This is a genomic window from Vibrio frigidus, from assembly GCF_042465995.1.
Classification (GTDB): Bacteria; Pseudomonadota; Gammaproteobacteria; order Enterobacterales; family Vibrionaceae; genus Vibrio.
On sequence record NZ_JBCDMC010000003.1, the window covers coordinates 288,356 to 403,698 of the forward strand.

101 protein-coding genes and 1 pseudogene (2 of these 102 running past the window's edge) are annotated in these 115,343 nt (G+C 41.3%); 44 read left to right on the top strand and 58 right to left on the bottom strand.

Annotated features, from left to right (window positions below; all coding sequences use genetic code 11):
- Positions 1 to 1,242: the 5' portion of a HEAT repeat domain-containing protein gene (locus AACW90_RS06985; RefSeq protein WP_390232644.1), read on the bottom strand. The gene continues 1,107 nt to the left of window position 1, outside the view; the window shows 1,242 of its 2,349 coding nt (coding positions 1–1,242); the start codon lies at positions 1,240 to 1,242; its stop codon lies off the left edge, out of view.
- 349 nt (positions 1,243 to 1,591) lie between these two features.
- Between AACW90_RS06985 and AACW90_RS06990 the strand changes: the two genes are divergently transcribed.
- The 7 genes from AACW90_RS06990 (at position 1,592) to AACW90_RS07020 (ending at position 10,200) form a co-directional block, all read left to right on the top strand.
- Positions 1,592 to 2,683 carry a cytochrome-c peroxidase gene (locus tag AACW90_RS06990; protein ID WP_390232645.1) on the top strand — a complete coding sequence of 364 codons (1,092 nt, stop codon included), beginning with the start codon at positions 1,592 to 1,594 and terminating at the stop codon, positions 2,681 to 2,683.
- Between the two features lie 9 nt (positions 2,684 to 2,692).
- A complete protein-coding gene (locus AACW90_RS06995; RefSeq protein WP_390232647.1) occupies positions 2,693 to 3,943 on the top strand; it encodes a cytochrome-c peroxidase in 1,251 nt (416 codons plus the stop codon).
- Positions 3,940 to 4,548, top strand: a complete 609-nt coding sequence (locus tag AACW90_RS07000; protein WP_390232649.1) for an arsenate reductase (azurin) small subunit — start codon at positions 3,940 to 3,942, stop codon at positions 4,546 to 4,548. The genes AACW90_RS06995 and AACW90_RS07000 overlap by 4 nt, the downstream gene beginning before the upstream one ends.
- Before the next feature lie 2 nt (positions 4,549 to 4,550).
- Positions 4,551 to 7,247: a molybdopterin-dependent oxidoreductase gene (locus tag AACW90_RS07005; protein WP_390232651.1), complete on the top strand. Its 2,697-nt coding sequence runs from the start codon at positions 4,551 to 4,553 to the stop codon at positions 7,245 to 7,247.
- 147 nt (positions 7,248 to 7,394) lie between these two features.
- Positions 7,395 to 7,703, top strand: a complete 309-nt coding sequence (locus tag AACW90_RS07010) for a c-type cytochrome (RefSeq protein ID WP_390232653.1) — start codon at positions 7,395 to 7,397, stop codon at positions 7,701 to 7,703.
- 146 nt (positions 7,704 to 7,849) lie between these two features.
- Positions 7,850 to 8,218 carry a PilZ domain-containing protein gene (locus AACW90_RS07015; RefSeq protein ID WP_390232655.1) on the top strand — a complete coding sequence of 123 codons (369 nt, stop codon included), beginning with the start codon at positions 7,850 to 7,852 and terminating at the stop codon, positions 8,216 to 8,218.
- Between the two features lie 200 nt (positions 8,219 to 8,418).
- Positions 8,419 to 10,200: a bifunctional lysophospholipid acyltransferase family protein/GNAT family N-acetyltransferase gene (locus AACW90_RS07020; protein WP_390232657.1), complete on the top strand. Its 1,782-nt coding sequence runs from the start codon at positions 8,419 to 8,421 to the stop codon at positions 10,198 to 10,200.
- A gap of 247 nt (positions 10,201 to 10,447) precedes the next feature.
- Here the strand turns inward: AACW90_RS07020 and AACW90_RS07025 are convergent, their stop codons facing one another.
- The gene (locus tag AACW90_RS07025; protein WP_390232658.1) at positions 10,448 to 10,966 is read right to left on the bottom strand and encodes a LuxR C-terminal-related transcriptional regulator; all 519 of its coding nucleotides are present in this window, start codon (positions 10,964 to 10,966) and stop codon (positions 10,448 to 10,450) included.
- A 319-nt stretch (positions 10,967 to 11,285) separates the two neighbouring features.
- Positions 11,286 to 12,230 carry a LysR family transcriptional regulator gene (locus AACW90_RS07030; RefSeq protein WP_390232660.1) on the bottom strand — a complete coding sequence of 315 codons (945 nt, stop codon included), beginning with the start codon at positions 12,228 to 12,230 and terminating at the stop codon, positions 11,286 to 11,288.
- A gap of 245 nt (positions 12,231 to 12,475) precedes the next feature.
- Here AACW90_RS07030 and AACW90_RS07035 point away from each other — a divergent pair, with 245 nt between their 5' ends.
- A complete protein-coding gene (locus tag AACW90_RS07035; protein WP_390232661.1) occupies positions 12,476 to 14,002 on the top strand; it encodes a YjjI family glycine radical enzyme in 1,527 nt (508 codons plus the stop codon).
- Between the two features lie 14 nt (positions 14,003 to 14,016).
- A complete protein-coding gene (locus tag AACW90_RS07040; protein ID WP_390232894.1) occupies positions 14,017 to 14,904 on the top strand; it encodes a YjjW family glycine radical enzyme activase in 888 nt (295 codons plus the stop codon).
- Between the two features lie 172 nt (positions 14,905 to 15,076).
- Here the strand turns inward: AACW90_RS07040 and AACW90_RS07045 are convergent, their stop codons facing one another.
- The 9 genes from AACW90_RS07045 to AACW90_RS07085 form a co-directional block, all read right to left on the bottom strand.
- Positions 15,077 to 15,844: an FCD domain-containing protein gene (locus tag AACW90_RS07045; RefSeq protein ID WP_390232662.1), complete on the bottom strand. Its 768-nt coding sequence runs from the start codon at positions 15,842 to 15,844 to the stop codon at positions 15,077 to 15,079.
- Positions 15,845 to 16,011: 167 nt separating this feature from the next.
- Positions 16,012 to 17,319 (bottom strand): TRAP transporter large permease, encoded by a 1,308-nt coding sequence (locus tag AACW90_RS07050; RefSeq protein ID WP_390232664.1) that lies wholly within the window; start codon positions 17,317 to 17,319, stop codon positions 16,012 to 16,014.
- Positions 17,319 to 17,864 (bottom strand): TRAP transporter small permease, encoded by a 546-nt coding sequence (locus tag AACW90_RS07055; RefSeq protein ID WP_390232666.1) that lies wholly within the window; start codon positions 17,862 to 17,864, stop codon positions 17,319 to 17,321. Before AACW90_RS07055 ends, AACW90_RS07050 begins: the two co-directional genes overlap by 1 nt.
- Before the next feature lie 62 nt (positions 17,865 to 17,926).
- Positions 17,927 to 18,907 (bottom strand): TRAP transporter substrate-binding protein, encoded by a 981-nt coding sequence (locus AACW90_RS07060; protein WP_390232668.1) that lies wholly within the window; start codon positions 18,905 to 18,907, stop codon positions 17,927 to 17,929.
- Positions 18,908 to 18,964: 57 nt separating this feature from the next.
- Positions 18,965 to 19,804 carry a 5-dehydro-4-deoxy-D-glucuronate isomerase gene (gene kduI, locus AACW90_RS07065; RefSeq protein ID WP_195704384.1) on the bottom strand — a complete coding sequence of 280 codons (840 nt, stop codon included), beginning with the start codon at positions 19,802 to 19,804 and terminating at the stop codon, positions 18,965 to 18,967.
- Positions 19,805 to 19,933: 129 nt separating this feature from the next.
- The gene (locus AACW90_RS07070; RefSeq protein WP_390232670.1) at positions 19,934 to 20,398 is read right to left on the bottom strand and encodes a NanQ anomerase/TabA/YiaL family protein; all 465 of its coding nucleotides are present in this window, start codon (positions 20,396 to 20,398) and stop codon (positions 19,934 to 19,936) included.
- Between the two features lie 32 nt (positions 20,399 to 20,430).
- Positions 20,431 to 21,438 carry an Ldh family oxidoreductase gene (locus AACW90_RS07075; RefSeq protein ID WP_390232672.1) on the bottom strand — a complete coding sequence of 336 codons (1,008 nt, stop codon included), beginning with the start codon at positions 21,436 to 21,438 and terminating at the stop codon, positions 20,431 to 20,433.
- Between the two features lie 10 nt (positions 21,439 to 21,448).
- Positions 21,449 to 22,465, bottom strand: a complete 1,017-nt coding sequence (locus AACW90_RS07080; RefSeq protein ID WP_390232674.1) for a zinc-binding alcohol dehydrogenase family protein — start codon at positions 22,463 to 22,465, stop codon at positions 21,449 to 21,451.
- A gap of 8 nt (positions 22,466 to 22,473) precedes the next feature.
- Positions 22,474 to 23,940, bottom strand: a complete 1,467-nt coding sequence (locus AACW90_RS07085) for a mannitol dehydrogenase family protein (protein WP_390232675.1) — start codon at positions 23,938 to 23,940, stop codon at positions 22,474 to 22,476.
- A 338-nt stretch (positions 23,941 to 24,278) separates the two neighbouring features.
- Here AACW90_RS07085 and AACW90_RS07090 point away from each other — a divergent pair, with 338 nt between their 5' ends.
- Together AACW90_RS07090 and AACW90_RS07095 are read left to right on the top strand one after the other, a co-directional pair.
- Positions 24,279 to 25,250 (top strand): sugar kinase, encoded by a 972-nt coding sequence (locus AACW90_RS07090; RefSeq protein WP_390232676.1) that lies wholly within the window; start codon positions 24,279 to 24,281, stop codon positions 25,248 to 25,250.
- Positions 25,247 to 25,873 (top strand): bifunctional 4-hydroxy-2-oxoglutarate aldolase/2-dehydro-3-deoxy-phosphogluconate aldolase, encoded by a 627-nt coding sequence (locus AACW90_RS07095; protein ID WP_390232678.1) that lies wholly within the window; start codon positions 25,247 to 25,249, stop codon positions 25,871 to 25,873. The genes AACW90_RS07090 and AACW90_RS07095 overlap by 4 nt, the downstream gene beginning before the upstream one ends.
- A 154-nt stretch (positions 25,874 to 26,027) precedes the next feature.
- On the opposite strand, the pseudogene AACW90_RS07100 reads toward AACW90_RS07095, so the two are convergent.
- A pseudogene (locus AACW90_RS07100) lies at positions 26,028 to 26,516 on the bottom strand (LysR substrate-binding domain-containing protein); the annotation flags it as partial.
- An 81-nt stretch (positions 26,517 to 26,597) separates the two neighbouring features.
- On the opposite strand from AACW90_RS07100, the gene AACW90_RS07105 reads away from it, so the two are divergent.
- On the top strand, positions 26,598 to 26,858 hold the full coding sequence (locus tag AACW90_RS07105) for a hypothetical protein (RefSeq protein WP_390232681.1): 261 nt from the start codon (positions 26,598 to 26,600) through the stop codon (positions 26,856 to 26,858).
- A 13-nt stretch (positions 26,859 to 26,871) separates the two neighbouring features.
- On the opposite strand, the gene AACW90_RS07110 is transcribed toward AACW90_RS07105, so the two are convergent.
- The 5 genes from AACW90_RS07110 to AACW90_RS07130 all read right to left on the bottom strand — a co-directional run bounded on the left by AACW90_RS07110 (position 26,872) and on the right by AACW90_RS07130 (position 33,181).
- A complete protein-coding gene (locus tag AACW90_RS07110) occupies positions 26,872 to 27,696 on the bottom strand; it encodes a hypothetical protein (RefSeq protein ID WP_390232683.1) in 825 nt (274 codons plus the stop codon).
- 42 nt (positions 27,697 to 27,738) lie between these two features.
- Complete coding sequence (locus AACW90_RS07115; RefSeq protein ID WP_390232685.1) at positions 27,739 to 28,887, bottom strand: zinc-binding dehydrogenase; 1,149 nt, start codon at positions 28,885 to 28,887, stop codon at positions 27,739 to 27,741.
- A gap of 62 nt (positions 28,888 to 28,949) precedes the next feature.
- Positions 28,950 to 30,242 (bottom strand): MFS transporter, encoded by a 1,293-nt coding sequence (locus AACW90_RS07120; protein ID WP_390232686.1) that lies wholly within the window; start codon positions 30,240 to 30,242, stop codon positions 28,950 to 28,952.
- 199 nt (positions 30,243 to 30,441) lie between these two features.
- Positions 30,442 to 32,064 (bottom strand): dihydroxyacetone kinase subunit DhaK, encoded by a 1,623-nt coding sequence (locus tag AACW90_RS07125; protein ID WP_390232688.1) that lies wholly within the window; start codon positions 32,062 to 32,064, stop codon positions 30,442 to 30,444.
- A gap of 34 nt (positions 32,065 to 32,098) precedes the next feature.
- The gene (locus tag AACW90_RS07130; RefSeq protein WP_390232690.1) at positions 32,099 to 33,181 is read right to left on the bottom strand and encodes a glycerol dehydrogenase; all 1,083 of its coding nucleotides are present in this window, start codon (positions 33,179 to 33,181) and stop codon (positions 32,099 to 32,101) included.
- A gap of 697 nt (positions 33,182 to 33,878) precedes the next feature.
- On the opposite strand from AACW90_RS07130, the gene dhaR reads away from it, so the two are divergent.
- Positions 33,879 to 35,822 carry a dihydroxyacetone kinase operon transcriptional regulator DhaR gene (gene dhaR, locus AACW90_RS07135; protein ID WP_390232692.1) on the top strand — a complete coding sequence of 648 codons (1,944 nt, stop codon included), beginning with the start codon at positions 33,879 to 33,881 and terminating at the stop codon, positions 35,820 to 35,822.
- On the opposite strand, the gene dhaL is transcribed toward dhaR, so the two are convergent.
- From dhaL to AACW90_RS07155, 4 genes are all read right to left on the bottom strand, one after another.
- Complete coding sequence (dhaL, locus tag AACW90_RS07140; protein ID WP_390232694.1) at positions 35,819 to 36,454, bottom strand: dihydroxyacetone kinase subunit DhaL; 636 nt, start codon at positions 36,452 to 36,454, stop codon at positions 35,819 to 35,821. The genes dhaR and dhaL overlap by 4 nt on opposite strands.
- A 30-nt stretch (positions 36,455 to 36,484) precedes the next feature.
- Positions 36,485 to 37,543: a dihydroxyacetone kinase subunit DhaK gene (gene dhaK, locus AACW90_RS07145; RefSeq protein WP_390232696.1), complete on the bottom strand. Its 1,059-nt coding sequence runs from the start codon at positions 37,541 to 37,543 to the stop codon at positions 36,485 to 36,487.
- A gap of 374 nt (positions 37,544 to 37,917) precedes the next feature.
- The gene (glmS, locus tag AACW90_RS07150) at positions 37,918 to 39,750 is read right to left on the bottom strand and encodes a glutamine--fructose-6-phosphate transaminase (isomerizing) (RefSeq protein ID WP_390232698.1); all 1,833 of its coding nucleotides are present in this window, start codon (positions 39,748 to 39,750) and stop codon (positions 37,918 to 37,920) included.
- Positions 39,751 to 39,812: 62 nt separating this feature from the next.
- Positions 39,813 to 40,577, bottom strand: a complete 765-nt coding sequence (locus AACW90_RS07155) for a DeoR/GlpR family DNA-binding transcription regulator (RefSeq protein ID WP_275134882.1) — start codon at positions 40,575 to 40,577, stop codon at positions 39,813 to 39,815.
- 422 nt (positions 40,578 to 40,999) lie between these two features.
- Between AACW90_RS07155 and pykF the strand changes: the two genes are divergently transcribed.
- Positions 41,000 to 42,412 (top strand): pyruvate kinase PykF, encoded by a 1,413-nt coding sequence (gene pykF / locus AACW90_RS07160; protein WP_390232700.1) that lies wholly within the window; start codon positions 41,000 to 41,002, stop codon positions 42,410 to 42,412.
- 631 nt (positions 42,413 to 43,043) lie between these two features.
- Here the strand turns inward: pykF and ilvN are convergent.
- The 9 genes from ilvN to AACW90_RS07205 form a co-directional block, all read right to left on the bottom strand.
- Positions 43,044 to 43,538, bottom strand: a complete 495-nt coding sequence (ilvN, locus tag AACW90_RS07165) for an acetolactate synthase small subunit (protein ID WP_195704408.1) — start codon at positions 43,536 to 43,538, stop codon at positions 43,044 to 43,046.
- Positions 43,538 to 45,256: an acetolactate synthase 3 large subunit gene (locus tag AACW90_RS07170; protein WP_390232702.1), complete on the bottom strand. Its 1,719-nt coding sequence runs from the start codon at positions 45,254 to 45,256 to the stop codon at positions 43,538 to 43,540. Before AACW90_RS07170 ends, ilvN begins: the two co-directional genes overlap by 1 nt.
- Positions 45,257 to 45,693: 437 nt before the next feature.
- Entirely contained in the window at positions 45,694 to 47,511 is a 1,818-nt protein-coding gene (locus AACW90_RS07175; protein WP_390232704.1) for an AMP-dependent synthetase/ligase, read from the bottom strand.
- A gap of 235 nt (positions 47,512 to 47,746) precedes the next feature.
- Positions 47,747 to 48,709, bottom strand: a complete 963-nt coding sequence (gene leuO, locus AACW90_RS07180; RefSeq protein ID WP_390232706.1) for a transcriptional regulator LeuO — start codon at positions 48,707 to 48,709, stop codon at positions 47,747 to 47,749.
- A gap of 482 nt (positions 48,710 to 49,191) precedes the next feature.
- Positions 49,192 to 50,238, bottom strand: coding sequence for an MJ1255/VC2487 family glycosyltransferase (locus AACW90_RS07185; RefSeq protein WP_390232708.1), 1,047 nt, complete (start codon positions 50,236 to 50,238; stop codon positions 49,192 to 49,194).
- Positions 50,235 to 50,768: a phosphatase PAP2 family protein gene (locus AACW90_RS07190; protein ID WP_390232709.1), complete on the bottom strand. Its 534-nt coding sequence runs from the start codon at positions 50,766 to 50,768 to the stop codon at positions 50,235 to 50,237. Before AACW90_RS07190 ends, AACW90_RS07185 begins: the two co-directional genes overlap by 4 nt.
- 124 nt (positions 50,769 to 50,892) lie before the next feature.
- Positions 50,893 to 51,834 carry a LysR family transcriptional regulator gene (locus AACW90_RS07195; RefSeq protein WP_390232711.1) on the bottom strand — a complete coding sequence of 314 codons (942 nt, stop codon included), beginning with the start codon at positions 51,832 to 51,834 and terminating at the stop codon, positions 50,893 to 50,895.
- Between the two features lie 24 nt (positions 51,835 to 51,858).
- Positions 51,859 to 52,488, bottom strand: a complete 630-nt coding sequence (locus AACW90_RS07200) for a response regulator (RefSeq protein WP_390232713.1) — start codon at positions 52,486 to 52,488, stop codon at positions 51,859 to 51,861.
- Complete coding sequence (locus tag AACW90_RS07205; protein WP_390232715.1) at positions 52,485 to 53,864, bottom strand: cache domain-containing protein; 1,380 nt, start codon at positions 53,862 to 53,864, stop codon at positions 52,485 to 52,487. The genes AACW90_RS07200 and AACW90_RS07205 overlap by 4 nt, the downstream gene beginning before the upstream one ends.
- Positions 53,865 to 54,085: 221 nt before the next feature.
- On the opposite strand from AACW90_RS07205, the gene AACW90_RS07210 reads away from it, so the two are divergent.
- From AACW90_RS07210 to AACW90_RS07220, 3 genes are read left to right on the top strand one after another with little or no spacing between them, the layout of a single operon-like run.
- Positions 54,086 to 55,153, top strand: coding sequence for a TRAP transporter substrate-binding protein (locus AACW90_RS07210; RefSeq protein WP_195704417.1), 1,068 nt, complete (start codon positions 54,086 to 54,088; stop codon positions 55,151 to 55,153).
- A gap of 55 nt (positions 55,154 to 55,208) precedes the next feature.
- Positions 55,209 to 55,751, top strand: a complete 543-nt coding sequence (locus AACW90_RS07215; protein ID WP_347999708.1) for a TRAP transporter small permease subunit — start codon at positions 55,209 to 55,211, stop codon at positions 55,749 to 55,751.
- The gene (locus AACW90_RS07220; RefSeq protein ID WP_390232718.1) at positions 55,738 to 57,123 is read left to right on the top strand and encodes a TRAP transporter large permease; all 1,386 of its coding nucleotides are present in this window, start codon (positions 55,738 to 55,740) and stop codon (positions 57,121 to 57,123) included. Before AACW90_RS07215 ends, AACW90_RS07220 begins: the two co-directional genes overlap by 14 nt.
- A gap of 99 nt (positions 57,124 to 57,222) precedes the next feature.
- On the opposite strand, the gene lptG is transcribed toward AACW90_RS07220, so the two are convergent.
- Positions 57,223 to 58,293 (bottom strand): LPS export ABC transporter permease LptG, encoded by a 1,071-nt coding sequence (lptG, locus tag AACW90_RS07225; protein ID WP_390232719.1) that lies wholly within the window; start codon positions 58,291 to 58,293, stop codon positions 57,223 to 57,225.
- The gene (lptF, locus tag AACW90_RS07230) at positions 58,286 to 59,395 is read right to left on the bottom strand and encodes an LPS export ABC transporter permease LptF (protein ID WP_275134897.1); all 1,110 of its coding nucleotides are present in this window, start codon (positions 59,393 to 59,395) and stop codon (positions 58,286 to 58,288) included. The genes lptG and lptF overlap by 8 nt, the downstream gene beginning before the upstream one ends.
- Positions 59,396 to 59,586: 191 nt before the next feature.
- On the opposite strand from lptF, the gene pepA reads away from it, so the two are divergent.
- From pepA to AACW90_RS07255, 5 genes are all read left to right on the top strand, one after another.
- Complete coding sequence (gene pepA / locus AACW90_RS07235; protein ID WP_390232721.1) at positions 59,587 to 61,095, top strand: leucyl aminopeptidase; 1,509 nt, start codon at positions 59,587 to 59,589, stop codon at positions 61,093 to 61,095.
- An 80-nt stretch (positions 61,096 to 61,175) separates the two neighbouring features.
- Positions 61,176 to 61,628, top strand: coding sequence for a DNA polymerase III subunit chi (locus AACW90_RS07240; protein ID WP_390232722.1), 453 nt, complete (start codon positions 61,176 to 61,178; stop codon positions 61,626 to 61,628).
- Positions 61,629 to 61,740: 112 nt separating this feature from the next.
- On the top strand, positions 61,741 to 64,611 hold the full coding sequence (locus AACW90_RS07245) for a valine--tRNA ligase (RefSeq protein WP_390232724.1): 2,871 nt from the start codon (positions 61,741 to 61,743) through the stop codon (positions 64,609 to 64,611).
- 203 nt (positions 64,612 to 64,814) lie between these two features.
- Complete coding sequence (locus tag AACW90_RS07250; RefSeq protein WP_390232725.1) at positions 64,815 to 65,207, top strand: DUF2061 domain-containing protein; 393 nt, start codon at positions 64,815 to 64,817, stop codon at positions 65,205 to 65,207.
- A gap of 117 nt (positions 65,208 to 65,324) precedes the next feature.
- The gene (locus AACW90_RS07255) at positions 65,325 to 66,230 is read left to right on the top strand and encodes a bifunctional helix-turn-helix transcriptional regulator/GNAT family N-acetyltransferase (protein WP_390232726.1); all 906 of its coding nucleotides are present in this window, start codon (positions 65,325 to 65,327) and stop codon (positions 66,228 to 66,230) included.
- Between the two features lie 17 nt (positions 66,231 to 66,247).
- Here AACW90_RS07255 and AACW90_RS07260 read toward each other — a convergent pair whose 3' ends face one another.
- The 3 genes from AACW90_RS07260 to rraB all read right to left on the bottom strand — a co-directional run bounded on the left by AACW90_RS07260 (position 66,248) and on the right by rraB (position 69,786).
- A complete protein-coding gene (locus AACW90_RS07260; protein WP_390232728.1) occupies positions 66,248 to 67,027 on the bottom strand; it encodes a glycosyl hydrolase 2 galactose-binding domain-containing protein in 780 nt (259 codons plus the stop codon).
- Positions 67,028 to 67,141: 114 nt separating this feature from the next.
- On the bottom strand, positions 67,142 to 69,142 hold the full coding sequence (locus tag AACW90_RS07265) for a methyl-accepting chemotaxis protein (protein ID WP_390232730.1): 2,001 nt from the start codon (positions 69,140 to 69,142) through the stop codon (positions 67,142 to 67,144).
- Between the two features lie 230 nt (positions 69,143 to 69,372).
- A complete protein-coding gene (gene rraB / locus AACW90_RS07270) occupies positions 69,373 to 69,786 on the bottom strand; it encodes a ribonuclease E inhibitor RraB (protein WP_390232732.1) in 414 nt (137 codons plus the stop codon).
- A gap of 508 nt (positions 69,787 to 70,294) precedes the next feature.
- Here rraB and arcA (AACW90_RS07275) point away from each other — a divergent pair.
- The 9 genes from arcA (AACW90_RS07275) (at position 70,295) to AACW90_RS07315 (ending at position 80,693) form a co-directional block, all read left to right on the top strand.
- Complete coding sequence (gene arcA, locus AACW90_RS07275) at positions 70,295 to 71,515, top strand: arginine deiminase (protein ID WP_390232734.1); 1,221 nt, start codon at positions 70,295 to 70,297, stop codon at positions 71,513 to 71,515.
- A gap of 596 nt (positions 71,516 to 72,111) precedes the next feature.
- On the top strand, positions 72,112 to 73,557 hold the full coding sequence (locus AACW90_RS07280; RefSeq protein WP_390232735.1) for a YfcC family protein: 1,446 nt from the start codon (positions 72,112 to 72,114) through the stop codon (positions 73,555 to 73,557).
- Positions 73,558 to 74,149: 592 nt separating this feature from the next.
- Positions 74,150 to 75,370 (top strand): arginine deiminase, encoded by a 1,221-nt coding sequence (gene arcA, locus AACW90_RS07285; protein WP_390232737.1) that lies wholly within the window; start codon positions 74,150 to 74,152, stop codon positions 75,368 to 75,370.
- A gap of 49 nt (positions 75,371 to 75,419) precedes the next feature.
- Positions 75,420 to 76,334 (top strand): carbamate kinase, encoded by a 915-nt coding sequence (arcC, locus tag AACW90_RS07290; protein ID WP_390232739.1) that lies wholly within the window; start codon positions 75,420 to 75,422, stop codon positions 76,332 to 76,334.
- Between the two features lie 129 nt (positions 76,335 to 76,463).
- Positions 76,464 to 77,468 carry an ornithine carbamoyltransferase gene (gene argF / locus AACW90_RS07295; protein WP_390232741.1) on the top strand — a complete coding sequence of 335 codons (1,005 nt, stop codon included), beginning with the start codon at positions 76,464 to 76,466 and terminating at the stop codon, positions 77,466 to 77,468.
- 414 nt (positions 77,469 to 77,882) lie between these two features.
- Positions 77,883 to 78,812, top strand: a complete 930-nt coding sequence (gene pyrB, locus AACW90_RS07300; RefSeq protein WP_390232743.1) for an aspartate carbamoyltransferase — start codon at positions 77,883 to 77,885, stop codon at positions 78,810 to 78,812.
- A gap of 14 nt (positions 78,813 to 78,826) precedes the next feature.
- Positions 78,827 to 79,291 (top strand): aspartate carbamoyltransferase regulatory subunit, encoded by a 465-nt coding sequence (pyrI, locus tag AACW90_RS07305; RefSeq protein ID WP_390232745.1) that lies wholly within the window; start codon positions 78,827 to 78,829, stop codon positions 79,289 to 79,291.
- A gap of 395 nt (positions 79,292 to 79,686) precedes the next feature.
- Positions 79,687 to 80,178, top strand: coding sequence for an arginine repressor (locus AACW90_RS07310; RefSeq protein WP_275134913.1), 492 nt, complete (start codon positions 79,687 to 79,689; stop codon positions 80,176 to 80,178).
- A 125-nt stretch (positions 80,179 to 80,303) separates the two neighbouring features.
- Positions 80,304 to 80,693, top strand: coding sequence for a RidA family protein (locus AACW90_RS07315; RefSeq protein ID WP_390232747.1), 390 nt, complete (start codon positions 80,304 to 80,306; stop codon positions 80,691 to 80,693).
- A gap of 73 nt (positions 80,694 to 80,766) precedes the next feature.
- On the opposite strand, the gene AACW90_RS07320 is transcribed toward AACW90_RS07315, so the two are convergent.
- The 8 genes from AACW90_RS07320 to mlaF all read right to left on the bottom strand — a co-directional run bounded on the left by AACW90_RS07320 (position 80,767) and on the right by mlaF (position 86,160).
- Positions 80,767 to 81,498, bottom strand: a complete 732-nt coding sequence (locus AACW90_RS07320; RefSeq protein WP_390232750.1) for a 1-acylglycerol-3-phosphate O-acyltransferase — start codon at positions 81,496 to 81,498, stop codon at positions 80,767 to 80,769.
- Between the two features lie 91 nt (positions 81,499 to 81,589).
- On the bottom strand, positions 81,590 to 82,855 hold the full coding sequence (gene murA, locus AACW90_RS07325) for a UDP-N-acetylglucosamine 1-carboxyvinyltransferase (RefSeq protein ID WP_195704439.1): 1,266 nt from the start codon (positions 82,853 to 82,855) through the stop codon (positions 81,590 to 81,592).
- A gap of 7 nt (positions 82,856 to 82,862) precedes the next feature.
- Complete coding sequence (gene ibaG, locus AACW90_RS07330) at positions 82,863 to 83,117, bottom strand: BolA family iron metabolism protein IbaG (protein ID WP_390232752.1); 255 nt, start codon at positions 83,115 to 83,117, stop codon at positions 82,863 to 82,865.
- 12 nt (positions 83,118 to 83,129) lie between these two features.
- Positions 83,130 to 83,435, bottom strand: a complete 306-nt coding sequence (locus tag AACW90_RS07335; RefSeq protein ID WP_390232754.1) for an STAS domain-containing protein — start codon at positions 83,433 to 83,435, stop codon at positions 83,130 to 83,132.
- The gene (locus tag AACW90_RS07340; protein ID WP_390232896.1) at positions 83,432 to 84,058 is read right to left on the bottom strand and encodes an ABC transporter substrate-binding protein; all 627 of its coding nucleotides are present in this window, start codon (positions 84,056 to 84,058) and stop codon (positions 83,432 to 83,434) included. The genes AACW90_RS07335 and AACW90_RS07340 overlap by 4 nt, the downstream gene beginning before the upstream one ends.
- A 32-nt stretch (positions 84,059 to 84,090) precedes the next feature.
- Positions 84,091 to 84,570: an outer membrane lipid asymmetry maintenance protein MlaD gene (mlaD, locus tag AACW90_RS07345; protein WP_390232756.1), complete on the bottom strand. Its 480-nt coding sequence runs from the start codon at positions 84,568 to 84,570 to the stop codon at positions 84,091 to 84,093.
- A 2-nt stretch (positions 84,571 to 84,572) separates the two neighbouring features.
- The gene (gene mlaE, locus AACW90_RS07350; RefSeq protein WP_390232758.1) at positions 84,573 to 85,364 is read right to left on the bottom strand and encodes a lipid asymmetry maintenance ABC transporter permease subunit MlaE; all 792 of its coding nucleotides are present in this window, start codon (positions 85,362 to 85,364) and stop codon (positions 84,573 to 84,575) included.
- Position 85,365: 1 nt separating this feature from the next.
- Positions 85,366 to 86,160, bottom strand: a complete 795-nt coding sequence (gene mlaF / locus AACW90_RS07355; RefSeq protein ID WP_390232760.1) for a phospholipid ABC transporter ATP-binding protein MlaF — start codon at positions 86,158 to 86,160, stop codon at positions 85,366 to 85,368.
- Positions 86,161 to 86,459: 299 nt separating this feature from the next.
- On the opposite strand from mlaF, the gene AACW90_RS07360 reads away from it, so the two are divergent.
- The 12 genes from AACW90_RS07360 to mgtE all read left to right on the top strand — a co-directional run bounded on the left by AACW90_RS07360 (position 86,460) and on the right by mgtE (position 95,758).
- Positions 86,460 to 87,425 (top strand): calcium/sodium antiporter, encoded by a 966-nt coding sequence (locus AACW90_RS07360; protein WP_390232762.1) that lies wholly within the window; start codon positions 86,460 to 86,462, stop codon positions 87,423 to 87,425.
- 40 nt (positions 87,426 to 87,465) lie between these two features.
- Complete coding sequence (kdsD, locus tag AACW90_RS07365; protein WP_390232764.1) at positions 87,466 to 88,434, top strand: arabinose-5-phosphate isomerase KdsD; 969 nt, start codon at positions 87,466 to 87,468, stop codon at positions 88,432 to 88,434.
- Between the two features lie 8 nt (positions 88,435 to 88,442).
- Positions 88,443 to 89,006, top strand: a complete 564-nt coding sequence (kdsC, locus tag AACW90_RS07370) for a 3-deoxy-manno-octulosonate-8-phosphatase KdsC (protein WP_390232898.1) — start codon at positions 88,443 to 88,445, stop codon at positions 89,004 to 89,006.
- Positions 89,003 to 89,566, top strand: a complete 564-nt coding sequence (lptC, locus tag AACW90_RS07375; RefSeq protein WP_390232766.1) for an LPS export ABC transporter periplasmic protein LptC — start codon at positions 89,003 to 89,005, stop codon at positions 89,564 to 89,566. The genes kdsC and lptC overlap by 4 nt, the downstream gene beginning before the upstream one ends.
- Complete coding sequence (gene lptA / locus AACW90_RS07380) at positions 89,547 to 90,044, top strand: lipopolysaccharide transport periplasmic protein LptA (protein WP_390232768.1); 498 nt, start codon at positions 89,547 to 89,549, stop codon at positions 90,042 to 90,044. Before lptC ends, lptA begins: the two co-directional genes overlap by 20 nt.
- A 1-nt stretch (position 90,045) precedes the next feature.
- Positions 90,046 to 90,771, top strand: coding sequence for an LPS export ABC transporter ATP-binding protein (gene lptB / locus AACW90_RS07385; protein ID WP_195704450.1), 726 nt, complete (start codon positions 90,046 to 90,048; stop codon positions 90,769 to 90,771).
- 78 nt (positions 90,772 to 90,849) lie between these two features.
- The gene (locus AACW90_RS07390; RefSeq protein WP_390232770.1) at positions 90,850 to 92,322 is read left to right on the top strand and encodes an RNA polymerase factor sigma-54; all 1,473 of its coding nucleotides are present in this window, start codon (positions 90,850 to 90,852) and stop codon (positions 92,320 to 92,322) included.
- A 22-nt stretch (positions 92,323 to 92,344) separates the two neighbouring features.
- Positions 92,345 to 92,632, top strand: a complete 288-nt coding sequence (hpf, locus tag AACW90_RS07395; protein ID WP_195704452.1) for a ribosome hibernation promoting factor — start codon at positions 92,345 to 92,347, stop codon at positions 92,630 to 92,632.
- A 2-nt stretch (positions 92,633 to 92,634) separates the two neighbouring features.
- Complete coding sequence (ptsN, locus tag AACW90_RS07400) at positions 92,635 to 93,084, top strand: PTS IIA-like nitrogen regulatory protein PtsN (protein ID WP_195704453.1); 450 nt, start codon at positions 92,635 to 92,637, stop codon at positions 93,082 to 93,084.
- Positions 93,081 to 93,971 carry an RNase adapter RapZ gene (gene rapZ / locus AACW90_RS07405; protein ID WP_275134929.1) on the top strand — a complete coding sequence of 297 codons (891 nt, stop codon included), beginning with the start codon at positions 93,081 to 93,083 and terminating at the stop codon, positions 93,969 to 93,971. Before ptsN ends, rapZ begins: the two co-directional genes overlap by 4 nt.
- Positions 93,972 to 93,975: 4 nt before the next feature.
- Positions 93,976 to 94,257 carry an HPr family phosphocarrier protein gene (locus AACW90_RS07410; RefSeq protein WP_390232773.1) on the top strand — a complete coding sequence of 94 codons (282 nt, stop codon included), beginning with the start codon at positions 93,976 to 93,978 and terminating at the stop codon, positions 94,255 to 94,257.
- 133 nt (positions 94,258 to 94,390) lie between these two features.
- Positions 94,391 to 95,758: a magnesium transporter gene (gene mgtE / locus AACW90_RS07415; RefSeq protein WP_275134931.1), complete on the top strand. Its 1,368-nt coding sequence runs from the start codon at positions 94,391 to 94,393 to the stop codon at positions 95,756 to 95,758.
- A gap of 96 nt (positions 95,759 to 95,854) precedes the next feature.
- Here mgtE and pmbA read toward each other — a convergent pair whose 3' ends face one another.
- A complete protein-coding gene (pmbA, locus tag AACW90_RS07420) occupies positions 95,855 to 97,198 on the bottom strand; it encodes a metalloprotease PmbA (protein WP_390232775.1) in 1,344 nt (447 codons plus the stop codon).
- A 116-nt stretch (positions 97,199 to 97,314) separates the two neighbouring features.
- On the opposite strand from pmbA, the gene yjgA reads away from it, so the two are divergent.
- Positions 97,315 to 97,851, top strand: a complete 537-nt coding sequence (gene yjgA, locus AACW90_RS07425; RefSeq protein ID WP_390232776.1) for a ribosome biogenesis factor YjgA — start codon at positions 97,315 to 97,317, stop codon at positions 97,849 to 97,851.
- Positions 97,852 to 97,924: 73 nt separating this feature from the next.
- Here yjgA and tldD read toward each other — a convergent pair whose 3' ends face one another.
- The 13 genes from tldD to AACW90_RS07490 all read right to left on the bottom strand — a co-directional run.
- Positions 97,925 to 99,370: a metalloprotease TldD gene (gene tldD / locus AACW90_RS07430; RefSeq protein ID WP_390232779.1), complete on the bottom strand. Its 1,446-nt coding sequence runs from the start codon at positions 99,368 to 99,370 to the stop codon at positions 97,925 to 97,927.
- A gap of 9 nt (positions 99,371 to 99,379) precedes the next feature.
- Entirely contained in the window at positions 99,380 to 100,201 is an 822-nt protein-coding gene (locus tag AACW90_RS07435; RefSeq protein WP_390232781.1) for a carbon-nitrogen hydrolase family protein, read from the bottom strand.
- On the bottom strand, positions 100,202 to 104,080 hold the full coding sequence (locus tag AACW90_RS07440) for a YhdP family protein (RefSeq protein WP_390232783.1): 3,879 nt from the start codon (positions 104,078 to 104,080) through the stop codon (positions 100,202 to 100,204).
- Between the two features lie 10 nt (positions 104,081 to 104,090).
- Entirely contained in the window at positions 104,091 to 105,560 is a 1,470-nt protein-coding gene (gene rng / locus AACW90_RS07445) for a ribonuclease G (RefSeq protein WP_390232785.1), read from the bottom strand.
- An 18-nt stretch (positions 105,561 to 105,578) separates the two neighbouring features.
- Positions 105,579 to 106,148 (bottom strand): Maf family protein, encoded by a 570-nt coding sequence (locus tag AACW90_RS07450; RefSeq protein WP_390232900.1) that lies wholly within the window; start codon positions 106,146 to 106,148, stop codon positions 105,579 to 105,581.
- 31 nt (positions 106,149 to 106,179) lie between these two features.
- Entirely contained in the window at positions 106,180 to 106,668 is a 489-nt protein-coding gene (mreD, locus tag AACW90_RS07455) for a rod shape-determining protein MreD (protein ID WP_390232787.1), read from the bottom strand.
- Positions 106,658 to 107,563 carry a rod shape-determining protein MreC gene (gene mreC / locus AACW90_RS07460; RefSeq protein ID WP_390232789.1) on the bottom strand — a complete coding sequence of 302 codons (906 nt, stop codon included), beginning with the start codon at positions 107,561 to 107,563 and terminating at the stop codon, positions 106,658 to 106,660. The genes mreD and mreC overlap by 11 nt, the downstream gene beginning before the upstream one ends.
- A gap of 33 nt (positions 107,564 to 107,596) precedes the next feature.
- The gene (locus AACW90_RS07465; RefSeq protein WP_195704466.1) at positions 107,597 to 108,640 is read right to left on the bottom strand and encodes a rod shape-determining protein; all 1,044 of its coding nucleotides are present in this window, start codon (positions 108,638 to 108,640) and stop codon (positions 107,597 to 107,599) included.
- A gap of 149 nt (positions 108,641 to 108,789) precedes the next feature.
- A complete protein-coding gene (locus AACW90_RS07470) occupies positions 108,790 to 113,268 on the bottom strand; it encodes a DUF6701 domain-containing protein (protein ID WP_390232792.1) in 4,479 nt (1,492 codons plus the stop codon).
- 2 nt (positions 113,269 to 113,270) lie between these two features.
- A complete protein-coding gene (locus AACW90_RS07475; protein WP_390232794.1) occupies positions 113,271 to 113,681 on the bottom strand; it encodes a hypothetical protein in 411 nt (136 codons plus the stop codon).
- Between the two features lie 49 nt (positions 113,682 to 113,730).
- Entirely contained in the window at positions 113,731 to 114,495 is a 765-nt protein-coding gene (locus AACW90_RS07480; RefSeq protein WP_390232796.1) for a PilW family protein, read from the bottom strand.
- Positions 114,495 to 115,097, bottom strand: a complete 603-nt coding sequence (locus AACW90_RS07485) for a type IV pilus modification PilV family protein (protein ID WP_390232798.1) — start codon at positions 115,095 to 115,097, stop codon at positions 114,495 to 114,497. Before AACW90_RS07485 ends, AACW90_RS07480 begins: the two co-directional genes overlap by 1 nt.
- Positions 115,087 to 115,343, bottom strand: partial view of a prepilin-type N-terminal cleavage/methylation domain-containing protein gene (locus tag AACW90_RS07490; RefSeq protein WP_390232800.1) — the 3' portion only. 202 nt of this gene lie beyond the right edge of the window; only the last 257 of its 459 coding nucleotides appear in the window; its start codon lies beyond the right edge, outside the window; the stop codon is at positions 115,087 to 115,089. Before AACW90_RS07490 ends, AACW90_RS07485 begins: the two co-directional genes overlap by 11 nt.

A 115,343-nucleotide genomic window follows, 5' to 3' on the forward strand; every position in this document is an offset into this window, starting at 1 on the left:
CACGTTGTATTGGCATTCTAGCGTTTGTTCATCTATCCGAGTGATATAGTTTTGTAACGCGGTCAATAACGACTTTTCGTAACCGTTTATTTTTGAGGCTTGACGAATCAATGCGGTTAAAGATGCTGTATCTGATTCGCTTGATCTCATTGCATTTTTGTACAGTTCGAGTAGCGTTTCTATTTGTGCATCGGTAAGCGTTGATACCAATAAAAGGTTGGTAATATTAAGCAGTGAATGCGAGGTCGAAACCACTAATAATTCTAACACTCTATAGGTATTTTCTTCTGTTAACGCACCAGAGTTACTTAGTAACTCAAACAAAAGCGGTCTAGTATTTATTTCAGCACGTTCGATATAGTTTATCAGTCTGTCTTGGTCTATATCTGACGCTAAGCTAAATTGAGTCAGGGCAATGGTTGCGGCTTTCTGAACGCTAAAATCACTATCTTGTAAACAGTTAACAATGTCCCAGAAATACTCGCTTGCTGCTTTTTGAGCAATGCCTTCTATCGAAAGCTTTCTTATCGCCGCGTCTTCCGAGCGTAGTTGCTTGAACAAAAAAACGGTGGCAATAGACTCTTCACTAAATGTCAGTGACTTGACTAATTTTCGTTTAGAAGCAGAAGAGGATGTTGAAAGTTGGTCAATAACCCAACTAACATCATGACGTACGATGCCTTGATACAGTTTTGACTCAAGCTCAGGCTCTGGATCTAAATCGAGTATTTGTTTAAATGTTGCTACAAACTCTGGTTTACTATATTTGGTTAAACTGGCTACCGCTTTTAGCTGAATGTCCCACCAGTCGTCCCAATCACTATTGCTTCCCCAGCTATCTTCCGCCGCGCGACCTTTAGCCAATTCGATAAACAATGCTTCTACTTTCGGGTTCTCAATCAAATTTTCTAAAGCATCTAATGCTGCGAGCCTTGCATCTGCTTCTGGGTGTAACGTGGCGACTTCGATTAATCGTATTTCGTCGCCAATCGATAATCTTGCAAGGGCTGTTGCACTGTCAACCACCACATCTGGATCTTCGTGATAAAGGTTATCGTTTAATACCGCTTCCACAAGCGGCAACGTGTCTGGCGTCAATGAGTTAGGGCTTAAGGCTCTTGCGCTATAACATCGTTGCGCTTCATCACCACTATTTAGCAACTCAACAAGCGTGCTAATTGGTGTACTATTTTTATTTTTTGGCATGTCGACGGTAGGACAATGTGTTTCAGTTACTTGCATCAGTGAATCCTTGCTGAACAGAGTAACCAACACAGTAAGCATTAAGCATGCCGGAACATTTTCCTCTTTTATTACAGCGAGTTAATACAAAGTAACCTCGATCAATTATTCGCGAGACGAAAAAATTTAACGTTTCGTTAAGAACCATCGATAAAAATTCAACGAAACGTTAAATTTCTGCCAATGAGATCTACATCTCAAACACAAGTATCCTATTGTAAACATTACGTTTTATTCTCATAAAAAAGTTGGCTCAAATTATGCTCATACAGCTGCGAAGATAATTAAAAATATTCGTAGTGATAATTTAATCATATACGGAACTAGCTGGAAGCTAAGGAGCATAACAATGAGAAAAATGCTAATCCTTGCTGCAACTATCAGTATCTCCTGTTCTGTATGGAGTCAAACCGATGAAACACAGTTTGGCCCTCTACCTGAACTCAAAATAGATACTGCAAAAGCAGAACTTGGAAAACGCCTATTCTTTGATAATCGATTGTCTGGTAATACCGCCCTCTCTTGCGCGTCTTGTCATGTGCCGGAAAATGGCTATGCACATCCAGATGCTCTCGGGCCTGCTTACACAGGCAGCAAAGGATTTAGAAACATCCCTACACTTATCAACACCGTCTACAAAAAATCTTGGTTTCATGATGGTCGAATTGGCACCAACCTAAATGATGTCACCCGTGAAAACATCACCGAAGATTGGTTGATGAATATGGATATGCGATTGATGCAAGAGCGTCTTAAGCAGGATCCCATCTATGTGGCAATGTTTAAAGAGGCTGGTTATGGTGAACCGTCAAATGGTTCGGTCCGTAAAGCCATTCCAGAGTATTTAAAAACTCTGACATCAAACCGTACCCCTTTTGATCAATCGAAACTTAGCACTTCAGCAAAATCAGGTTTTGAACTGTTTGCAGGAAGAGCAGGCTGCTCATCTTGTCACAATGGTCCATTATTTAGTGATGGTAAGCCTTACAACACTGGTGTACCTGAAAACCTCGATATCTTCCGAGACCCAATGCGTCACCAAACTTTTATTGCCTTCAATATGTTTATGGGTACCGAGAATTACATGAATCTGAAGCGTGATGTCGGCGCTTATGTGCAAACGCACAAAGTGGATGGCAGCGATATGGGGAAATTTATGACCCCTACATTACGCGAGCTGAAACAAACCGCACCATATATGCACAACGGTATGATAGCGACCCTCCAAGAGGTCGTCGCATTTTACAATCAGGGTGGTGGTGAGGATTCAAATAAGGACTCCCGCATCAAGCCTCTTAATCTGACTGATCAGGAACAGAAAGACCTAGTCGCGTTTTTGGAATCCCTTTCAAGCGAACCTTTAACAACCGGTGCGCACGTATGGAAAGCCAATGACTACGACTACAAGTTGATTTCTGACTGGCGCAATGTGAAAAATTAGGAGGACGAGATGAAAACACAATCAATCACCTTGTCTGCTCTAGCTTTAGTCGTGCTCATTATGACCGCACTTCCCGCTAGCGCAAATCAAGCAGCAGCGAAAGCTGATAAACAAGAAGCCACTAAGGCGGATGAAATAGCCGCTTCTCTTCCTCCTGTTACATTAGATGGGAAGCAGTATCCGGCATTGGCTCCGCTAGGAGCAGTACCAACACCAAAGGACAACCCGACAACCCCAGAGAAAGTAGCTTTAGGATATCAGCTTTTTTTTGATGGCCGTTTAGGGGGAGATACCTCAACACCCTGCTCAGCATGCCACAACCCCGCTCTTGGTTGGGATTTCCCTACTGACTTGTCATTAGGTTATCCGGGTACTGTTCACTGGAGAAACAGCCAAACCATCATCAACTCGGCCTATTACCAAAAGCTCTTCTGGGCAGGTTCCTCTAAGTCACTTGAAGGGCAAGCAAAAAGTGCCGCGAAAGGTGGAGTAGCAGGCAACGGAGAAGACGATTTAATGGAGGCCAGATTAGCGTTAGTACCTGAGTATGTAAAACAGTTTAATACCGTATTCGGTGATAACTATCCAAAGGTAAGTAACGCATGGAAAGCTGTGGCTGCATTCGAACGTACCTTGGTACAAACGGATACACCGTTAGACAATTATCTTCTAGGCGACAAAAATTCACTCTCTAAAATGCAGCTGAATGGTAAAGCACTATTTGAAGGTAAGGCGCAATGTATTGCTTGCCATAACGGTGCTCTCGCAACTGATCAGAAAAACTATAACGTTGGGGTCCCCACTAATCTTCGTTGGGAAAGTGATCCGTTGGCTCAAATCACATTCCGTTATGAACTCTATGCTAAAGGTTCTAACGAAAAAATGTACCGTGAGACGAAAGCCGATCCTGGTGTTTACTTTCGAGGTAAACGCAAAGAGATGAAAGGTAAGTTCCGTACACCAAGCATACGTTATACCAAATATAGCGCACCTTATATGCACAACGGTACGATTGCGACTTTGGCCGATGTAGTGGATTTTTATGACCGTGGGGGTGTAGCAAAAGATGGCCGAACGACTGACTTCCTTCAGACCAAGAGCCCACTCATTAAACCATTGGGTTTAACCAAGGAAGAAAAAGCCGAGCTCCTTGCATTTCTCGATGCATTCTCTGGTGACCGAATCACAATGGATTATCCGAAGATCCCTGAATATCAACCTCTATTCACAGAGAAAGAGTTGATGGAGGTGAAAAAATGAGTGTAATTAACAAAACTGACGCTCTGGGAAAGAATAACGAAAGCGCCAACGAGCATAACAAATGCATGATGTCTCGTCGTGAATTCTTAATCTATAGCGGTGCAACAGCAGGTACGGCAAGTGTTATGTCATTAACGCTGTTTCCCGGTACTGCTCAGGCTAAAAAAACACAAGCACGGGTTGTTGGTTACCCAAGGCAATTATTAGGCAAGCTTAGTGACCTTAAAAACAACAAACCAATCTATTTTAATTACCCGGACAATGGACCAAATTCTCAAGGTATTTTGGTCAAAATGGGGGTTCCTGCAGGTGGTGGTCTTGGGCCGAAACAGGACATCGTTGGTTTTTCTCTCATGTGTACCCATCAAGGTGGCCCACTAAATGGTCAATATAAAGTGGTAGGTGAACATAGAGTACTCGGCCAATGCCCTTTCCATCTATCAACTTTCGATATGCGTCGCCATGGCATTATTGTCTCAGGTCAAGCATACGAAAGCCTTCCACAGGTTCTACTTGAATTGGAAGGCGATGAAATCTACGCGGTAGGCATTATGGGTCTGTTATTTGGACGAACAGAAAATCTTATTGCGATGCAGGAGGCGTAATCATGACGACTAATTTTTATATCCCGGAAGATCACGCACCATTACCACCGAAAGACGCTGAAGTCATCACCACAGCTTGCGACTATTGTATTGTGGCATGTGGTTACAAGGTCTATCGCTGGCCATTGGAACAAATGAATGGCGGCATGAAAGCGGACGAAAATGCTTTCGGCATTAATTTTCCAAGTGCCCCTTTACAAGCTTGGGTCGCCCCGGCTCAACATAATGTTGTGATGCATGAAGGTAAGCCACATAACATTATTGTTGTTCCCGATAAAGACACCAAAGCCGTGAACAAAAATGGTGACTCTTCAATGCGCGGGGGTCTATTGGCTCAAAAGCTATATAACCCATCGACAGGAACACGTGACCGATTGACTCAGCCTCTCGTTCGTATCGGGGGGACCTTACAGCCTGTACCGTGGGACTTCGCACTCGATATTGCTGCGGAAGTAGGAAAACATGTCATTGATACTCATGGCTCAAATGCCTACGGTGTCAAAACATATTCTTATCAGTATATTGAGAATACCTATGCCATCACTAAGTATGCGCTAAGACATGTCAATACTGCTAATTTCACCTTCCATGACACACCATCGGATGTCACCTCTACCCCGGGTTTTCGTGATGCGGGTTTCGATAATTTTGGACCAAGTTACGATGATTGGGGTGCAGCCGATACGCTGATGATCTGTGGCACCGACCCTTACGAAACAAAAACCATTATTTTCACTCAGTACATTATGCCAGCCGTACAACGTGGCATGAAAACCGTGATACTAAATCCTCGTGAAACAGCAGGAATTGCTTGGCTGAAAAAACAGGGTGGCTTACACATTGACGTCAATCCTGGTTCGGACAACCTTGTTATTGGCGCTATTCTCCGAGTAATTTTGGAGAACGGTTGGGAAGATAGCGAGTGGATTCAGAACTGGGTAAACAACAAATGGGAATCGAGCTCTGGCTTTGGTCAAGGTACACGTAATACACCGTGGCAGTGGAGAACAACGTGGGGCAAATTTCAAACCGATGGCTTTGAAGGTTACAAAAAATGGAACCTTGAGCAGAAAGAATATGACCCAATATACGCAGCTGGCATGGCCGGTGTTGATGTAGATAAGATCTACAAAGCCGCAGAAATGCTCGCCAAACCAGTTAATGGAGTACGACCAAAGGCCTCTATCGGTATAGAAAAAGGCTTCTACTGGTCAAACAATACCGGTAATACCAACGCTATTTCTTCTCTGGCTACCGTTATTGGTACCGGTGGACGTGAAGGCAGAGTCATCGGTCGATTTGGTGGCCACCAACGTGGTGGACAATCCGGAGGTAAACTACCGCGAAATAAATCGCCTGAGAAAGTACCTGGCAGACGCCGTCGTGCTATCGATACCGACCGCTATACCTATTCTGGTCATACGCGCTTTGCACATGTTATTGGTACAACATGGATTCAAGCGATGTGTGGTAGCCAAGGACTTCAGAAGAAGTTTTGGGAGCTAACGGTCGCTAACCCGCATCAGGTTTACTCTCATGACAAACAAGAGATCATCGATACTCTGAAAAAAAGAGCCGATTCTGGTGGCATGGTGGTGATCAACCAAGATATCTATCTGCGTGACCCCATTGGTGCTAAATTTGCCGATATTGTATTTCCAGCCGCAACCTGGGGCGAAGTTGACTTTATGCGCGCCAATGGCGAACGCCGTCTTCGTCTTTATCAAAGGTTTGCAGATGCGCCTGGACATGCGAAACCAGATTGGTGGATCATATCTCAACTCGCCACACGAATGGGATATGACGGCTTTGATTGGAACAACTCAAACGACGTAGCAGAAGAAGCCTCTCGCTTTAGCCGAGGTAGTCGTAAAGATTTCCATATGATCAAAGTTGCCGCTCATGCAGAAGGGAAAACCTTACATGAGAAACTACGTGAATACGGAACAGACGGAATCCAAGGACCCGTTTTCTACAATTATGATACGAAAGAGCTTGTTGGTACAAAGCGACTGCATGATACCGAAATGTCGATGGAATCATTAGCAGAAAAGGGCTTAACCAATGGTCCACAAGGTGCGAATGTACTGAAAAAGCAATTAACTGCTTTCAACAGTCAAACCGGTAAAGTGAACCTACAGAAACACCCTTGGGATCTGTTTAGCGATTTCTATGCTTGGTTACAGCCAAAAGAAGAAGAGCTCTGGTTCTCTAACGGACGGATCAATGAGATCTGGCAGTCCGGCTTTGATGATGTAGAAAGACGTGCATATGTGATGCAACGTTGGCCTGAAAATTGGGTTGAAATTCATCCTGATGATGCAGCAAAGCGGGGTATTGAATCTGGTGATCAGGTGATGATGTATTCAAACCGAGTCGCTAACTTTAAAGACACGATTCTTGGTGTACATGGCGATGATTTCCAGTTTAGTAAATTGATGGAAAATGGTCATATTAAGCTGGATAAAGCCGCCGTAACCGCCGTCGCGATAGTAACCCCCGCCGTGAAGAAAGGGGTGTTATACGCCAATATGATTGACATGCGTCAGCCGTCAAATGCCTTGACGACACGAGTTGTCGACCAGATTAGTGGCAACTACAACTATAAGATGGGCGTCGCTAACATTAAGAAACTAGGCGAATCCAAATACAAGAGCGAGTTCCGTGCATTCTCATTCGCACCACGTAATATTGTGTAAGGCGATCGACACCAACAAGTCCGTGTCACTGTCTCCCTCTAAGAAAACGGGGGCGACAGTGAACGACTGGATACGATGAGTCGCAAATAATTAATTTCAACCTCCTTGCCTCTCTTCGTTCAAGGAATTCAATAAAAGGACGTATTTATGTTTAAAAGCAGTGCGCTATTGTGTGCAGGTTTACTATTTGGTTTTGCCTCTACGGCTGTTGTTGCCGGTGATATTGAAGCTGGAAAAGCAAAATCGGCAACCTGTTTAGCCTGTCATGGTGCGAACGGTATATCGGTCGTTGATCTTTATCCAAACCTTGCTGGACAAAAGAAAGCCTACTTGATGAAGCAGATTAAAGCGTTTAAGAGCGGGGATCGTAAAGACCCGACAATGACTGCGATGGTTGCTGCACTCAATGATGCGGATATAGAGAATCTAGCGGAATACTATTCCAGTATGAAATAACATCAAATGGCAGGAAGTGTTCGGTATGAGCACTTCCTGTTTTTTATTCAGAGCATTTTAATCTCACAGTTGGAGGGATTTCATTTAGATATAACCCATTTAAATATGGTAGCATTCCATCAGATAAGTCATATATTAAAAGAATTATGGATCAGCAATCAGAAGCACAAAGAAGACAATACTTTCGTCTTAGATACCCAAAGAGCGAACGACCAAGAGCAAAAATTCTTGATCGAGACTTTTTCATCTGTGAAATATCTGAGCAAGGAACACGTATTCTGTTTACTAATTCACATCCTGTCTCACGTGGTGTCATCATTAAGGGAACCATACGCTTTCATGATGGCGTCGAGATTCCTATTGAAGGACGTGTTTTAAGACTTGATGATAACGAATTAATTGCTAATCTTACAAAAGGTCCCGATCTAAAACGTATGACAGCAGAACAAATTTACCTTCGTAAAAAGTATCCTGGACTATTTTCTAAAACAAAAGATTTTTCTTTTGTAAGATAATCTTAGTTTCCTCGGTCTGCTGTAATAATTAAACTATTTAGATTACTTCCTGAGACCGCGAAATTGATCTTATATAGATGAATGACATGGCTGCAAAATTAATGTCATGCACTGTTCATCTATATCTAACCTTCAAGTCGCATAAATGAAACCTAGTATTCATAAAATCTCAGAAAGTTAACCCGTATTCTGAGGTGATTATGCAAGCAGTCCAGCAACTAACAAGCCCGTTTCGTCTCCCACGTAAAACCCCTTTTGGTCTGGGTGAGTCTCTTGCTGAGTGGGCCACAGGACTAAGTACATTAAACAAAATTTATGCTCAACGTCCTGTCGGTTGTAATACTCAAGAATTTTTACGTTTCGCGCTCGACGAGCTCGGTATTGATTACAAAGTGATGCGAGGTTCACTCAGTAATGTACCGTCATCTGGTGCTACCGTAGTCGTTGCAAACCATCCTTTAGGTTGCGTAGAAGGGGTTATATTAGCCGAGTTGCTACTCTCAATACGTACTGATGTTCAAGTTCTAGCTAATCAATACCTTAAAACCGTTCCCGAACTAGACGAACTATTTATAGGCGTCGATGTTTTTGAAACACAAGACGCAAAACGTTCCAATATGCGAGCACTTCGCTCGGCCAATAAGCATCTCGCCAATGGCGGATTATTGTTGATGTTTCCGGCTGGTGAAGTTTCCCAATTGGTTGATAGTAAAAAAGGTAAGCTTGAAGACAAAGAGTGGAGTCGTTCGGTTAGTTCACTTATACGGAAAAACAGAGCCGTTACTGTGCCCATGTTTATTAATGGCCAAAACTCCAAGCGTTTTTATATGGCTGGTAAAATCCATCCTTTGCTAAGAACATTGATGTTAGGTAGAGAACTTCTAAATAAAAAAGAAGAGGTCATCTCCATCGCAATAGGCGATGTTATCAAGTATAAAGAAGTGAATAACCTTGATGACAAAAAGTTAGTTAATTATCTCAGGCTAAACACTTACTTATTAAATAGAAACATCCAGTCTAAGATTGAAGCGGCACCTGACTTAAATGGCAGCATGCCTGTCGCCGATGCTTTACCTTACGAAGCGATTCAATTGGATTTAAATAATCTACCAGAAGAAGCACACCTGCTCACCAATAAGGAATTTGACGTTTATTGTACCAGAGCTCAAAACATTCCTAGCTTAATGCATGAAATAGGGCGACTACGTGAACTGAATTTTCGTCAAGTAGGAGAAGGTACTGGTTTAGATCTTGATCTGGATAAGTTTGATGAAAAATACCTCCAACTCTTTGTTTGGGACAGAGAACAGCGCCGGCTTGTTGGGGCATATCGCTTGGGCTTAGTTGATGAAGTCACTATCGATAAGGGCGTTGATGGGCTTTATTCCACAACGCTATTCCATTATGACCAACGATTTTTGGACAGAATGAATAACGGAAAGGCGATAGAAATGGGTCGATCTGTTATTGCTCAAGAATATCAAAGAAGCATGAGTGCACTTCTTCTTCTTTGGAAAGGTATTGCTACGTACGTTCAACGCAACCCTCAGTATACTCATTTGTTTGGACCCGTTAGCATAAGTAATGACTACAGCCATGAGACACGTCAGTTATTAGCAGAAACCATGACGCTGCATCATTATGATATCGAAAGCGCGAAATGCGTAAAGGCGTCTAACCCTCTGAAGAGTCAAGGCGCCTCTTGGAACACTAGTCTACTTACCGCGCTTGGCGATCTACAACTGCTGTCTAGAGTGATTGCCCGAATGGATACAGGCAAAGGCGTCCCCGTTTTACTGAGGCAGTACTTGGGTTTAAATGGTAAGTTGGTATGTTTTAATGTTGATCCCGCCTTCAACGATGCACTTGATGGGCTTATTGTGGTCGATCTGCGTAAAGTACCGAAGAAAACCTTAGGCCGTTATATGGGCTTTAAAGAAAGTGAACACTACTTATCTTCACATGGCGTAAACGTAGAGTAATCTAACCCCATTATTATTCTCACAAACCGGTAATGCTGTTCGCTTAAGGTTACCGACCCCTGTTACCTCCACTAAATCTACATCATCTCCACTAAATCTACGTCATCTCCACGAAAGTGGAGATCTAAACCCACCCAGGTTCCCGTTTTCACGGGAAAGACGAGGGATTTGAGTGCTAACCGAACAGCATTACACAAACGTGGGAATAGACTTATTCAACTATTATTATTTTCATTACCTATTTCTACTAATGCATGATTGAACTTGGTGTCATATTTTGTATGTTCATAATCTGAATCACTGAATCAGCATTATATTTAGTCAGAATTCGCGTTTTATAGGTACTGATCGTCTTCGCACTTAATGAGAGTAACTCTGAGATTTTCTGATTCGAATAGCCCTTCAACAAATAGTTATAGACAACCGATTCTCGCTTTGAGAGCGTCACCGTCTCTTTAGCCTGATTTAGGTCCTCTTTAAAGACCGAATAGCCTCTAGAAACGGCCAATATAGCGTCTTTGATTACATCTGTATTTTCCGATTTCGAAATGAAACCATTCGCACCAACCATTTTCGCGGTTTGGCTAACCATTGAATGATCATTATTGGAGATAAAGAGCACTTTGCCCAAGAATTCCCCTGCTTTAGCTCGTCGTACAAAGTCGAAGCTGCTCGATGTTTTTAATTCTGTATCGAGAATAATGAGGTCAATATCGTTTTCTCTGACGATCTGTATTCCACGTTGTGCATTATCCGAAATACACACGTTTGTCTACTGAAATGTTTTTTCAACCAAAGCAGTTAACGCTTCACAAACTAACGGGGAAGTACCCATAATCAAAATATTCTTCGAGTTCATATTATCATCTCTCTATTTTTAATCGTTTTGAGAAATCCATGCTCACTCATTTCCTATGGGAACAATGTACGGTATTTTTTTTGGAATGTCTGGAAGGTCATTCTTTCCAAAAAGGAAAGTCCGACAAAAGAAGAGGATAGAGAAAGACAAAAACTCGGTGTACAAATCGACGACTTTGTTTGTGAGCGTTCGGATCAAATAGAGATAATGGTTGAGGGTTTCGTTGCTAATTTTCCGGATTTAACGTATTTAAAAGTATCGTTTTCACCTGTTCGAAAAAATGATTGCCTCGATTTCCCACATACTCATATAGTGATAATTCAAGTATGACCGACTCTTTATACTCCCCAAAGGTATTTGGATTAACGATATGAACCTTGCTATTAATATTCTGCCTAAATTTATCAATCTGATAAGAAAATAAACCGATAGCACAAGGGGTTGATTCTGAATGACTCAACATAATATTATTTGCATAACCGATGTCTTCTATCTCTGTTAAATCTTTGCTGTTGAAAGGGATATTATGGCGAACAAGCTGTTCTTTGATTGGCATCTGATTTGAATTCCATCCAGGGACATGTTGTTTCAACACACGGTATTGAATACAATCTTCCCAACTCGTGACCTTATGGTCATTTGGTATGGCTAGATTATAACAGGATTCCAATATAATGGTTTGGTAACACAATTTTGAGCTATTTTCGAGCGATGGACCAACGGCGAAATCAACTTCCTTTAAAGCAATTTTATCCGGAGTATTACTGTTCCAACTGACAATATTGAACCTAATGTCAGGAAAATATCGGCTCAACTGAGAATAAAGCGCATTGCCAAACAGACTGAGATCAATCGGAAGTAAACTGATAACCACATGCCGATCAGTCTCAAACGCGTTTTCAATCGCTTCTTCGATGACGGCGTCAAGCCCAGCAAGTTTTATTTCAATCTTAGGCGCAAGCCATTCTGTAAATGCGGTTGGTTCAAGACCACTGGCATGACGAACAAATAGCGGGTCATTAAAACCGTCTCTCAGCTTGCTCAACATCTTGCTTACTGCACTATCGGTACGACCCAATTGCTTGGCAACTAAAGATAAGCTTCTATGTTTGTAAATTAATAGATAAACATGTAGTAGATTATAATCAATCTTCTTAACTGCATCTGACATTTCAACATTCTCTTTACCATTAACATTTATATAACGATGACTACAATTTATATAAACGCAGACATTATGCAATATCTAAAATATAGACTGTTCGTCAACTTGATGTAAAAAATGTTTCATTAATGACTTCGATCCGCCACTTTTTTCAAAATGTGATGAATGTGCCTTTGCCTTTCCATATTACATTAGTTGAATTACCCGCTTGTGAGATATAGTTAGAATAGTTTATATATCAGGGCATTTTCATGAATCAAGAACGCATTTTAAGCATCGTAACCGATGCCAATCTTTCTCCTAAACAAAAGACAAATCTATTAGCATTGGAAGCGGAAGGTAGCCTTGCCTATGTTCCTTTGTCGGCACAAGCACAGTTAGCACTTGATGAAGGTGTTCTCTGTGACATGTTTGAAGGCAATGCGCCATTTAAACCAAGATATGTCTTACCTGACTATGGCATGTTCCTTAAACAAGGTTCTCGTTATCTAGAACTCGAACCTGCATCGACTCTAGATGAAGCGCTTAATCTGCTAACGATCATCTATCATCATGTGCCATCTGTTACCTCGATTCCTGTCTATTTAGGTCAGCTCGATGATATATTACTGCCATATGTAAATGACTTATCAGAACAGCAAATTTATCAAAAGATTAAACTCTTTTGGATCATGCTAGATAGAACGTTACCTGATGCGTTTATGCACGCGAATATCGGTCCAACAGACAACATCATATGTAGAACCATTTTAAAGGTCGATGCCGAACTCAAGCAGATAGCGCCAAACCTCACCTTTATGCACGACCCTGCGATTACACCAGATAGCTTACTTCGCCAAGCTACCGCGAATATTTGTGAATGCAGCAAACCACATGTAGCTAACTATCCTATGCACGCTGATTTCTTCGGTGAAAAGCGGTTTGGCATCGTGAGTTGCTATAATTCGCTCCCCTTAGCTGGCGGTGCAAATACACTCGTACGAATGAATTTAAAAGAAGTCGCGGCTCGTTCTAAAGATAGAGAAGAATTTCTCTCTATTGTATTACCTGAATATTGTCAGGTTATGTTTGAGATCATTGAAGCTCGTAGTGCCTTTTTACACGAAAAGTCCAACTTCTTTGGCAGTTTTTTGGTCGAAGAGAAACTCATTGATGAAGATAGATTTGCACCAATGTTCGGTATCTTTGCGATGGCAGAAACGGTAAAAATCTTGCTGGACAAAGAAGGCATTAACGCAGAATACGGCCATGATGACATAGCGAATCAACTTAGCTATACGATCTCTGAGACCTTGGCTAAAATCGTTGAATCGACACCCGTAAAACATGGTTATCACGGACGAGCGCTTCTTCACGCTCAGGCAGGCATTAGCTTAGATACCGGAGCAACGCCTGCGACTCGAATTTCTTATGGCTTTGAACCCGACCCGATTACGCATATCAAAGCGACCGTCGGTCACCATAAGTTTTACCCTTCTGGTATTAGCGATATTCTCACTATAGATGAAACCGTAAAATCAAACCCTGAAGCTATGTACAATTTGTGTAAAGGTGCTCTAGAGCTAGGGATGCGAGAGTTTACTGCGAATGTATTTTCCAATGACCTGGTTCGAATTACCGGCTATATGGTTAAGATGTCAGATATCGCAAAATACAAACAACAAGGCTCTCGAACCAATACCACCTTCTTAGGTTCTGAAGCCGCCGACAACACTGAAATGCTGAATCGAAAACCGAGAGTGCTCAGTGCTGAAATGAACCCGATTTATCAAAAATAGTCTAAAACGTGAATATTGATATACAGCCTGCGAGCCAACTTCGCACCGCTAAGGTAAGTAAAATACTTACTTTTTCGTGTGTTGATGGCCCAGGTAATCGATTGGTGATATTTTTCCAAGGCTGCAACTTTAATTGCGCGTCATGCCATAATCCTCATTCTATTGCTCACTGTAATCATTGCGGTGAGTGTGTGGCTGAATGCCCGGATAACGCATTGACATTGAATGCACAGATCCAAGTAGTTTGGCATGCCGACAAATGCACTGGTTGCGATAAATGCATCGATATCTGCTCTTTTCAATCGTCTCCCAAAATTCGCGACTACAGTCTTAACGAATTATTGACGATCATTAAAGACAACCACCTATTTTTGAATGGCATTACTGTTTCTGGTGGAGAGGCAAGCTTACAACTTCCTTTCATCATTTCACTATTCAAAGCGATTAAAGCCGACCCTATACTTCAAAATCTCACCTGTTTTATGGATAGCAACGGCACTTTATCAGAACAAGGTTGGAATAAGATTTCACCTTACCTAGATGGTGCGATGATCGATCTAAAAGCGTGGGATAGCTCAGTGCACGAAGCGCTGGTCGGTAGAAATAATGCGGCTGTATTTCGGTCTATAGATCTGTTGTCCTCCGCAAATAAACTACATGAAGTACGCCTTTTAACTATCCCTAATCAGACGGATTATGTCTCAAACATTGACGTCTTAACCACCTATCTCAATCGGTTGCCAAACGACGTCATTATCCGCCTAAATGCATTTCAACATCATGGCGTGACTGGTGAAGCTTTGCATTGGAGTACCTGTGGTAAAGAAGAGATCGTTGCCTTCAAGCAACTTTTACAAAAATCCATCCCTCACCACATTATGATGCCACCTGCTTTTAATTAACTATTCTAGCCTCTGCATTAGTTTTGAGCATGAGATAGTTACCAATAAAAAGTAGGCGTAGAAAAAATATTTTAGAAGAATGTTTATTTAGGATTCAGGTTTACGAAATTGCCATTGTTACATTTAAGTATATTATTACTAATATCAAAAAAGACTTCCTAAGAAGCCCTTTTTATTTGTCCTCAATAAATAACATATCATCATGCTCTAAAAGCTCAATGTCACCATAGTCGACTAAATTTGTTAGCTCTCGTTTACTGTGCTCAATATGTTCTATCATGGCTTGTTTCGCTAAAACTGGATCTCGTTTCTGTAGCGCTGCAAAGATTTTCCTGTGCTCAGCAAGCCAATTTTCTTTCAATGGCGTGTCGTGTAAATACTTTTTATTGAGTTGTTGCCAAAGTGGGTTCTCGGTCCGAACAATATTCCATAACCGATTAGCGGTATCAATTAGCATACGGTTTTGTGTCGCTTCAGCTATACACAGATGGAATTCACGATCTAATGTTTCGAATTGTTTGCTGTCAGCAAATGAGTTTTCTTGACGTTGGATGATACTTCTAAGCTGACGCAACTCACTAAGTTTAATGTTTTTAGCGGCGAATTCGACAATACTAACCTCTAAAACAAAGCGAGATTGAAGAAGCTCAAATGGCCCTACATCATTGATGTTTGCCGTATCTTCTACTTTTATACGTTTCTCATTATCCGTATTTTCTTTGAAGAAAATACCCGCACCTTTTCTTACTTCAACCAAGTCTTTAAGTTCAAGCATTATGATAGCTTCGCGTATAGTAGCCCGACTTGTTTCGTATTGCTGACTCAAATCTCGTTCTGATGGTAGACGGTCACCTGCTTTAAAAAAACCAGAAAACAATTGCTTCTCTATTTGTAACCCAATTTCGTAGTATCGTCGTCTAATCAATTTTTCTTCTGTCATGCTAGGCTCATAAATTAAATTGTTGTACAAATATTAAAGTGATGATAATTGATCTAATTATCATCACTTTAATATTATCATACAATAGAAAATAAATCCTTCAATCATCAAGGCCTGATCTAACTGAACCCCCATTGATACGGGGGTCCGAGAAGAATTCATACCGTTTACATAATTAAACCAGCAAGCTCAGGTAACGTCATTGAAATCGCAGGAATGTAGGTCACTAACATTAAGACTAAGAATATGACTAAGAAAAATGGCAATAACGTTTTAATTACTGAATCTATACTGATACCGCTTATCTTACAGCCAGTGAAGAGAATTGGCCCAACAGGTGGCGTTATCGTTCCCAACGACAAATTAAACACCATCAAGATACCAAATTGAACTGGATGCATACCTAATCCCATACAGATAGGTAGGAAAATCGGCGTAAAAATCAGTACCGCTGGGGTTGGATCCATGAATGTTCCAATGAACAATAATACAACATTAATGATCAACAGAATTAATATTGGGTCACTCGTAAATGATAATAATGCATCCGCAATCATCCCAGGAATCTGAGTAAATGCCATAACCCAAGACATAATTGATGACGCCCCAATCATAAAGATCACGATCGATGCCATTTTTGCGGTATCTAAGAAGATAGTTGGCAGATCTTTAACTTTCAATTGTCGATAACTGAAGCCTAAAATCATCGAATAAACAACAGCAATAGCTGATGCTTCTGTAGCCGTAAATACGCCACCTAAAATTCCACCAATAACCACTACGATCAAAGACATACTTGGAATTGCGTCGATAGTTACCTTGACGCATTCATTCAAGGTCATCGAGTTCTTGCTTATATAACCTCTACGTTTGCCCATAATACCGGCGACTATCATTACTCCAAGTCCCCACAACAAGCCTGGAATATAGCCACCCATGAACAATGCTGAAACGGAAACACTACCAGCAACCGTTGCGTATACTATTAGTGCGTTACTTGGTGGTATCAACATACCGGTTGGCGCTGAAGCAATATTTACTGCCGTGCTAAATTTTGGGTCATAACCTTCTTGCTTCTGAATTGGGTTCATTATGCCACCGACAGCAGCACAAGACGCGACACCGGAACCACTAATAGAACCAAATAGCATATTGGATACGACGTTGGTTTGTGCCAATGGAGCAGAAAAGCAGCCGCTAACAATCTTGGAGAAGTTTATTAACCGTATGGCAATGCCACCGTTATTCATGATATTGCCGGCTAATATAAAGAATGGTATAGCAAGCAGAGCAAATGAATCTAACCCAACAAACATACGTTGTGCGGATGTTGTTAATGCACCATTGTAAGGCAGAATAACCGTCATTGCCGCGAACGACGAGATTCCAACACTAATGGCTATCGGAGCCCCTAGAACCAATAAAACCACAACCCCTATAAACATTACTAATGAGGCGGTAAATGCCATGTCCATTAGATATTACCTCGCTCTTCTGACGGCTCATTTTTCAAATCAATAAGTTCGTTAATAAAGGTTACTTCATGATAAAGGAAATAAAACAACATGATTGCACCTGATATAGGAATAGCAGCGTAAATGACACCCATTGGTATTTGTAACGCGGAATCCATCTGCCACATCTGACGTACTGAACTGCTATACCCGCCACTAACCATTACTGTATAAGCAAAAACAACGACGATTAATTCAATAATCATTTCAACAATAATGCGTAATTTTTTATTAAATTTATCTTTAATAAATGTGATGGCCATATGTTCTCTTAATCCAAACACATAAGCACCACCAAATAAAACCAACCAAATAAACAAATAACGAGATGCGACTTCACTAAACGCACTCGGATTGTCAAAAATATAACGAACAACTACTTGGTATGTAACTAATAGTGTCATTATCCCCATAATGGAAATTAGAAAGACTGAAAGGGCTTTGTCTATTCCGAACTTAACTTGTCTTAAGCCTAGAAAAAGGCCATTAAATTTATCATTTCGCATATAATTCTTATCCTGAAATGAAGTTATAAGGCCAGCGATTCTCTGACCTTATCTTCTATTAATTATTGCAACGCAACAATTTTTTTATACAACGCTTTTTGTTCTGCTGTTTTAATTAATTCTTGTTGGAGAGGGATACATGCTTCACGGAATGGCGTGATATCAACTTCATTGAACGTTGCACCTTTATCTTGTGCTGCTTTCTTTGAAACGCTGATTTGTTTTTGCCACAAGTCAAACTCTACTAGAGTGCTCTCTTTTGCTAGACTTTCAAACGCTGCACGATCTTTGTCTGACATTGAATCAAGAAAATCACTGCTTGCCACGACGAGGTCTGGAACCATCAAGTGACGGGTTGCAGAATAGTAAGGTGCAACTTCATATTGTTTTAGATCGAAGTAGGTAATTTCGCTGTTTTCCGCACCATCAAGCACACCTTGTTGAATGGCTGAATAAACTTCACCTTGGCCCATAGGTACACCTTTACCACCCATGCATGAAAGGGTTTTTATCATCGTATCAGATTGCATTACACGAATTTTTTTACCTTTCATGTCGGCAACGGTATTGATTGGTCCTTCTTTATTATACATGCTGCGCGCACCGCCAGTGTATGCCGCTATAACTTCAAAGCCCATAGGTGATGTTTCTTTGAATAACTCATCTAGAACACTAGAAGTGAATACTTTTTGCTGATGGTCATAGCCACTGTAAACATACGGTAGGCTGAGAATACCAAATTTGCTGTTGTAATTTTCTACAAGTGGATTAGCAACAACAGCCATTTGGATCGCACTATTTTGAACAAGCTCTAATGATGCACGCTGATCGCCAAGAAGTTCATTGGGAAAGATATTCAATGTATAGCGGCCATCTGTTGCTTTAGTGAATTTTTCACCAAAATCTGCAAGCGCTAAAAACTGTGGGTGTTTATCCGATTGGTTAAACGCGACTTTAATTTCTGATGCGGCATTGGCCACAGACGAAAGACCAAGTGCGCTGACTAAAGCGGTGGCGATGGTTAGTACTTTAAATTTGGACATTATTTACTCCGTTACTATTAGTAGGATAAAGTTTCATTTTTGATATGTTTACTATATTTATCGAATTTCGTTCATATCAACAAAATCCATGTCATCGAATGTGAGGTTCTCGCCTAGCATTCCCCACACAAAACTGTAATTTTGTGTTCCACAGCCTGAATGAATAGACCAACTAGGTGACAACACCATCTGGTGATTACGAACAACAATATGTCGTGTTTCTTTTGGCTCTCCCATGAGATGGAAAACGACTTGTTGGGGTTTTATATCGAAATAGAAATACGCTTCCATACGACGTTCATGGGTATGTGGTGGCATTGTATTCCATACACTTCCTGCCTTTAGTGCAGTAACACCCATAGATAATTGAGACGTAGGCAAAACATCAGGGTGAATGTATTGATTAATACATCGCTCGTTTGCATTCTCTTTATCGCCTAAATGAATCACTTTCGCTTCATTTTGGTGAATAATTCTGGAAGGATGAATATGATGAGATGGTGCACTGATGGCATACAATAAAGCAGGGGAGTCATTGTCAACAGAACCAAACACGACATTCTCATTGCCTTGTCCGAGATATAATGCATCCATATTCTCTAAAATGTATGTTTCATTCTTCGTCGTAATTTTAGCTTTACCACCAAGATTAATCATTCCGAACTCACGACGTTGTAGGAAGAAGTCAGTACCGAAATCTTTATTATTAATAAAGTCATCCAGAGCCAATTCATTACTCTTAGGTGATACTCCCATAACAACAATGCGGTCAATGTGGCTGTATACCGTCACAATGTCATTATCTTTAAACATTTTCTCAGTTAGCAATTCATCACGAAGACGAGTAGTGTCGTATAATTTGGCGTCTACAGGGTTGCTATTATAATTAATATGCATCTAATACTCTTTATTTACGTTAGTTACGTATCCATTAAAAATCTGTCGCATTAACTTAGTTCGCTAGTGAAGCATTTAAATCAAATTATCAAACCAACAATACTTAAAAATAATAACGACTCATTTAGTTCAAAGGACCGAAGATGGTATTTTTAAAATGGCTTTTTTTATTGCCATCGGCTTATCATTACTTGCACAAAGTGGACGATGTGCTTGGTTTGGATAAAAAATCACGAAATCGCCATCTTGAAGCTTAATAAATTGTTCGTTCTCGACATTATCAAAGAACATTACGTCATTCTCCAACTCAACCAATTTAAGTGCTTCTTCTGAAATGATGTTTGAATAGCCATATACTTCTTCGCCACTCAATAGAATTTGAATATCAATATATTGCTTGTGAATTTCAGATTTTCTTAGTGCTCGTGGCTCCGTTTCACCGTCTACAAGCATAACAAATACACCATCATCACCAATCATGTACTTACCAAGATCATTGTTTTCAGATAAAGCGATAGCTTCATTGATCCAATTAACAAATTTTTCAGACATGTATGGTACGAGATCTAATTTTTTTACATTTCCAAATAACATATATCCTCTCCCTTAAAGCGCCTATTACTCACCTATCCTTTTAGATAGTTGTAAACTGATTTAGCAACAGTGATACCGTTGGCTTCGCTCTGTAGTTTGTAAGCATTTTGTGGATCATTGGGGGCTTGTACGGATCCTGAACCAGCCATAGGTTTAACTGCACGAAGTTCCGTTACCATTTGCTGCATCATTACTGCAAACAATGGATTCCCTAGCTTTTCTGGATTAATGACAATGACAAGGCTGGCAAGTTTGCGCATCTTGTCAAAATCTCCGTACATACGAACAACATGGTTGCTAAAGTTAGCATTCATCAAAATACCGGTTAGCGCATCAATCGCTAGCGCAATGCCAGAACCTTTATGACCGCCAAATGTAAGTAGATTTTCCACTTGGTGTGGATCTGTTGTCATATTGCCGTCTTTATCGATGGCAAGGTTTTCACCAATTTGCTGGCCAGTCTCTTTTGCATGAAGCAACTTACCAAAGGCCGTCGCACTTGTAGCCATATCAACAATCATTGGGTGTGAATTTTCTACAGGGAAACCAAATGCAATTGGATTGGTCCCTAAGAAGCGTTCAGCTCCACCATAAGGGGCAACGCAGGTATCAGTTTGCGTCATCGAAATACCAATCAAACCCTTCGCTGTCGCCTGTTCCATGAAGTATGATAGTGCACCACAATGTGAACCATTCTTGACGCTGACAAAACCAAGACCGGTTTCTTCCGCTAGCTCAATAGCATGATTTGTTGCCGCAATAAGTGCCGAGTGTCCCATGCCATCATCAGAGTCAAACACGGCAACTGAAGGTGAAATTTGCTCAATGCTAAATGTAGGTTCTTTATTCAGGCCGCCTTCATTCAAGCGGTGACAATAATGTTCAATGCGCATGACACCATGTGAATGAACACCCGTTTTGTCAGCGTGTATTAACACATCAATGACTTCTTTTGTCGTTTCTTCGCTAAGGCCGGCTTCAACTAATTTTTTGAGAGATAGTTCGCGCAACTCTGTTTCATTTACTTGAATAGTAGACATCATATTTACCTTAAAAATTTATTACGCCTTTGACCAAAGATTTGTTTTCAACAACATCTTCTTTGTATGTATTCCCAAAGGTATGGAAATCGTAATCTCGATTTTTCATCATTGATTCAGAAATTTTTCCTTCTTCCATCAGTTCGATTACACGTTCAAAATCTTGACGTATTGCATTACGTGAGCTCATAAGTGTGGTTTCTTTCATATGAAAAGTAGGGTTATGAAATGCTAATTCACCCTTTGTGAAACCAATAAATACGAGCTTCCCACCGTTACGAATCAGGTTTACTGCATTTGTCATTGATTTGTCGTACCCAGTCGCATCGAATACGACATCAGCCAACTGACCATTAAATTGACTACGAATATCATCAACGTACGTTTCACTTAGCGCATTTAATGTAGCTGTTTGTAGTTTGTCTGCTGCCCAAGTTAGACGTTGTTCAGCGACATCAACAATAACGACGTTATGCCCTTCTGCTTTAGCGACTGCGGCTGCTGCAAGACCAATTGGGCCAGCACCGACAACAAGAACATTATTCCCCCCAGTCAACTGCGCACGACGAACTGCATGTGCACTGATAGCAAAACATTCAACCAGAGCTCCTTTACTGTTAGACACATTGTCAGGAAGAAGAACTAAGTTATCTTCAAGAACCGCTAGATATTCTGTAAAACCGCCATCCTGGTGGACACCGTATAGAGATACGTTTTCACAGCAATTGGTTTTACCTTCTTTGCAAGCTGGGCATACACCACATGGGATACAAGGAATAACAGAATAGCGCTTAGCCACTTCTGCTTTCGTCACTTTCTCACCGATTTTTTCAACAGTGCCACAAATTTCATGGCCTAATACACGCGGATATGAAAAGAAAGGCTGACGACCTGCGTAAGCATGGATATCGGTGCCGCAGATACCTACTGAATTGATTTTCAGAAGAACCTCATTGCTTTCGATCTCTGGTATTGGGCACTCAATATACTCAATTGAATTGGGTTCATTACAAATTAAAGTTTTCATCTTATTTCCTAATCCTTCACTAGTTTTTCAATCGTGATATTGATGCCCACGGTCTCAATATCATCAAACGCTTTTAGAACCTGCTCAATAAACTGTTTATTTTCAACACCGTGCTTACCAAAGACTTTTTCAATTGCCAATAATGATTTAGCTTGCTCACTTTTCTCAGGTACGTGAGACATAATTGATTTATATGTTTCTACCAATGGATCAGATAGTTCATTACCTTTATTAACCATATCAATCACATAATGCATCCAGCCTGCAATTAGCACGGGTTGGCATTTAGCGGGAATATGACGTTCTTGAAGTGTTAAATATGGGGCAAGCGCACGTTGAGGGAGTTTTTGAGAACCATCCATCGCGATTTGTTCGGTTTTGTGTTTGATGTTTGTGTTGCTGAAACGGGCAATGAGTAAATTGGCATATTCGTTGAGATCAACGTTTAGGTCGGGACTCAGTGATTTAGCTTGTTCATCGAGCATTAACTTCAATGTGACTGTTCGAAAATCAGAATCTTGCATACATTGATAAATAAATTCGTACCCAGCGAGTGACCCATTGTAAGCAAGAAATGAATGGCTACCGTTAAGCATACGAAGCTTCATTTCCTCATACGGTAGAACATCACCAACGAGCATCGCACCTGCTTTTTCCCATTGAGGTCGACCTGCTACAAAGTTATCTTCAACCACCCACTGACGGAAATCTTCACAAACGACGCCACAGGGATCTCGATAACCTGTTTGTTCTTCGATTACGTCAAATTGGTCATCGGTCATCGCCGGAACAATACGGTCAACCATTGTGCTAGGGAAAGTGACGTTTTCTTCAATCCAATCACTCAGTTCAGAATCAAGCTTCTTAGCAAAAGCAATAATGACACTCTTGGTCAAGTGGCCGTTTTCAGGAATATTGTCACATGACAAAACGCTAAAGGGAGCGAGGCTATTATCACGGCGAATTCGAAGAGCCTCGGTGACCAATCCAATAGCCGACATTGGTACGGTCGGATTGGCTAAATCATGAATGATTAATTGATTGGTTTCATCTAGCATTCCCGATTGCGGTGCAGCACAATAACCTTTTTCAGTTATCGTTAATGACACGATTTTAACTTGATCTTCAGTGAGCTTTAGAATTGCTTTTTCAATACCATCTACTGGTGTGTGGATCGATTCAGTAATAGTTCGAACAAGACGACTATGTGTATCTGTTGCAGACTTCTCAACGACGGTTAACAAATGATCTTGTGCTCGCAAACTGTCTGTTAACTCTGAGCCACCAAACATGTTAATTTCACAGATACCCCATTTACCTTCAGATTGGTCATTCGTTAAATCGTTATAAACGGCTTGATGCCCGCGGTGAAATGCACCAAAACCAATATGAACGATATTACTTTTAAGTACTGATCTATCGTAGCTTGTTGTTGATGAAAACTTACCGTTTTCTATTTTATTTTGATCTTCCATACAATCCTATCTTTACAGTCCGAGTGTCGCCTAACTTCAGAATTTGTTAGCGTTTCGTTGTTATTGAGAACACTACACTCAATTGGTTAACCTATCAATATTTTGGATGACCAATAATTCAATTTTATGACGAAGATCTAAAAAAAGAATAAAAATAAATAACAAAAATAAATGTAATTTTATTCTAATTACTTAAAAATCAAGTAATTAGAATGAGTTATTGATTTCGATCACTATTTGGTTTACCAATAAATCCACCTTTATTAAATCGCTTTGTGATTTAATAAAGGTGGATAAGAATCAAACTAACGTATCGAAATAGACACACAGGTATCATTATGATCGAAGAAAAAACACACATAAAAAGACCAGTTTTTGCTGAAATACTGAGCTTTGGTGAACCAATGTTCGAATTGAGCCAAGTTAACCTAAACAATAACGGTGAAGCGGACTTCTTAAGCGGCTTCGGTGGTGATGCATCTAACTTTGCTATCGCTGCTGCGCGACAAGGCGCAAACGTTGGTATGCTCACGCACATGGGAGATGATGAATTTGGAAAGAAATTTCTAAATTTGTGGGATAAAGAAAACGTTAATATTTCGACTGTTGTATCGAATTCCAATAGTCATACTGGCGTTTATTTCATTACGCATGATAAAGACGGGCATCATTTCTCATTCTTACGTAAAGGATCAGCAGCGAGTCTTATCACGCCATCACAATTGCCTGTAGAAGCCATTAAAAATGCAAAGCTTTTGCATATCACCGCGATTACACAGGCAATCAGTGATACCAGTTGTGACTCCACCTTCAAAGCAATAGAAATTGCATCTGAAAACAAAACCTTAATTTCCTACGACACCAACCTACGCTTAAAGCTATGGTCATTAAACCGTGCTCGCGCCATCATCAATGAAACGGCTTCACTGGTTGATATCTGCTTCCCCAGTATTGATGAGGCACAGCTTCTCACTGGTTTAGAGCACGAAGACGATATTATCGATTATTACCTCAAAATCGGGTCTAAAACGGTCGTTCTTAAAAAAGGCGCGCAGGGGGCAACGGTAGCCAATGAATCAATCCGCGTGTCACTACCACCATTCAAAACGAATCCGTTAGACGCAACCGCCGCAGGTGATTCATTTGCTGGCTCGTTCTGTACACATTTCGTTAATGGATATTCATTGGAAGAGTGTTTGAAATTTGCAAACGCCACCGCCTCTATCACCATTATGGGTTATGGTGCCGTCGCACCACTGCCAACACTTGAACAAGTTCTAGATCGCATTGAAAATGGACAATTAAAATGAATACTTTAGATTCACGTCTCTCTAAATTAAAAGTGATTCCAGTCATCGTAGTCGATGAAGCTGAAGACATCTTACCTATTGGTAAGGCTCTATCAGAAAATGGTTTACCAGTAGCTGAAATTACGTTCCGTACTGCGGCAGCGGCGGATGCCATTGTATTGCTGCGTAAAGAATACCCAAACATGTTGATTGGCGCTGGTACGATTTTAAATGAACAACAATTACTCGCAGCAAAAGAAGCGGGGGTGGACTTCGTTGTCTCTGCTGGTCTTAACCCAACAACAGTAAAAGCAGCTCACAAGCATAATGTCGCGATTATTGCGGGCGTTAATACACCATCACTGATAGAGCAAGCAATGGAGCTGGGCCTTACGACTGTTAAGTTTTTTCCCGCAGAAGCATCTGGTGGTATAAAAATGCTCAAAGCCATGCTTGCCCCGTACAACCAAATCAAAGTAATGCCAACTGGCGGTATTAATAAAGATAACATTCAAGCGTATCTTGATGTACCTAGTGTCCTTGCTTGTGGCGGTTCTTGGATGGTTGATCAATCACTAGTTAAGAATAAAGAGTGGGATAAAATGGCTACGTTGATTAGAGAAATTGTGGCACAACTCAAGTAATGTAAAAAGAAGCAAAATGACTCTCTTTTAAACAGAGGATAAAGGTTTGGTTTTCGAGCTTGACCTTTATTTAATAAGACATTTGAAAAATAGTATCCCATAACAACAAGGCATTGATCATAGTCTTTACGGATTAATAACACGCCCCACATCCTCAAAAGTTTAGGTATTTTATGCACAGATCATGAAATGCTTGCGCCTGGGGAGAAATCGTTCGGTCAATGAGTCTAAATAACCCTATTTGTCGTTTTAATGGCGGGTCGATAAGCGGTATCCAAACCAACCGTGTTTCATTTGTTGGAAACGCAAGTTTAGGTAGTGTCGTCACGCCGATTCCAAGCTCTAATACAGAAAAAAGAGACGTTATATTCTCGACGGAGTAGAGCGCGTTTTGACTCAATGTTCGTGCTGGTGTTGGGTCGAGGAGTGTGCAAGTTCCATTACGAATAAAAGGTTGATCTAGCAACATTTTCCATTCAATACCGGCGGTATGCTGAGCAATAGGATTATCACGCAAACAGACCACACCAATAGGATCAGAAATTAAAGGAGTAAAATGTATCTCTTTGTCATCAAGATGAGAGCAATTCCCCAACGCCAAATCCACGTCACCCGATAGCAATCGAGCTTCTATTGACGTTGAAAAAACACCTCTATTGAATGCGTTACTATTAAAAGCTATCTGCCATTTGGACCAAGGACAATTAACGATGTTCAAAAATCGTTGAATATTACGGCGGTTGGTGAGCTTAAACAAGTACAAGATAAAGCGTGGAAAGACGGTATTTATATAGACGATTTAGAGTGGGAGTTACTAAAGAAAAATGCGGCCGTCATTTTGGTTGAAAATAGCCAGCGTTCAATTCAAGGCGCGGGAGAAATCGTTTCGCTATTGAGAGCGCTCGTACGCAATAAGCTTACTGGTTTATTCGGGACTCTAAAACATAATACAAAGCGCCTGATGAGGTATCATCAGACGCTCTAATCTATATTGCCATTTAAATAACGTTAACGTAGTCAAACGTATAGAACGGAAGGGCTATCATTAGCAATGACCAAACCACTAAGATTACGTGAAGTACATCATTCTCAGAAAACCAAATTTTCTTTTGTTTCCAAAGAAGCTCACCAATACCTAGCTTCCAATATTTATCGAAGAAGTAGTAAGACGCATAAATTAGGGCCCAAGAAATCATACATAGCAAGTCATAGGTCGCACCAGTTTTAATATAACTCACGGTATTTATGAAGATAAAGGCAATGAAGCTTGGCAATGAAGCAAACATCATAAATTCAAACGTTATGACTGACTTAGTCGCTGTAAATGCTCCCCACAGAGTAATTACAGTGTAGCCGACGGTCATAATAGCCGCATACCATATAAAGATATCAAACCAAATTGATTCTGGTGGTATTGACGTGTACGCGATTGCTACCGTCATAGCGTTCATACTGACCTGTTGGAAGATAAGATATATGACTTCCCACCACGTCGTCCATGAACACTCTTCTCGGTGTTTCGCTTTCAATTCATAGCCAAAAGCCTGAAAACTTGTGCCAGCAATAATAGCACCAACCCCCCAAAGAATCATTGAAACTCCCCACCAAAAGCGGGACATTTGGGCATCTTGCATGACAAAGAACTGGACACCAACAAGTGTTACAATGACACCAAGTAAATACACCCAGAACGTAGATGAAGGCTGACTGATATCGAGCTCTTTACCAAGAAGATTGACTCGAACAAGCGGTTGTTCTTCACCCCAGTTCTCCTTCGTCAAGCTTGGGTGTTTGAGCTCATGGACTTTCTCAAAAATAGACATATTAGTTTCCTCTTTAAAAGGTTGAATCTCAACCTAATTAAACTATGCTTCGTGGTCAGGTATCAGCACGAGTTTGCCAACATGCTTACGACTCTGAAGTTCTTCTTGAGCTTCAACAATATCGGAAAGCGGGAACGCCTTTGAGAGAGCAGGTTTGATATCACCGTTCTCAATCGCTTTAATCAAACTAGGGAATACGGGTTCGTCCCAACCAGTACATCCAATTAGAGCAAGATCTCTTAGATACATAGTGCGAAAATCCAGCTCCACTAGTGGACCAGCAATAGCACCAGACGATGCATAGCGACCGCCGCGTTTCAGCATTTTCAGATTGTTCACGAAGTTGTCACCAGCAACGTTATCAATGATGATATCCACAGACATTTCACCCAGCACTTCCAATGCATTTTTGCCGAAGTCAATCACTTCATCAGCACCGTAAGAACGTACACGTTCGATCTTATCTTCACCTTCTGCAGCACCGATAACATAAGCACCGCGACGTTTGGCGAGTTGAACAACGGCAGAACCCACACCACCTGATGCCCCGGCCACATAAACGCGATCACCCGCTTTGACGCCTGAACGCTGTACCATATTTTCAGAAGTACCATAGGCGCATGGAATAGTGCCCAATTCAGCGTCGGTCCAGTCACATTCAACAGGAAAAACTTCGCTAGACGTAATCTTCACATATTGAGCAAAAGCACCGTCGAAATCAGAAGCCATCCAAATATTATCCGGGGAATCAAAACCTTCATGACGGATACATGCGCGGATAAGAACTCGTTTACCAACTAGATGTTGGTCAGCCTCATCTTTTGCTTCAACAACTAAGCCGGCGCAATCAGTGCCTTGAATGAACGGGAATGGTGTTTCTGCATTCCAACCACCGTCTTTTTCGTCTGCCGCATCGCCAATTTCATTTTCGTCGTCAGACAAAGTATTCGTACCTTGAGTCACCTTCTGAGAGTACCAACCAATTCGTGTGTTGATTTCCGTATTATTTACTCCAGCGGCAAGAACTTTAATAAGCACTTCACCCTTGCTTATTACTGGCATAGGAACGTCTTTATACTCCAGCATTTCATAGCCACCGTTACCCATAGTGACCACTGCTTTCATAGTTTTACCACCTTCCTTAAGGTCAAAACGGCTTTTGTCTTTATTGATATGAAGATTCACTTTCATTATTTTTCCTCTTTTTCTTATGTATGTTGATAGCCGTAGCCCAACGCTACGGCGTTACGGCGTTAAATACTTATTGTTTTTCTTTGATCTTCGCCATTTTGTAGTGCGTCTTCGACCTTCGCCATTTTGTGGAACTTTAGTGCTAAAATTGCACCAACTAAACCAATGACTGTAGTCGCGATGAAATATGCACGATAGCCGCCTTCGTTACCAAACGAGCTCCATAACATATTATTCATTTGCGGAATAAAGATATCTGGTAGGTAGCCGATCAAGCTAACACAACCGATTGCCGTGCCTGTTAAGGCTGCACTGATTTTTGCCTGACCCAATAATGACCAATAAGTACCACGGATAATGTAAGCAAACAGACCGGTTAGCAGAACTAGCCCGCTGATCACTGTCGTGTTTGCATGGCTAGAAATTAGGCCAAGTGCTAGTAAGCTTGCACTCCCCCCCAATAAGCCAAGACATACCGTAACCGCTTTACCAATTTTGTCCGCTAAGAAGCCGCCTAGAAAACCACCGACAGGACGCATCCATAGAACACCAACCATCACAGAACCGACAGCGACTGCGTCAAAACCAAGGTTTGCTTGAAGATGGCCGCCATAATAATATGTCGCCCAAAAAACTGAATAACCGCAGAAGAGAATCAAACCGTGGATGTATACGAACTTATTCTTAAGGATCTGGCTAACATCAGAAAGCTTAAAGCCTTCTTCTTTATCGCCTTCACTAGCGCGTTCATCGTCAGTTTTAACAAATATGGCGACTAGAATCGCGATGGCGACTAAAGCGAACACGTACATATAGATGATCGCAGTTAGCGCTGTAGCCTTGTCTGCTAGCTCTACGCTATCACCTAAAGTCGCAGAGAAAATAGCGAGTGCAATACTACCAAGAGCGGCTTCCACCAAACCACGGCCACCATCAAGGAAACCAAAGAATCGACCTTCGTCTTCGGGGGTTGATAACATTTTGACGAGCTTCATATGCGCAGACCAGAACGTCAGAACAGAAAAGATACCCCAAACAATAAATACACCAACGACACCACTAAACGATGGAACTTGAGCGAACCAAAAACCACCGGCTGCGGTACCAAGTAAAGAAACGACCAATAGACCTTTTGCAGAGAACTTATCACTCAATACACCGCTTGGAAAATAGCCTGCAATAAACACCATACCTAGTATTGAATAAATATTATTGAGATCGGCTATATTCATCTGAAACACTTCAAGAATGGTTTCTTGATATTGCGCTTTCAAATAAACCAAGGGGAAGACCGCTCCCGCAGCGAGTATTACTAGCGCGAACTGAAAGTACCGCGCCAAATTTGACTTATTCATGTTTCACCTTTATTTGATTAAATTAAATAGTGTCTAACCCCAACCTTCACACATTGTTAACGCGTAAAAAATATAGACTGTTTATTGTTATAATTCGTAATATTAAATAAAACCCACCTCCTACTTTATTAAGCGGAAATGGACGCCAATTAACTTTCACCAATTGACGCACTTATAATTAAAAGGGTGTAATGTTTTATTAGAATTGACTAAATACCGTTTCTACAGCAAATGCTCCTGGATCCTTTGTCCCAGATAAACTGTCACTATTTAGGTAAGAGGAACGCCCTGCTTTAGCACTAGTCATTGCAACTGTGGATTCAGCCCCCACTTTTGCCGCTTCAATTGATGCAGTAAAACCATTCTCTACCCAAGCTTCTAGCGCAGGATGTAACGCATCAATCATGGTACGGTCACCGGGTTTCGCGCCACCATAAGCCATCATTTGATCTAAACCTGCTTGCAGTGCTTTTGGAAGTGAACCATTCAGTTCAAAATCACGACCTGCTGCGGTAAACATGATTGAAAGCAATACACCTGAAGATCCACCCATGACGGACGTTAGACAATCTGCAATCGTCGTTAATAGCTTTGATTTGTCTTGTAGAGGCAGCGCATTCGCTTTAAGTTGAGCAAGGACTTTACGTGCTCCTGCAGAAAAAGTAGAGCCTGTATCACCATCACCTACGATTGAATCTAGATGGTTTAACTCTGCTTCAATGTCGATGATAGATTGACAAACTTTGCGCAATACTAATGCCGTTTCTTCATCATGAGAGGGCTCAAATGCCTTCTTCACAATCAGATTTTCACACTTGGTTACTGGCACTGTACGACGAGCAATAGCACCCGGCCATGCACCCGTTTCAACTTCTGCAGTTAATGCTTTGGTAATCTCATCATTCAATTGAATCGTGGAGATAGAGAAGCCTTTCATGTCGATAGCCGTCATTAGCGAGCCGCTAACGATGAAGCTCGCTTGTTGACCAAGCTCTGACTCCATCACCTCTTTAGCCACGATGTTCATCTCGATTGGAGATAGGCCACCTAAGTTGTTTAGAAGAATTGCGTTGTCGGTCGTTGGTTTCGCTTCAACAAGCTTGCTTACCATAGTTGATACAAGATCTTTCGCTTTTGGTAAGTCGATGGTTGCAATACCTGCTTCGCCGTGAATACCTAAGCCAAGTTCGGCTTTGCCTTGGGCGATTCTGTCATTGCTTTCACCAGGTAATGAACAGCTTGTTAGCGCCACACCGATAGAGGCGGTTTTATTATGTGCATCAACGGCGGCTTGTTTCACTTCTTCGAGAGATCCACCGTTTTCGGCAACATAGCCTGCCACTTTCTGCACGAACAGCGTACCTGCAATACCACGTGGTTGAGGGTTCTCTGGGATGGAGATGTCATCACCAACAACAATCAGATCAACCTTACATCCCATTTCTTTTGCTTTTTCTACTGCAAGGCCGAAGTTAAGGCGGTCACCTGTGTAGTTTTTGATGATCACGAGACAACCAGCATCACCCGTTACATGGAGAATGGCACTAAGCACTGCATCCACACTTGGTGCAGCAAATAGGTCACCACATACTGCGGCAGTCAACATGCCTTTGCCTACAAAGCCTGCATGTGCTGGCTCATGACCTGAGCCTCCACCACAAATAATGGCGACTTTCTCTTTATTCCAATCAATACGCGCAACGACTTTAATATCGTTGTCAAAATCTAATAGCGCTAGATTTTCTTTTTGCGTTGTATATAAAGTGCCATGGATAGAATCCATAACAAACGACTCTTTTGAGTTTAAAATAAGATCTGACATGTATTTTCCTTAGTCCAACATTTTAAATGAAGGGTTATTTACCAAGTTGATGTGCCGTTAGAATCGCTGAGTAAACCGCATCTGCTGTTACAGGGAATGGCATATTATGTATGGTTTCACCCTCAGCTGTTGCCCCTTCTGCTACTTCACGTAGTTTGTCTTGGTTTAGCTCCTTCACCCCCATTTCAAATAGGTTTGTTGGCAAGCCAACTGAACGACAGAAACTAAGGACGGTATTGATCTCTTCCAATGGTGCGTTCTCTAGAACGAGTTGAACTAGCGTGCCAAATGCTACTTTTTCACCATGGTATAGGTGGTGACACTCCTCTAGCTTCGTTAAGCCATTATGGATTGCGTGTGCAGCGGCTAGACCACTACTTTCGAAACCAATGCCACTTAAATATGTGTTTGCTTCAATAATGTTCTCTACCGCTTTAGTGCTCACACCGTTCTCTGCAGCGACTTTTGCTTTTAGACCATCTTCAAGCAGCGTTTCATAACATAGTTTTGCTAGAGCTTGAGCAGAGCGAGTTGGGGCGCCGCCAGCCATTGTTGGTTTACCAGACGTCATGTTTGCGCGCGCTTCGAAGTACGTAGAGAGTGCATCACCCATACCAGAAACAAGTAGGCGAACAGGGGCTTTTGCGATAACGGCTGTATCCATCACTACCATATTTGGGTTTTGTGGGAATAGTAGGTACTCACTAAATTCACCTTCAGGTGTGTAGATCACCGCGAGTGCGCTGGTTGGGGCGTCAGTAGAGGCGATAGTAGGCACCACGACTACTGGTACTTTCGCGTAGTATGCCACTGCCTTAGCGGTGTCTAATGTTTTGCCACCACCGATACCGACGATTACGTCGTTCTTCTGAGCTGAAGCGATATTGATAATACGGTCGATTTCTTGACGTGAGCACTCACCGTTGAACACGTCCATAGCAAGTGACATTTCTTCTTTCTGGAAGCTCGTTTTTACCGTATGGCCAACGAGACCTGTAACAAATTCGTCAGCGATAGCCAATGGGTTTTCACCTAGGGCTTTCACGTAGCCAGCGATTGAGCTCAGTACGTTCTCACCTTGTACGTATTTGCTTGGGCTAATAATAATCTTATCCATGGACCTTAAACCTTCTGTTTTTCAAAGTTAGGTTCATCCTATTATTGAGCACTATATTTCAGAAGAAATTAACGAGTATTAAAGGTCTAATTTTGATGTTCACATCAAATAAAGCGATATACATCTGCCATGACGAATAAAAACATCAACTGGGTCACACTTACGAATCGAGAACCTTAAAATCGTTTCATTATGTAACGATCGCCAACCTTCATATGTTTCATTTTGTAACGTTAAATTTTAATCATTATCAATAAAATCAATAAGTTAAAATTTAAATAGTTATATTTTCCAGACATAAAAACGTCAAACTTAAATATCGCAACAAGCAACCAATTGGAAGCGGTGTACTTGTAGCTTCCGACGAATCAAGCAAGTCGCCATGTCTTTAGGAAGAAAAAAGCGCAGTACAGGACCTAGCCATTGATGCTATTAAGCTAAAACCCTTTGAGAAAATGAATTGATAGTTAAAATTAGGGCACATGATAGTCAATGTAGACACGCGGAAGAATCACTGAGATATAGGGAGGCAGCGCTTACGGCACAGGGAAGCTGGCATTTACCAAAGCATGTACTCAACAATAATGTATTTGAAATATTTCCATAAAAATTTATAAATGTGATTAGCTCACACTATCAATTATGGTTTGTACGGTTACAATAACTTTTTTATCCCTCTTTTATGGCCTTAACTTGAATGCTTTCTATCGAAGATAGTAAAACTCGCTGGGAATTTTTCCAAAAGCATCAGTGGGTATCACTTGAGTTCTCACATTCCCCTATATTTCAATCTTGGCAACGCTGCGTAAAACAGATCAGTCCATATGATTGGTCAAGGCCGCATATTGCCTCTGGTTACACCCTAGCTTCATTGATACGACGTACTGAACGAATCATCAACTGTGCTACCACACTCACTGAAGACACGTACGACTTGCTGCATGATGAGAAACTACTGTTGATTATGACGGATGACAATGGTTGTGTGATGTTCATTATCGGCCACCATGAATTAGAATCTGAGATGGAGGCTTTAGGTATCAAAGCAGGCTGTTTTATGAGTGAGGATAAAATTGGCACCAACGCCGTCAGCCTTTCTATAGATACCAATATGCCCAGCGAGGTGTTTGCTGCCGAACATTTTAAACGTGACCTCCATAATTTCTCCACCGCCGCCGCCCCGATTATTGATACCTATGGCAAGCTACGTGGCACTATCTTGCTCGTTAAGAAAGTCGAGGACTACCATAAATATGATCTTGTTATCGCTTCCTCTTGTGCCAAAGAGATCAGCCTTCAACTTCATGTTCAAAGTGAGCAAGAGAATATGAACCGTCTCCAGTCAGCTTATATTGCCACCTTGGAATACATGGATGATGGCATCATCTCCTGGAATGGGGATAACCAACTATCTCTTATAAGCCATCAAGCGGAAAAGCTGTTAAAGGTAAATAGTAACGACCTGCTAGACAGCGACATATTCAACACTATCCGTTTTGCTCCTAATGTTGAAAACAGCATTAAACAAGGCAAGATGATTCATCGTAAGCAAACTACCTTTGAGGTCGATGGTGAGTTTATTGAAGCAGTGATTACCTACAGCTGCTTAGCTGATGGCACTAACCTGCTCTTTATCCATCCAATCGATACGATCCGCGAACAACCTCAACAACCAATCACTGATAGTGTTAAGTACACCTTCGATAGCTTGCCGTTTATCTCACGTGAGATGAAGCATGTAGTAACAGTTGGTCGCCGCGCAATTGAATCTCAAGCACCTATCTTGATCACTGGCGAAAAAGGGGTTGGCAAAACCAAGTTAGCAATGGCAATTCACAATGAGAGTGAGTATCGAGATGGACCTTTTATTACTCTCAACTGTCGCTCAACCGACCCTGAGCAGTTACTTCGCGAGGTTCTCGGTTTTGATGGGAGACAAGGAGAACAGGGAGAACTGTCCAAGTTTGAACTGGCACATAATGGCACTCTCTACTTAGAGAATATCGAATATCTTGTTACCGACCTGCAAACTACAATCCTTAATCTATTGAAAGCTGGCAGTATCCGTCGGAGTGATAGCCATCGCCTAATCCCAGTCAGTTTTCAACTCATCACCAGCACCACAGTAAACATTAGTGAATCTGTATCTCAAGGTTCTTTTAGCCGTCAACTCTATTATGAAATCTCTACAAACGAATTACATATTCCGCCCATAAGAAAGCGCAAAGAAGACATAGAACATATGATCTTTAAAATAGTTAATCGTTATGAGAAACGCAATAATGTAACTATTACACTAAAAAAAACGGTTATCGATATGCTGCTCAACTTCCATTGGGAGGGAAACAACTCTCAACTAAAAAATGTCATCGGACGTATGTTATTAAACCGCGGCTCAAACTTGGTTAAACTTGAAGATGTTCCAGACGAAATTAGGCGTCACTTTAAACGAAAATCAAACACAGCATCGACCGTAATACCCCTAGAAGAGTTAGAAAAACAGGCGATCATTCAATCATGGACATTACTTAACGGTCACACGCAAGATATGGCTAACGCACTCAATATTAGTCGTACGACACTATGGCGAAAAATTAAAAAGTATGAGTTAACCGATATGATGAACACTAATCTAAATTAACTGCCCATCACCGCTTGGCGCAATGCCTTGATTAAAATGAGAGACGATGTTGCTCCGGGATCTTGGAAACCGATACTGCGTTCACCTAAGTAACTTGCACGGCCTTTCTTAGCTTGCATTTCAATTGTTGCAACAACACTTTTTTCTGCTATTTCAACCATCTCATCGAACAAACGTTCAACCGAAACATCGCTATCTAATTGTGGCACAATCGAGTTAAGGACCGGTAACCAGACATCACACATAGTCTTGTCCCCCTGCTCCGCTTTACCACGAGAGATAACACCATCAACACCACACCTCAGTGAGCGAATAAGCTCTTCAAACGAAAGTTGTTCACGGTTACCGATCGCCGTTGATGTGAGAATAAATAAAGTACCGTAAAGAGGTCCACTTGCGCCGCCAACACTTGAAAGAAGTGTCATACCTGTGTTTTTCAAAATAGTTGAGATATTTTGCTTCTCAACGCTTGGTAATTTTTCAATCACTTTTTTGAAACCACGGTTCATATTCCAACCGTGGTCAGCGTCACCGATGTCTCGGTCAAGGTCAGTTAGGAAATCTTGATTTTCATCGAATGCCGTTGCACATAGTTCAAGCCAATGAATGATTTGTTGTTTTTCAATTTGCATCGTTCTCTACTTCCTTGTTAGGAACCTTGATTACCATTTTATAGCCGCTGTATCGACTGGAGCATCAAATAGCTCTACCATCTCTTTATCAACTTTTAGAAGCGTAATAGACACCCCTTCCATATTTAGGGAAGTACAGTAGTTCCCTACCATGTTGCGCACGATATGGAAATGCTCTTTCTCACAAATTTCCGCGAGACGACGGTATACGCTGTATAACTCAGAAATGGGTGTACCACCAAGACCATTTATAATTGCGATATAGTCTTGATCTTTTTCAAACTTTTCGATTGAAGACTCAACCTCGTCCCATTCACCTTCTTTACGGTTCCAAATGCGCAGAGTACGGCTGTATTCCTCGTTCTCTCTAAGTTCGACGAACATCTTGTCTACCAATTCGTCAGCGTTTGTGTATGTGATACGTTCAATACCTGGTTCACCATGGATACCGATACCGAACTCAACTTCGTTATCCGCAAGTTCAAATGATGGTTTACTCGCGGCTGGTACCACACATGCGTTGAGAGCCACGGCGAGGGAACGGCAGTTGTTGTTGACCCGACAACCTAGCGCTTCACATTGCTCTAGTGAGTAGCCTTTATCTGCTGCTGCACCAACAATTTTTTCGACCAGCACAGTGCCTGCAACACCACGGCGACCTGAAGTATATAAACTACCCATAACAGCGACATCATCATCAATAAGCACTGAACCTACTTTTATACCATCCGCATGAAGTAGCTCAACAGCAATTCCGAAGTTTAGTACATCACCTGTGTAGTTTTTGATTAAAAATAATACGCCTTCGCCTGAATTTACTTGGTTAGCACACTCATACATTTGGTCAATAGTTGGACGGATGAAAATTTCACCAGGACAAGCCCCTGTCAACATACCTTTGCCCACAAAACCCACGTGTAGAGGCTCGTGACCACTCGCACCGCCAGATACTAATGCGACTTGACCAAGCGATTTCTCATGCCATACATAGCGAGGTTCGTAATTCACTTTAAGCTCTGGGCGAGATGCTACAAGGCCAGTGAGCTGATCTTGTACGACATTTTCAACGTTATTTATTAGTTTTTTCATTGTTCTGTCCCGCTAATTTTTTTGGATTCCAAAGCATGCTCCAAATTTGGTCGATTTGGATACGAATCTTGCCTATTAGCATGGTAGTTCTCTTTTAGTAAAACAGCAGCCAAAGACTTTAGCCTATACTGAATGTATTTTACTGTATCACTAACCCTTAAACACTTAGTTTTCTTGGTTATTGTGTTAATGCTCTCTTAACTGCTCTATCAAGAGCTTCAATCACGTCATCCCATATTCACTTGCTGTTTTAACTACGCTCCTACACTGCATCTGATATAAAAAAACCTCCACTAAGTCAAACTCAATGGAGGTTAAAAAAACAATCAATCTGTATTACTAACTGACAAACCGCTGTCTAGCTTGCTACTTAATTATTCAACTGTGACCGCTTTTGCTAGGTTACGAGGTTGGTCAACATCGGTGCCTTTAATAAGCGCGATATGATAAGACAGTAACTGCATAGGTACCGTATAAAATATTGGGGCAACAATTTCATTTACGTGTGGCAGAGTCACGATTTTCATGCCTTCAACGGCTTCAAAACCCGCTTTCTCGTCAGCAAACACATACAACAAACCACCACGAGCACGCACTTCTTCAACGTTCGACTTAAGCTTTTCAAGAAGATCATTATTAGGTGCGACAACAACGACAGGCATGTCCGCGTCAATAAGTGCTAACGGTCCATGTTTAAGTTCACCAGCTGCATATGCCTCTGCATGGATGTAAGAGATCTCTTTTAGTTTAAGCGCCGCCTCCATCGCGATGGGATAAAACTCACCACGCCCTAAGAATAGAGTGTGTTGCTTGTCTGCAAAATCGACGGCCAATGCTTCAATCTCTTTGTCGTACGCAAGCGCTGCTTCGATCTGAACAGGTAATGCATGAATAGCCTGAACGATTTCTTTCTCTTTTTCTGCATCAATTTGCTTGTTCTGCTTACCAATCGCGGTCACAAGCATGAGCATGGCAGCAAGCTGAGTCGTAAATGCCTTCGTCGATGCAACACCGATTTCTGTACCCGCACGAGTCATAAAGGCAAAGTCAGATTCGCGAACCAAAGAAGAACCCGATACGTTACAAATAGTCATTGCCGCCATGTATCCCTTCTCTTTAGCAAGGCGAAGTGCCGCCAAGGTATCGGCTGTTTCACCCGATTGAGAAAGCGTAATCAATAGACTATTAGGACGAACGACAAACTTACGGTAGCGAAATTCAGAGGCAATCTCAACATCACAACTGACACCCGCTAGACCTTCAAACCAATATCTTGCGGCCATACCAGAGTTGTATGATGTTCCACATGCAATAATCTGAACATGCTCAACTTTAGATAGAATCTCTAACGCATTGACACCGATACTTTCAATAATGACCGAATCTTGCGTAATACGTCCTTCCATTGTGCTTTTTAATGCGGTTGGCTGTTCAAAGATCTCTTTCTGCATAAAGTGACGGTATTGACCTTTATCACCAGCGTCATGCTCTGCATTAGACTCTATAACCTCACGTTCGACCGCATCACCATTCGCATCGATAACACGCACATCACGGCGAGTAATTTCGGCGACATCTCCTTCTTCAAGGTACATGAATCGACGAGTAACACTTAAAAGTGCTAATTGGTCAGAGGCAAGGAAGTTTTCTCCAATACCTAAACCAATGACAATTGGGCTGCCTGAACGAGCGACAACCAAACGCTCAGGGTCGTTACGATCAACAATGACCGTACCGTAAGCGCCATCTAACTGAGCAGCCGTTTTATGTAGAGCTTCAACCAAAGTGTCAGAACTACGACGCTCCCATTCAACAAGGTGAGCGATGACTTCTGTATCCGTTTGAGACTCGAAAATGTATCCACGTTGTTTCAGCATGTGACGCAATGGTTCGTGGTTTTCGATAATACCGTTGTGAACAACGGTGATGTCACCGGAAATATGGGGATGTGCGTTGATTTCAGAAGGTTCGCCGTGGGTTGCCCATCTTGTATGGGCAATACCGGTACCACCTAATACATCTTGTTGCGCCACAGCATCAGCAAGCTCTTGCACTTTACCTAAACGACGAACACGTGTGAGTTTCTGATCCGCATCAACCACTGCAACACCCGCAGAATCGTAGCCTCTATATTCTAACCGGCGTAAGCCCTCTACCAAAATTTCAACAACATCGCGTTGTGCTACTGCACCAACTATTCCACACATGTAATTTCTCCAAATTTCAAATAATTTGTACTTTGCGAACCTGTCATTCGTTCACAATAATATTAGGATGCGCGAACGACTCGCACACCTTTAGATTCGATTGTTAGTTTCTGTTGATCGCTTAAATTCTCATCCGTAACCAAAACATCTACGCTTTGCCACGCGAGTTCCAGATTGGGAATTTTCCTACCAATTTTTTCGGATTCAATCATAACAATGACTTCTCTAGACACATCCGCCATAACTTGGCTCAATCCTATCAACTCATTAAATGTAGTGGTTCCACGCAATAAGTCGACACCATCAGCACCAATAAAAAGTTGGTCAAAGTCGTAAGACCGCAATACCGACTCAGCTACTTGTCCCTGAAAGGATTCTGATCTGATATCCCATGTGCCACCAGTCATAAGAAGGGTTGGTTCGTTTTCTAGCGCATTCAAGGCGTTGGCGACATGCAATGAATTCGTCATCACTACTAGGCCTTGTTTGTAATTTAATTCCGGAATAAGGGCACCAGTAGTACTGCCACTATCGATCACAATGCGATTATGGTCCTTAATTAGCTGAGCAGCCAACTTCGCAAGTTTTATCTTTCGATCCGAAACTTTATCGATATTTTCATCATTAACGACCTCTTTAGGAATGGCGATAGCACCACCGTATCTCCTTAGGAGAAGGCCATTGGTTTCCAACGAAGCCAGATCTTTTCGAATGGTGACTTCAGAGGTATCAAATTTCTGTGAAAGCGCTTCTACACTGACCTCACCCAACTCTGAAACGATCTTCGCTATCGTGTGCCGTCTTAATTGTGTATTTCTTTTTGTCATAGACTGAAACTTATATATTACGAAACGAAAGTATTATATTTCAATTGAAACTTATTTGTCTATTTATTTCGAGCTAAAAATTAAACATTTTGAGCGTAAACTTTGTCCTAGAACAACTCTAGACAGTGATCTTGATCAGATTTTTTGTTAGAATTCGCGCCCTAAAGAAATTTAATTACAAAAAAAACCGTTATTTTTTTGCAACTTTTCGTCTTTAACATAGAGAATGCAAAAAAATAGTGATTTGAGCCATAGCAGGCTGCCGCAATACGGCTACACTATATGAAAGATTTTACGCTCGTTTAGATAGCAGAATTGATTGATGTAAATAGCAGCAAAAATGTTGTCATTTTCTTTCTTATGTTCTTCTAAACAACAACCAAACTTTAAAATGTAAACATACTTACCGGAGAGTATCTTCCATGAAAAAGACCAAAATCGTATGTACGATTGGCCCTAAGACTGAATCTGTAGAAAAATTAACTCAACTTGTTGATGCTGGCATGAATGTAATGCGCCTTAATTTCTCTCATGGTGATTTCGAAGAGCATGGCACACGTATCAAAAACTTCCGTTCTGTGATGGAAACTAAAGGTAAGCAACTTGCTATCCTTCTTGATACTAAAGGCCCAGAAATCCGTACTATCAAACTAGAAAACGGCAATGACGTTGATCTAGTCGCTGGTCAAGAATTCACTTTCACAACTGACATTACAGTTGTTGGTAACAAAGACATCGTTGCTGTAACTTACGCGGGTTTCTCTAAAGACCTTACCGTTGGTGACACTATCCTAATCGATGATGGCCTAATCGAAATGGAAGTGATTGCAACGACTGATGCTGATGTTAAATGTAAAGTTCTTAACAACGGTGCTCTAGGCGAAAACAAAGGTGTAAACCTTCCTGGCGTTTCAGTTAAACTTCCTGCTCTTTCCGAAAAAGATAAAGCTGACCTTAAATTTGGTTGTGAGCAAGGCGTAGATTTCGTTGCGGCTTCTTTCATTCGTAAAGAAGAAGACGTTAAAGAAATTCGTGAGCTTCTCGTTGCTAACGGCGGCGAAAGCATTCACATCATCTCAAAAATTGAAAACCAAGAAGGCGTTGATAACTTCGACGCTATCCTTGCTGCTTCTGACGGTATCATGGTTGCTCGTGGTGATCTTGGTGTTGAAATCCCAGCTGAAGAAGTAATCTTCGCTCAGAAAATGATGATCGAAAAATGTAACCGCGCACGTAAAACGGTTATCACAGCAACTCAAATGCTTGACTCTATGATCAATAACCCACGTCCAACTCGTGCTGAAGCGGGCGATGTTGCTAACGCAGTAATGGACGGAACAGATGCAGTAATGCTTTCTGGTGAGACAGCGAAAGGCAAATACCCTGTTGAGGCAGTAACAATTATGGCTCAAATCTGTAACCGTACAGATAGAGTACTAAAAGCTGAACTCGGCGATCGCTTAGATAGCCCACGTTTACGTATCACTGAAGCAGTATGTAAAGGTGCAGTAGACACAGCTGAAAAACTAGCCGCTCCACTTATCGTTGTTGCAACTGACGGTGGTAAATCTGCTCGTTCAGTACGTAAATACTTCCCAACTGCAAATATTCTTGCGCTAACTACTAACAAGAAAACAGCAGCACAGTTAGTTCTTACTAAAGGTGTTCGTCCAGTGGTTGTTGATTCAATCGCTAACACTGACGAATTTTATGTTAACGGTAAAGAGCTTGCGCTAAATACTGGTCTTGGTAAGAAAGGTGATATCGTCGTCATGGTTTCTGGTGCACTCGTTGCTTCAGGTACGACAAACACCGCATCTGTACACGTACTATAAAATTCAAATATTGAATTTAAAAAGAGGGCTATTTAGCCCTCTTTTTTTGTGCCAAAGAAAATAATCAGACTAAAGTCGCAGACAAATACAACGTATTGATAGGGCTTAGATATAAAAAACCGGGGATCCCCCCCGATTTTTACCATCCGAAAAACTCTTTATGATGTGTATTTAAAAGTAGAACCATTGGTAAAAAATAAATTGCACTCATATTAATACCAAGGATAACCAAGCTTCCGACGGTTACTCTTACTAGTGATTTGTTCAACATACTGTGCCTCATATACCCAGACTGTATGACTTTATTACTAGACCGAAGATCTCGCGTTTTACCAAAAACAAACCAATCGTTCAAAAAATAATCAATCTGTTTATTTATAAGTGTAGCTTAAATATTTTTTAAAATTATACTTTAGTCTAGTTGTTGCAAATATGTGACAAAACGCTCGTTATTACGTATTAAACGTGAGATGGCAATATTAAGAAATAGATGTCCATACCTATTGATGTTCACTCCATCGAGCACATTTTTCTGATCAACTATTTAGTAACATTGATAAACGTTTTTCATTCAAAAATAAAGCCTTCTATCCAATAGAAGGCTTTATTTCATTGCGGAAATTTTAACGTATTAAGCTTTCAAAGCTCGCTCACCGCGAACAATACCGACGACACCAGATCGCGCGACCTCAACGACCTCTGTTACATCCGAAATAGTGCTAATAAAGGCATCGAGTTTATCACTATCACCCGCCAATTGGATGGTGTACAAAGCGGGTGTGATATCAACTATCTGACCACGAAAGATATCCGCTGTTCGTTTTACTTCTGTTCTCACGGTTCCGCTTGCCTTAACCTTAACCAACATAAGCTCTCTCTCAATATGGTTATATTCGGTCACTTCTTGTACTTTTAAAACATCGATCAATTTGTTCAACTGTTTTTCTATCTGCTCAAGTACCATGTCATCACTGTCGGTAGTGATGTTTAGTCTCGATAATGTCTCGTCATCCGTTGGAGATACCGTTAATGATTCAATGTTATATCCGCGCTGAGAAAAAAGACCAACAACACGAGAAAGAGATCCGGCTTCATTTTCAAGTAGCAGTGAAATTATATGTCTCATTAGGTTCTCTCCGTTTTACTTAGCCACATTTTGTCCATACCTTCGCCTTTGATATGCATTGGGTATACGTGCTCAGTTTCATCTATTGTAATGTCTACAAAAACCAATCTATCTTTCATATCCAAAGCACGTTTTAGCTCTGATTCCAATTCATCCGGAGAAGAAATACGAATGCCAACATGTCCGTAAGCTTCAGCAATAGCAGCAAAATCTGGGACGGAATCCATATAAGAAGAAGAATGACGGCCTTGATAGATCATATCTTGCCACTGCTTAACCATACCTAAAAATCGGTTATTTAGGTTAATGATCTTAACGGGAATATCATATTGAAGAGCCGTCGACAATTCTTGGATATTCATTTGAATACTGCCATCACCCGTCACAATTACCACCTCTTCATCTGGCATAGCAAATTTAACGCCCATACCAGCGGGTAGTCCAAAGCCCATCGTGCCTAAACCACCAGAGTTTATCCAACGACGCGGCTTATCAAACGGATAGTAAAGAGCAGCAAACATCTGATGCTGGCCCACATCTGACGCGACATAAGCTTCACCATTGGTTAATTTATATAGCGTTTCAATCACTTCTTGAGGCTTTATTTTATCTGGCGACTTTTCATAACTCAGACAGCTACGAGCTTGCCATTGATTGATGTCACTCCACCAGCTATCAATAGCTTCTACGTCATTCGAACCATTCTGCTCATCCAGAAGTTTCAGCATCGCATCTAAAACGACATCGGCAGAACCAACGATTGGAACGTCCGCCCTAATGATCTTAGAGATAGAAGAAGGGTCAATATCAATATGCATTACCTTGGCATTTGGACAATATTTTTCTACATTGTTTGTCGTTCTGTCATCAAAACGAACACCCACACCGAAGATTAAGTCACAATTATGCATCGCCATATTGGCTTCATAAAGCCCGTGCATACCCAACATACCCAACGCATTTTTATGGGTTCCAGGAAAAGCACCTAATCCCATTAATGTGCTTACCACTGGTAAATTCAGTCTTTCCGCTAATTGAATTAATTGTTTGTCACATTCAGATATTACTGCTCCACCACCTACATATAAAACTGGCTTTTTAGCTTCCAACAACGTTTTTAGGCCTTTTTTAATTTGCCCTTTGTGACCAGTCATTGTTGGATTATACGAGCGCATCTTGATTGATTCTGGATATTCATATGGGAACTTAAGCAGCGGATTTAACATATCCTTTGGGAGATCAACAACAACAGGGCCGGGACGACCAGTTGATGCTAAATAGAATGCTTTTTTTATTATCTCAGGGATTTTCTTAGGATCCGTCACTAAGAAGCTGTGTTTTACGACGGGACGTGAAATTCCAATCATATCGCACTCTTGGAATGCATCATTACCAATAAGTGTGCCGGGTACTTGGCCAGAAAGTACGACGAGAGGGGCAGAGTCCATATAAGCGGTGCCGATACCTGTAATCGCGTTGGTTGCTCCAGGACCAGAAGTAACAAGTACTACGCCGGTTTTACCTGTCGCACGCGCGTAACCATCTGCCATATGCACAGCGGCTTGCTCATGACGTACAAGTACGTGTTCAATATCGCTTTTCTCGTGAAGTGCATCGTAGATGTCAAGAACTGAGCCACCAGGGTAGCCAAAGATGTGTTCAACGCCTTCGTCTAATAACGAACGAACAACCATATCCGCGCCGGATAACATTTCCATTGTTTTCTCTCCTTAATACGTCCAATTAGCTGCAGCTGATAAGCCCTAAGCTCGTGGTATCTTGGTGTGTGACCAATGACCTACTAATTGTCGTATTACATAGTTAGGGCTTATTCGTAGCCTAAAATATTGAGCTTTAGATGTTTAGAACCTCTAAGAGTTCGTAAAAGCTCACAATATATCCATGAATCAGTACAAGGCATACCCTCAATACTGAGTCCTTAATTTCAATCTTATCGTCGCTGAAATCAATAGCAAACAGTAAAAAACGACCATCCGCTATTATTCTTCAATTTATTAGTGATTAACTCTAACATTGGAAACATTAGCAGAACAAAAAGTAATCAGCTAGGTTTAACCTCAATAAAAAAGCCCGTTGAATTTTTCGCTTCAACGGGCTTTAATCACAAAGTCATTATACTCATTAGCCTATTGAGCTATTTGTCATTTTTTTTCTTTGTTTTCTCTGTATACATGTCTTCAATTTCTTCTTCGTAACGCTCGTGAATAACCTTTCGGCGCAATTTTTGCGTCGGCGTTAACTCACCTTTGTCCATTGAAAATGCTTTGGGCAACAATGTGAATTTCTTAACCTGTTCGAATTTAGCTAGGTCCTTTTGAAGTTCAGCAACTCTTTTCTCTAACATTTCCACAATATGGCTGTGTTTAAGTAGCTCCATTCTATCGTGGTATTTGATGTTAAGTTCTTTGGCATATTCTTCGAGCGATTCAAAACTAGGTACAATAAGCGCAGATACAAATTTACGTGTATCGGCGATAACCGCGATTTGCTCTATGAAATGATCTTTACCAATAGCACCTTCTACCACTTGTGGCGCTATATATTTCCCGCCGGAGGTCTTCATCAATTCTTTGATGCGGTCAGTAATAAAAAGGCATCCGTTTTCATCAAATTCACCAGCATCGCCTGTTTTTAAGAAGCCATTTTCATCAAATGTTGCTGCTGTCTCTTCTGGCATTTTGTAATAGCCACGCATCACCATTGGACCGCGAACAAGGATTTCACTATTTTCGCCAATCTTCACTTGTGCGCCAGGCATAGTGGTACCGATAGAATCTGGGTTAAATATCCCATCATCCCAACAAGAAACCGTTGCCGTTGTTTCTGTCATGCCATAACCGAGCTTAACGTTTATGCCAATTGCATGGAAGAAACGACCGATTGTTGCGTCTAACTTCGCCCCACCACAAGGCATAAAGTTGATGTTGCCACCAAGCAATGCACGCAATTTAGCGAGGACTAATTTGTCTGCGAGCTTAAAGCTCTTTTTAAGTATGAATGAAGGCTCTCGGCCCTCTTGCTTACAGACCGCGATGCGTGCTCCCATGTTTACAGCCCAAGTGAAAATCATCTTACGATGCACAGGCGCTCGAGATACTTTTTCATGGATAGCGGCAAATATCTTCTCGTAGAAACGAGGAACGGCACACATTACCGTAGGACGAATATCGGCTAGTGCATCACGGACCTGCATTGTATCTTGCAGGTAGCAATTCGTTGCACCTTTATAGAGCACGTAAAAGCTCCAAGCACGCTCATAGACATGTGACAAAGGCAGAAAACACAGCGATACATCGTCTTCCGTCAATGTCATCTTAAGGTCATGCCCTTCACACTGAGAGGCCATATTCGAATAATCTAACATGACACCTTTCGGCTGTCCTGTCGTCCCTGAGGTGTATATTAGAGTAAATAAATCTTCATAATTCGCTTCGTCTAATCGGAGATCTAAAGTTTTCTGGTATTCTTGTGAACCTCTCGCGATAAAGTCATCCCATTTAATCGCATGCGGATTATCTTGTAGATCAACGTCATCACACATAACAACGATAAGCTCTAGCTCATCGCAATCATCAAAAATATTAACAGCTGCGTCATATTGTGGCTGTTCACCAACGAAAAGAATTTTTACGTCAGCATTTTGAAGAATAAATGCGGACTGATTTGCGGTATTCGTTGGATAAATTGGAACCGTTACCGCTCTCACTTGTAACGAGCCGACATCGGCCATGGTCCAGCGAGGCATATTATTTGAAAAAATACCGACTTTGTCTTGAGCTTTAACCCCTTGCGCCAGCAGTGCGAGAGACAACAGATCTAGTTGCTCACCAAAATGCTTCCAGCTGATGCCTTTCCATGCATTTGCAACTTTATGACGAAGCGCTATCTTGTCTCCGCCTTTTGCAACTTGCTCTCTAATACGTTTTACGAGATGAAAATCTAAATTGGCCATTTTATTTACCTTTGGCTTACACATGTAAGCTTAATCTGCCGACAAGTGTACATTTAGCATTAGAAAAGGCAACAAATGAAGGCCTTCTAGATAGCGTAAATTGACAAATTTGTGTATTAGGCACTATCTGAATAAATTAATTGGTTTTGAAGTCAAACTCTTGTTGCTCTAGAACTGAAAAAGCCCCAACAAGACTCTCTCTTGTTGGGGCTTTTTGTTCTTATTTTAGGCAAATCTAATTTGATTTAGCGACCGCTTCACCGCAAATTAGCATTAACTGATCTCGCATCCAGATATGACCTCGGTCTTTCTCACTAGAATCATGCCAGCTTAAGAACCCATCTATTTTGTTGCTCTCAAGTGGGAAATCCATCACCTTTAAATCGAGTCTATCTGACAGATTTTCTACTAACCATCGGGGAGCAACTGTAATCAACTCTGACTGACTCACGACATAAAGGACATTGCTAAGGCTTGTCCCCATATACGCAGCACTGCATTCAAGGCCTTTATATGCTTGTTCTGAGAAACTACGCATGCCATTCAGTTTCGATAACTTAGCATGTTTTTCAGCTAACAATTCTTGCTCAGAGATAGCATCACTGATTCTAGGGTGCGAAGACGCAGCCACGACAACGAGTTCATCACTAAAAATTTCAGTGCTTGAAAAGCCTTGCTCTTCAAAGCGTGCGTAATCGATAACGAAATCAACTTCTTGAAAACGCATTTTTTCATTCAAATTTGCATCAAATTCAGCGTCTAGGTGTAAGCGAATATTTGGTGCTTGCTCCCCGATACCGGTTAAGATTTTCGGTGCAAAACGCACATCACTTGGGCTACATATTGCCAGCTTAAATAGTCGGCTTGAGGTTTGAGCCGCAAAAATAGAACTTGGAAGTTCATTACGAACTAATTGCAATGCTTGACGTACCGGCCCGAACAACTGACGAGCTCTTTGTGTTGGTTGAATGCCTCTACCATGTCGCATAAATAGTTCGTCGTTAAACATAACCTTAAGTCGCGCAACCGCATTACTTACTGCCGGTTGAGACATGTTTAAATTATGCGCAGCTCGAGTAATATTTTGCTCTTGCATAACTGCATCAAAAACAGTTAACAAATTTAAGTCCACTCCTCGTAGCGTAGATTCCATTCTGTGGCTAGGTGCAACATTATTTGATTCGGATTTATTGTGCATTTATGTGCCTCATAAGTTTTTCTACGTTGCTTTAGTGAATATCGCTATTACACGGTTGTCACTGAGTTAGGAACCTAGAATGTAGTTAGTATACTTGTCGTAACAACAGCCTGTTGTCCGTGTGATACAACTATCCGTCAATAGGTTAGGTTAATTCAATAAGCTTTATAAATAATTACTTTATTTTATCTCATTAGAAAAAATATCTTTATATTTTAAATGCTTACAAGAAAACCTAAAATTATATAAATAACCTAAAGCAATGAAGTTGTGGGAAATCATTCGGCAAACGCATGACAAAAGCAATAATGGTGGATGGAAAATTGGTCTTATGAACTAAATTAGAGGAATTCTGACTAACTGTGCATTAGAAATTAATAGCATTTTGACTTTTTTTTGACATGATAATTGCTAATAAAAATATTCACCTATGTGCATACTAACTCATTGTTAGTCGTTTACGGCTGATAGTAAGTTTACTTTCAAATAGCGGTGTAGCTAGGAAAATCGACCTGCTCCCACAACGACTTTCTCAAATTGTCACTCGATTGCCAGTTACCGGCAACTATCCAATCAACAATATACCTTGCTACGTCTGGGTATTTCACACATTCCGCTTGGCCTACATCCAGCCAATTTCTAACCGCCGTTGGATCTAGGTAATCCATAGAGTGAGCCAAACCAAGGTTTTCTAGCGTCGCCACATTGCTTTCTTGTTCAAATTGTCCAGAAAGCGGCTTTAAAAGCAGTTTTTTTCCTAATGATAATGCCTCTGAAGGAAGTTCAAAACCGCCGTTGGCTATCACGCCCTGACAACGGTGCAACTCTTTTTGAAAACCAGTATACGATGGTATCCTGTACTCTATGTTTTCGATCATCTGGTCATTTTTGATATCTGGATGGTAGCAAACAAAACTTTCACCCGTAAAGCGCAACAAGAGATCGGTAATGTCATGAATACTTTCAAATGGAAGGTAGACAAGCACATGACTGCCCGCTTCAACTTTATGGGTTTTGTCGGTATGAACAATCGGCGGTAGTATCGGTTGGTCAAAATGGTACCAATGCAACCCTATATGGATATCTGAAGGAGCAAAATGTTGGATAAGTCTGTTGTCTAACCAATTATTGCCTTTTTTGGGCACTTCATATCTGAATGCATTTTGATGGCTCATTCCAATACAAGGCACGTTTTGTTTCTTCGCAGCCCAAGCACTAATAGGTTCAAAATCATTCAACACTAAATCGTAACGAGAAAGATCCAGTGCTTTGATCTCTTTTAAGAACTGCCAAGGAGAACAATTTAAGGCCGTTTTAACATAATTAACTCGCCCTTGCTCAGTAAGAAAACTAATCCCTTTCTTAGCGCGGTAATCACCAAACGCCTCCATAGAGAAATACTCTAATTTGTTTCTCCCAGAGAAGAAGAAGTCTACCGATACCTCTTTTTCTTTTAGTGCACATGCCATTGCCCGAGATCGAGTAATATGGCCATTGCCGGTACCTTGTACACCATACAAAATTTTCAAAACTGAACGCCTAACAAGTAAAACGCAAACGTTGTACAGCCAACCCCTAACGCAGCGCCAACAACGACATCTGTTAAAAAATGGACACCGAGTACAACACGAGAGGCGCCGACGAGTGTCGACCAAATTAGTGCCATAAAATAAGAGTCAGGATAGAATTGTCCTAATAGCGTCGCCATGACAAAAGCCGCAGAAGTATGCCCTGAAGGCAAGCTGTATTTATCTGAAGGGGTAATATATGAATTTAATTGATTCGACAGCGCGTCTGGCCGTTTGCGACGGATACTATTTTTAGCTAACCAGTAAATAGGCAGTTCTATAGCGAAAGCCAATAGACCTACACCAAGAAACAAATGGCCAGCCTCTTTATCTATGAGTAATGCTGACAGTCCAATCAATACGTATAGGTGACCATCACCTGTATGTGAAATGGCTTTACCCACTCGCGCAACATCGTGACTGAAACGATGCTGTAGAAAGAACAGAGAGATCGCTAGATCGAATCTAGCAATTGGCTCCATCGTTCGCATATTGTCGTCCTCACTGGTTACATTACATCAAATAATTTATTCGATCTAAATGACAACGAAGTGACGATTTATTATACAAATGATGACAATCTGATATTAATTGTGTTGCGGAGTTCTACGTTGATCAGGTTTGTCGACCAGATTGATAAGAGGTTTGTTCGATCAGAAATGATTTGAACTGGCTGCAACGCTCTGGCATTGGTTTTCTTGGTCGATAGTACATGTTGATATCAAAAGTCGCGCAAAGGTAGTTATCCAGCACACTGATAAGATTCTGATTCTGGATATGTTCTTTTACAATCGACTCTGGTAAGTAAGCAATGCCAGCGCCACGAAGGGAGAAATCCAGCAAAATCTCACTATTGTCGCACTCTAAGGCATCTTTGATCGTTACGATAGTTGGCCGACCCTCAAGCTCAAAACACCATCGATTACCTCCAAGTAATGTCCGAGCATACAAGCAACGATGGCTTTTTAGTTGCTCTGGGTTATCCGGTGAGCCAAAACTTTGCAAATAGCTTGGTGATGCACATAAATAGAGTGGTTCGCTAAGCAAATGCCTTTTGACCAAAAGCGAGTCTACTTGTTGTTCTCCCACATAACTCGCATTTGCTCGAAACGCAAAATCGATGTTTAGGGCATCAAAATCCCCTGCTTCAATAAACAATTTAAAATCTACTTTTGGGTGCAACTGCATATATCGAGATATAATATCAGTGAGGTATTGTTTAGCGAATAATGGGGTTGAGGAAATTCTGATTTCGCCTTGTAAGGTTTCTGCTAAATTTTGCACCTCTTCTATCGCTGTGTTTATGTCAGGTAAAAGACCATTAAATCTCTGGTAAAGTTTTTGCCCAGCTTGCGTCGCAACCAATTGACGAGTACTTCGTTTTATTAATTCAACACCTATAATCTCTTCTAACTCTTTCACCCACCGACTGCCGGCTGCGGGCGATAATCCCTGTTCATTCGAGGCCGCTTTAAATGACCCTGTCCTGAGAACCGCACAAAAAAATACGATTTTATCTAAAATAGGTTGGCGACTATTCAGATGATGTTTAGACATTATGTATCCAAAGGGAATCCCACATTACTTTATTAATCCTTTTTCCAATGCGATCATTACGAGTCCAGCGGTGGAGGTAGCCCCAAGTTTTTTCTTGATTCTAAGTCGATGGGTTTCTACCGTTCTAACACTGATATGTAACGTGTCAGCAATATCCTTATTACCCGCCCCACTGACAATAGCCTGAAGAACATCGGCCTCCCTTTTTGACAGCGTTTCGTCTTTTTCTTTCGGTTCTTCATTAAATTGTTCTAATAGTTTATCGGATGCTTGCGAGCTTAAATATGAATGACCATTTGCCACCTGATTGATTGCCATCACTAACTCATCAGAGCCTACATCCTTTAATACGTACCCTTTAGCACCCGCCTTTACTGAACGAATTACATAGTCTTTAGAATCATGCATAGACAACATAATCACTGCCGTTTGAGATCCTGCTTTTTTAAGCCTTTCTAAGACCTCTATACCATTTAACTTGGGCATATTTATATCAAGCAGCAAAACGTCGGGTTTAAGCTCTTGTGTTACTTTTAGTGCATCTTCACCCGTTCCAACACAGGCTAAAATAACAAGGTTGTCTTCTCTATCTAATCGAGATTTCAGTCCATCTTGCATCAAACGGTGATCGTCGGCTAGTACGAGGCTAATCATATAAACTCCATCTTAAGCATCACACGAATTTCCGTTCCTTCCTCGAGATTACTGGTGACTCTAAACTCTCCACCAATCGCTTGAATTCGTTCTTTCATATTCTGTAATCCCATACTGTCTTGGCGTAAAAACTGTTGCCTTTTATCCGTTGAAACACTAAAGCCTTTTCCATCATCACTCACTGTCAGAAGTAGTTTTTTGCCTTCTCTTTGCAATATAACATCGACACCTTTTGCCTGCGCATGCTTCTCAACATTGTGCAACGCTTCTTGAACAACGCGATAAAGAGTCGTTTCTACTTCAGGTACCATCTTTATTCCATCAATATCATGTTCGAAAATGAGCTCTAATTCTGTGCGACTACGCAAATCATTGATATAAGAATCTATTCCCGCCACCAACCCTAAATCATCCAGTTGAGGCGGTCGGAGATCTCTTGAGATTCTACGCAGCTCTATTATTGCCTGTTCCATAGCTTGCTTACTGGCTTGCAACTCCCTCTCTTTAAGGGCTTCATCTGGCTCTTTTTGCAGGTTTTCTAATCGATATTTAGCTGCCACGAGCAATTGATTTACACCATCATGTAACTCTCTGGAAACTCTTTTTCTCTCATTTTCTTGCGATTCAATAATCTGTTGATTGAGTAAGCTCATTTGCTCATTTGCTAATTTACGCACATTTAAGTTTAACGACGCTCCCAAACCAGCAACTAACGATACAGCAATAAATACAACAACAAACAATGCTGCCGAACTTTTGCTTACATTCATATCAAAGCCATTCTGCATGTGTGATATTTGATTTTCCACATCATCTAAATAAACACCGGTTCCAACCATCCATCGCCATTTATCAAGAGAAACGGCGTAACTCAGCTTAGGTAAAGGTTCTTGTTTCGAAGGTTTATGCCAAAAGTAATCGACAAAACCGCCTCCATGTCTAGCAACATAGATAAGCTCTTGAAGTAGTTTTTTACCCTTAAAATCTTCGACATCCCACCAGTTTTTTCCGACTCGATCTTTCTGGTGCGGTAGAACCAATGCTATGCCATCCCAGTCATAAACAAAGAAGTACCCATCCCTCCCATATGTGAGCTGACTCAATTTTTCAGAAACTATTTGCTTTGCCGTTTGCTCATCAAGCGTTGAATCTAAGTAATAAGGTTCAATGCTTTTTATCGCAATTTCAACGTACTGTTTAAGTTCCTGTTTTTTTGAAGTCACAATATTACTTCGTGTAAGTTTTACCTCATCTTCAACAAGATTTTTTGCCTGACTAAACAATAAGCTAGCAACAATCGCCACCACCATGATTAGAGGCAAAACTGAAAGCAAAATTATATTTATCGACAGTTTTCTACTGTTAACAAACTCCATTACATCACCTTAATATGGATTAACAATATGTACGTAGTTTTACTGTATGTTTTTTTATGGCTACGTAATTTCACTGATAAGAATTGCGCAATTCCCCCAATATCCGACAAGTTCAATCCAACCTAAACTAATCACAAATGTAACATCAATTTAACAATTTTAACGATTAGATGTTCACATTTTGACTTAACAAGGAATTTGTCCCCTACAAGGAGAACAGAATGAACATGAATAAAATTGCTCTTGCGACCACTATTGCTATTGCAACAACTGGTTTTACCATGAGCGCTAACGCGGCAAGCAAAATATTGCTGAAAACCCCTGTCGCTTTCGGTACTCATCTACCTGCTCTAGGCACACCCATAAAATGGTACGCCGACCGCATTACTGCGATGTCTGGTGGTACGATAAAAATGAAAATTTATGAACCAGGCAAGTTGGTTAATCCAGCAGAAATATTAGATGCTGTTTCTACTGGTAAAGTAAATTCAGGTTATGCGACAGCGGGTTATTGGCAAGGCAAGCTCCCAGCTTCTGCACTCTTTTCTGCGGTACCTTTTGGCCCAGAAGCTGGCGAATATATGGCTTGGTTATATTTTGGTAACGGACTAAAACTGTATCAAGAAATGTATGATCAGGGTGGCTACAATGTGAAAGTGCTCCCATGTGCCATCATTTCTCCTGAAACATCAGGCTGGTTTAAGAAGCCAATTGAAAAACCAGAAGATCTGAAAGGTTTGAACATGCGTTTCTTCGGCCTAGGTGCTTCCGTAATGGAAAAACTGGGGGTAGGTACGGTTCAGCTACCTGGTGGGGAGATATTTGGTGCACTTGAAAAAGGCGCCATTGATGCCTCTGAGTTTTCTCAACCCGCAATTGATCAACGCTTAGGTTTCCACAAAATAGTTAAATATAACTACTTCCCTGGATGGCATCAACAGTCCACTGTTTTTGAACTACTGATTAACAAAGATACTTGGGCAAAAATGGACGAGTCTCAGCAAACTGCTGTTGAAACTACCTGCATGGCAACCATGACGTACTCCATAGCGGAAGGTGAAGCCATACAGTTCGATGCGATGAAGAAAGCCAAAGAAAATGGTGTTGAAATTCGTTACTGGAATGACGAAATGCTTAGCCTATTCGAATCCACTTGGCTAGAAGTTGTCGACGAAAAGACCAGTGCTGACCCATTCTTTAACAAGGTATGGCAAGACCTGAGTGAGTTCAGAGAAGGCTATGCACTTTGGGAAGCAAATGCGTTCCTGCCTCGTGCAACACGTAAGTAATATTTCAAACCCCTAAATGCCAGCCTAAGGCTGGCGCTTTTCTAAGGAGGAGCCCATGAGTAAGGTTGTATCGTCGCCGCCCTCTGTTCCCATTTATCTGCACATAGAAAATGGTATCAATGCGATAAGCAAATTTGTCGCTTGGACCAACCTAATCCTTGTGCTGGTTATTATTGTTCAAGTCGTTTTGAGAAAGGTGTTCTCTAGCGGCCTAATCCAGCTAGAAGAACTGCAATGGCATCTGTATGCGACCGCAGTAATGTTTGGTACCGCATACGCGCAAGTTAGTAATCTTCATGTTCGCGTTGACCTTTTTTACCACAAATTTAGCGAAAAGAAGAAAGCAATGGTCGACATGCTTGGTTTGACCATATTTGCCATCCCGTTCGTCATCATTGTTATTTTACACTCTTACGATTTCGCCTACGAATCATGGAGAGTAAATGAAAGCTCTTCGTCGCCGTCAGGTTTGCCATATCGTTGGTTAATTAAAAGCGTTATTCCTGTCAGCTTTACACTTCTTTTACTCTCAATAATCGCTAGAATTTTACGAAATATTGAAACATTAGCTAAAGGGGCACAACATGGAAGCGAATGAGTGGATTGTAATCGCCATGTTTGGCTCGTTTATTGTTCTTCTTTTTACGGGTATTCCTGTCGCCTATATATTGGGAGGCATTGGCGTCATTTTTGCTACTGTAGGGTATTTTGCTGATATTTATCTGGATACTTTTACAGGGCTCGATTACACAAGTTTAGGGCTCGTGGTTAATCGTATTTATAAGATCATGGACAACTGGATTTTGGTTGCGCTCCCCATGTTTATCTTTATGGGAAACATGTTAGATAAATCTGGAATAGCTGAAAAACTGATGTCATCTATGCAAAAGCTATTTGGAAAGGTACATGGCGGTTTAGCGATTACAGTGATGGCGATTGGTATTATTTTAGCAGCTTCCACTGGTATCATTGGTGCCTCTGTCGTTTTGCTTGCCGTTATGTCTTTGCCTACTATGATGCGTCAGGGTTATCACTTACCCTTAGCTCTAGGTACCATCGCTTCCGCAGGTACATTAGGAATACTTCTCCCTCCCTCAATCATGTTAGTGATTATGGCAGACCAACTTGGGTTATCTGTTGGTGACCTCTTCATGGGCGCAATTTTTCCGGGCCTATTATTAGGTGCAATGTACATCATTTATATCCTAATCGTTGGCAAGCTTAATCCCGAAAAAGCCCCCGTACCTCATGACGTGGAAGCTGTCGACTGGAGCATTATTTTTCAAGTATTTAAAGACATTACTCCAACCGTTATCTTGATATTTGTTGTTCTTGGATCAATCTTCGCTGGGATCGCCACTCCAACTGAAGCCTCAGGTATTGGCGCCATGGGGGCAACCTTGTTGGCCGCCTATAATAGAAGGTTGAGCTTAAAAGTAATGAAGGAAGTTCTGCTCTCTTCCTTTGGGACAACGGCTTATATCTTCATGATATTTCTCGGTGCATCTTGTTTTGCCTTGGTACTGAGAGAGTTAGGTGGTGATGAACTAATAGAATCCTTCTTAAGCGGTTTGCCGTTTGGACCTTACGGCATCATTGCTTTCATTCTATTCATTGTGTTCTTGCTTGGTTTCTTCTTGGATTGGATTGAAATTACCTTGATTGCGCTACCGCTTTTGGCCCCTGTAATTTCAAATCTAGGTATTGAGCTCGATGGTCATGGCGTTGTGGATAATCCAAGCCTTGTATGGTTTGTCATGTTAGTTGCCATGGCCTTGCAAACAAGCTTCTTAACACCACCAGTAGGGTTTGCTCTGTTTTATTTAAAGGGAGTTTGTCCAGAAGGTGTCGAACTCAAAGATATCTACAAAGGTGTGATGCCATTCATCTTTATTCAGATTCTGGCGCTGGTCTGTCTGGTGATTTGGCCTCAGTTAGTACTTTGGCTTCCAAGTGTCGCTTATGGCTAATAAGTACCAATAGATAGTTAAGCGGGCAACTGGTTATAGATAGTGGGCAAAGACCTCCCCTGTCGTCTACTTATTATATCCAGTTGCCCCTTTTTTTTGTCACAATTTTCGCCGTAGCAGTATAATTGCCAGCGCTAGAAACAGAAGACTCGGCGCCACAGCACCGACAATTGGAGGGATTTGATACACCAAGCTAAGCGGCCCAAAAAATTCACTGGAAATGTAGAACGTAAACCCGGCGATAATACCTGAAATAATCCTCGCCCCCATCGTAACAGTCCTTAGCGGACCAAACACAAATGAGAGAGCCATTAACATCATAACGGCAATAGACAACGGTTGAGTCATTTTTCGCCAAAATGCCAATTCATACCTAGCGGCATCCTGCTCTGAAGCTTTGAGATAATTGACGTAATCATAAATACCGGACAAAGAAAGCTCTTCTGGTTTCACTGTTACCACATCCAATTTATCTGGCTCTATCGTCGACTTCCAGTCATAGGTTTTTAGATCCTTTTTAGATAATTGGATATTATTCTTTAGATAAGTAAGTTGGACATTTTTCATCTGCCAAATATTATTGCCAATATAATCGGCACTCTTAGCATAAATAATGGTATTGAGATCTTTATCCTTATCAAACTGCCAAACCGTTAATGCTTTTAACGATTTATCATCAATGCGCCCAATATAGATATAATTATCTGCATCTTTTGCCCACACGCCACTTCTTACCGAAACAATCGTACCGCCAGAAATGGAGAATGCCCGTAACTCACGCGCCATTTTAATCGTCTGGGGAGAGCCCCATTCTCCTAACGCCATCACCATAATCATTAATGGTATTGCCGTTTTTAACACAGATAAGCCAACATCTAATTTAGAAAAACCAGAGGCTTGCATTACCGTTAACTCAGAGCTAGATGCCAGCATACCAAGAGCAATCAATGCGCCAAGTAGTGTCGCCATAGGGAAAAACATCTCTATATCTCTAGGCATACCGAGTAGAACAAAATACAGCGCTTGAACAAGATCATAGCTACCACGACCAACCTTTCGAAGCTGCTCAACATACTTAATAATGCCGGACAACCCAACCAAAGTGGATAACGTTAGAAAGGTTGTCGCAATGATAGTTCTACCAATGTAGAGATCGAATATTTTAAACACGTTTAGCCAACCTTCTCTGCCTAAAATTATCGATAAATCGTCTTACAGGGACGCTATCCATATAGTTAAGGATTAAACCCGCAAAAAGCAGCGAGAGATTCACAGGCCACATCCCGATGAGAACCGGAAGCCCACCACCTTCTATACCAGACTTACTGGCGCTAAGCGCAAGAAAATAGGTCATATAAATAAGAATCGCTGGCCCCATTTTGGCAAAGCGACCTTGACGTGGGTTAACCGCTGACAACGGTATAACGATGAGGGTCAATAGCGGTATACAGACTATTAAAGATAGTCGCCATTGCAATTCTGCCTGTGCTTTTTTGTCTGGGTTATTGATCAGTGTTAGCGTCGGTAAATCATCCCAGTCACGCCCTTTTTTAGTGACTTCCCTTTGACCAATCAACGCTTCATATTCTTCATAATCAGTGATCATGTAGTCAAGGCGTCTTGGCAAACCTTCATAACGCGAACCGTCGTATAACGAAAGGATTTGTCTCCCATCTTCAAGCTCTTTTGCTAGACCAGATTCTGCGATCATTACACTGGGAAGAAGAGAGTCTTTGGGAATAATCTGCGCAACGAATACGTTACTCAATTTTTTGTCTTTAAGATCGCCGATAAATACGACGGCTGAACCATCTGGAGTTCGTTGAAACTGCCCTTTTTGAAGCAGGTCAACGCTATTATCAGCTGACAATTGCTCCATGGTTTCTACACGTTTATCTAAGGCCCACGGTGTTAACCAAAGTGTATTTAACCCAGCCAATATCGACGTAATTAACGCCAAATAAAGTGCAGCTTGAATGAGAAATTTGTTACCCATTCCGGTCGCATTCATTACAGTAATCTCACTTTCGGCATATAAACGGCCAAAAGTGATCAATATACCAACAAATATACTTAACGGCAGAATCATTGCCGCCATCGCAGGCATGTTTAAGCCTACCAACGTCAAAATCAGACTAGCAGGGATATCACCATCTGATGCCTGAGCCAGAATACTGATAAACTTCTGACTAAGAAACACCAAGAATAGTACGAAAAAGATCGCAATTTGACTTTTGATTGTCTCGCGGATCAAATATCTGACAATAATCACGTTAAAAGACCCTATAGAAAACTTGTTTTTTTACTCTAATCACTATAATTTCTCGATGAACCTTTTATTTTATCAAATTATGACTCAATGTTGATTGAACAACTTTTGTTTATTTTAGTTCAATTTGGAACAAAGTAGACGGCGATTATCTAACATTTAGTTCTGTTTGTCTTTAACTAGTAGGAGTTTACATGGAGTTCAGTGTAAAAAGTGGCAGCCCCGAGAAACAACGTAGTGCTTGTATCGTTGTGGGCGTATTCGAACCTCGCCGACTTTCCCCAGTGGCTGAACAGCTTGATAAGATCAGTGATGGTTATATCAGCTCTCTACTTCGTCGTGGAGATCTAGAAGGTAAGCCTGGCCAAATGCTACTTCTGCATCACGTTCCAGGCGTGTTGTCTGAACGAGTACTTCTTGTTGGCTGTGGTAAAGAACGCGAGTTAGGCGAGCGTCAATACAAAGAAATTATTCAAAAAACCATCAGTACCTTAAACGAAACTGGGTCTATGGAAGCCGTCTGTTTCCTTACCGAGCTACACGTTAAAGGACGCGATACATACTGGAAAGTACGCCAAGCTGTTGAATCAACAAAAGATGGTCTGTATATTTTTGACCAGTTTAAGAGCAATAAACCCGAAACACGCCGTCCACTACGCAAGCTTGTGTTTAACGTACCGACGCGACGTGAATTAAATCTAGGTGAAAAGGCCATCACCCACGGCCTAGCAATTTCATCAGGTGTTAAAGCTTCTAAAGATCTTGGCAATATGCCTCCTAACGTAGCTAACCCCGCTTATTTAGCATCACAAGCTCGCCGTTTGGGTGACGATTACGAATCCGTCACATCAAAAATAATTGGTGAAGAAGAGATGGCGAAACTAGGTATGACATCATACTTAGCCGTTGGTCGAGGCTCTAACAATGAATCAATGATGTCAGTAATGGAATACAAAGGGCATCCAGACACCGATGCAAAACCTATTGTCTTAATTGGCAAAGGACTCACTTTTGATTCTGGTGGTATCTCTCTCAAACCTGGCGAAGCTATGGACGAGATGAAATATGACATGTGTGGTGCGGCTTCCGTTTTTGGTACGATGAAGGCGCTTGCTAAACTCGCATTACCGATCAATGTTGTTGCTGTACTTGCTGGTTGTGAAAACATGCCAGGTAGCAACGCCTATCGCCCAGGTGATATTTTAACCACGATGTCTGGCCAAACCGTTGAAGTATTGAATACTGATGCTGAAGGTCGTTTGGTGCTTTGTGACGCGCTAACCTATGTTGAACGTTTTGACCCTGAGTGTGTTATTGATGTGGCAACATTAACGGGTGCATGTGTTATGGCGCTTGGTCACCATATCAGTGGCTTAGTTTCAAATCACAATCCACTTGCACATGAATTAGTTAATGCCTCTGAGCAGGCTGGTGACAGAGCATGGCGTATGCCAATGGCGGACGAGTATCAAGAACAATTGGAGAGTCCGTTTGCTGATATGCAGAATATTGGTGGACGACCTGCTGGTACTATTACCGCTGGTTGCTTCTTGTCTCGCTATGCGAAAAAGTACAACTGGGCGCACCTCGATATAGCCGGGACAGCTTGGAAGTCAGGCAAAGCCAAAGGCTCTACGGGCAGACCCGTTTCACTTCTTGTCCAATTTCTACTTAACCGTAGCGGTCACGAGGTTGAAGAGTAGATATTCAATCTAAGTAAAAGGGCCGAAAGGCCCTTTTCTTTTGTCGCTATACCTAAGTAATCTTGCAGGCTTAACAGAACATGAATACAGCCACTTTTTATATCGTTCAGGTCGATTCTCCTCAATGCAGCAATGAGGGGTTTGAATCCTATATACTTTTCTTGTTAAAACATTTTCATAACCAAGGTGTGAAGCTCTACATAAACGCGGAAAACAAAGAAAAGTCGTTATATTGGGACGAGCGGTTGTGGCAACAAGAGCCCGACTGTTTTTTACCCCATAATCTTATTGGTGAAGGCCCCAAAAATGGCACGTCGATTGAGATAGGTTATAGCCAACTGCGACCAAGTTGGAATCGCCAGCTTGTGATTAATTTGGCGAAAGATAACACAAACTTTGCGGGAACCTTTGCTCAAGTGATAGACTTCGTTCCTTATGATGAAAAAGCGAAGCAAACTGCCCGTGAAAGGTATAAGATCTATCGCCAAGCTGGATATCAAATGCAAATTATTGATATCGATCATCAGCACTAATTTATGATCTTATAGGTATCCTCGTTGTGCGAGGCCACTTTCTTTAAGGTGATGCTCCTATAAGATCCGTACTTAATTCCAAATCAACGAAAAGTATCCATTAAAAGACGCTATGGAAAAGACATACAACCCACAATCGATTGAACAATCTCTATACCAAACATGGGAAGAGAAAGGCTATTTCAAGCCACACGGTGATACATCTAAAGAAGCTTACAGCATCATGATCCCACCGCCGAACGTCACAGGTAGCCTGCATATGGGGCACGCTTTCCAAGATACGATCATGGATACCTTAATCCGTTGTGAGCGTATGAAAGGCAAAAACACGCTTTGGCAAGTGGGTACCGATCACGCTGGCATTGCAACACAAATGGTTGTGGAAAGAAAAATCGCCGCCCAAGAAGGCAAGACCAAAAACGATTATGGTCGAGATGCATTCATTGATAAAATTTGGGAATGGAAAGCGGAATCTGGTGGGACGATCACTAAGCAACTTCGTCGCTTAGGTGCCTCCGTCGATTGGGAGCGCGAACGCTTCACCATGGATGATGGACTTTCTGATGCGGTTAAAGAAGTATTTGTACGTCTTTATGAAGAAGACCTAATCTATCGCGGCAAGCGTTTGGTTAACTGGGATCCTAAATTACACACAGCAATTTCTGATCTTGAGGTCGAAAATAAAGATAAAAATGGCCACATGTGGCATTTCAAATATCCACTTGCTGATGGTGCAAAAACAGCCGATGGCAAAGCGTTCATTATTGTCGCAACGACTCGTCCAGAAACCATGTTAGGCGATACTGGTGTCGCGGTAAATCCAGAAGATCCTCGTTATAAAGATCTCATTGGCAAAGAAATTATTCTCCCTGTCGTCGGCCGCCGTATTCCTATCTTAGGTGACGAGCATGCCGATATGGAAAAAGGCACTGGTTGCGTAAAGATCACCCCAGCACATGACTTTAATGACTATGAAGTAGGTAAACGCCATAGTCTGCCGATGATTAATATCCTCACATTTAATGGCGATATTCGCAATGCCGCCGAGATTTTTGATACAAAAGGTGAAGAAAGCAACGTATATAGCGATGCGATCCCTGAAAAATATCAAGGCATGGAACGTTTTGCTGCTCGTAGAGCGATTGTGGCTGAATTTGAAGAACTCGGTCTACTTGATGAAATCAAAGACCATCAGCTTACAGTACCTTATGGTGATCGTGGCGGTGTAGTTATCGAGCCGATGCTGACTGACCAATGGTATGTACGCGCTGCCCCACTAGCTGAGACAGCAACAAAAGCAGTAGAAGATGGTGAAATCCAGTTTGTACCTAAGCAATATGAAAACATGTACTTCGCCTGGATGCGTGACGTTCAAGATTGGTGTATTTCGCGTCAATTGTGGTGGGGCCATCGTATCCCTGCATGGTATGACAATGATGGCAACGTGTATGTAGGTCGTACAGAAGAAGAGGTTCGCAGTAAAAATAACCTCGCCCCTGTCATTGTGCTTCGCCAAGATGACGATGTATTAGATACCTGGTTCTCTTCTTCTTTATGGACCTTTGGTACTCAAGGTTGGCCCGCTGAAACAGAAGATATGAAAGTATTCCACCCTTCCGAAGTGTTGGTCACTGGTTTCGATATTATCTTCTTCTGGGTTGCTCGCATGATCATGATGACGATGCATTTCATTAAAGATGAAAACGGCAAACCACAGGTACCATTCAAGACGGTATATATGACTGGCCTTATTCGCGATGAAAACGGCGATAAGATGTCTAAGTCTAAAGGCAACGTACTTGACCCTATCGACATGATTGATGGCATCGATCTAGAGTCACTGGTTGAGAAACGAACCGGCAACATGATGCAACCTAAATTAGCAGCGAAAATCGAAAAAGATACGCGTAAAACATTTGAAGGTGGAATTGAACCATACGGAACAGATGCCCTGCGTTTCACTCTCGCGGCAATGGCTTCTACTGGCCGTGATATCAATTGGGACATGAAACGCCTAGAAGGTTACCGTAATTTCTGTAATAAATTATGGAACGCAAGTCGTTATGTATTGATGAATACAGAAGACCAAGATTGCGGGACAACACTATCCCAAGAAGACATTGCGAACCTAGAGTTTTCTCTTGCCGATAAATGGATAGAGTCTCAATTCCAGCTTGCCGCAAAAGAATTCAATACACATATCGAAAACTACCGTTTAGATATGGCTGCAAATACCCTTTATGAGTTTATCTGGAACCAATTTTGTGATTGGTACCTAGAGCTAACAAAACCCGTTTTATGGAAAGGCACCGAAGCACAGCAGATGGCAACTCGCTATACGTTGATTACGGTTCTTGAAAAAACACTACGCCTTGCGCACCCTGTCATCCCATATATCACTGAGTCTATCTGGCAGAGCGTTAAACTCCTTGCTGGTGTAGAAGGTGAAACTATTATGAATCAAGCGTTGCCTCAATTCGAAGAAGACAAGTACGATGAAGAAGCGATTGCAGATATCGAGTGGGTGAAAACCTTTATTTCTAGTATTCGTAACCTGCGGGCAGAATATGATATTGCGCCAAGCAAACCACTAGAAGTCATGCTAAAAGCGGCCGACGACACGGACGTGAAACGCCTAGCCGATAACTTGACTGTTATTCTATCTTTAGCAAAACTTGAGAGCGTTAAGGTTCTCGCAGAGAACGAAACGACACCAGCATGTGCGACCGCACTTGTGGCGAAGTCTGAATTGATGATACCTATGGCAGGTTTAATCGATAAAGATGCGGAACTGGCTCGCTTAGAAGGTGAAGTAAAAAGAATTCAAGGTGAGATTAAGCGCATAGGCGGCAAACTTAGCAATCAAGGCTTTGTTGCGAAAGCGCCGGAAGCCGTAGTGGCTAAAGAGCGTGAAAAGCTCAACGCTTACCAAGAAACACTAATAAAACTTGAAGAACAAAAAGCAACAATCGCAGCACTCTAAGAGCCCAATTATTGTTCGCTTCTAATTCAGATTAATATAAGTAAAAAGGTTGGCCCTCAAAGCCAGCCTTTTTTGTTCCTACTTCAAAATTTCTCATCGAAATAACCTATCAAACAAATAACTATTTTCCTCTTGCCTCAATGAGAATAATTATCAATACTATTTGTGTATTCAGTTATTCGTTCAAATGAGAGAGCACCATTATGCTTAAAACCATGACATTCGCGGGGTTGCACTTCAGCATTGCATTAACCATTGCCTACATCTTAACTGGCGATATTTTATTAGGTAGCTTAATTGCACTGATAGAACCAGCAGTCAATACCATCGCTTTCTATTTCCATGAAAAAGCGTGGAATCAAATTGCTTTCCTAAAGCGCAATGAAAACAAAACACAGACTAAAACAGCAAGCTTTGCTCTGATCCATTTTAATGTTGCTTTTGTTGTCACCTACCTTCTTACTGGCGACGCGTTTATTGGTGGAATCATGGCAATGATTGAACCAAGCATTAATACTGTTGCTTATTATTTCCATGAAAAAATTTGGTTACGCCGACATCATATTGCGACGACAACAATGACCAAACTCGCTTAAGTAGGATTAAATTAGCTTTAACTGATAATACTACTCAAGCCTGATACTTCTCTCTATTGACTTTGTTATGATATAAAACCATATTGGTTTCATATCATAACAAAATAAAAAATAATAATGAAAAAACTGCAACTCAGAAAGGCTTCTAGAGATCTTGTCCGTAGTCTGGGCGCTCTGGATACACACTATGGCGACTTTAGTTTAAGCCCAGTACAAATTCATACATTGGTTGAGCTAGGGCAAGAGCTCTCGACTATTAGCCAAATAGCTTTAAAACTGCGTATTGATAAGCCAAACGCAAGCCGAACGCTTACTTCTCTTGCAAAACAACTACTAATAGAATCAATCGTTAATCCCGATGATAAACGCTGTCACTTGTATCGCTTAACACAAAAAGGCGAACAGATTCTGAATCAAATTGAAAACTCAAGAAACAAACAGGTTCAGACAGTTATTGACCAGTTTGATGATGATGAACTAGAACTTATCGAATCAAGTTTAGCAAAGTACATCAAAGCATTATCATTATCTAGAGTTCAATCCTCTTTCATTATCAGAGACATAAAACCCGTTGATGACTCAAAATTAGCCTCTGTCATTAGAGAAGTATCTGCTGAATATGGTCTAACTGAAGACAAAGGATTTAGCGTTGCCGATCCCACTCTCGACGCCCTATCTAAGGTCTACGATGCAAAAAACAGCCAATATTGGGTAATAGAGCAAAATGGGAAGATATTTGGTGGCGCAGGATTTGCACCACTAACAGGGGACGAATCTGTTTGTGAATTACAAAAAATGTACTTTTTACCTGAGGTTCGAGGGAAAGGACTCGCGCGAGCATTAGCCGTGAAATGCTTTAAACAAGCCCGCGCAATCGGCTTTTCACAGATGTATCTAGAAACGACCGATAACCTTGTCGAAGCAATTGCGCTCTATAAATCGCTAGGCTTTGAACTTGTTGATAAACCCATGGGCAATACTGGTCATACCGATTGCGAAGTCCGCATGCTTAAAAAGCTATAAACAGCAGGCTTCATTCCTTAAACTGGATAATGCTCAACATTCAGGTTAGGGTTCAGACCAACTTGATGAGTTTGCTTTTGCTCATCAAGTTCTACTTCCAATAAGTACCAATGGTTATCTTTGTTCAACCTTGGTGCCTCCACTTGAAATAACGCCGTCGCTTGATTCGTTCTAATATCAAGCGGTATCTGATAAGTCATACCATCGAACTTAACCGATGCAGAAACTAACCCTGTCGCATAGACGTGATAAAAGAGATCCACTTTAAACTCGCATCCACCACCATGATGCCAAATTTGCTCAGTAGAAATGTAATCGAGTCGTACATGTCGAATAAAATGTAAATAAGGAGTTTCCCAGAGCCCTAATCTAGAGTCTCGTTTACGCGGTAATGCCCCACCTAAACTGCAAAGATTATCCTCATCTAACAACCAGTCATCTTCTTGCTCTAAAAACAAAATCTCAATCCGATTCCGACCTAGACGTAAATGTTGTTGAATATCCTTTCGGTAGGTCAGCTCTGAGCCATCACAATCAAAAATAGCCTCACCATTAATTCGAACTTCGGCATAAAAATCGATACCGCCGACAATAAAATCGACCACAGGAAAACTAAGCATTTTCTCATCCACTTCAATATCGTGCATTAAATGCCATTCTTGATTTTGTATCTGCGACTCAATCAATTGCTTAGGTAATATCTGACTAAAAGGAGCCGGAAAAATGATATCTCCTTGCGGGATAGAAAGATCGGTTAAAGGTGATAGTTGCCAGCGTCCAGCAAGTGGTAGTTGCATATTATCTTTGATTTAGATCAATTTTTGCCAGTATACGTAAATATTGATAAATGGCATAGCATTTGTCGCTAGACAAAAATTGACCTAATTGATTCAAACTTCCCTTTTGCTTATTTAGATCTTAAATTGAGCAATTAGTTGGCTTTGCTCACTAGAAAGTTGATTCAACGACTCACTATTACGAGCCGCTTCTTTCGCATCCTCTGCAATACTCATTGTCATATCCGATATGTGAACAATATTCTTAGCCACATCCTGTGCAACAGCGGTTTGTTCTTCAGAAGCGGTCGCAATTGAACGGCTCATGTCATTGATGTGCGTTAGGCTAGAAAGCATGTTTTCCAGTGAATCGCTCGTTTCATTCGTTTGCTTAACCGATTGCTCAGCGTGGACAAGATTATTTTCTACTATTCCTACGGCTTGGTCGGCTTTTCCTTGCAAGCTGTCAATCATCTCACCAATCTCATTGGCTGATTGTTGTGTTCTTGTTGCCAGAGAACGAACTTCGTCGGCTACAACAGCGAAACCTCGTCCGTGTTCACCTGCACGAGCAGCTTCAATAGCAGCATTCAATGCCAATAGGTTGGTCTGTTCGGAAATGGATTGAATAACCGTGAGTATTTCACCTATTTGCTGACTTTGAACTGAGAGCTGGCTGATAACCTGCGTTGCTTCATCTAATGAATCTTGAAGGCGACTCACAAAGCGTAAGTTTTTCTGCATGTTCTCCATGTTCGATTGCGCTTGCAGTGTCACTTCATCGACTTCTCTACTGGTTTCTGATGCGTGTGACGCCACTTCCTTTACTGCATGTTCCATTTCCGTTACTGCTGTCGCGATAGAGTCTGTCTGCTTGCTCTGTTCTTCTACTTTATCATTTGTCTTTTGACTCATAGCATGACTTTCATCTGCCACACCACTCACTGTTTCTGCTGACGATTGTATTTGCGAGATCAACCCACTTAATTTGTCGCTTAGACCATTTATATTGTCCGCAATAAGTCCAAGTTCAGACTGATAATTTTCGCTTATTTTATGCGTTAAATCACCACTGGCGAGTTTATCAATCGCTTCCATGATAGAGAATAAAGGCTTCTTAATAGAGCGCACAACAGTAAAGGTAATGATGACAGCCAGTAGTGTTGAAATAGCGGTCAAAATCAAGTTAATCATTAACGAGTCGAACGCCTCTTCTTCAGCATTTTTTAATGCCGACTCAGAGAGAGATCGGATATCAGAAATAATCACGACTGATTCCGATAACAAAGCATCCACTTCTTGAGCAATCTGTGCGAGCAGCATCGTACTTTGTTCATTGAGTTCGATGAATATTAGATGCTGTTGCAGTAACCCTTCTGAATTAATAATATTGTGTTGTAGCAAATCACGATATACCGCCACGATGTCTTCAGATTCAGGCATCGCCTTTATGATACGATCGGCTTTTTCACTAAAGCGCTCTAAATAGGCTGACAATTCACTCTTGAATGCATTTACTTCTTGTTCTTTTACTATAGACAACACTTTCTGCAGGTATCCAGCCGCCCCCTTTCCTTGAGTAAGTAAGAATTCAAGATCCCACGCTACTTGTTGCATTTCATCCGCTTTAGCATCGGAAATTAGATCATTGATATCTTGTTCGAAAAACAACCACTCTTCATCAAATGTGTTCAGTTCCTTCGTCGCAACTGAACGAGCAGAGGTTCTCTGATCATGAATATCCAGATGTTGATTTGCACCATTGATAAATACAGTCGCATTGCCATCAAGGTTATTCAGTTTAGCAACAAGTTGTGGATAATCAGATAATTCAGTTTCTAAAAGTGCGACCGTCTCACCATAGGATTGCTTTGCGTTACCTAAAGCCAACCTTAATTCAGTTCTACGCGCCTCTTGTTCGCTATTCGCGTGAACCAACATGGAACGGTTTACATCCTGAAGGTGCTGAGTAAGAACATTTGATCGGTCAAGCAGCCCGGTCAACGTAGATGCGGTAAGCTTTAATTGTTTAGACATACTCACTTGAGAAAGATAAGCAGACGTGCTTATCGCAAGGACAAAAAGGGTTACCGTTATAAAGCCTAAGGTAATTCGCTGTATCAATGACAAATGCATTACAAACCTCTACGCGATAGATATCAATAATTAGCTAGTCAGCACTGACTAGTATAGTTATATCGGCACGTATAGTTGATAGTTTAGACAAAATAGAAATTAACTTAAAAAGCATTAAAGTATGGGGAAATTGAAGGTAATAAATGAAATCGAAGGTTGTTGCCATGTCCTGTTGTCTGTGGAAATTGAAAGGCTGCATTTCAAAGATGCAGCCTAATAGTCAAATTCTATTACTCTTCTTCTATACCATCTTCTTCATAATCGACGTCATCACCTTCATAAAAAGTGCCCCATCCATCATAAATAATGTCATATTTTTCAGCAAGACTAATGAGCTTCTCAACTTGTAAATCAATAGCTTCAGCACTAAGTACAGATTCCATCGTCGCATCACAACACAATAGACGATTACCATCTTCATCTTCCGTCTCTTCTGCTTCTAATACTTCAAAGCCCATTTTGAACGCTTCAACAACCGCTTTCTCTAATGTTTCAAAATTTTCAGCAAACAAATGGTGTTCAATATCGTATAGAGCATCAGGATCACTTCCATCTTCCAAAAGAGCGTCGATGATCTGTCTAGTCTCTTCTTTTTGGATATTGATCAACGCTTCAACAGATAGGTATTCATCTTCGTGAGACATGCAGGTACTCCAGGTAGCAAATGAGGTGATTGAGTCGCCGTGAAATATCGCACGGATCGGAACGAAATACCACTAAGATTCACGTGTTCAAGACGATCTTATGTTGATCAAAACATTTTCTTAACAAATAAAACCATATTCAGAACAAAATCGTGTTTAGCCTATTCAATACTCATGAACAAATAATGAGTGGATATCAACTAAAAAATGATTCTTGATGAATTAGCTTTCTGTAGTAAAAAATACAATTTATCTTTTAAAAACAAAGCGTAAGAGTATAAAAACGATTAAAAAACAGAGCGTTCATCATTGTTGATTAGCATAATCAATCAAAATTCACGGTCATTGATAAAAGAGTAATCTGTTGATTAATTGCTAATTACCACAATGAATTGAAGTTTTCTCTAGTTAAATTATAAAAATATAAAATTATATTCCAACCAAGTAACTTGCAACTTAACCATAAGCTTGTCATAAAGGGGGATAGTCAATATTGTAAGGATACAGAATGAGCAAGTTGTACGTTGGATCTGAAGTAGGCCAGTTACGTCGGGTATTATTAAATCGTCCAGAAAGGGCATTAACCCACCTAACACCATCTAACTGTCAGGAACTTCTTTTTGATGATGTTCTAGCGGTTGAAGCCGCAGGGAAAGAGCATGACATATTTGCTCAAACTTTAAAAAATCAAGATGTTGAGGTTCTATTGTTGCATGACCTTCTTGTTGAAACATTAGCAATAGCGGATGCAAAAGAATGGTTATTAGTCAATCAAATTTCCGATTTTAGATATGGACCTACTTTCGCTAGAGATCTTAGAAACTATCTTACGGATATGGACAATGAACATTTAGCCACCATTTTACTTGGTGGACTCGCCTATTCTGAATTGCCAATTCAATCTTCCTCTATGCTTCCAAAAATGCATAAACCTATCGATTTTGTCATTGAGCCTTTACCTAACCACTTATTTACGCGAGATACTTCTTGTTGGGTTTATGGAGGAGTCTCACTTAATCCAATGATGAAAGCAGCTCGTCAAAGAGAAACCAACCACCTAAGAGCTATCTATCGTTGGCACCCAACGTTCGCTGGTAGTGATTTTATCAACTATTTCGGTGACCAAGACCTCCATTATGACAACGCAAACATTGAAGGTGGTGATGTACTCGTCATCGGTAAAGGTTCTGTCTTAATTGGAATGTCAGAGAGAACAACCCCACAAGGTGTAGAGAACTTGGCAGCGAATCTATTCAAATCTGGTCAGGCGAAGCAAGTTATTGCTCTCAAACTTCCTAAGCACCGCTCCTGCATGCATCTCGATACCGTTATGACCCATATAGATATAGACACCTTCTCTGTATACCCTGAAATCATCAATCAAAACTTGGAAACTTGGTCATTAACACCTAAAGGTGAAAATGATATGAACGCGAAGCAAATGCCGGATTACATTTCTGCTCTCGAATCAGCATTAAAAGTTGACCAACTTAAGCTCATTACAACGGGTGGCGATAACTATGAAGCAGAACGAGAACAGTGGAACGATGCCAACAATGTTCTTACCGTAAAACCTGGTGTTGTTATCGGTTACGAGCGTAATGTTTATACCAACGAAAAATATGATAAAGCCGGTATTGAGGTACTGAGTATTCCCGGTAATGAACTAGGAAGAGGACGCGGAGGGGCTCGCTGTATGAGCTGTCCTATCGAGAGAGACGATATTTAGAGTATAAGCGAGTTAAGCGGCCAATTAGGTCGCTTTTTTAAAAAGCGATCTAGCTCTCATATATAGAAACTTTAACGTCTCTATTTTAAATTTTAGAATTTGCATAATATTCCTTCACTTCACTAAGTCAAAATAACAAAATTGAAATAATTATTAAAATTATTGCATAATTAGCCGATTTTTATTTAATAATGTCTGTTAATGCTCTGTCTAATAGCCAAAAATGCCTTTCTGTCTTGCATATTTTTCTCATTCACATTATTAAAATTATAGAATATTAATCTATATTAATGACGAAATAACCCATCTGACATTTTCATCAAAGAAGACCGAACTATTTTCTCAAGATAAATTGTGACTACAAGCATAGATTGATCAGATGCAAATCTCTAAGATCATCATTAGAAATGACAAAAACTATTAACATCCAATATTAAATAATGAGTATAAAGGCAACGCGATGTATTAATTTTCAGTCAAATAATAACGACGCTTAAATTGAACACCGAAATTAAATTTATCACTAAATAACTAAATTTAGTGCGATATTTCTCATCCTAATAATCACCTAAAACTAGGTGAATAAGGAGATAACAATGACAACACATGCAGTAAACCAACAAGACAAAAAAGGACTCTTTGCTAATTTTAAGTTTCCATCTGCATACACTATTCTTTTCGCCCTGATCGCGATAGTCGCTTTAATGACTTGGATCGTTCCCGCAGGTCAATACGAAAGAACGATGAACGAAGAACTTGGTAGAGAAGTCCCAATTGCAGGAACCTACCAAGCGGTTGAAAGTAATCCTCAAGGTATTGTTGATATATTTCTTGCCCCTATTGATGGTTTCTACGATCACGAATCCTATTCTGCCGCTGCCATAGATGTCTCTTTATTTATTTTAGTCATTGGTGGTTTCTTGGGATTAGTGACCAAAACGGGCGCCATCGACGCTGGTATAGAGCGCGTAATGCATCGACTAGAAGGCCGTGAAGAGCTAATGATACCCATTTTAATGGCGCTTTTTGCCGCTGGAGGTACTATCTATGGCATGGCAGAAGAATCTCTCCCTTTCTATACCTTATTAGTTCCTGTCATGCTTGCAGCACGATTTGATCCGGTCGTTGCCGCGGCTACTGTGCTGCTTGGCGCTGGAATAGGCACACTCGGTTCCACTATTAATCCATTCGCAACGGTTATTGCATCAAACGCTGCCGGCATCCCATTTACAGATGGATTAATGCTACGAATGGCTATTTTATTTATTGGTTGGGGTATCTGTGTTGCGTATGTTATGCGATACGCCAAAATGGTGCGTGCCGATAAAACCAAATCCATTGTATACGACAAACATGACGAAAATATCGAACACTTTTTAGGTGATAATTCCGGCAAAGCATTAGAATTCACCACCACTAGAAAAGTGATTCTCACTTTATTTGCTGCTTCGTTTGGCGTTATGATATATGGCGTAGCGGTTGCTGGTTGGTGGATGGCAGAGCTGTCTGCCATGTTTCTCGCGGCAACGATTATAATCGGCCTTGTTGCCAAGATGAGTGAAGAAGAACTCACATCTAGCTTCATTGATGGTGCCAGAGATTTACTTGGCGTTGCGCTTATTATAGGCATTGCCCGAGGAATAGTCGTCATCATGGACCGTGGAATGATCACTGATACACTACTCAATTCCGCAGAGCATATTGTCACCGGCCTCTCTTCCGTCATGTTTATCAATGTCATGTATTGGTTAGAGGTATTACTCTCATTTTTGGTTCCGTCAACTTCTGGCTTAGCCGTATTGACGATGCCAATAATGGCGCCACTCGCCGACTTTGCAGGCATCAGTAGAGAGCTTGTCGTTACCGCTTATCAATCTGCGTCAGGTATCGTTAATTTAATTACCCCTACTTCTGCGGTTGTAATGGGCGGTTTGGCGATAGCACGTGTACCCTATGTTCGATGGATTAAATGGGTTGCTCCATTACTCGTCGTATTAACTGCCTTCATTATGATTGCATTAAGTATTGGCGCATTATTATAGGTACCTCTGTTTTTTTAACAGGCCGCTATTATATATAGCGGCTTTTTTATTGCTCACTATTTGTGAGTTTTATTTTTTGTGAATATTGTTTCACTTATTCTAACTAATCAACTGATTTTTTAGCGTATAACACCGCTAAACAACCATTTCATCGTTCATAGGAAAAACCCACTTATTTAATTGACAGGGATCATGTTAATGAAAAAAATAATACGTAAATAACACCTAAAAACAATAAGAATCGAGTAATAAGATGAATTAGATGAATATTATGTACAATCGGGTAAATATAGTAATTGGTCAACATTGAATAAAAATCCGAGAATAATTATTCATACTTTAAAAATCAATCACTTAGCGGAATAATAATAGTTTTTGACGCCATAAAACATCATTATAAAACTTTACGCTATATGAATAATAAATCCATATTAGCATGGGCAAATACTTGTAAAACCGTGTGATTAAGATCCTAGCTTATATAGGTATTAACGGTATTATAAAAACCAACTAGAGATGGAAGTCTATATTAAATATCTGATTGAATTTAATCAGGTCTGATTATAATTCATTATTAAAGAGAGATTGTGTTATGAGTAATTTCTACGTTGGTTCTGAAGTAGGTCAACTACGCCGTGTTTTATTACACCGTCCAGAGCGAGCTCTTAGTCATCTTACCCCATCAAACTGCCATGATTTATTATTTGATGATGTCTTAGCAGTAGAGCAAGCGGGTAAAGAGCACGATGCATTTTCACAAACACTCCGTGATCAAGGGGTAGAAGTCCTTTTGTTACATGACTTACTCACGGAGACGTTAGCGGTACCAGAAGCGAAAGAATGGTTATTAGATACTCAAATTTCTACGGTTCGATTTGGTCCACGGTTCGCTAATGACGTCAGGTGTTTTCTTGGCGATCAAACGAATAGCGAAATGGCCTCAATACTGCTAGGTGGACTTAGTTATGGTGAGATGCCGCTTCCATCATCATCTATGGTATGCGGAATGCACAACGAAAACGACTTTATCATTAAACCACTACCAAACCACCTTTTTACTCGCGACACGTCATGCTGGGTGTATGGGGGAGTATCAATAAATCCAATGGCGAAACGAGCTCGTCAGCGAGAAACCAATCATCTAAGAGCAATTTATCGCTGGCATCCTACTTTTTCAGGTCAAGCGTTCATTAAATACTTTGGTGATGAAGAGAAAAATTACGATTACTCCACAATAGAAGGTGGAGATGTTCTTGTTATTGGTAAAGGCGCAGTATTGATAGGAATGTCGGAAAGAACCACCCCTCAAGGCGTAGAGCAATTGGCCTCTGGTCTATTTAAGCATGGTCAGGCGAAACAAGTTATCGCCATGGAACTACCTAAGCACCGTTCATGCATGCATCTCGATACCGTGATGACTCACATGAGAGAAGATACATTTTCGATTTATCCAGAAGTGATACGTAAAGATATTAAATGTTGGAAGCTTACTGGCGATGAAACAGGGACGGTGAATGTTAAGGAAGAGGGCTACTTCGTCACTGCAATTGAAAAAGCACTTCAGGTAGATCAACTTAACCTCATTACAACGGGGGGCGACAGTTTTGAAGCAGAGCGTGAGCAATGGAATGACGCCAACAATGTTTTAACAGTGAAGCCTGGGGTCGTCATAGGGTACGAACGCAATGTATACACGAATGAAAAATACGACAAAGCAGGTATTACTGTCTTACCCATTCCTGGTGATGAGTTAGGGCGAGGACGCGGAGGTGCCCGTTGTATGAGCTGCCCAGTAGAACGAGACGATATCTAATTAAACAAATGTAAATATGCGGGTGAGATAACCGGCATGGAGATCAAAAATGGATAAGAAAACAGTAATAGTCGCATTAGGTGGCAACGCCTTACTTCGACGTGGTGAACCACTAGAAGCCGAAACTCAACGAGTGAACATCGCTACAGCCGCGAAAACCATTGCGGAAATAGCAAGCGAATATAATGTGGTATTAGTGCATGGTAATGGACCACAAGTCGGACTATTAGCACTTCAAGGGCTAGAGTACAAAAAGGTAAACCCATACCCTCTTGATGTGCTCGGTTCAGAAACCCAAGGAATGATCGGCTATATGTTGATGCAGGAACTTAAAAATTGCCTTCCAAAAACAGACGTAACTTGCATGCTTACTCAAATGACGGTAGATCCTGACGATCCCGCATTTATCAATCCAACCAAGCCTATTGGCCCAATATATCAAGAAAGCGAAGCGCGTTCATTAGCAGAAAAATACCATTGGACCATTAAACCGGATGGCGACTATTTTCGTCGAGTTGTGCCTAGCCCATTACCGACAGGGATAGTTGAAGTGAATGCAATTTCAGCACTAATAGAACGCAACCACCTTGTCATTTGTGCAGGTGGTGGTGGTATTCCTGTAAAATATGAAAACCAAAAGCTGGTGGGAGTCGAGGCGGTGATTGACAAAGACATGTCTGCTGCTTATCTAGCAAAACAATTAGATGCGGACGCGTTACTCATTTTAACCGACACCGACGCCGTATATTTAGATTGGGGTAAGCCCACTCAAGAAGCGATAAGAAAAACAACACCGAGCATATTGGCCAAGTATCAGTTTGATGATGGTTCGATGGGACCAAAAATTAAAGCCTCTTGTGAATTCATCAATTCCGGTGGCAAATTTGTTGGTATAGGTTCGCTGCAAGATGGCTTACGTATATTAAAAGGTGACACAGGAACAAATATTATTGCAAAAATATAGAATATATATTCACTTTAACTCCGTAATGAGTTACATATAAATAATTGAATCTGGTTATCGTCAAAAATAGAGAGATAGCCCGTTTCCACTCTAACTTTATTTCCACCCAAAGCATTAAGGGGAATCAACATGGCTTTTAACATTCGAAACCGTAACTTTTTGAAACTACTAGACTTCACACCACGTGAAATACAGCATCTTCTAGAGCTTTCGGCTGAACTTAAGAAAGCAAAATATAACGGATACGAACAGCCACGCCTTACTGGTAAAAATATTGCTCTTATATTCGAAAAAGCATCAACGCGTACTCGCTGTGCATTTGAAGTTGCCGCATTTGATCAAGGTGCTCAAGTCTCCTACATCGGTCCTTCTGGCTCACAAATTGGTCACAAAGAATCAATGAAAGACACGGCTCGTGTATTAGGGCGTATGTACGATGGTATTGAATATCGCGGTTTCGGTCAGGAGATTGTTGAGGTGTTAGGTGCTCACGCCGGTGTTCCCGTTTGGAACGGTTTAACCAATGAGTTTCACCCTACTCAAATTCTTGCTGATTTCTTAACGATGATAGAACATGGGCGGGGCAAGCAGCTACACGAAATAACCTTCGCCTACCTTGGTGATGCTCGCAATAACATGGGTAATTCATTGCTTGTTGGTGCTGCAAAAATGGGCATGGATATTAGACTTGTTGCCCCTAAACAATTCTGGCCAGAAGCGTCTTTGGTTGCAACATGTAAAGACATTGCAGAAAAAACGGGTGCAAAAATTACCATGACAGAAAGCGTGCAAGAAGGCGTTCAAGGTTGTGACTTCTTGTACACCGATGTTTGGGTATCAATGGGAGAATCTCAGGAAGCTTGGGATGAACGTGTGAAACTGATGACTCCGTATCAAGTTAACATGAGTACAATCAAAGCGACCGGCAACCCACATGTGAAATTTATGCACTGTCTACCTGCATTCCATAATGATGAAACGACGGTTGGGAAAGAAGTCGCTGAAAAATATGGCATGTCAGGACTAGAGGTGACAGAGGATGTATTTGAATCTGAACACTCAATCGTATTTGATGAAGCGGAAAATAGACTACACACTATTAAAGCAATAATGGTGGCAACATTAGGTCAATAACGGTTTAAGATAACCGAGATTTACAGATCAAGTTTTCTGTTATTCTCGGTTTTTTATTCACTGCACAAAATAACCTATTAAAACCATCATTTTTTCACATAAATTTCTTAACCGATTGTTTTAAAGATTAAAATGTATGCTTTTATTTATTCAGTAAACGTAATGTAATGCATTTCATTAAAAGTTGATGTAATCGCTTGCGTTCACAAAAAAGGCGAGTATAATCTCCGGCAATTTGTCTAAATAGAGATAGAAAATGAATCCTGTAGTATTAAAAAATCAGGTGTGCTGCCGACCAGTATCGGCACTATATTCATTTCTTATTTTTGTTATTTTTGTTAAATAAAGCCTCCTTGTTTAAGGGGGCTTTTTTTTGTCTCAATGATTTATACCAACTAAAAAGGGAAGAGCGTCATGGCGAACTCGCTGTTTAAAAAGCACATCATTTCCATCCCAGAATTTCAACGCAATGAGCTTGAATTAATCGTAGAAACCGCTGGTAAATTGAAATCTGAACCCAATCCAGAACTCTTGAAAAATAAAGTCATCGCTAGCTGTTTTTTTGAGCCATCTACTCGTACACGCCTTTCTTTCGAGACCGCTATCCAGCGCCTAGGCGGAACCGTCATTGGTTTTGATAATGGTGGTAATACCTCTCTGGCTAAAAAGGGGGAAACACTTGCTGACTCTGTGCAGGTTATCTCCTCGTATGTGGATGCCTTTGTCATGCGCCATCCCCAAGAAGGGGCAGCGAGACTCGCTTCTGAATTTTCAAACGGTATACCCGTTATTAATGGTGGCGATGGGGCAAACCAACACCCAACCCAGACTCTGCTTGACCTATTCTCAATCTATGAAACTCAGGGCAGACTGGACAACCTCAATGTTGCTCTTGTGGGTGATTTAAAATATGGTCGAACTGTTCACTCATTAACCCAAGCCTTAGCTAAGTTTGAGAACAACCGTTTCTTCTTTATTGCACCTGATGTACTCGCGATGCCTGATTATATATGTGAGGAACTGGACAATGCTGGTATCCCTTACAGCCTACATACGGAAATGGATGATGTGATACCTGAGCTAGATATTCTCTATATGACTCGAGTACAAAAAGAGCGGTTCGATGAATCAGAGTACGCCCATATCAAATCCGCATTTATCCTTTCAGCCGACCAACTTTCTGACGCCCGAGAAAACATGAAAGTACTCCATCCACTACCACGAGTAGATGAAATCGCCAACGATGTAGATAAAACCAAACATGCTTATTATTTTCAACAAGCAGAAAATGGCGTTTACGCACGTGAAGCACTACTTGCACTAGTACTTAATCAAGATCTTTAAGTGAGGAATAACAAATGGTAAACAAGGCACATCTACAAGTAGAAGCAATTAAGAACGGCTCTGTCATTGACCATATTCCTGCTCACGTAGGGATAAAGGTACTTAAGTTGTTTAGGATGCATAAGAGTGAACAACGCATCACCATGGGGCTTAACCTACCTTCATCAGCATTGGGCGCTAAGGATCTAATCAAAATTGAAAACGTCTACATCACAGAGGATCAAGCCAATCAATTGGCCTTGTATGCTCCCAACGCGACCGTTAACCAGATCGAAAATTATGAAGTTACCAAAAAACTTGCACTCGATTTTCCTGATAAAATTGAAGCGGTATTCTCGTGTCCAAATACAAATTGCATCTCGCATGGAGAGCCTGTTGATAGCAATTTCAGCGTCATCAAAAAAGTCGATAATATCCAGCTAAAATGCAAATATTGTGAAAAAGTATTCTCTCGGGAAATTGTCACTGAGCGGAATTAACATTCTCAATTTCGACAAATAGCTCACAAATTTTGTGCGCTATTTGTGTTCGATATACAGAAAAAAGAATAACTAGTAATCTTTCTCTTCTTTCCAATTGCTTCAACTCATTGTTAGCGCTCAGTTAATCTTTTTATAGATCTTTTACTCTGGATAAATGACTTATAAAAATGAATATAAATACTCAATTGCACTTTAAATAGGCCCATTTACAATATTTTTATTTGGTGATCGGGTTCAACAAAACCGCGTTTCCGCGCTGTTAAAATTACCACAATGGGTAAAATTATCATAATGAATACAAATAGATAAGAAAAACCTATTAATTGGCTCTGGGTAACAAATGGATCATTGAACCAGCTTTCATACACTCTCCAATAATTAAGGCGCAGTTCGTGAACAATCTTACTTATTCTAACGATTTTAAAACAGCTAACGAAGATAGCATTACCGACATATGCAGACGCTTATTGCAACAGCAAAGCTTTAGCACACAAGAAAGTTTAAGGAATGAACTTATCGACCTTGGTTATGACGACGTAAGCCAGTCTACCGTCTCACGTATTTTGACCAAACTTAACGTTGTGAAAATACCCAACGCTTATGGAAAAAAGGTTTATTGCCTCTCCATGGAAAATGAGGGTATTAGAGTAGATTCATCCATTTCGTCTCAGGTTGAGTTCGTTACACATAACCAGCTTGTCGTTGTAGTGAAGACTCATCCAGGCAGTGCTCAACTCGTTGCGCGCATTATAGATATGCAGCCTCACGAAGAGATATTGGGAACGGTCGGTGGAAATGATACAGTGATGGTCGCACCAAAAGATATAAACCGTATTTCTGAATGCGAAGCGATAGTACGTAAGCGCCTAGGTATGTCTCTATAAACCGATATCTCATCAATAGATACTTTGCCGCCAGTGCATCGTCGTTCACATCTGAATGGCTATGCGCGTGGCGCCTAGACAACTGCATTGGGTGAAATAATACATGTCTACATTAAGGATTAAAAATGACTAAAGTACTTCATACTGAACAAGCACCAGCCGCTATTGGCCCTTATGTACAAGGTGTTGATTTGGGTAATATGGTGATGACCTCAGGACAGATTCCTGTCATTCCAGCGACTGGGGAAATTGTTTCAGATGATATAGCCAAACAAGCTCGTCAATCATTAGACAACGTTAAAGCCGTGGTCGAATCTTCAGGATTAAGCGTTTCCAACATTGTTAAAATGACCGTTTTTGTCAAAGATCTTAATGACTTTGGTACGGTGAATGAAATTTATGGTCAGTTTTTTGATGAGCACAACGTTGCAAACTACCCGGCTCGTTCTTGTGTTGAAGTGGCTCGATTACCAAAAGATGTAAAGATTGAAATAGAAGCAATCGCAGTAAGATAAAATGGTTGCTCACTGAGAATTAAATAAGCGCATCTGAAAGGTTTCATATGCGCTTTTTATTTGTTGCTAATGACTATTTTTTTGCATTAAGGCGGTCAACTTCGGCGTCCAGATCTTCCAACTTCGCTTTCATCTGCTCACGGACTAAATTTGCTAGCTCTCGAGTGTTTTCTTTAGCGTAACCTTCTGTTTTTATTGGTGGCAACATCTCTACAATAACGTGGCCATTGTTCCAACGATTAAACTTTATTTTACCTTGAGTCGAGCTGCAGACAATCGGGATGATAGGAACACCAGCACCTATAGCGGCGTGAAATGCACCCGTTTTAAATGGCAGTAATCCACGTCCTCGTGAACGTGTACCTTCTGGAAACATCCAGACCGATACATCACTCGATTTCATACTATCCACCACCTGATCGATCGTACCTTTCGCTTTCGAACGATTGAAGCGATCAATAAGAATGTTTCCCGTGATCCAATAAAGTTGGCCGAACAGCGGAACCCAAACCAAACTTTTTTTCCCAACCGTCACCACTCTCGGTGTTACTGCTGCGGACACAGTAAATAGATCCCAATTATTTTGGTGATTTGCTACGTACAAGTTTTGGCCTCTTTCATACGCATCTTCTGGAAATCTTAATTCCAACTTAAACCCGAAGATACTGGCCATCTTGCAAAATTTACCACCGATAATGTAAACCAACTTCGGGTTACGTGGTGTAAGCAAGCTATACCCACAACCAAATACAAACATGAATACTGCAAATATTATCACTGCAATAACACGTAATAATGCAACCATTTAACTTCTCCGCGATGGTTAGTTGTACAAAATAGTTAAAAATCAAAAAGCCGAAATCATCTAGATTTCGGCTTTCAATGAATAAAGTTTATTAACTAGATTCACTAAACCGTTCTATTTGAGCGCCAAGCTTATTTAGCTTGTTCTCTATTTTTTCGTAACCACGATCAATATGATAAATTCGGTCAACAATTGTTTCGCCTTTCGCAATACACCCAGCGATAACTAAACTTGCAGAAGCACGAAGGTCCGTTGCCATTACTTGAGCAGCACTGAGTTCTTCAACATCACCACATATAACCGTATTGCCTTCAACTTCTGCTTTTGCACCCATACGTTGTAATTCAGGTACATGCATAAAACGATTTTCAAAGATAGTTTCAGTGATAACACCACCACCTTTAGCCATCATATTCAATAGCGTAAATTGAGCTTGCATATCGGTTGGAAAGCCGGGATGAGGCGCTGTTCTGATCGAAACAGCTTTTAGCTCACGTTCCGTCATATCAAGGCTTATCCAATCTTCACCCGTTTCAATCTTAGCCCCTGCTTCTTCTAACTTAGCTAATACCGCTTCAAGCAGAGACGATTGCGTTTTTTTACACACTATTTTGCCACCAGAAACCGCAGCCGCGACAAGGAATGTTCCTGTTTCTATACGATCAGGTAATACTGAGTGCTTGCCACCACCTAGACGTTCTACGCCTTCAATAGTAATCGTATCACCACCTGCACCAGAGATTTTTGCGCCTATTGTATTAAGAAATTGGGCGGTATCTTCGATCTCAGGTTCTCGCGCCGCATTATCTAGAACCGTTGTTCCTTCAGCTAACGCAGCTGCACACATCACAGTGATAGTTGCACCAACACTTACCTTGTCCATGACAATATGTGCGCCTTTTAAGCGACCATCGACTTCAGCCTTAACATAGCCTTCATCAAGGGTGATAGTAGCACCTAATTGTTCTAGGCCATGGATATGTAGATCAACAGGTCGAGCGCCTATTGCACATCCACCAGGAAGAGATACTTGTCCTTTGCCAAAACGGGCGACTAATGGACCTAACGCCCAAATAGAGGCTCGCATTGTTTTCACTAAATCATATGGTGCGCAATATTCGTCTATCGTGCTGCTATCCACATGAACCGATCCATTGCGACTGACTTTTGCACCAAGGCGCTTAAGCAGTTCCATGGTCGTATCAATGTCTTTTAATTTAGGTACATTCGATACTTCAACCGGTTCTTCGGCCAAGATTGCTGCAAATAAAATTGGTAAGGCCGCGTTTTTTGCTCCGCCGATTTCAACTTCACCACTAAGTGGTTGATGGGAACCTGTAACTCTAAACTTTTCCATATAAACCTTATAACGACATCAATTTCTTGTCGCGTTCCCACTCTTCTGGAGTAAACGCTTTAATTGTAACTGCATGAATATCATTTCTCTGAATGTATTCCATCAGAGGAGAGTAAATTAATTGTTGTTTTTTGACTCGACTTAGAGTCGCAAAACACGCGTCAATCGCGATGACTTCAAATTGACTTCCGCTACCTTTTACATGAATCTCTTGAATTTCAAGAGCTTCTTCTAGAATTTTTTTTACGTCTATACTTTCCACGATAGATCCCATCTATTTTTTTATATGATTAACCAACATGGTTTCTATGTTGCTCAATTGGAATAATGTTCGCAACTGCTCCGGCACGAAGCTGAGCATTATATGACAGTTTGAATTTTTTGCATGCTGAATTAGATGAATTAACATAGCCATTCCAGCTGAATCTATTCGGTGAGCCTGTTCAAGAGAGACTTCACATTCAGGTTGAGTCGGTGTCCAGCCTTGAATATACACCCAAACGCTAGGGACAGTGTCTCGAGTAAGTTCCCCTGAAAGAGCATAGCCATTGGCGTTTGCTTGCCATTGACACTCACTCATTTTGCCTCGCCTTCAAATCGAATAGGCCTAGCGGACAAAACCATAAGTTCTTGAGAAACAGACGGAATACCTTCCTTTCTTATTTTTGAACCCCACTCCGACTGCTTGCTTGATAATAGACTCACGCCTTCTGCTACAATATCGAAAGCTAACCACTCTCCGGTTTTCTTATTTTTTCTCAGCTTAAATTCAAGCCGAATATCAGGCCTTGGAGCGTCAACAACATCAACCTTAACACTCGTAATTCTCTTATTTGCGTCGACCGCTTTTTTGGGTTCAAATTGAACGATTTGATCAGAGTACAATGTTAAGACCTGCGCATACGAAGTAACGAGGTATTCACGAAAAGCGACAACGAACTCTTTAACATTCTCTCTATTTTTCTCTTTTTTGAGATGGCTACCCAATACCTTTAGCGCTGAGTATCGATAGTCGATATAAGGCATAAGTTCTTCTTCTACTACAACCTTTAATCTCTCAGGATTTTCTCTAATACTCTCATTTTCCACTTTTAAGCGGTCAAATAAATTCTGAGACACTTCCTTTATCATCTCGTAAGGTTGAGTTTTATCGATATCTTGCGCGTAACTATTACCCGAAATAACGGCCATCACAATGACCATTTGAATAATCTGTTTTATCCAACTCATACCCATTACTCCTCGTCAGAACCATTAACGCTGTATAAAACTTGTCCAATGAGATCTTCCAATACCAACGCCGATTTGGTGTCCTCAATAAAATCGCCATTACCGAGCATTTCAATATCACCATCGACAAAGCCAGGTATAAGTCCAATATATTGCTCACCAATCAAACCAGAGGTCAAAATCTCTGCGCTTGATGTTTCAGGAAATTGCCCATATTGGTCTTCGATAGATAAAGTAACCAGAGGTGTAAACGTCTCTTTGTCTAAATTAATAGCACTTACTCTCCCCACCACGACACCACCAATTTTTACTGGTGAGCGTACTTTAAGGCTTCCAATGTTATCGAAGTAAGCTTGTAGATTGTAGGCGTTCCCTGAGCTTAACCCGGTGACATTTGCTACTTTAAATATCATGATTAAAACAGCGATTACACCAGCCAATACAAAAGCACCGACCCATAATTCCAATTTACGTGTTTGTTGCATTATCAATTCCCGAACATCAACGCTGTTAAGACAAAATCCAGTCCTAAAACGGCTAAAGAAGAGTGCACTACTGTGCGTGTTGTCGCTTTACTTATACCTTCCGATGTTGGTATCGCATCATAGCCGTTAAATAAAGCAATCCAAGTGATGGTAATTGCAAAAACCATACACTTTATAAAACTGTTACCTACATCTCGTCCCAGTTGAACGGATGATTGTATTGCTGACCAAAAACTACCATGGTCGACACCTTTCCAATCCACACCTACAATTTGACCGCCCCAGATGCCGACAGTAATGAAAATCATAGCGAGCAGTGGCATAGAGATCAACCCAGCCCAGAACCTTGGAGCGATGACCCGTTTTAATGGGTCGACTGCCATCATTTCAAGGCTAGAAATTTGCTCTGTTGCCTTCATTAAACCGATTTCAGCCGTAAGTGCTGAACCCGCTCTACCTGCAAACAGTAACGCTGTGACCACCGGCCCTAATTCTCTCAAGAGCGAAAGCGTCACCATCTGCCCCAAGCTGCCTTCTGCCCCATAATCAATTAAAACAACAAAACCTTGAAGGCTTAGTACCATGCCTATAAACAAACCAGAAACGACAATAATAGCGAGAGATTGGACACCAATATTGTAGAGTTGTTTGATTAATAGTGGAAAATTTTTAATTGGGTGCGGTCGATTAAAAATAGCGCCACTCAACATGATTGTCGCTCGGCCAAAAGATTGACAACGGTTTATCGCATTGGCACCCAAACTTTCTAAATAATTCAATAAAGGATTAAGCATTCTAATTTAAATCCTCTTCAATTGGCTTCGCTGGGAATCGAAATGGTACCGGACCATCCGCATGCCCCATTAAAAACTGTTGGACCATAGGATCCGGATTCTCTCTTAATTCTTGCGGTGAACCGGATGTTATTATACGTCCATCGGCCAGTAAATAAACTTGGTCAGCAATGCTCATCACTTCAGGCACATCATGAGATACCACAATAGAGGTTAATCCCAACGCTTGATTTAAGCTTCTAATTAACTGAACCAGCACACCCATCGTTATTGGGTCTTGTCCTACAAATGGTTCATCGTACATGATCAGTTCAGGGTCAAGGGCAATCGCTCTGGCCAGTGCAGCCCGACGAGCCATGCCACCAGAAAGTTCACTCGGCATTAATTCTTCCGCTCCGCGAAGCCCAACTGCTTCAAGTTTAAGAGTAACAAGCGTGTTGATTAACTCTTCAGACAATTGTGTGTGTTCACGTAAAGGGAAGGCTACGTTATCGAATACGTTAAGATCCGTAAATAGAGCGCCAGATTGAAATAGCATGCTCATTTTTTTTCTGGCTTGGTAAAGTTGGTTTCTTCTTAGACTAGGAATATTTTGGTTATCAAACCAAATTTCACCTGACTCGGGTAAAATCTGACCACCAATAAGTCGTAACAATGTCGTTTTACCGATACCAGACGGACCCATAATTGCTGTAATCTTCCCTTCGGGCACAGTCAGATTAACATTATCAAATATGGTACGGTCTCCCCGGCTAAAGGTAAGATTTTTAATTATCACAAAATCTTTTACTGACATAGACTCACTTTTCTAATTGGCTGATACTGTTAAAGCTATCAATTTAAACGATATAATATCGACAATCTTGGTTAAGATACATAAGATTCAGATTCTAACCTTATTTCGACTAGAATTAGTACTCTTTCTAGGCGTATAATTCATGAATTGAGCTAAGGAATGCCCTGATTTGACTTTTGTAACTGAAAAGCGGGAAAACATTCCCACATTAAATTCTTCAAAATTAAACTTCCCTTTTAAATCGCTGAAAGTAAAATTAGCGGCCACTTGTTTAATAGTGCAATTTTGTAGGAATCATCATGCTTGAAGCTGTTATTTTTCTCGTAGTGGGTTTAATCTTTTTAGTCTGGAGTGCCGATAAGCTCGTTTTTGGTGCGGCAGCATTAGCTAAAAATATTGGTATATCCCCACTTGTTATCGGTATGACCATATTGGCGATGGGCTCTTCAGCCCCAGAAATGATGGTGTCCGCCACAGCTTCTCTGGCAGGAAAATCCGACACAGCTGTCGGTAATGTTTTGGGATCTAATATTGCCAATATTGCTCTAATACTGGGTATTACCGCATTAGTTAAACCTCTTTCTATCAGTTCCGGCGTTATTCGTCGTGAACTTCCTCTTATGATCATAGTCACTCTATTAGCCGGTGTTATTCTTTGGGATAGCCACTTGGGTTTTTATGAGGGTGTGCTCTTATTCGTGCTTTTCGGAGCATTTATAATCGCAATGCTCCGAATTAGCCATAAAGAGAAGCGTAATGGTGATTCATTTATAGAGGATCAAGAATCTGAAATACCCGATGGGGTTAGTAATATCAAAGCCGGTATGTGGGTTGTTATCGGCTTAGTTATACTCCCTATTGCTGCTGATACCTTAGTCGACAACGCGGTCGTTATTGCAAAATATTTCGGCATGAGTGATTTGGTTATTGGTTTAACTATCATTGCGATAGGGACTAGCCTACCAGAATTAGCTGCTTCCCTTGCAGGCGTATTGAAAGGGGAAGACGATATGGCCGTCGGCAATATCATTGGTTCTAATGTCTTCAACATATTGGCAGTGATGGGTATTCCTGGAATTCTAAACCCATCTATATTGAGTGAGCATGCTATGGCAAGAGACTTTTGGGTCATGCTAGCGGTTTCACTCTTATTGGTACTTTTTGCACTAGGTAAGTCACGCAGTATCAACCGAATAGAAGCTGGCATACTGCTTGTTTGTTTTATTAGTTACCAGGTTTATCTATTTACAAATATGAGCGCATAACTAAATCGTTGCTATTTACTGAACAGGAGTTTTTTTACACATGTCCACGTTTGACTATAAAAGTGCAGCTAAAAAGGTACTAGATACTGAAGTTGCAGGACTTCAACAATTAGTCCAATACTTCAATGACGACTTCTGCTCAGCATGTGATTTGATCCTTAACAATAAAGGCAAAGTCGTTGTAATGGGGATGGGGAAGTCTGGACATATAGGAAACAAGATAGCAGCAACGTTAGCGAGTACAGGCACCTCTGCATTTTTCGTTCACCCAGGTGAAGCCGCGCATGGCGATTTGGGAATGATAGAACCGACGGATATCGTTATCGCCATCTCGAACTCTGGTGAGTCTGCCGAACTACTGTCTCTTTTTCCTGTATTAAAACGATTGAACATAAAACTCATTAGTATGACAGGCAAACCCCAGTCAACCATGGCAAACCTGTCGGATATTCATCTACAGATCACCGTGCCAGAAGAAGCGTGTCCACTGGGCCAAGCGCCAACAAGCAGTACAACAGCTACACTTGTCATGGGGGATGCCTTAGCGGTGTCTTTACTTCAGGCTAGAGGCTTTACCTCTGAAGACTTTGCATTGTCTCACCCAGGCGGTGCATTAGGAAGAAAACTGCTTCTTAAGCTTAAGGATATTATGCGTACCGGCGAAAATATGCCAAAAGTGAGCGAATCAGCTCTAATTAGAGATGCGCTGATCGAGATATCTCAAAAAGGATTAGGTATGACAGCCATTGTTAACCAGTCCAACAAAGTCTTGGGTATATTTACAGATGGTGATTTAAGACGGTTATTAGATGAACAAGTTGATGTTTACTCAACCAAAATTGGTGATGTCATGTCCAAGAACCCGACAATGGCGGCGCCGAACATGCTTGCTGTAGAAGGAGTCAATATGATGCAAGCAAAACAAATTACCAGCTTGTTGTTATGTGAAGACGATATATTAGTTGGGGCTCTTAACATGCATGATTTATTAAAGGCAGGAGTAATGTAGTGCCAGATTTGTCAAAAAACAATCTTGTGGACACGATTTATGGTTCGGTATCAAAAGATATTATCGCCATTGCAAAAGAAATTAAACTACTCATCTGTGACGTTGATGGCGTATTTTCTGACGGATTGATTTACATGGGCAATCAAGGCGAAGAAATAAAGACCTTCCATACTCGTGATGGCTATGGTGTGAAATCGCTTATGAATGCTGGTATCGAAATCGCGATAATTACTGGTCGAAAATCACAAATCGTCGAGAATAGAATGAGAGCATTAGGTATAAACCTGATCTATCAAGGACAAGATGACAAAGTAAAGGCATATCAAGATATCTGTTCTAAAATTAATGTCTCACCTGAATTTACTGGCTATATTGGCGATGACCTTATCGACTGGCCAGTAATGGAAAAAGTAGCGCTCAAAGTTTGTGTTGCAGATGGTCATCCATTACTTGCTAAACGTGCCAACTACGTTACCCATATCAAGGGCGGCCATGGTGCAGTACGTGAGGTATGCGATCTCATATTGGAAGCAAGAAACGAATTGGACGTGCATAAAGGTTTGAGCATATGAGTATTTCTCGCGTTCTTTACACCATGATTTTTTTAGTAGCGGCTTACTCAGCTTATTACTTGTTTGGTGCAAGAAACGTAGAAGTAATTCAGGTTATCCCCGATATTGAAGTACCTGCGCTTAGCGGTCGAAATGTCGATAATACAAATTACAACGATATTGGCACCAGAAGCTATCGAATTACATCTGGTTATCTAGATCATTATGCGGTAAGTGGCGACACCAAATTTGAGTACCCCGTTCTTTATATTTATAGAGACGGCGAAATCCAAGAATGGGAAGTCACCGCTGACCGTGGCATTCTAGATAAGGACCATGTCCTCACTCTATACGATAACGTTCTAGCAAAAAATTTATTACCTGATGCTGGTTTTGATACTATGGCAACAGACAGACTTTCTATTCACTTAGATAATAGAGATTTTTGGGCCGATAACCCGGTGTTATTAGTCGGCCCAACATTTGAAAACAAAGGACAAGCGATGAAAGGTAATTTTGGAAAAAACATCGCCACTCTGTTCAACCATGTACAAGGTAGATATGAAACTCTCACACCTTAGTCTTATCGCTTGTCTGCTTGCGACAAGCCACGCCTATGCACTTAAGTCTGATTCGGATCAGCCTATTTATATAGACTCCGACACTCAGAACCTTGATATGAAAAGTAATACCGTTACTTTTACAGGGGATGTAAAACTCAAGCAAGGCAGTATAAACATCAATGCTGACAAACTTATTGTCATTCGTAATCCAGAAGATGGGTCGTTAAGAGAGATTGAGGGCTATGGCAACCCTGCAACATTTTCTCAGTTGACTGATGATGGGAATACATTAAACGGACAATCCAAAGAGCTCTACTACAATGTTAATGATGACCAATTAACAATGATTACTGATGCCGTACTGTCTCAAGATGAAAGTATTATAAAGGGAAACAAAATTACATACAAAATTGGCTCACAAAAACTCACCGCAGACAGTGGTGCAGGTGAACGAGTAAAAACCGTTCTTCAACCAACACAAACGACTAAGCAATAATATGGCAATATTAAAAGCAGAGCATTTAGCCAAGAGCTATAAGAATCGAAAAGTCGTTGCCGATGTGAGCTTGACCGTAGAATCAGGACAGATCGTCGGTCTACTCGGCCCAAACGGAGCCGGTAAAACAACCTCCTTTTATATGATTGTTGGACTTGTCGCACGTGATGAAGGGAGAATTATGATTGATGATAACGACATTAGTATTCTTCCTATGCATAGTCGATCACGTATGGGGATAGGCTACCTCCCCCAAGAAGCATCCATATTTCGAAAACTGTCGGTTGAAGACAATATTATGGCGGTTCTAGAAACTCGAAAAGAACTGAGCCGTGAAGACAGACAAGACAGAATGGAAGATCTGTTGGATGAGTTCAATATCCAACACATCAGAAAAAGTGCGGGAATGGCTTTGTCGGGAGGCGAACGTCGGCGAGTTGAGATAGCCAGAGCCTTAGCCGCCAATCCGGAGTTCATCTTATTAGATGAACCATTCGCAGGGGTTGACCCGATATCCGTCATTGACATTAAAAAAATCATAGAGCATTTACGAGACAGAGGCTTAGGTGTACTTATCACCGATCACAATGTTCGCGAAACACTCGACGTATGTGAGAAAGCTTACATAGTAAGTCAAGGCCACCTCATTGCAGAAGGGACACCAGATCAAGTTCTCAACAATGAACAGGTGAAACAGGTTTATCTCGGGGAGCAATTCCGTCTATGATTAAAGTAATAAAGAAAATGGATTTATTTGGTGTCTAATTTTAAGCGCCAAAAATAAGAACAAGGCTCTAAATACTGGATGAAACCATCATTACAACTCAAGCTTGGCCAACAACTTGCTATGACGCCCCAGTTGCAGCAAGCCATTCGCTTGTTGCAACTGTCGACTTTAGACTTGCAGCAAGAGATCCAAGAAGCTTTAGAATCTAACCCTTTACTCGACGTTGATGAAGGCCCTGAAGAGGCGACGATTCCTGATAACAATGAAAAAGCCAAAGATGACTCGTCTACAGAGGTCGCGGTCGAAGTATCAAGCGAACCTGACGTTCCAGACAGCTCTGAAGTTATTGAAAAATCAGAAATTTCTGACGACTTAGAAATGGATGCCTCATGGGATGACGTTTATAGTGCGAACACGGGTAGTACCGGAATAGCACTCGATGACGACATGCCTGTTTACCAAGGTGAAACCACTCAAAGCCTTCAAGATTACTTATTATGGCAACTCGACTTAACACCATTTTCAGAAACTGACCAAACGATTGCAACCGCGATCATCGACGCTGTTGATAACTATGGGTACCTCACCGTTTCTGTGGAAGAAATCCTAGAAAGCGTCAGTAGTGAAGATGTCGAATTGGACGAAGTTGAAGCGGTACTAAAACGAGTCCAACAGTTTGACCCATTAGGCGTCGCCTCTCGTAACCTTCAAGAATGTTTACTGCTTCAGCTCGTCACGTATCCAGAAAGTACGCCTTGGTTAGCTGAAACAAAACTGATCTTAACCAACCATATCGACCAGTTAGGTAATCGCGATTACAAACTAATCTTAAAAGAAAGTAAGCTAAAAGAAGACCAGCTTCGCGAAGTCATGCAATTGATTCAACAGCTTGATCCTCGCCCTGGTAGCTCGATCACACCAGATGAAACAGAATATGTCATTCCTGATGTTTCTGTTCTTAAAGATAAAGGCAAGTGGTCAGTCACGATAAACCCAGACAGCGTTCCAAGGCTGAAAGTAAATCAACAGTATGCCGCGATGGGCAAAGGCAATAGTGTCGATAGCCAATTTATTCGCAGTAATCTGCAAGAAGCAAAATGGTTAATCAAAAGTTTAGAGAGTCGCAATGAGACCTTATTAAAGGTTTCCCGCTGTATTGTTGAACACCAGCAGGACTTCTTTGAATTTGGAGAAGAAGCAATGAAGCCAATGGTACTTAACGATATTGCCTTGGCTGTCGAGATGCATGAGTCGACTATATCTAGGGTTACGACCCAGAAATTTATGCATACTCCAAGAGGTATTTTTGAACTCAAGTATTTTTTCTCAAGCCATGTAAGTACCGACAATGGTGGAGAATGTTCATCAACGGCAATTCGAGCATTAATTAAGAAGCTGGTCGCGGCAGAGAACGCGGCCAAACCACTAAGTGATAGCAAGATTGCCGCACTGTTAGCTGACCAAGGGATACAGGTAGCAAGACGAACCATAGCAAAATATCGAGAATCTTTGGGTATTTCCCCATCGAGTCAGCGTAAACGCCTACTCTAGGCATCGAAAATAAGGAAAGTCTATGCAAATCAATATTAAAGGACATCATGTTGAGATTACCGATTCAATGCAGGACTACGTAAATTCTAAATTTCAAAAATTAGAGCGTTTTTTCGAACATATAAATAATGTTCATGTGGTATTACGCGTAGAAAAAGTGCACCATATCGCAGAAGCAACACTACATGTCAGCCAAGGCGATATCCATGCGACAGCAGACGAAGAGAACATGTATGCTGCGATAGACTCTTTAGTCGATAAATTAGTACGTCAGTTAAACAAACATAAAGAAAAACTAAATAATCATTAACTATGCAAATTAACCAAGTACTATCATTGGACTGCACTAAAAGTGCCGTCCAATGTACAAGCAAAAAACGCGCTTTAGAACTCATAAGCCAGATAGCAGCGGAACATACCGGAAAAAGTTCAAACGAACTGTTTGAATGTATGCTCAACCGAGAAAAAATGGGTAGTACTGGAATTGGCAACGGGATAGCCATTCCACACGCCAGAATGATGGCGGCGGACGAAGCCGTTGCTATTCTTGTTCAGTGCAGCGAACCGATTGAGTTCGACTCTATTGATAATAAGCCCGTCGATCTGTTATTTGCCCTTCTTGTTCCTGATGCACAATGTAAAGAGCACCTAAAAACGCTTTCCTCAATGGCTGAGCGCCTAAGCAACAAACAGGTTCTAAAACAGCTCAGAGCAGCGCAAAGCGATAAAGAGCTTTTCGAGGTAATGATAAATAACGCATGAATGGTGTAACTCAACCGGATGATACTGCCCACTTAGTTATTATTAGTGGTCAATCTGGCGCAGGGAAAAGCGTCGCATTAAGAGTGCTTGAGGATCTAGGTTATTATACAGTTGATAACCTACCGATAGATTTACTCGACCAATTTATCAATTCGACGAAAAACAGTCGGCAAAATGTCGCCGTCAGTATCGATATTAGAAATCTGCCAAATAATCCAGATTTTTTCACCCAAAAACTAACGGAATTGAGAGAGTCGACTGAATTGACGCTCTTCTTTTTAGGTGCAAGCCCTACCTCTCTATTAAAACGATACAGCGAAACAAGGCGTATTCATCCTCTTTCACTTGGTAAAGATAAGCTCTCTCTTGATCAAGCCATTGAGAAGGAAAGCGTATTGTTAGAGTACGTAAAGGAGCAGGCTGATCTAGTGATAGATAGTAGTGACCAATCTCTACACGATTTAAGTGAACTGGTTCGAATGAGAATCTTAGGCCGCGAGAGGCAAGAACTGGTTATGGTATTTGAGTCTTTCGGCTTTAAATATGGCTTACCTCATGATGCTGACTATATATTCGATGTTCGTTTCTTGCCCAATCCACACTGGGAGCCTGCGCTAAGATCATTCACTGGTTTAGATAAACCCGTAATCGATTTCCTTAAAACTCAACATTCTGTCACTGAGTTAAAGCAAGACATACAACTGTTTATACAGAAATGGCTTCCATCTTTAGAGAAGAATAACCGAAGTTATCTTACCGTGGCGATTGGTTGTACTGGCGGAAAGCATCGTTCTGTGTTTATAACACAACAACTTGGTGAATATTTCAAAGCCCAAGGTAAGCAAGTACAGATCAGACATACCAGTATCGAAAAGCTCAGAGGGTAGATTATTGACTCAAAAATGCAGTAAAACAGTACTTATTCAAAATCGTTTAGGCCTACATGCGAGAGCGGCGGTCAAACTAGTTGAACTTGCCCAAAGTTACGATGCAGATATCTCAGTTAGTAATGAAGAAAATAAAGAAATGTCAGCTGACAGCGTCATGGGTTTAATCATGCTGGAGTCTTCACAAGGTCAATACGTCACTGTTTCCGCCCGAGGTGCCGATGCCTCCATCGCTCTAGACGCCGTGTGTGAGTTAATCGAATCTAAATTTGAAGAAGATGAGTAGTCTATACTTTTCATACTCAATCAATTGCAATTTTTCAAAAAATCCTACTTGGTAATAAGATCTTATTAAATAAGGGGTAAAATTAGGTTACTATTCACAAATTGTAATCACTAACTCATGTCGGGGGAAGAAAATGGCGGAGCCGCAACAAGAACTCGATCAAGCCCAACAAGCTCACCAAACCCTACAAGAAGTCAGCGATGCACTCGATAGTGGTCGCTTTGTCCATGTCCGTCGTCAACTCCAAGACATGGAACCAGAAGACATTGCCCATCTTTTAGAATCCTCTCCACGAAAATCTCGAGATGTACTTTGGCAATTAACCGATCCTGAAGACTATGGTGAAATCCTTGATGAGCTAAATGAGGATGTAAAAGATGGTCTTGTATCCCAAATGGCGCCTGAGAAGCTTGCAGAAGCGACAGAAGGCATGGATACCGATGACTTAGCCTATGTACTTCGAAGCCTGCCTGACAATGTGTCCAAAGAGATTCTGGACCAAATGGATATCTCTGACAGGTTTCGAGTAGAAACCGCTCTTGCCTATCCTGAAGATACCGCTGGTGGGATGATGAATACCGACGTTACCACTATTCGTGGAGACGTTGAACTAGACGTAGTATTGCGCTATTTGCGCATGAAAGGCGAACTCCCTGATGTCACCGATGCATTGTATGTCATCGATGAAGATAGCCGTCTTATTGGACACCTTTCTCTGACCACTTTGATCACCACACAACCTGATGTTCAAGTCAGTGAAGTGATGGATGATGCCGATGAGGCGATTCCCGTCGATACGAGTGATTCCGATGTCGCGAGCTTATTCGAACGCCGTGACTGGGTGTCAGCCCCTGTTGTCGATGAAAATCAACACCTTGTTGGCCGTATTACCATCGATGACGTAGTCGATATCATCCGTGAGGACGCTGAGCATTCAATGATGAGCTTGGCGGGTATGGATGACGACGAAGACACCTTTGCCCCTGTTTTTAAATCGACGAAACGACGAAGCGTGTGGTTAGGTGCTAACGTACTTGCCGCACTCGCTGCTGCATCGGTTTCCAATATGTTTGAAGCCACGCTTGAACAGATGGCGGCTATCGCGGTATTAATGACAATAGTCCCTTCTATGGGCGGGGTGGCCGGAAACCAAACCGTGGCACTTGTTATTAGAGGTTTAGCACTTGGTCATATCGGTGACAGTAATAAAAAAGAATTACTACTCAAAGAAGCGGCTATTGGTTTTTTAAACGGATTACTTTGGGCCTTCATTATTGGCGGAATAGTCGTGGTTTGGAAAGGTGATTGGTTGCTTGGTGGGATCATAGCGGCTGCAATGTTGACGAATTTAATTGTTGCTGGGATCGCTGGTGTGACTATCCCTATACTGCTTAAGAAAATGAAAATTGACCCAGCATTAGCGGGTGGGATGGCACTGACTACCATCACTGATGTCATTGGTTTGTCGGTCTTTTTGGGCTTAGCGACTGTATTTATTTAGGTTAGAATTACATACTAATTTAAAGTCACATATTGATTCAGAACACATAATGCCTAGGGTGAAAACCCTCGGCATTATGTGTTAATTTCTTACTACCTACTCCCCAGCCACCTTCATCGATTCAATCAAGATTGAACCTGTTTGAATCTGAGAACGTGTTTCAATGTCGGAGCCCACAGCAACAATCTGTTTAAACATATCTTTCAGATTACCGGCGATAGTAATCTCAGATACTGGATATTGAATCTCACCATTTTCCACCCAGAACCCAGCGGCTCCACGAGAATAATCGCCAGTCACCACATTCACACCCTGCCCCATCAACTCAGTCACGAGAAGTCCTGTTCCGAGTTCTTTTAGCATCTGTTGGAAATCTTGCCCTGTCGGTTTCACATACCAGTTATGAATACCACCAGCATGACCCGTAGGCGTCATATTTAGCTTGCGAGCAGAATAACTCGTCAACAGGTAGGTAGCCAGTATCCCGTCAGTGATAATAGAGCGGTCTTGAGTAAACACGCCTTCACTATCAAATGGGCTAGAGGCCAATCCTTTGAGCACATGAGGTTTTTCTTCAATACTAAACCAATCCGGAAGAACCTTCGTTCCTAGGGCGTCTAGTAAAAATGAGGATTTACGATATAAGTTACCTCCGCTAATCGCCATCACCAAATGGCCAATTAACCCAGTAGCAGCATCGGCAGCAAATAGGATAGGATATTTACCGGTCCCAATTTTGCGTGCATCTAGGCGAGCCAGAGTTTTCTCTGAAGAGCTTATTCCCACCCTTTCTGGTGTCCATAAATCACCAACGGCGCGCGCTACGCTATAGTCGTAATCGCGCTCCATTACACCATTCTTTCCTTCACCAATCATGACACAACTAATGCTATGACGGCTGGAAGCATAGCTGGCGAGCAAACCATGGCTATTACCGTAAACTTTTAAACCATAATGACTGTCATAACTTGCACCATCACTTTGTTTGATCTTGTCGCTGTACTCTAGCGCGGCAGTTTCCGCAGCGATCGCGATTTTAGCTGCTCTATCAGGATCCGGTTCGTCTGGATGAAAAAGATCTAAGTCTGGAATTTCTTTGACCATCAACTCTTTCGGTGCAGGACCAGAAAATGGGTCTTCGGATGTATACCTTGCAATATCAAGCGCCGCTTCAACCGTTTGTTGAATCGCTCTTTCACTTAAATCTGAGGTGGATGCACTACCTTTACATTGACCGCGGTAAACTGTAATACCTAATGCACCGTCACTATTAAATTCAACATTTTCAACTTCACACATACGAGTCGATACACTAATACCCGTTGTCTTGGTAATAGCAACTTCAGCGGCATCCGCCGTACCTGTAGCAAGCTTAAGGGCTTTTTCAACAGCAAGTTCGAGATCTATTTTTTGCTGGGCAATCTGTTGTTTAACATCCATAATTTTCGTTCTTTGTAGATTATCTTTGCTTAGAGTAACAAGCTTTTCACTTTCTCCCCATAATTCTTGCTAAAATAGTGTCATATCTCTCTAGATAACTGCGAGAATCTAACAAAATGGCAAGAAAAAACCAAAAAGCACCATGGGAAGAAGAAGAAGAAATCATCTGGGTAAGTAAGACCGAGATGAAAAATGATATGGAAGCGCTGCAAGAACTAGGAGTGGGGCTCGTTGGCTTAAAACCCTCTGTGTTAGAAAAATTTCCACTTCCAGACTTGCTACGAATAGCAATAATTGACGCGCAACGTTTTAAGAATGAGGCGAAACGCCGTCAGTTACAGTACATCGGTAAGCTAATGCGAACGATAGAGGTTGAGCCAATACAGGCTGCTTTGGATAAATATCTAAATAAGCACTCTCAGGCAACCTTTGAATTGCATAAGCTAGAGCAACTCAGAGACAGCTTAGTGGAGCAAGGCGACGTTGTCCTCAATGAGATAATAGAAACTTACCCTAGCGCTGATAGGCAGCGTATGCGCCAACTTTACTTACAAGCAAACCGAGAAAAGAAAGCGAATAAACCACCAAAAGCCTACAGAGAGATCTTTCAGGTACTCAAAGAATTGAAGGAATTAAAGGAAACATCAGAATAATTCCACAATCAATAACTGGACTAGCATAGCTGCTAGTCCAAATTAACCTTTCATCTACACCATTTAGTAACCGCTACTCCGTACCACCAACAGTAATAGAATCTAATTTCAATGTTGGTTGCCCAACGCCAACTGGTACACTTTGACCTGCTTTACCACACACACCGACACCTTTGTCTAAAGAGAGATCATTGCCAACCATAGAGACTTGCTGCATCGCTTCTATACCCGAACCAATAAGCGTCGCACCTTTTACAGGCCGAGTAATCTTACCATTCTCAATCAAATAGGCTTCCGACGTCGAGAAAACAAATTTTCCTGAGGTTATATCTACCTGACCGCCACCAAAGTTTGGTGCATATATCCCTTTTTTCACCGTCGAGATAATCTCTTCTGGGGTATGTTCGCCTGGTAACATATAGGTATTTGTCATTCGTGGCATTGGCAAATGCGCATAAGATTCTCTGCGCCCATTACCCGTAGGATTAACGCCCATAAGGTGAGCATTGTGTTTGTCTTGGATATAGCCTTTAAGTACACCATTTTCGATAAGTGTATTGTATTGCCCTTGAACACCTTCATCATCAATATTTAGTGAACCACGTCGATCCACCATGGTGCCATCATCAACAATAGTGCAGAGTTCTGATGTAACTTTATCCCCGATTTTACCAGAAAATACGGAAGAACCTTTGCGATTAAAGTCACCTTCTAATCCATGCCCTACCGCTTCATGTAGCAATACGCCGGGCCAACCACTACCCAATACAACTGGCATCGCACCAGCAGGTGCTGCATCGGCTTCTAAATTAACTAAAGCTTGCCTTATGGCTTCATCTGCAAAGGTATAAGCCGCCTTCCTACCGTTTTCATCTGAAATGAAATTGTCGTACCCATAACGACCACCACCACCGGAACTACCACGCTCTCTGCGGTCACCTTTAATGGCCAATACGCTAATAGAAAGTCTCACTAAAGGTCGTATGTCTGCGGCATAGGTACCATCCGTTGCAGCCACGAGAATTTGCTCATAGACACCACTCAGGCTAACCGAAACTTCCTGAACCAAAGGTTCTTTGGTTCGAATGTAGGCATCAAGTTCTTTTAGCAAATCAATTTTTTGCTGCTTTTCTAAACTTTCTAGCGGATTGACATCTGAATAGCTATGGCTATTAGAAGTACGACTAAAGGTTTTAACTTGCCCAGACTGACCTTGCTGTGCAATACCTTTCGCAGCCACAGCACTTTGCATTAGGCTATCTAACTGAATCTGATCAGAATAAGCAAAACCTGTTTTTTCTCCGGTGATGGCTCTAACCCCAACGCCGCGGTCGATATTAAATGATCCATCTTTAATAATGCGATCTTCCAATACTAAGGATTCATGCCAACTAGATTGAAAATAAATGTCGGCATAGTCAATCTGGCGCGTAGCAATACTCGCTAGCGTATCCGCAATATTTTGTTCGGTTAAACCAGAGGAGGTGAGTAAATCATTTTCTACACGATTAATGGTCATTTGTTGCCTTTATTCTGATGTTAACAGTGATTGAAATCGAGCATGCTTCTGTATAGGCATATTGCTTTTTACTGATTGAGTGACACGATGATCGATATCCTCGTGTAAAGCACCGACTTCACTACTAAGTTGTTGTGTTATCTTACCCCAAGGGGAGATTATCATGGAATGTCCCCATGTTTCTCTGCCACAGGGATGTCGACCAGTTTGAGCACTAGCGATAAACCAACACTGGCTTTCAATCGCCCTTGCTCTTAATAATACTTCCCAATGAGCATCACCAGTTGTCGCGGTAAACGCCGCTGGTAAAGAAATAATCTGTGCTCCATTCGATACAAGCTCAGAAAATAAATGTGGAAACCGTATATCATAACAGATGGCAAGCCCAAGCTTTCCGACTGGCGTATCCACCACAACCACTTGGTTGCCTGGCTGAAAGATCTCAGACTCTCGGTAGCGCCCATGTTTGTCCTCTACGTCGGCATCGAACATATGCAGCTTATCGTAATGAGCGACAAGTTCTCCCGTACTATTGATGACTAAGCATGTTGTACTTATATTTTTACCTCGGATGATTGGCATACTGCCAATCACAATCCACAATGTATAACGCTTAGCCATTGCCGATAATTGATCTTGAATAATGCCAGAACCTAGTATCTCAGCATGGTGTTGATAATCTTCTTTTGAACCAAATACTATGCAATTTTCAGGAGTAAGTACTAGTTTAACGCCCTCCTTAGCCAGTTGCTTAAGTTGGATATCGATAAACGCTAGATTTTTTAATGGTTCTGACCCAGATGTCATCTGAACTACACCAACACTATTCATCTATTTACCTTCCTTACTCTTTGTATTCGGTAGCGTATATGCTCCTTTACTTCGAGACAGCTCTTTTACTTCAGGGGAATCTAGAGAACCGACAACTTGATAACGTATCTTGGTAAATACATCCACAACAGGAGAAATCACCGTCGAAATTGCAAATACAACAATAGCCGTTTGAGGAGCAACAGCAAAAGCGGTCAATACGGGAATACCCGAGGTTAAATCAGGTGTGAATTCAACTTCTGCATCAACGCGGTTTGCGTTCAGGTCAGCCATACCACGTATCGTCATTTCACCTGCAGTAGCGTCCATTTCAATATTATTGGTAACAAATATTCCTTTCTCCATTTTACCTGAACCGGTAATGCTATTGAACGCTAAACCATTATCGAATACATCGGTAAAATCGAGCTGCATCTTTCTAATAATAGAATCTAAACTGAACATTCCTAGTAATTTCGCCGCTCCATTTACATCGGATATTATCCCTTTGCCCAACTTCGCATTCATCTCTCCATTAAGCGTATCGACTTGTAATGACCATGGAGCTCCCAACCAAGACAGCTGTGATGACATTTCGAAAGGCGCTTTTTGTATGCCTGAGCTAATGCCAAACCTGTCCATTAACTCTGTATTATTTTCACCTTCCATAACCAGAGCCATACTGGACTGGCTATTGTTTTTATTCAGTTCCCACCAACCGTTCGCTTTAATATGGTTAGTCCCACTGTTGATATCAATATTTTTCCAATTTAAACGCTCTCCCTGCCGCTGAAGATCAACGTTTACCGTTCCAACTTTATAACCTTGCAACCAAAAATCTTTTATATTTAACGTTAGATTCGGCATTAACCGATGGAAGCTTCGGTCAAACTCGCTGATAAGCGGATGTTCAGTATCCGTCTGATAAACGGGGTTTATAGAAGACTCATCGTCCCAGAAGGGGGCGTATATATGTAGTCTTTCAAGCGCCACTGTCAAATCATAAGGCTCAAGATAGTTTGCTTGCCCTTTTGCTTCAGAACTGTCCACGTTAAAAATCCAAGACAGATTCTTTTTCCGCGCACTAAAATTAACCTTATGCCAATCAAGAGAGGCAAACGTAAGATTGTCTGCTGATATGTTTACCCTTAAAGGCATAGGAATTGCGGGGGTGTTCATCTTGCTTAAACGCGACTTTTGGGTCGTTGTTTCTTGCTCATTTGCCAGAGACAACCAATCATCTAAGTTAAAATCTGAGGTTCTTATCACCAAATCATGGCCCACAACTGGGCTGACTTTAAACCCACCTTTACCGACAAGTAGGTTTGTTGCTTCTAGTACAGGTTTAGAGCCCGTGATGTCGATCTCAGCTTGGTATTTAACATTAGGCAGTTGCAAACGAGCTGAAATCATTTCTTGATTTCCCGACGCTTGCATCTGCAACTTGCTTTTTTTTCCTAGGGTTTTGGCTAATGGAAGTGGGTATTGACTTGATATATATTCCAAGTTGGCAGACGTTCCGATTTGATAGGTAAAACCGACGTCATTAAGCTGAAGATCTATATCCATATTCCATGGTGCATGCCCTTGCACTTTATCCGTCCAAACATTGCCAATGTAAGGCGCTAGTGGTTCTATCTCCCAGTCCCCTAAAATATCAATACCAACAGAATATGACGACTCTAAGTTTTCCCCTTTAAAATCCAATGAAATTGGCTGCTTGAGTAACTTTGCCGATAACCCTGATGCTTGGACTATATCATTATCAAAATTTATGCGACCTTTCGCCTGTTCTAACTCCATTGGTGGTGATTCAATATTAATGTGATTACCCACTAAGTCTGCATATCCCCAAGCTCGGGATTCACGCTTGGTATCAAATGGGATATTCAATTGGAACTCAGAGGTAATATCGCCCTTAACTCGAATGGCAGTCAAAGCCGCACCGACAGAATTAACTAATGGTGTCGCCATCATGTAATCACGCACCGCAGGTCCCTTACCAGACGCTTTCGCTTTTATTTCAATTGCGCCATTAGGGCCTAGGTACGCTATCTGACCAGTCACTCTCTCCGCTTTCACATCGTTTAATGTTGCAGAGCGCGAATCCAAATACATGGATTCATTTTCAAACAGCAAATTCAGCTGCATATCGGTAATGGTTGGCCAACGTGTATCAAAGCTAAATTTAGTGTCATTCAAGCCAACCTCCGCTTGAAACACGCCATCGTTTTGCTGGTATGGAAACGTATTGAGTGGGCCATACCAGATGATCCTAGCGTTTTCCGCATTACCACCTTGTATCGCTGTTGAAAGGTAATCTGTTAAACCTTGCCCTAGAGCCCTTGTTGGCAGATAACGCCATGTTTCACCTGCGTTATACACATCAGCTTCAGCGTATAGCGCAAGAAACGCAGGTTGTTCGTTAGGAAAATCGATTCTGAAAGCGCCTTGAGCTTGAAGATCCGGCGTCGCAACGGTAATTTTGTCTGCCCATAATCGCCAACCATCGTCGTCTAACTCCCAGACCAGCGCTATTTCACCATTTTTAATTCGAAGTGGAGCCTGAAAAACATCCCCATAGGGAAGAACATCATCAACCAATGTGGCATAGGCTGATAGCTTTGTACCATTACCCGATACCTTGGCGTTTAGATCATGAACCTCTGGTAATAGATCCCATTGTTTAATACCTGCACCAGAAATCATTGCCGAATAGGAGATAGACTCGTTATTAGATTGAGACACACGTATATCTTCTATCAGTCCATGAGGGTCTAATCTGTCCAACCATTGACTAATGTTAGTAGAATCAGGTGCTAAGTGTGCGAGTGGCCTCAATGATGCTATCTCAATTTGAGAAGCATTAAGCGTCCACGTATCTGGTGTCCATTTAAAGGCGAGGTCGATGCTAGGCCAGTCATATTCATTGCTTCTCACACGAAGTGAATGACCACTGACTTGCCATCCATCGTTGTCGGTTAGAGGGACCAATTTAAATATGCCCTCTTCTATTTGCAGCAGGTGTTCACTTTCTTTTTTCCAAACTAATTCTGAAGGTAGAAGTTCAACATAGGCATCAACTGGTTGGTTACTTTCAACAGTAAACCAGCTATTAAAATTGATTCGCCCGCTTTCAATTCCCGTCTGTTTTATCCATTCAGAGGTCAGCCAAGGTGTCACACGAATATTGTTAGCCTGAAGATAAAAATCGCCAGAAAGATCTCTTACGGAACCGTTATCTTTAAAATCCGCTTTTACGGCTAGGCTGTTGATCTGGCTTCCAACAACACTTATAGAACCTTCAAGTTTATGATTACTGCCTCTATTTCGCCATTTTAGTTGCTCAATATCCAAAGCACGTTGGTTACCATCATAGGTTTGGTAAACGATCTTAGAATCAAGTAAATTGAAGTCTTTCAGTTGGCGAAAAAACAATCTTTCAATCTGTTCCACCACCGTTAGGCTTTGGCTCTCTATTTCGCTGGTTGTTGGCTTTTCGTCATCGGTTTGAAAGAAATTAATGCTACTGATATCAAGATGAAGCTCTTTAACATTCAAAGAGGCAACTTTGGGCTCAAGTGTCATAATGGATTGGATTAGATCGAACTCCAGCTCCACTGTGTTGATATCAAAAGTAATCCCCTCTTTAGAGATACCTTCAACAGCAAGTTCTTTAAGAGATATTGAGGGATGGGTATTTCGCCAATATCCCTTTACTTCTCCGATAGTAAAAGGAATGCCGGTAATGTCACCGACTAATTGTGAAATCTCGGCTTTATAATTATCGAGTCTTGGTAGGGAAACGCGCAACGCAGTAACAGCAATGGCCAAAGAAACCATGACTGTTACAATTATCCACATTACTAATCGCCCGCTTCGGGCAGCAAATGAAGTCACAAATACTCCATTACATCATAACGACGTCGAACTGTTCCTGAATATAAAGATGTTCAACCTGAATTTTGACCTGTTTACCAATAAAGACTTCCAGTTCAGCTAGAGCATGTGACTCTTCACCTTCTAGCGTTTCCGCTACTGCCGGTGATGCATAAACCACGAACTTATCTGCTTCATAAGCGCGGTTAACACGTGTTATTTCACGTAATACTTCATAACATACTGTCTCTACGGTTTTTACCGAACCACGGCCTTCACACGTAGGGCATTTGGAACAAAGGACATGCTCAATGCTTTCTCTGGTTCGCTTTCTGGTCATTTCAACCAGTCCCAAACTTGTGAAACCATTAATATTTGTTTTCACTCTATCAACGGCCAGCGCTTGTTCTAGCGACGTCGCAACTCGAGAACGGTGATCTTCAGCCATCATATCGATAAAATCGATAATTATAATACCACCTAAATTTCTTAATCTTAATTGACGAGCGATAGCTTGCGTTGCTTCAATGTTAGTATTGAATATGGTTTCTTCAAGGTTTCTACGGCCAACAAATGCACCGGTATTAATGTCGACGGTAGTCATTGCTTCCGTTTGGTCAATGATCAGATAGCCACCAGATTTTAACTCAACTTTACGGTCTAAAGAGCGTTGAATCTCATTCTCTGCATCGAACATATCGAAAATGGGCTTGTCACCTTCATAAAGTTCTAACTTAACCGTAAGCTCGGGAACAAATTCAGAAGTGAACTCTTTTAGCGTTTCAAATACCAATCTAGAGTCGACCTGAATTCTCGCTAATTCTGTGCCTACAAAATCACGTAAAATACGCTGAGCTAAACCTAATTCACCATATAACGTAGATCTTGTTTTATATTTTGCTCTTCTTTCACCCACTTTTTTCCAAAGTCGTTTTAGAAAAATAGCATCCTGAGCAAGTTCTTTTTCATCGGCACCCTCAGCGGCTGTTCGAATAATAAAGCCACCATCTTCATCGCAATATTCGGCAACGGTTCTTTTTAGACGATCTCTTTCTTCTTCACTATCAATTCGCTGAGAAACCCCAACATGACTTGCGCCAGGCATAAAGACAAGATATCGAGAAGGGAGGGTAATGTCAGTCGTAAGCCTAGCACCTTTGGTACCTAGAGGGTCCTTGACAACCTGAACCACAATATCTTGCCCTTGACGAACCAACTCCGAAATATCTCGAACTTGAAACTGCTTCTTCTCATTTTCAGCGACACATTCCGTATGAGGAACAATATCGGAGGCATGTAAAAAAGCCGCTTTTTCTAAACCTATATCCACAAAAGCAGCCTGCATTCCCGGTAAAACCCGAGATACACGACCTTTATAGATATTTCCAACGATTCCACGGCGTGCTTCTCGCTCGATATGGACTTCTTGAAGGATACCACCTTCAATCATTGCTACCCTTGTTTCACTTGGGGTAACGTTTATCAACAACTCTGCACTCATGAGAGTACCTCATTAAGCTTATAAAAATTCTTGCAAGAGCTGATCGGTTTCAAATAGAGGCAAACCTACTACTGCGTAGTAGCTTCCTTCAATACGTGAGACAAATCGCCCACCTAAACCTTGTATACCATAACTACCAGCTTTATCGCACGGTTCGCCTGATTGCCAATACTGGCTTATTTCTTCTTCATTCAGAGGCTTAAACCATACATCTGTTGTCACCAACTTAGATAGAAATTTATCTCTATTGATTACACAAATCGCCGTTAAAACTTGATGTCGTTGTCCAGATAACGCTTGTAGCATTCTTCTGGAGTCTTGAAAATCAACGGGTTTTTCCAGTACTCTATCTTGTAATACCACGACCGTATCCGAACCCAATACTGTTGCATTTGGGTTGGCCATCGCAAACCCTTTCACGGATTTCTCGTAAGCAAGTCTCAACACATAGTCAGAGGGAGATTCGTCTACACCCTTGCATTCAACTACATCCGGCTTAACGATGCTAAAACGATAACCCGCCTGTTGCAAAAGCTCTTTTCTTCGCGGAGAACCCGATGCCAAATAGAGATCCATCTTATCGCCTATCAATGTTTATTGTTTTAACTATCCATCGCTATTATCTAATATGCCAATGGCGTCGGACTCTTCTTAGTAACATAAATAGCCAAGGCCAAAGGATACAGTTAATTAATCCAGCCCATAGTGACATAGGATTAAAAACAACATCTTGGATAAGAAATTCCCCACCAAACTCCCATAGCTTTGCTAAAACACTTATCGCGCCAATAAATATTGCCTGTTGCCAAAGCGCCATATTACGAATCACTAAGAAATTTGCGGCGACCAAAAATACAGTAAATGACATAACAATGCCACGGATACCTAAGGTTGAACCGAGTAACAGATCCCAGGTTAAACCTAGAACAAGCCCAGTACCTACATTAACTCTATGCGGCAGAGCAAGCACCCAATAACAAGTAACGAGAAGTAACCAAGATGGTCTGAAAAGATCTAGGCCACCAGGCCAAGGAATGGTTTGTAATATTAGAGCGATCAAAAATGTCGCCCAAACGACTAATCTTCCACGAAAGATGCTATTGGCCATTCGAGTCTCCACTTAGTTCTTGGCTCTCTTCTGACTCAATTTCACCATCGGACGAAATAGCTTGTTGCTGCCTATTTTCATTCGGCCAAATGAGCAACAAATATCTTAATCGGTCAAATTCTACAACCGGATTCGCCTCAATTTGCGCGAACTGACGGCTATTATCATTGTCGACCTTTGATACATATCCAACCGGGTACCCTTCTGGGTATAACCCACCGAGCCCAGAGGTCACCAATAAGTCACCAACTTGAATATCAGTACTAAGCGAAATATGTTCTAGTTGAATCGACTCAATATCACCACTACCAGCAGCGATGACTCTCAGATCATTGCGAACGACTTGAACAGGAATTGAATTATTTGAATCGACAAGAAGAAGTACTCTAGAATTATGCGCGGCAACAAAGGTTACCTGACCGACAATACCATTTTCATTTATAACTGGTTGCCCAACATATACACCATCTGTATGACCTTTATCGATCACAACTTGATGCCGATAGGGTGATGAATCGACAGCCATTACCTCTGTAACGACCTTCTTTTCATCACGAATAAATGGAGAGCCTAATAGCTCACGTAGACGTTTATTTTCTTCTTGGTACTGTTTTAATAAACTCAAATCACTTTTCAGTAACAATACTTCTCTTTTTAATGAGGAATTACTTACGATAAGTTCCTGACGAGAATTTAGTCGCTCATATAACCCATCAAACATAGTTCGAGGTAAATTTGCGGCATATTGAATAGGAGCAACAACACTATTGAGGATATAACGAACACTTGAAAAAGCGTCAAGACGACTATCAGCCAGCATTAAGCTAGCTGATAGAGATATTGCGAAAAATAGGCGCAACTGCAGAGAAGGTCCTCTGCCGAAAATTGGTTTCATTCCATTTCACCCACTCGTACTGGATAAATGGAATTACTCTTCACTGAAGAGATCGCCTCCATGCATATCGATCATTTCTAATGCTTTACCTCCACCACGAGCAACACAAGTAAGTGGGTCTTCAGCAATAACAACAGGTATACCTGTCTCTTCCATCAAGAGACGGTCGATATCTTTCAATAACGCACCACCACCTGTTAACACCATGCCATTTTCAGAGATATCAGCGGCCAACTCTGGTGGACACTGCTCAAGAGCAACCATAACAGCAGAAACAATCCCTGTTAATGGCTCTTGCAACGCTTCTAAAATCTCGTTTGAATTAAGCGTAAAGCTACGAGGTACACCTTCAGCGAGGTTACGACCACGAACTTCAATTTCAGCTACGTCATCGCCAGGGTAAGCTGAACCGATACCGTGCTTAATCTTTTCTGCCGTTGCTTCACCAATCAAACTGCCGTAATTACGGCGCACGTAATTGATGATCGACTCATCAAAGCGGTCACCACCAATACGAACAGATGAAGAGTAAACAACATCATTCAAAGAGATAACAGCAACTTCCGTTGTTCCGCCACCAATATCGATGACCATAGAGCCCGTTGGTTCTGATACACGAAGCCCAGCACCAATCGCGGCTGCCATTGGTTCATCAATCAGATACACTTCACGAGCACCAGCACCGTGTGCGGACTCTTTAATAGCACGACGCTCGACTTGCGTTGAACCACAAGGTACACAAACCAAGACTCGAGGGCTCGGCTTTAGGAAACTATTATCATGCACTTGCTTGATAAAGTGCTGTAACATTTTCTCGGTTACATAGAAATCAGCAATTACACCATCTTTCATAGGACGAATAGCAGAAATCGAGCCCGGAGTACGGCCAAGCATCTGCTTTGCTTCGTGTCCTACTGCCGCAACGCTTTTCGCTGTTCCAGCGCGTTTTTGGCTAATAGCAACTACTGATGGTTCATCAAGAACAATACCTTGTCCTTTAACATAAATTAGAGTGTTTGCGGTACCTAGATCAATTGATAGGTCATTTGAAAACATACCACGAAGTTTCTTAAACATATTCTTCGCTCATTTGCATAATATTAGAAGACAAAATTGCACTAAATGTACCAATGCACGGCCATTACAGCAAGGCATTGCTACACAAACATGGGGTTAATCTCGCTTTTTCTTACAACCTTCTGACAAAACCCCGATTTTTCTACCCTTTATTGGCCTGTAAATCGGTTTTCACCTCTGAAGATGACTCTGTCATTTCCTCGATAAATACCAAATGTGACGATCGCGGATGGATCTTCCTCCTCTTCGGCTGGATCATTCCAGAAATATTGTAACCAAGGTTGGTCAACGTAGTTGCTACTGCAACTCACATCACTGTCCGAGGTTTTATTGCTACCTTGGCGCAACCATATTTTAAACTGCTCACGTCGACTGGTTCCCTGTTTTGCGAACAATTTGGTATATTGCCCCTCAGAGACTGAGCCTTCATTTGTTGACGGCGTTGTATTTAGTTCTAATGACACATTAGTGTTGCTGCCCACCTCTGACCAAATAGATTGCCTGCAATTCTCATCAGAATTAAGTTCGCTTCCGCTATCGTCTTTATTTACTACAAATTGATCTCCATCCCAATATTCTACTTTTAAAGGAATCGAGATGTTTGTACCTTGATTGCCACCAACGTCACTGAGCACCATACGGCCATATCTAAAGTCAGGTCGAATTGAAAAACGCTGGCCTGATAACTCACCATCTAGATTAGAATCAAAATCTAAAGACTCAAAATCCACACCGTCAATTTTGCTTGAGATTAATCCAAATTTAGAATTATTGCTTTTAAATGGTCCGTCCAATGTCGAGCCATTTTTTACCACAATAAAATCACTCATTCCAACCATTATTTGGCCCGTATTATTCCCCCAATTTGAAGGTATCCATTCAAGATCTCTTGGTAAGATACGAGTAGACTCAATGTTAACCCAATTATCACTTTCATTATTATTTGGGATGTTGGCTGTGGCTTTATAGGTAACCGTGACAATATTATCGTCAGTAAATAGACCGTAGTTAGTGGTGATTAACGCGTTCCCACCGCTGTCATCTTGGCTGCTTTCGGCTTGGACAATGAAACTATGTCCTATATTCTGCCCCATATACGCAAAATCATTATGCCCATCGGCGTAATCCCACAGAGTGTCGCTGTCTTCAATGATCGTCAGGTGATGAGGGTAAAAACGACCAATTTCTCTAGTTCCTGTATCGATGACCATATCTAAATAACGACTTGAATTACTATTACTTATGTCATCAATATCAGCCGATATCATTAAGCTACCGACCTCATTCCAATAAAGATTATTAAAGAGATAAAATGGTGCCTCGACAGTGCCGCTGTTGTCTGTGTGTAACTTACTCTCACCTGAACTAACGATATCACCTTGATCATTTTTAACAATCATAGCTGAACCTGTCCCTACAACGCCACTTGATGGACTTTGCTTTTCCCCTCGAAGATAAACAGTTACAGATTCTGCGTCATTGACAAAAAAATTGGTTGTTCTATTTGCATTGCACTTCTCTTCGGCTCCCGCTTTATCCATATAAACGATAGGCATGACCTTAAGAGAAAAAACGTCGCCTGCTGCGTTATAAGCCGCCCCTCCACTAGAAGTTCCCCCCATGACTGACCCATTTTCATCACAAATCGCAAAGGTCCAAGGTCTTGCATGAATTTCAAAAGCACCACTTAACTTACCGTTCCCATCAATAGGGCAACCATCAAGCCCAGAACAATCAAAGTTCGGATCCGAAATCTGGATCAGCGACTTACCTGACTCCCAATAAGTAATATCAATTTCTGCAACCCCAGCATCAAAGTCTATTGGTGTTCCAGTGCCAGATTCATTACTAAGATCGAGATTGCCTAATTTCCCATTTAGAGGAGAGAGTAGAGAATGTATGAACGGAACAGATTTTCTATCGTAATTATCAACCGCGATTTTGCTCCCGTCATCACATGCAAGTACCTTAATTGAAAGCTGTTGGCTTTTTCCTGCCACTACTTTTTGTATATCTGCATCAAAACTGAAAGGAACAAACTGATAGAGGCCACTTTCTGAATCGACATCAGAATAATTAACCAAATTTGCAATTACCTCTACTGCACCAGAATTAACCTTTGTTAGGTATAGGGTCAACACACCATTATCTATCTGGAAACGACCAGAACTCACCCCAGAAGTAACATTATCTGTGGAGAGTAGCCCACCATTGCTCGCTGTCGCGTAAAGCTCACCAGAAAAACTATTGGCCAAACCGTTTTGATCTCGGACTTCAAATCGCAATACTTGGGTATCACATACGAGAGTGTAGTCAATAGTTGGTTCAAGAACGAGTTGGTATTCGGTCGGTGTCGAGCCATCAAAACAGCTGCTGTTGCCTATTATTTTTGCGCCAGCTTGACTTAAAGACAGTCGTTTCGCCGTCGCTGCGCCTTCTAAAACTGAGTTCTCTAATAGCAGTGTTCGAGCAAGAATTTTGGCTTTTAATTGACTGCCATTACTCACTTTAATGTTCATCGCTGCATTAGGACCAAGTATTGCTACATCATCAGGGAGTCCAGTTTGAATGACATCAATGGGATTATTAAAGGACATATCCGTACGTATGTATATCTTTGTATCCGCTCCTGTTTTTATTGTATTTCCGGCAGTATTGATTCGAAAATAGTCAAACGTATAATTCCCATCACTAGAAAATACGGTTGTAACAGGAAAGTCATTTACCTCATATTTTCGAATTCTAAAATCATCTTTAGCAGGAAAAACTATCGTGAATGTCTCTTTATTCAAGTTGGTAATGTTTAAATTGTCCATTCCTTTTAAGATTTGAATGGTTATATTTTGACCACTTTTATCATAACTACAATATTCGCTACCAGCTTCACAAACTCTTTTATAACTATTACTATTATTACCGTTATGCCCCTCAATAGTCAGGTTGCCACTTGGAAAGGTATTGCTTATTTCAAGGTCAACCTCAACTTTGTTCACACTATCAAGTCCGCTGACACAATACCCCGCATCACAGCTATAACTCGTTGAGTATGATAAATCAGACACTTCATCAAACGCCGTATTTACATAGTATTTATTGTCATTCGAGTTTTGGTACACGTAGGTCGCTGGCCAACCGCTAATGTGATAATCATCGTTTTTAGGGTTAGTCATCATTAAGCGATCGTCGGTATTAGGGGCCGTTCCTTTTGCATACCAAGATTGAGCTGGTGCAGGGAAATATTGGCAAGTGCCGATTTCAGGCATCTCTTGATAAAAAGCAAAATAACCTACTTGTTCAGAAACATGAGCTCGAGCTCGCGAGTTATTCGTATCCTCGTCTATAGCAAAACTCGCCTGATTACCATTGATATCGCAGCGACGAAGCCATCCACCATCACTGCCCGCTCTCGTTTGTTTGTTTGCCACTATTCCCGTCAGGGTACCTACTGGTGTGGTTGTATAATCAATACAACTATCTGCTATTGGCGCCCTTGAATTACTTCTAAGCGTATCTAGGGTAGAACTCGCGTTATTAAAAGCGACTGAATATGAGTCGATAGTTCCCTGAAATTCTTCGGTGGCGAGAAAGGCGATTTTTTCTGAGTTGTAAGTGTAATTCGAAACGGACGAACGCGATAATTCGAGGCCTAAATTCACATTCGTTCGACCTATATTTTCGATGGCGGTGGTTATCCACTTATCGTCATTATTTCTGCTTTGAACCTGACCTAAGACTACCGGTGTCGACGAAAAACCTGAAAAGCTTGGAATTTGAGAGAAGGCGACGTTTGTTGTACTAACTGAAGAGCTTGTACTTACGCTGCTGATATCCGCATAATCTGCATAGACCTTATTCCCATCAAAATACGCGACACCTGGTTCGATAACGAGGAAGCTTATTGAGGTCATCGCAGTAGAATTAGAGCCATTGAATGATGGTGGGACCTCTTGAATGATACTTGCCCCAGTTTTAGTCACCGAGGTAACCGATAATGTAGCGGGAGCATCCGAATCCCCCATATTTGGATCAATCGTTGGCATAACAAACACAAGCGGCACAATATCGAATGTCATGTCAAAACTAATATTACAGCTACCACCATTACAACTTGCTACTCCAAATTCAAATACAGCATCATCGCTATACTGCCGACCAAAACTAGGCAGTGAATCTTCACAACTAAAACTCGCGGTATCATATATTTCCCCAACGACATCTATATTGCCATTTTTTATAACTCTTGTACTGCTGTCTAGCGGCGCTCCCCAGTTGTTGGTATTCGTTGATTTACGATAATAATTTAATTGATTCGTTGCCGCATTATATGAAATAGCAGCGTTATATTGCTCCTGAAATGTACCCGCGTTTCGATACAAATCAGTATCGTACATTTCTGCCGTCTCTCCAGACGAACGAGGCTGACTTGTACTTAGTACCCAAAAATCTTCATGGTTACCGGGTTGTTGTATTTCTACACCTTGCTCATAGAAAGCCCCATACAGATCAAAATAAATAGTAAAATCAGACTGACCTTTTACTGAGCAGCTCGCACTATTCGCAGGTCCAGGGTCAAACCCCCAAGTAACAGATGAGAATAAAAACAAAGATATCGCAAGATAGAACTTCATATTCATTGCTCCACCGCCCTAAGCCAAACTTCTTGCTCACGCTGTACTTGAAAAATAGAGCCAGAACTGCAAATAGCCACGGTCGTTACGCGGAAATACTTAAGGTCATCTGGCAGGGATGATTCTGGTGCCGTACAGGTCACCTGTGGCGTGGAACAAGGCAGTCCTTCTGCTAAGTCATTCCTCGCACTCGTGTTACCACTAATGGAACTACAGTTGGTTACAAGCTCTGAAAGGCTGCCATCACCCCCAATTGGGTAGAGCCGTGTTAGCGCCCATTCACTAGCCGAATTTGCTAAAAACCAAGCTTGGGTACCCAAGTTCTCTCTTGTTAACGTATCCTGATTCGACCATTTAATGCGTATTAAATTTGAGGCGAGCAAGCTCATCACGACGACAATAAATACCGCCATTATGATCATATTTCCATGTTGCTTTTTCGGTTTTGCACTGAACCTCTGTTTAGGGTACATTCAACACCTGCACATCATGTTTGTAGACACTCTCTTCACCATTATTATCAAATAATAAATCCATGTGCACTAAACCTCCCCTCTGAAGAGTCGGCTCTTTGTAATAAAACTGACTGTCTGCGAATCGCAGTCCATCACCCACCGTATTTTTACTGCCTGAACCCACGCTTTTTGTAATAACCCCAGTGCTAGCAATACAATAGGACACCTGATTAGAATAGGTATAGTAACGATTGGCGATCGAGTGGCTATCGAAATTGTCATTTACTTGATACGCATAGACCCCTGCACTTAAGGCAACCTCAGTACAGGTCGTAATATTGGTATCGCGACAGCCCGCTAAAGAGATTGAACGACTATTATCGCTGAGATCATTGGGTTGACTAGGGTTAATCGTAAGTCGATCCCCACTCGCTCCACTTATGCGTTTCCCTTGATTATCAACAACGAACTGAAGCGTTCGATCGACCTCATTTCGTGAATAAAAACCCGCATTGTTAATAGGATAAAAGGTTAAACACTTATCACCTTGTGAATCGTTCATAACATTAAAACTATTGGGCACAGCATGACGAATTTCTCTCGCCAATTTTTCTATTACAAATCGAGCCTGATTTTGAATTCTCTGCCTATCAATGCTATCCGCATAACCTCTGGACCCCATTTCTATCACTGAACCAGCACCAATAAAGATGATGCCCATAATAATAATAGTCATCACCATTTCAATAAGAGTAAAACCGTTAACTCTCATTAATAGTTTCCTCTGTGGGCAATAAAATCGTACGAACCATAACTGCCCGTCACAATCTCTACTCTCACTTTCTTAAACTGGCTTGAACCACCGATAGTATCCTTTTCAACGGTCACATTAGCGGCGAAATTTGGATACTCATTACTAATAGAATTGCCTAAGACATCACTTAAGCTGCCAACTTTACTCTCTGTACAATGCGCTTTACTGGCCTCATTGGTGTACCAACATCCAATATAATCATCCACGTCATTGAAATTTTCCGGTTGGCGAGTCGTGCCATCAAACTCATCAGTACCCGCATCTGGACCTAAAGTCGTTGAACAAAGAACAAGTACTCCGTTCGAATCATTTTCACCGCAACGAATCAACCCCCCGTCAGGGTCACTATTATGATCATACCCTCGGGCCAAAATTTCTGTTGTTAGACTGTTGGCCAACGCAGAGGCACGGACTTCGTAATGTGAGCGAGCAGAGTCTTCTATCTGTGGGAATAGAAACGAGGTCAATGACACCATCGCAATACCGATAATAACGATAGCAACGATACTCTCTATCAGAGTAAACCCAGCTGATTTTATAGCGAAACGATTAGCAGCCATTTACATACCCTACGCTACTAATACAAACACCGACCGTTTTCGTAGGGCTTTTTATATCAATTCTTACATTACTTGGTGTCGGTTCACCTAATAGGTCAAAGTCCACCGTCATCGCCGGATCAAAAGTTATCTCTTCAGGTAATACTAGGTTATTACTGCGTGAACTATCAGTGGCACTGCAACTGGCTACAGAACCTAAACAATCACTTGTGATGGATAAACGGTATTCTGATGAAAGGGAGTCGG

Bases quoted from the DNA above. Each gene is read 5' to 3' on its own strand.
- AACW90_RS07020 (WP_390232657.1), top strand. From the start codon at position 8,419: ATGCAAGCAGTCCAGCAACTAACAAGCCCGTTTCGTCTCCCACGTAAA.
- mlaE (WP_390232758.1), bottom strand. From the start codon at position 85,364: ATGCTTAATCCTTTATTGAATTATTTAGAAAGTTTGGGTGCCAATGCG.
- AACW90_RS07030 (WP_390232660.1), bottom strand. From the start codon at position 12,230: ATGTCAGATGCAGTTAAGAAGATTGATTATAATCTACTACATGTTTAT.
- AACW90_RS07435 (WP_390232781.1), bottom strand. From the start codon at position 100,201: ATGAATAGTGTTGGTGTAGTTCAGATGACATCTGGGTCAGAACCATTA.
- AACW90_RS07085 (WP_390232675.1), bottom strand. From the start codon at position 23,940: ATGGAAGATCAAAATAAAATAGAAAACGGTAAGTTTTCATCAACAACA.
- AACW90_RS07470 (WP_390232792.1), bottom strand. From the start codon at position 113,268: ATGAAGTTCTATCTTGCGATATCTTTGTTTTTATTCTCATCTGTTACT.
- pmbA (WP_390232775.1), bottom strand. From the start codon at position 97,198: ATGGATGTTAAACAACAGATTGCCCAGCAAAAAATAGATCTCGAACTT.
- arcA (WP_390232737.1), top strand. From the start codon at position 74,150: ATGAGTAATTTCTACGTTGGTTCTGAAGTAGGTCAACTACGCCGTGTT.
- AACW90_RS07250 (WP_390232725.1), top strand. From the start codon at position 64,815: ATGCTTAAAACCATGACATTCGCGGGGTTGCACTTCAGCATTGCATTA.
- AACW90_RS07190 (WP_390232709.1), bottom strand. From the start codon at position 50,768: ATGCGAACGATGGAGCCAATTGCTAGATTCGATCTAGCGATCTCTCTG.
- AACW90_RS07465 (WP_195704466.1), bottom strand. From the start codon at position 108,640: ATGTTTAAGAAACTTCGTGGTATGTTTTCAAATGACCTATCAATTGAT.
- AACW90_RS07315 (WP_390232747.1), top strand. From the start codon at position 80,304: ATGACTAAAGTACTTCATACTGAACAAGCACCAGCCGCTATTGGCCCT.
- AACW90_RS06995 (WP_390232647.1), top strand. From the start codon at position 2,693: ATGAAAACACAATCAATCACCTTGTCTGCTCTAGCTTTAGTCGTGCTC.
- mgtE (WP_275134931.1), top strand. From the start codon at position 94,391: ATGGCGGAGCCGCAACAAGAACTCGATCAAGCCCAACAAGCTCACCAA.
- dhaL (WP_390232694.1), bottom strand. From the start codon at position 36,454: ATGCAAATTGAAAAACAACAAATCATTCATTGGCTTGAACTATGTGCA.
- arcA (WP_390232734.1), top strand. From the start codon at position 70,295: ATGAGCAAGTTGTACGTTGGATCTGAAGTAGGCCAGTTACGTCGGGTA.
- pyrB (WP_390232743.1), top strand. From the start codon at position 77,883: ATGGCGAACTCGCTGTTTAAAAAGCACATCATTTCCATCCCAGAATTT.
- AACW90_RS07055 (WP_390232666.1), bottom strand. From the start codon at position 17,864: ATGCGAAATGATAAATTTAATGGCCTTTTTCTAGGCTTAAGACAAGTT.
- AACW90_RS07485 (WP_390232798.1), bottom strand. From the start codon at position 115,097: ATGGCTGCTAATCGTTTCGCTATAAAATCAGCTGGGTTTACTCTGATA.
- pykF (WP_390232700.1), top strand. From the start codon at position 41,000: ATGAAAAAGACCAAAATCGTATGTACGATTGGCCCTAAGACTGAATCT.
- AACW90_RS07475 (WP_390232794.1), bottom strand. From the start codon at position 113,681: ATGGCGGTATTTATTGTCGTCGTGATGAGCTTGCTCGCCTCAAATTTA.
- AACW90_RS07200 (WP_390232713.1), bottom strand. From the start codon at position 52,488: ATGATTAGCCTCGTACTAGCCGACGATCACCGTTTGATGCAAGATGGA.
- AACW90_RS07195 (WP_390232711.1), bottom strand. From the start codon at position 51,834: ATGTCTAAACATCATCTGAATAGTCGCCAACCTATTTTAGATAAAATC.
- ilvN (WP_195704408.1), bottom strand. From the start codon at position 43,538: ATGAGACATATAATTTCACTGCTACTTGAAAATGAAGCCGGATCTCTT.
- rraB (WP_390232732.1), bottom strand. From the start codon at position 69,786: ATGTCTCACGAAGATGAATACCTATCTGTTGAAGCGTTGATCAATATC.
- AACW90_RS07340 (WP_390232896.1), bottom strand. From the start codon at position 84,058: ATGGTCATTGTGATGGCCGTTATTTCGGGTAATAGTTACGCGCAAGAT.
- leuO (WP_390232706.1), bottom strand. From the start codon at position 48,709: ATGCACAATAAATCCGAATCAAATAATGTTGCACCTAGCCACAGAATG.
- AACW90_RS07115 (WP_390232685.1), bottom strand. From the start codon at position 28,887: ATGAAAGTGAATCTTCATATCAATAAAGACAAAAGCCGTTTTGACCTT.
- AACW90_RS07170 (WP_390232702.1), bottom strand. From the start codon at position 45,256: ATGGAAATGTTATCCGGCGCGGATATGGTTGTTCGTTCGTTATTAGAC.
- dhaR (WP_390232692.1), top strand. From the start codon at position 33,879: ATGCTTTCTATCGAAGATAGTAAAACTCGCTGGGAATTTTTCCAAAAG.
- dhaK (WP_390232696.1), bottom strand. From the start codon at position 37,543: ATGAAAAAACTAATAAATAACGTTGAAAATGTCGTACAAGATCAGCTC.
- AACW90_RS07130 (WP_390232690.1), bottom strand. From the start codon at position 33,181: ATGGATAAGATTATTATTAGCCCAAGCAAATACGTACAAGGTGAGAAC.
- AACW90_RS07255 (WP_390232726.1), top strand. From the start codon at position 65,325: ATGAAAAAACTGCAACTCAGAAAGGCTTCTAGAGATCTTGTCCGTAGT.
- AACW90_RS07035 (WP_390232661.1), top strand. From the start codon at position 12,476: ATGAATCAAGAACGCATTTTAAGCATCGTAACCGATGCCAATCTTTCT.
- AACW90_RS07320 (WP_390232750.1), bottom strand. From the start codon at position 81,498: ATGGTTGCATTATTACGTGTTATTGCAGTGATAATATTTGCAGTATTC.
- AACW90_RS07360 (WP_390232762.1), top strand. From the start codon at position 86,460: ATGCTTGAAGCTGTTATTTTTCTCGTAGTGGGTTTAATCTTTTTAGTC.
- rapZ (WP_275134929.1), top strand. From the start codon at position 93,081: ATGAATGGTGTAACTCAACCGGATGATACTGCCCACTTAGTTATTATT.
- AACW90_RS07265 (WP_390232730.1), bottom strand. From the start codon at position 69,142: ATGCATTTGTCATTGATACAGCGAATTACCTTAGGCTTTATAACGGTA.
- lptA (WP_390232768.1), top strand. From the start codon at position 89,547: ATGAAACTCTCACACCTTAGTCTTATCGCTTGTCTGCTTGCGACAAGC.
- kdsD (WP_390232764.1), top strand. From the start codon at position 87,466: ATGTCCACGTTTGACTATAAAAGTGCAGCTAAAAAGGTACTAGATACT.
- AACW90_RS07210 (WP_195704417.1), top strand. From the start codon at position 54,086: ATGAACATGAATAAAATTGCTCTTGCGACCACTATTGCTATTGCAACA.
- AACW90_RS07000 (WP_390232649.1), top strand. From the start codon at position 3,940: ATGAGTGTAATTAACAAAACTGACGCTCTGGGAAAGAATAACGAAAGC.
- AACW90_RS07155 (WP_275134882.1), bottom strand. From the start codon at position 40,577: ATGACAAAAAGAAATACACAATTAAGACGGCACACGATAGCGAAGATC.
- rng (WP_390232785.1), bottom strand. From the start codon at position 105,560: ATGAGTGCAGAGTTGTTGATAAACGTTACCCCAAGTGAAACAAGGGTA.
- mlaF (WP_390232760.1), bottom strand. From the start codon at position 86,160: ATGTCAGTAAAAGATTTTGTGATAATTAAAAATCTTACCTTTAGCCGG.
- AACW90_RS07110 (WP_390232683.1), bottom strand. From the start codon at position 27,696: ATGTCTATTTTTGAGAAAGTCCATGAGCTCAAACACCCAAGCTTGACG.
- lptB (WP_195704450.1), top strand. From the start codon at position 90,046: ATGGCAATATTAAAAGCAGAGCATTTAGCCAAGAGCTATAAGAATCGA.
- AACW90_RS07240 (WP_390232722.1), top strand. From the start codon at position 61,176: ATGAATACAGCCACTTTTTATATCGTTCAGGTCGATTCTCCTCAATGC.
- pepA (WP_390232721.1), top strand. From the start codon at position 59,587: ATGGAGTTCAGTGTAAAAAGTGGCAGCCCCGAGAAACAACGTAGTGCT.
- mreC (WP_390232789.1), bottom strand. From the start codon at position 107,563: ATGAAACCAATTTTCGGCAGAGGACCTTCTCTGCAGTTGCGCCTATTT.
- AACW90_RS07095 (WP_390232678.1), top strand. From the start codon at position 25,247: ATGAATACTTTAGATTCACGTCTCTCTAAATTAAAAGTGATTCCAGTC.
- AACW90_RS07010 (WP_390232653.1), top strand. From the start codon at position 7,395: ATGTTTAAAAGCAGTGCGCTATTGTGTGCAGGTTTACTATTTGGTTTT.
- glmS (WP_390232698.1), bottom strand. From the start codon at position 39,750: ATGTGTGGAATAGTTGGTGCAGTAGCACAACGCGATGTTGTTGAAATT.
- AACW90_RS07260 (WP_390232728.1), bottom strand. From the start codon at position 67,027: ATGCAACTACCACTTGCTGGACGCTGGCAACTATCACCTTTAACCGAT.
- AACW90_RS07120 (WP_390232686.1), bottom strand. From the start codon at position 30,242: ATGAATAAGTCAAATTTGGCGCGGTACTTTCAGTTCGCGCTAGTAATA.
- AACW90_RS07050 (WP_390232664.1), bottom strand. From the start codon at position 17,319: ATGGACATGGCATTTACCGCCTCATTAGTAATGTTTATAGGGGTTGTG.
- AACW90_RS07390 (WP_390232770.1), top strand. From the start codon at position 90,850: ATGAAACCATCATTACAACTCAAGCTTGGCCAACAACTTGCTATGACG.
- AACW90_RS07175 (WP_390232704.1), bottom strand. From the start codon at position 47,511: ATGGCCAATTTAGATTTTCATCTCGTAAAACGTATTAGAGAGCAAGTT.
- AACW90_RS07015 (WP_390232655.1), top strand. From the start codon at position 7,850: ATGGATCAGCAATCAGAAGCACAAAGAAGACAATACTTTCGTCTTAGA.
- AACW90_RS07090 (WP_390232676.1), top strand. From the start codon at position 24,279: ATGATCGAAGAAAAAACACACATAAAAAGACCAGTTTTTGCTGAAATA.
- AACW90_RS07075 (WP_390232672.1), bottom strand. From the start codon at position 21,438: ATGTCTACTATTCAAGTAAATGAAACAGAGTTGCGCGAACTATCTCTC.
- AACW90_RS07080 (WP_390232674.1), bottom strand. From the start codon at position 22,465: ATGAAAACTTTAATTTGTAATGAACCCAATTCAATTGAGTATATTGAG.
- pyrI (WP_390232745.1), top strand. From the start codon at position 78,827: ATGGTAAACAAGGCACATCTACAAGTAGAAGCAATTAAGAACGGCTCT.
- argF (WP_390232741.1), top strand. From the start codon at position 76,464: ATGGCTTTTAACATTCGAAACCGTAACTTTTTGAAACTACTAGACTTC.
- AACW90_RS07245 (WP_390232724.1), top strand. From the start codon at position 61,741: ATGGAAAAGACATACAACCCACAATCGATTGAACAATCTCTATACCAA.
- AACW90_RS07005 (WP_390232651.1), top strand. From the start codon at position 4,551: ATGACGACTAATTTTTATATCCCGGAAGATCACGCACCATTACCACCG.
- AACW90_RS07480 (WP_390232796.1), bottom strand. From the start codon at position 114,495: ATGAGAGTTAACGGTTTTACTCTTATTGAAATGGTGATGACTATTATT.
- AACW90_RS07220 (WP_390232718.1), top strand. From the start codon at position 55,738: ATGGAAGCGAATGAGTGGATTGTAATCGCCATGTTTGGCTCGTTTATT.
- kduI (WP_195704384.1), bottom strand. From the start codon at position 19,804: ATGCATATTAATTATAATAGCAACCCTGTAGACGCCAAATTATACGAC.
- AACW90_RS07060 (WP_390232668.1), bottom strand. From the start codon at position 18,907: ATGTCCAAATTTAAAGTACTAACCATCGCCACCGCTTTAGTCAGCGCA.
- mlaD (WP_390232756.1), bottom strand. From the start codon at position 84,570: ATGCAACAAACACGTAAATTGGAATTATGGGTCGGTGCTTTTGTATTG.
- AACW90_RS07045 (WP_390232662.1), bottom strand. From the start codon at position 15,844: ATGACAGAAGAAAAATTGATTAGACGACGATACTACGAAATTGGGTTA.
- mreD (WP_390232787.1), bottom strand. From the start codon at position 106,668: ATGGCCAATAGCATCTTTCGTGGAAGATTAGTCGTTTGGGCGACATTT.
- hpf (WP_195704452.1), top strand. From the start codon at position 92,345: ATGCAAATCAATATTAAAGGACATCATGTTGAGATTACCGATTCAATG.
- AACW90_RS07205 (WP_390232715.1), bottom strand. From the start codon at position 53,864: ATGGAGTTTGTTAACAGTAGAAAACTGTCGATAAATATAATTTTGCTT.
- AACW90_RS07070 (WP_390232670.1), bottom strand. From the start codon at position 20,398: ATGTTATTTGGAAATGTAAAAAAATTAGATCTCGTACCATACATGTCT.
- ptsN (WP_195704453.1), top strand. From the start codon at position 92,635: ATGCAAATTAACCAAGTACTATCATTGGACTGCACTAAAAGTGCCGTC.
- AACW90_RS06990 (WP_390232645.1), top strand. From the start codon at position 1,592: ATGAGAAAAATGCTAATCCTTGCTGCAACTATCAGTATCTCCTGTTCT.
- tldD (WP_390232779.1), bottom strand. From the start codon at position 99,370: ATGACCATTAATCGTGTAGAAAATGATTTACTCACCTCCTCTGGTTTA.
- AACW90_RS07215 (WP_347999708.1), top strand. From the start codon at position 55,209: ATGAGTAAGGTTGTATCGTCGCCGCCCTCTGTTCCCATTTATCTGCAC.
- yjgA (WP_390232776.1), top strand. From the start codon at position 97,315: ATGGCAAGAAAAAACCAAAAAGCACCATGGGAAGAAGAAGAAGAAATC.
- AACW90_RS07335 (WP_390232754.1), bottom strand. From the start codon at position 83,435: ATGAGTGAGTGTCAATGGCAAGCAAACGCCAATGGCTATGCTCTTTCA.
- AACW90_RS07280 (WP_390232735.1), top strand. From the start codon at position 72,112: ATGACAACACATGCAGTAAACCAACAAGACAAAAAAGGACTCTTTGCT.
- murA (WP_195704439.1), bottom strand. From the start codon at position 82,855: ATGGAAAAGTTTAGAGTTACAGGTTCCCATCAACCACTTAGTGGTGAA.
- lptC (WP_390232766.1), top strand. From the start codon at position 89,003: ATGAGTATTTCTCGCGTTCTTTACACCATGATTTTTTTAGTAGCGGCT.
- arcC (WP_390232739.1), top strand. From the start codon at position 75,420: ATGGATAAGAAAACAGTAATAGTCGCATTAGGTGGCAACGCCTTACTT.
- AACW90_RS07125 (WP_390232688.1), bottom strand. From the start codon at position 32,064: ATGTCAGATCTTATTTTAAACTCAAAAGAGTCGTTTGTTATGGATTCT.